The 112,502-nt window shown below is 54.9% G+C and carries 112 protein-coding genes, 2 tRNA genes, 1 other RNA gene and 1 pseudogene (2 of these 116 cut by a window edge); 64 read left to right on the top strand and 52 right to left on the bottom strand.

Annotated features, from left to right (window positions below; genetic code table 11):
* A protein-coding gene (gene folM, locus FZF21_RS09650; RefSeq protein ID WP_003857550.1) for a dihydromonapterin reductase crosses the window boundary here: on the top strand, nt 1–670 show its 3' portion. The gene continues 53 nt to the left of window position 1, outside the view; 670 of the gene's 723 nt are visible here — the last part of the coding sequence; the start codon falls outside the window, past its left edge; it ends in the stop codon at nt 668–670.
* Here folM and FZF21_RS09645 read toward each other — a convergent pair.
* Nucleotides 667–1,002, bottom strand: coding sequence for a GlpM family protein (locus FZF21_RS09645; RefSeq protein WP_015570648.1), 336 nt, complete (start codon nt 1,000–1,002; stop codon nt 667–669). The two genes, folM and FZF21_RS09645, sit on opposite strands and share 4 nt — an antisense overlap.
* A 127-nt stretch (nt 1,003–1,129) precedes the next feature.
* Between FZF21_RS09645 and rstA the strand changes: the two genes are divergently transcribed.
* The 3 genes from rstA to FZF21_RS09630 all read left to right on the top strand — a co-directional run bounded on the left by rstA (nt 1,130) and on the right by FZF21_RS09630 (nt 3,262).
* A complete protein-coding gene (gene rstA / locus FZF21_RS09640) occupies nt 1,130–1,846 on the top strand; it encodes a two-component system response regulator RstA (RefSeq protein ID WP_015570649.1) in 717 nt (238 codons plus the stop codon).
* A 390-nt stretch (nt 1,847–2,236) separates the two neighbouring features.
* Nucleotides 2,237–2,656 carry an anti-adapter protein IraM gene (gene iraM / locus FZF21_RS09635; RefSeq protein ID WP_015570651.1) on the top strand — a complete coding sequence of 140 codons (420 nt, stop codon included), beginning with the start codon at nt 2,237–2,239 and terminating at the stop codon, nt 2,654–2,656.
* Nucleotides 2,657–3,043: 387 nt separating this feature from the next.
* On the top strand, nt 3,044–3,262 hold the full coding sequence (locus FZF21_RS09630) for a cold shock domain-containing protein (protein WP_017384577.1): 219 nt from the start codon (nt 3,044–3,046) through the stop codon (nt 3,260–3,262).
* Between the two features lie 161 nt (nt 3,263–3,423).
* Here the strand turns inward: FZF21_RS09630 and FZF21_RS22195 are convergent, their stop codons facing one another.
* Nucleotides 3,424–3,588: a YnfU family zinc-binding protein gene (locus FZF21_RS22195; RefSeq protein WP_213083756.1), complete on the bottom strand. Its 165-nt coding sequence runs from the start codon at nt 3,586–3,588 to the stop codon at nt 3,424–3,426.
* 151 nt (nt 3,589–3,739) lie between these two features.
* On the opposite strand from FZF21_RS22195, the gene FZF21_RS09625 reads away from it, so the two are divergent.
* From FZF21_RS09625 to tus, 3 genes are all read left to right on the top strand, one after another.
* The gene (locus tag FZF21_RS09625; RefSeq protein WP_017384578.1) at nt 3,740–3,967 is read left to right on the top strand and encodes a hypothetical protein; all 228 of its coding nucleotides are present in this window, start codon (nt 3,740–3,742) and stop codon (nt 3,965–3,967) included.
* A gap of 281 nt (nt 3,968–4,248) precedes the next feature.
* Nucleotides 4,249–5,547: a two-component system sensor histidine kinase RstB gene (rstB, locus tag FZF21_RS09620; RefSeq protein WP_023296465.1), complete on the top strand. Its 1,299-nt coding sequence runs from the start codon at nt 4,249–4,251 to the stop codon at nt 5,545–5,547.
* 74 nt (nt 5,548–5,621) lie between these two features.
* Nucleotides 5,622–6,551, top strand: coding sequence for a DNA replication terminus site-binding protein (tus, locus tag FZF21_RS09615; RefSeq protein WP_023296464.1), 930 nt, complete (start codon nt 5,622–5,624; stop codon nt 6,549–6,551).
* On the opposite strand, the gene fumC is transcribed toward tus, so the two are convergent.
* Both fumC and fumA read right to left on the bottom strand, forming a co-directional pair.
* A complete protein-coding gene (gene fumC / locus FZF21_RS09610) occupies nt 6,552–7,946 on the bottom strand; it encodes a class II fumarate hydratase (protein ID WP_017693543.1) in 1,395 nt (464 codons plus the stop codon).
* A gap of 182 nt (nt 7,947–8,128) precedes the next feature.
* Complete coding sequence (gene fumA, locus FZF21_RS09605; RefSeq protein ID WP_015570656.1) at nt 8,129–9,775, bottom strand: class I fumarate hydratase FumA; 1,647 nt, start codon at nt 9,773–9,775, stop codon at nt 8,129–8,131.
* A gap of 199 nt (nt 9,776–9,974) precedes the next feature.
* Here fumA and manA point away from each other — a divergent pair, with 199 nt between their 5' ends.
* Complete coding sequence (manA, locus tag FZF21_RS09600) at nt 9,975–11,150, top strand: mannose-6-phosphate isomerase (protein WP_045340338.1); 1,176 nt, start codon at nt 9,975–9,977, stop codon at nt 11,148–11,150.
* 99 nt (nt 11,151–11,249) lie between these two features.
* Entirely contained in the window at nt 11,250–12,776 is a 1,527-nt protein-coding gene (locus tag FZF21_RS09595; RefSeq protein ID WP_047731142.1) for a YdgA family protein, read from the top strand.
* 101 nt (nt 12,777–12,877) lie between these two features.
* Here FZF21_RS09595 and FZF21_RS09590 read toward each other — a convergent pair whose 3' ends face one another.
* The gene (locus FZF21_RS09590; RefSeq protein ID WP_063945761.1) at nt 12,878–13,906 is read right to left on the bottom strand and encodes a Mal regulon transcriptional regulator MalI; all 1,029 of its coding nucleotides are present in this window, start codon (nt 13,904–13,906) and stop codon (nt 12,878–12,880) included.
* A 179-nt stretch (nt 13,907–14,085) separates the two neighbouring features.
* Between FZF21_RS09590 and malX the strand changes: the two genes are divergently transcribed.
* The 3 genes from malX (at nt 14,086) to add (ending at nt 17,995) form a co-directional block, all read left to right on the top strand.
* Nucleotides 14,086–15,678 (top strand): maltose/glucose-specific PTS transporter subunit IIBC, encoded by a 1,593-nt coding sequence (gene malX, locus FZF21_RS09585; RefSeq protein WP_023324552.1) that lies wholly within the window; start codon nt 14,086–14,088, stop codon nt 15,676–15,678.
* A 49-nt stretch (nt 15,679–15,727) separates the two neighbouring features.
* Nucleotides 15,728–16,900 (top strand): MalY/PatB family protein, encoded by a 1,173-nt coding sequence (locus FZF21_RS09580; protein WP_063945763.1) that lies wholly within the window; start codon nt 15,728–15,730, stop codon nt 16,898–16,900.
* Nucleotides 16,901–16,996: 96 nt separating this feature from the next.
* On the top strand, nt 16,997–17,995 hold the full coding sequence (gene add / locus FZF21_RS09575; RefSeq protein WP_015570661.1) for an adenosine deaminase: 999 nt from the start codon (nt 16,997–16,999) through the stop codon (nt 17,993–17,995).
* 56 nt (nt 17,996–18,051) lie between these two features.
* Here add and FZF21_RS09570 read toward each other — a convergent pair whose 3' ends face one another.
* Complete coding sequence (locus FZF21_RS09570; protein ID WP_017693546.1) at nt 18,052–19,092, bottom strand: oxidoreductase; 1,041 nt, start codon at nt 19,090–19,092, stop codon at nt 18,052–18,054.
* Between the two features lie 239 nt (nt 19,093–19,331).
* Between FZF21_RS09570 and blr the strand changes: the two genes are divergently transcribed.
* From blr to gstA, 12 genes are all read left to right on the top strand, one after another.
* The gene (blr, locus tag FZF21_RS09565) at nt 19,332–19,457 is read left to right on the top strand and encodes a division septum protein Blr (RefSeq protein ID WP_151884424.1); all 126 of its coding nucleotides are present in this window, start codon (nt 19,332–19,334) and stop codon (nt 19,455–19,457) included.
* Nucleotides 19,458–19,686: 229 nt separating this feature from the next.
* On the top strand, nt 19,687–19,902 hold the full coding sequence (ydgT, locus tag FZF21_RS09560; protein ID WP_000217941.1) for a transcription modulator YdgT: 216 nt from the start codon (nt 19,687–19,689) through the stop codon (nt 19,900–19,902).
* Nucleotides 19,903–19,987: 85 nt separating this feature from the next.
* Nucleotides 19,988–20,428 (top strand): DUF2569 domain-containing protein, encoded by a 441-nt coding sequence (locus FZF21_RS09555; RefSeq protein ID WP_017693547.1) that lies wholly within the window; start codon nt 19,988–19,990, stop codon nt 20,426–20,428.
* A 76-nt stretch (nt 20,429–20,504) separates the two neighbouring features.
* Nucleotides 20,505–21,086: an electron transport complex subunit RsxA gene (gene rsxA, locus FZF21_RS09550; RefSeq protein ID WP_003857582.1), complete on the top strand. Its 582-nt coding sequence runs from the start codon at nt 20,505–20,507 to the stop codon at nt 21,084–21,086.
* On the top strand, nt 21,086–21,664 hold the full coding sequence (gene rsxB, locus FZF21_RS09545; protein WP_015570664.1) for an electron transport complex subunit RsxB: 579 nt from the start codon (nt 21,086–21,088) through the stop codon (nt 21,662–21,664). The genes rsxA and rsxB overlap by 1 nt, the downstream gene beginning before the upstream one ends.
* On the top strand, nt 21,657–23,678 hold the full coding sequence (gene rsxC, locus FZF21_RS09540) for an electron transport complex subunit RsxC (RefSeq protein ID WP_015570665.1): 2,022 nt from the start codon (nt 21,657–21,659) through the stop codon (nt 23,676–23,678). The genes rsxB and rsxC overlap by 8 nt, the downstream gene beginning before the upstream one ends.
* A complete protein-coding gene (gene rsxD, locus FZF21_RS09535; protein WP_047737573.1) occupies nt 23,679–24,731 on the top strand; it encodes an electron transport complex subunit RsxD in 1,053 nt (350 codons plus the stop codon).
* Between the two features lie 10 nt (nt 24,732–24,741).
* Nucleotides 24,742–25,362 (top strand): electron transport complex subunit RsxG, encoded by a 621-nt coding sequence (rsxG, locus tag FZF21_RS09530; protein ID WP_047737576.1) that lies wholly within the window; start codon nt 24,742–24,744, stop codon nt 25,360–25,362.
* A 2-nt stretch (nt 25,363–25,364) separates the two neighbouring features.
* Complete coding sequence (locus tag FZF21_RS09525) at nt 25,365–26,051, top strand: electron transport complex subunit E (RefSeq protein WP_003857592.1); 687 nt, start codon at nt 25,365–25,367, stop codon at nt 26,049–26,051.
* A complete protein-coding gene (gene nth, locus FZF21_RS09520) occupies nt 26,048–26,683 on the top strand; it encodes an endonuclease III (protein ID WP_015570668.1) in 636 nt (211 codons plus the stop codon). Before FZF21_RS09525 ends, nth begins: the two co-directional genes overlap by 4 nt.
* Nucleotides 26,684–27,296: 613 nt before the next feature.
* Entirely contained in the window at nt 27,297–28,805 is a 1,509-nt protein-coding gene (gene dtpA / locus FZF21_RS09515) for a dipeptide/tripeptide permease DtpA (protein WP_003857596.1), read from the top strand.
* A 105-nt stretch (nt 28,806–28,910) separates the two neighbouring features.
* A complete protein-coding gene (gene gstA, locus FZF21_RS09510; RefSeq protein ID WP_003857598.1) occupies nt 28,911–29,516 on the top strand; it encodes a glutathione transferase GstA in 606 nt (201 codons plus the stop codon).
* Between the two features lie 90 nt (nt 29,517–29,606).
* On the opposite strand, the gene pdxY is transcribed toward gstA, so the two are convergent.
* The 5 genes from pdxY to anmK all read right to left on the bottom strand — a co-directional run bounded on the left by pdxY (nt 29,607) and on the right by anmK (nt 34,189).
* Entirely contained in the window at nt 29,607–30,467 is an 861-nt protein-coding gene (pdxY, locus tag FZF21_RS09505) for a pyridoxal kinase PdxY (protein ID WP_015570669.1), read from the bottom strand.
* A 66-nt stretch (nt 30,468–30,533) separates the two neighbouring features.
* Entirely contained in the window at nt 30,534–31,808 is a 1,275-nt protein-coding gene (gene tyrS / locus FZF21_RS09500; protein WP_017384594.1) for a tyrosine--tRNA ligase, read from the bottom strand.
* Between the two features lie 125 nt (nt 31,809–31,933).
* Nucleotides 31,934–32,590, bottom strand: coding sequence for a pyridoxamine 5'-phosphate oxidase (pdxH, locus tag FZF21_RS09495; RefSeq protein ID WP_003857601.1), 657 nt, complete (start codon nt 32,588–32,590; stop codon nt 31,934–31,936).
* A gap of 57 nt (nt 32,591–32,647) precedes the next feature.
* Nucleotides 32,648–32,977, bottom strand: a complete 330-nt coding sequence (mliC, locus tag FZF21_RS09490) for a C-type lysozyme inhibitor (RefSeq protein ID WP_149120967.1) — start codon at nt 32,975–32,977, stop codon at nt 32,648–32,650.
* 87 nt (nt 32,978–33,064) lie between these two features.
* Nucleotides 33,065–34,189: an anhydro-N-acetylmuramic acid kinase gene (anmK, locus tag FZF21_RS09485; protein ID WP_015570673.1), complete on the bottom strand. Its 1,125-nt coding sequence runs from the start codon at nt 34,187–34,189 to the stop codon at nt 33,065–33,067.
* Nucleotides 34,190–34,444: 255 nt separating this feature from the next.
* Between anmK and slyB the strand changes: the two genes are divergently transcribed.
* Entirely contained in the window at nt 34,445–34,912 is a 468-nt protein-coding gene (gene slyB / locus FZF21_RS09480) for an outer membrane lipoprotein SlyB (protein ID WP_003857604.1), read from the top strand.
* Nucleotides 34,913–35,104: 192 nt separating this feature from the next.
* Nucleotides 35,105–36,469 (top strand): GGDEF domain-containing protein, encoded by a 1,365-nt coding sequence (locus FZF21_RS09475; protein WP_063945773.1) that lies wholly within the window; start codon nt 35,105–35,107, stop codon nt 36,467–36,469.
* Between the two features lie 35 nt (nt 36,470–36,504).
* Here the strand turns inward: FZF21_RS09475 and slyA are convergent, their stop codons facing one another.
* On the bottom strand, nt 36,505–36,945 hold the full coding sequence (gene slyA / locus FZF21_RS09470) for a transcriptional regulator SlyA (protein ID WP_017384596.1): 441 nt from the start codon (nt 36,943–36,945) through the stop codon (nt 36,505–36,507).
* A gap of 187 nt (nt 36,946–37,132) precedes the next feature.
* Between slyA and FZF21_RS09465 the strand changes: the two genes are divergently transcribed.
* The 3 genes from FZF21_RS09465 to FZF21_RS09455 are packed head-to-tail and all read left to right on the top strand — an operon-like array spanning nt 37,133 to nt 40,265.
* Nucleotides 37,133–37,369 (top strand): DUF1656 domain-containing protein, encoded by a 237-nt coding sequence (locus FZF21_RS09465; RefSeq protein WP_047737591.1) that lies wholly within the window; start codon nt 37,133–37,135, stop codon nt 37,367–37,369.
* A gap of 2 nt (nt 37,370–37,371) precedes the next feature.
* Nucleotides 37,372–38,232 carry an HlyD family secretion protein gene (locus FZF21_RS09460; protein WP_047737727.1) on the top strand — a complete coding sequence of 287 codons (861 nt, stop codon included), beginning with the start codon at nt 37,372–37,374 and terminating at the stop codon, nt 38,230–38,232.
* Nucleotides 38,232–40,265 (top strand): FUSC family protein, encoded by a 2,034-nt coding sequence (locus tag FZF21_RS09455; protein ID WP_047737594.1) that lies wholly within the window; start codon nt 38,232–38,234, stop codon nt 40,263–40,265. Before FZF21_RS09460 ends, FZF21_RS09455 begins: the two co-directional genes overlap by 1 nt.
* On the opposite strand, the gene sodC is transcribed toward FZF21_RS09455, so the two are convergent.
* The 3 genes from sodC to FZF21_RS09440 all read right to left on the bottom strand — a co-directional run bounded on the left by sodC (nt 40,244) and on the right by FZF21_RS09440 (nt 42,028).
* Nucleotides 40,244–40,762: a superoxide dismutase [Cu-Zn] SodC gene (gene sodC, locus FZF21_RS09450; RefSeq protein ID WP_015570677.1), complete on the bottom strand. Its 519-nt coding sequence runs from the start codon at nt 40,760–40,762 to the stop codon at nt 40,244–40,246. The two genes, FZF21_RS09455 and sodC, sit on opposite strands and share 22 nt — an antisense overlap.
* Nucleotides 40,763–40,843: 81 nt before the next feature.
* Nucleotides 40,844–41,740 (bottom strand): aldo/keto reductase family oxidoreductase, encoded by an 897-nt coding sequence (locus FZF21_RS09445; protein WP_047737597.1) that lies wholly within the window; start codon nt 41,738–41,740, stop codon nt 40,844–40,846.
* 48 nt (nt 41,741–41,788) lie between these two features.
* On the bottom strand, nt 41,789–42,028 hold the full coding sequence (locus tag FZF21_RS09440) for a DUF1289 domain-containing protein (RefSeq protein WP_017384600.1): 240 nt from the start codon (nt 42,026–42,028) through the stop codon (nt 41,789–41,791).
* 147 nt (nt 42,029–42,175) lie between these two features.
* Here FZF21_RS09440 and eptA point away from each other — a divergent pair, with 147 nt between their 5' ends.
* The 5 genes from eptA (at nt 42,176) to rnt (ending at nt 46,856) form a co-directional block, all read left to right on the top strand.
* Nucleotides 42,176–43,801, top strand: coding sequence for a phosphoethanolamine transferase EptA (gene eptA / locus FZF21_RS09435; protein WP_047737598.1), 1,626 nt, complete (start codon nt 42,176–42,178; stop codon nt 43,799–43,801).
* A gap of 41 nt (nt 43,802–43,842) precedes the next feature.
* Nucleotides 43,843–44,442 carry a TetR/AcrR family transcriptional regulator gene (locus tag FZF21_RS09430; protein WP_047737601.1) on the top strand — a complete coding sequence of 200 codons (600 nt, stop codon included), beginning with the start codon at nt 43,843–43,845 and terminating at the stop codon, nt 44,440–44,442.
* A 53-nt stretch (nt 44,443–44,495) separates the two neighbouring features.
* Nucleotides 44,496–45,593 carry an alkene reductase gene (locus FZF21_RS09425; protein WP_023299948.1) on the top strand — a complete coding sequence of 366 codons (1,098 nt, stop codon included), beginning with the start codon at nt 44,496–44,498 and terminating at the stop codon, nt 45,591–45,593.
* Between the two features lie 99 nt (nt 45,594–45,692).
* Nucleotides 45,693–46,100, top strand: a complete 408-nt coding sequence (gene gloA / locus FZF21_RS09420; RefSeq protein ID WP_003857623.1) for a lactoylglutathione lyase — start codon at nt 45,693–45,695, stop codon at nt 46,098–46,100.
* Between the two features lie 96 nt (nt 46,101–46,196).
* Entirely contained in the window at nt 46,197–46,856 is a 660-nt protein-coding gene (rnt, locus tag FZF21_RS09415) for a ribonuclease T (RefSeq protein ID WP_003857625.1), read from the top strand.
* Nucleotides 46,857–46,933: 77 nt separating this feature from the next.
* Here rnt and grxD read toward each other — a convergent pair whose 3' ends face one another.
* A complete protein-coding gene (gene grxD / locus FZF21_RS09410; RefSeq protein ID WP_003832760.1) occupies nt 46,934–47,281 on the bottom strand; it encodes a monothiol glutaredoxin 4 in 348 nt (115 codons plus the stop codon).
* A gap of 338 nt (nt 47,282–47,619) precedes the next feature.
* On the opposite strand from grxD, the gene FZF21_RS09405 reads away from it, so the two are divergent.
* Nucleotides 47,620–48,378: a C40 family peptidase gene (locus FZF21_RS09405; protein WP_017384605.1), complete on the top strand. Its 759-nt coding sequence runs from the start codon at nt 47,620–47,622 to the stop codon at nt 48,376–48,378.
* A 122-nt stretch (nt 48,379–48,500) separates the two neighbouring features.
* Nucleotides 48,501–49,082 carry a superoxide dismutase [Fe] gene (sodB, locus tag FZF21_RS09400; protein ID WP_017384606.1) on the top strand — a complete coding sequence of 194 codons (582 nt, stop codon included), beginning with the start codon at nt 48,501–48,503 and terminating at the stop codon, nt 49,080–49,082.
* Between the two features lie 37 nt (nt 49,083–49,119).
* Here sodB and FZF21_RS09395 read toward each other — a convergent pair whose 3' ends face one another.
* Nucleotides 49,120–50,286: an MFS transporter gene (locus FZF21_RS09395; RefSeq protein WP_149120968.1), complete on the bottom strand. Its 1,167-nt coding sequence runs from the start codon at nt 50,284–50,286 to the stop codon at nt 49,120–49,122.
* Between the two features lie 161 nt (nt 50,287–50,447).
* Nucleotides 50,448–50,537, bottom strand: coding sequence for a YnhF family membrane protein (locus tag FZF21_RS09390; protein WP_003857632.1), 90 nt, complete (start codon nt 50,535–50,537; stop codon nt 50,448–50,450).
* Between the two features lie 297 nt (nt 50,538–50,834).
* On the opposite strand from FZF21_RS09390, the gene purR reads away from it, so the two are divergent.
* Nucleotides 50,835–51,860, top strand: a complete 1,026-nt coding sequence (purR, locus tag FZF21_RS09385) for an HTH-type transcriptional repressor PurR (RefSeq protein ID WP_003857634.1) — start codon at nt 50,835–50,837, stop codon at nt 51,858–51,860.
* Between the two features lie 17 nt (nt 51,861–51,877).
* Here the strand turns inward: purR and punR are convergent, their stop codons facing one another.
* Complete coding sequence (gene punR, locus FZF21_RS09380) at nt 51,878–52,789, bottom strand: DNA-binding transcriptional activator PunR (RefSeq protein WP_003857638.1); 912 nt, start codon at nt 52,787–52,789, stop codon at nt 51,878–51,880.
* A 111-nt stretch (nt 52,790–52,900) separates the two neighbouring features.
* Between punR and punC the strand changes: the two genes are divergently transcribed.
* Nucleotides 52,901–54,100, top strand: a complete 1,200-nt coding sequence (punC, locus tag FZF21_RS09375; RefSeq protein WP_047737607.1) for a purine nucleoside transporter PunC — start codon at nt 52,901–52,903, stop codon at nt 54,098–54,100.
* 298 nt (nt 54,101–54,398) lie between these two features.
* Nucleotides 54,399–55,547, top strand: a complete 1,149-nt coding sequence (cfa, locus tag FZF21_RS09370) for a cyclopropane fatty acyl phospholipid synthase (RefSeq protein ID WP_017384609.1) — start codon at nt 54,399–54,401, stop codon at nt 55,545–55,547.
* Between the two features lie 31 nt (nt 55,548–55,578).
* On the opposite strand, the gene FZF21_RS09365 is transcribed toward cfa, so the two are convergent.
* Nucleotides 55,579–56,220: a riboflavin synthase gene (locus tag FZF21_RS09365; protein ID WP_015570688.1), complete on the bottom strand. Its 642-nt coding sequence runs from the start codon at nt 56,218–56,220 to the stop codon at nt 55,579–55,581.
* A gap of 225 nt (nt 56,221–56,445) precedes the next feature.
* Between FZF21_RS09365 and mdtK the strand changes: the two genes are divergently transcribed.
* From mdtK to FZF21_RS09350, 3 genes are all read left to right on the top strand, one after another.
* A complete protein-coding gene (gene mdtK / locus FZF21_RS09360) occupies nt 56,446–57,819 on the top strand; it encodes an MdtK family multidrug efflux MATE transporter (RefSeq protein WP_017384611.1) in 1,374 nt (457 codons plus the stop codon).
* 153 nt (nt 57,820–57,972) lie between these two features.
* Nucleotides 57,973–58,049 (top strand) — tRNA-Val (locus FZF21_RS09355).
* 4 nt (nt 58,050–58,053) lie between these two features.
* Nucleotides 58,054–58,130: transfer RNA gene (locus tag FZF21_RS09350), tRNA-Val, on the top strand.
* A 179-nt stretch (nt 58,131–58,309) separates the two neighbouring features.
* Here the strand turns inward: FZF21_RS09350 and FZF21_RS09345 are convergent.
* The 3 genes from FZF21_RS09345 to FZF21_RS22280 form a co-directional block, all read right to left on the bottom strand.
* Nucleotides 58,310–58,780, bottom strand: a complete 471-nt coding sequence (locus FZF21_RS09345) for an Hsp20 family protein (RefSeq protein ID WP_149120969.1) — start codon at nt 58,778–58,780, stop codon at nt 58,310–58,312.
* Nucleotides 58,781–58,951: 171 nt separating this feature from the next.
* The gene (gene glgS / locus FZF21_RS09340; protein ID WP_032650012.1) at nt 58,952–59,152 is read right to left on the bottom strand and encodes a cell surface composition regulator GlgS; all 201 of its coding nucleotides are present in this window, start codon (nt 59,150–59,152) and stop codon (nt 58,952–58,954) included.
* A 179-nt stretch (nt 59,153–59,331) separates the two neighbouring features.
* Nucleotides 59,332–59,454, bottom strand: coding sequence for a hypothetical protein (locus FZF21_RS22280; RefSeq protein WP_254909560.1), 123 nt, complete (start codon nt 59,452–59,454; stop codon nt 59,332–59,334).
* 749 nt (nt 59,455–60,203) lie between these two features.
* Between FZF21_RS22280 and FZF21_RS09335 the strand changes: the two genes are divergently transcribed.
* Nucleotides 60,204–61,799, top strand: coding sequence for an FAD-NAD(P)-binding protein (locus FZF21_RS09335; RefSeq protein ID WP_149120970.1), 1,596 nt, complete (start codon nt 60,204–60,206; stop codon nt 61,797–61,799).
* A 27-nt stretch (nt 61,800–61,826) separates the two neighbouring features.
* Here FZF21_RS09335 and FZF21_RS09330 read toward each other — a convergent pair whose 3' ends face one another.
* On the bottom strand, nt 61,827–62,462 hold the full coding sequence (locus FZF21_RS09330; protein ID WP_015570694.1) for a carbonic anhydrase: 636 nt from the start codon (nt 62,460–62,462) through the stop codon (nt 61,827–61,829).
* A gap of 72 nt (nt 62,463–62,534) precedes the next feature.
* Nucleotides 62,535–63,317, bottom strand: coding sequence for an MBL fold metallo-hydrolase (locus FZF21_RS09325; RefSeq protein WP_047737611.1), 783 nt, complete (start codon nt 63,315–63,317; stop codon nt 62,535–62,537).
* A 125-nt stretch (nt 63,318–63,442) separates the two neighbouring features.
* On the opposite strand from FZF21_RS09325, the gene FZF21_RS09320 reads away from it, so the two are divergent.
* Nucleotides 63,443–63,583, top strand: a complete 141-nt coding sequence (locus tag FZF21_RS09320) for a hypothetical protein (RefSeq protein ID WP_003857665.1) — start codon at nt 63,443–63,445, stop codon at nt 63,581–63,583.
* Nucleotides 63,584–63,640: 57 nt separating this feature from the next.
* Here the strand turns inward: FZF21_RS09320 and FZF21_RS09315 are convergent, their stop codons facing one another.
* Both FZF21_RS09315 and FZF21_RS09310 read right to left on the bottom strand, forming a co-directional pair.
* Nucleotides 63,641–65,047, bottom strand: a complete 1,407-nt coding sequence (locus FZF21_RS09315; protein WP_149120971.1) for a DUF1996 domain-containing protein — start codon at nt 65,045–65,047, stop codon at nt 63,641–63,643.
* A 144-nt stretch (nt 65,048–65,191) separates the two neighbouring features.
* Complete coding sequence (locus tag FZF21_RS09310) at nt 65,192–65,359, bottom strand: hypothetical protein (RefSeq protein WP_032653328.1); 168 nt, start codon at nt 65,357–65,359, stop codon at nt 65,192–65,194.
* Nucleotides 65,360–65,604: 245 nt separating this feature from the next.
* Between FZF21_RS09310 and FZF21_RS09305 the strand changes: the two genes are divergently transcribed.
* The 4 genes and pseudogenes from FZF21_RS09305 (at nt 65,605) to FZF21_RS09290 (ending at nt 68,667) form a co-directional block, all read left to right on the top strand.
* Nucleotides 65,605–66,435: an ABC transporter substrate-binding protein gene (locus FZF21_RS09305; RefSeq protein ID WP_044488997.1), complete on the top strand. Its 831-nt coding sequence runs from the start codon at nt 65,605–65,607 to the stop codon at nt 66,433–66,435.
* A 1-nt stretch (nt 66,436) separates the two neighbouring features.
* Nucleotides 66,437–67,252: an amino acid ABC transporter ATP-binding protein gene (locus tag FZF21_RS09300; protein ID WP_015570698.1), complete on the top strand. Its 816-nt coding sequence runs from the start codon at nt 66,437–66,439 to the stop codon at nt 67,250–67,252.
* Nucleotides 67,252–67,998, top strand: coding sequence for an amino acid ABC transporter permease (locus FZF21_RS09295; protein ID WP_063623896.1), 747 nt, complete (start codon nt 67,252–67,254; stop codon nt 67,996–67,998). The genes FZF21_RS09300 and FZF21_RS09295 overlap by 1 nt, the downstream gene beginning before the upstream one ends.
* Nucleotides 67,982–68,667, top strand: a pseudogene (locus FZF21_RS09290) (ABC transporter permease subunit). Before FZF21_RS09295 ends, FZF21_RS09290 begins: the two are co-directional and overlap by 17 nt.
* On the opposite strand, the gene fumD reads toward FZF21_RS09290, so the two are convergent.
* From fumD to FZF21_RS09270, 4 genes are all read right to left on the bottom strand, one after another.
* Entirely contained in the window at nt 68,648–68,857 is a 210-nt protein-coding gene (gene fumD / locus FZF21_RS09285) for a fumarate hydratase FumD (protein WP_003857676.1), read from the bottom strand. The pseudogene FZF21_RS09290 and the gene fumD sit on opposite strands and share 20 nt — an antisense overlap.
* Before the next feature lie 108 nt (nt 68,858–68,965).
* Nucleotides 68,966–69,778 carry a MetQ/NlpA family ABC transporter substrate-binding protein gene (locus FZF21_RS09280; protein WP_003857677.1) on the bottom strand — a complete coding sequence of 271 codons (813 nt, stop codon included), beginning with the start codon at nt 69,776–69,778 and terminating at the stop codon, nt 68,966–68,968.
* 23 nt (nt 69,779–69,801) lie between these two features.
* Nucleotides 69,802–70,470 (bottom strand): methionine ABC transporter permease, encoded by a 669-nt coding sequence (locus FZF21_RS09275; protein ID WP_017384621.1) that lies wholly within the window; start codon nt 70,468–70,470, stop codon nt 69,802–69,804.
* The gene (locus tag FZF21_RS09270) at nt 70,463–71,485 is read right to left on the bottom strand and encodes an ATP-binding cassette domain-containing protein (RefSeq protein WP_017384622.1); all 1,023 of its coding nucleotides are present in this window, start codon (nt 71,483–71,485) and stop codon (nt 70,463–70,465) included. Before FZF21_RS09270 ends, FZF21_RS09275 begins: the two co-directional genes overlap by 8 nt.
* A gap of 399 nt (nt 71,486–71,884) precedes the next feature.
* Here FZF21_RS09270 and FZF21_RS09265 point away from each other — a divergent pair, with 399 nt between their 5' ends.
* The 4 genes from FZF21_RS09265 to lpp all read left to right on the top strand — a co-directional run bounded on the left by FZF21_RS09265 (nt 71,885) and on the right by lpp (nt 76,760).
* Nucleotides 71,885–73,255, top strand: coding sequence for a cystathionine beta-synthase (locus tag FZF21_RS09265; protein ID WP_047737619.1), 1,371 nt, complete (start codon nt 71,885–71,887; stop codon nt 73,253–73,255).
* 12 nt (nt 73,256–73,267) lie between these two features.
* Nucleotides 73,268–74,413: a PLP-dependent aspartate aminotransferase family protein gene (locus tag FZF21_RS09260; RefSeq protein ID WP_149120972.1), complete on the top strand. Its 1,146-nt coding sequence runs from the start codon at nt 73,268–73,270 to the stop codon at nt 74,411–74,413.
* 376 nt (nt 74,414–74,789) lie between these two features.
* On the top strand, nt 74,790–76,211 hold the full coding sequence (gene pykF / locus FZF21_RS09255) for a pyruvate kinase PykF (RefSeq protein WP_015570703.1): 1,422 nt from the start codon (nt 74,790–74,792) through the stop codon (nt 76,209–76,211).
* 312 nt (nt 76,212–76,523) lie between these two features.
* A complete protein-coding gene (gene lpp, locus FZF21_RS09250; protein ID WP_001082307.1) occupies nt 76,524–76,760 on the top strand; it encodes a murein lipoprotein Lpp in 237 nt (78 codons plus the stop codon).
* 60 nt (nt 76,761–76,820) lie between these two features.
* Here lpp and FZF21_RS09245 read toward each other — a convergent pair whose 3' ends face one another.
* From FZF21_RS09245 to FZF21_RS09205, 9 genes are all read right to left on the bottom strand, one after another.
* Complete coding sequence (locus tag FZF21_RS09245; protein ID WP_045347433.1) at nt 76,821–77,834, bottom strand: L,D-transpeptidase family protein; 1,014 nt, start codon at nt 77,832–77,834, stop codon at nt 76,821–76,823.
* Between the two features lie 97 nt (nt 77,835–77,931).
* Nucleotides 77,932–78,348, bottom strand: a complete 417-nt coding sequence (gene sufE / locus FZF21_RS09240; RefSeq protein WP_015570705.1) for a cysteine desulfuration protein SufE — start codon at nt 78,346–78,348, stop codon at nt 77,932–77,934.
* Between the two features lie 14 nt (nt 78,349–78,362).
* The gene (gene sufS / locus FZF21_RS09235) at nt 78,363–79,583 is read right to left on the bottom strand and encodes a cysteine desulfurase SufS (protein WP_017693567.1); all 1,221 of its coding nucleotides are present in this window, start codon (nt 79,581–79,583) and stop codon (nt 78,363–78,365) included.
* Complete coding sequence (gene sufD / locus FZF21_RS09230; RefSeq protein WP_015570707.1) at nt 79,580–80,851, bottom strand: Fe-S cluster assembly protein SufD; 1,272 nt, start codon at nt 80,849–80,851, stop codon at nt 79,580–79,582. The genes sufS and sufD overlap by 4 nt, the downstream gene beginning before the upstream one ends.
* Nucleotides 80,826–81,572 (bottom strand): Fe-S cluster assembly ATPase SufC, encoded by a 747-nt coding sequence (sufC, locus tag FZF21_RS09225; protein WP_003857736.1) that lies wholly within the window; start codon nt 81,570–81,572, stop codon nt 80,826–80,828. The genes sufD and sufC overlap by 26 nt, the downstream gene beginning before the upstream one ends.
* Nucleotides 81,573–81,581: 9 nt before the next feature.
* On the bottom strand, nt 81,582–83,072 hold the full coding sequence (sufB, locus tag FZF21_RS09220; protein ID WP_047737624.1) for a Fe-S cluster assembly protein SufB: 1,491 nt from the start codon (nt 83,070–83,072) through the stop codon (nt 81,582–81,584).
* An 8-nt stretch (nt 83,073–83,080) separates the two neighbouring features.
* The gene (sufA, locus tag FZF21_RS09215; protein ID WP_017384628.1) at nt 83,081–83,449 is read right to left on the bottom strand and encodes a Fe-S cluster assembly scaffold SufA; all 369 of its coding nucleotides are present in this window, start codon (nt 83,447–83,449) and stop codon (nt 83,081–83,083) included.
* Nucleotides 83,450–83,770: 321 nt separating this feature from the next.
* Nucleotides 83,771–84,499, bottom strand: a complete 729-nt coding sequence (locus tag FZF21_RS09210) for a MerR family transcriptional regulator (RefSeq protein WP_017384631.1) — start codon at nt 84,497–84,499, stop codon at nt 83,771–83,773.
* 188 nt (nt 84,500–84,687) lie between these two features.
* Nucleotides 84,688–85,908 carry a diguanylate phosphodiesterase gene (locus FZF21_RS09205; protein ID WP_015570710.1) on the bottom strand — a complete coding sequence of 407 codons (1,221 nt, stop codon included), beginning with the start codon at nt 85,906–85,908 and terminating at the stop codon, nt 84,688–84,690.
* Nucleotides 85,909–86,247: 339 nt separating this feature from the next.
* Here FZF21_RS09205 and ycgZ point away from each other — a divergent pair, with 339 nt between their 5' ends.
* From ycgZ to fdhF, 4 genes are all read left to right on the top strand, one after another.
* Nucleotides 86,248–86,487: a regulatory protein YcgZ gene (ycgZ, locus tag FZF21_RS09200; protein ID WP_017384632.1), complete on the top strand. Its 240-nt coding sequence runs from the start codon at nt 86,248–86,250 to the stop codon at nt 86,485–86,487.
* A gap of 4 nt (nt 86,488–86,491) precedes the next feature.
* The gene (locus FZF21_RS09195; RefSeq protein WP_045892962.1) at nt 86,492–86,812 is read left to right on the top strand and encodes a hypothetical protein; all 321 of its coding nucleotides are present in this window, start codon (nt 86,492–86,494) and stop codon (nt 86,810–86,812) included.
* 29 nt (nt 86,813–86,841) lie between these two features.
* Nucleotides 86,842–87,120 carry a biofilm/acid-resistance regulator YmgB/AriR gene (locus FZF21_RS09190; RefSeq protein ID WP_032653318.1) on the top strand — a complete coding sequence of 93 codons (279 nt, stop codon included), beginning with the start codon at nt 86,842–86,844 and terminating at the stop codon, nt 87,118–87,120.
* A gap of 188 nt (nt 87,121–87,308) precedes the next feature.
* The gene (gene fdhF, locus FZF21_RS09185; RefSeq protein ID WP_149120974.1) at nt 87,309–89,459 is read left to right on the top strand and encodes a formate dehydrogenase subunit alpha; all 2,151 of its coding nucleotides are present in this window, start codon (nt 87,309–87,311) and stop codon (nt 89,457–89,459) included.
* A gap of 49 nt (nt 89,460–89,508) precedes the next feature.
* Here fdhF and FZF21_RS09180 read toward each other — a convergent pair whose 3' ends face one another.
* The 6 genes from FZF21_RS09180 to FZF21_RS09155 are packed head-to-tail and all read right to left on the bottom strand — an operon-like array spanning nt 89,509 to nt 95,512.
* A complete protein-coding gene (locus tag FZF21_RS09180) occupies nt 89,509–90,162 on the bottom strand; it encodes a LuxR C-terminal-related transcriptional regulator (RefSeq protein WP_045907493.1) in 654 nt (217 codons plus the stop codon).
* A 41-nt stretch (nt 90,163–90,203) separates the two neighbouring features.
* Nucleotides 90,204–90,716 (bottom strand): fimbrial protein, encoded by a 513-nt coding sequence (locus FZF21_RS09175; RefSeq protein WP_045141507.1) that lies wholly within the window; start codon nt 90,714–90,716, stop codon nt 90,204–90,206.
* 11 nt (nt 90,717–90,727) lie between these two features.
* Nucleotides 90,728–91,675, bottom strand: coding sequence for a fimbrial protein (locus tag FZF21_RS09170; RefSeq protein ID WP_047057685.1), 948 nt, complete (start codon nt 91,673–91,675; stop codon nt 90,728–90,730).
* Between the two features lies 1 nt (nt 91,676).
* Entirely contained in the window at nt 91,677–94,220 is a 2,544-nt protein-coding gene (locus tag FZF21_RS09165; protein ID WP_149120975.1) for a fimbria/pilus outer membrane usher protein, read from the bottom strand.
* A 27-nt stretch (nt 94,221–94,247) separates the two neighbouring features.
* Nucleotides 94,248–94,925 carry a molecular chaperone gene (locus FZF21_RS09160; RefSeq protein WP_108393727.1) on the bottom strand — a complete coding sequence of 226 codons (678 nt, stop codon included), beginning with the start codon at nt 94,923–94,925 and terminating at the stop codon, nt 94,248–94,250.
* 56 nt (nt 94,926–94,981) lie between these two features.
* Entirely contained in the window at nt 94,982–95,512 is a 531-nt protein-coding gene (locus FZF21_RS09155; RefSeq protein WP_149120976.1) for a fimbrial protein, read from the bottom strand.
* A gap of 353 nt (nt 95,513–95,865) precedes the next feature.
* Here FZF21_RS09155 and FZF21_RS09150 point away from each other — a divergent pair, with 353 nt between their 5' ends.
* Together FZF21_RS09150 and FZF21_RS09145 are read left to right on the top strand one after the other, a co-directional pair.
* Nucleotides 95,866–96,525 carry a winged helix-turn-helix transcriptional regulator gene (locus tag FZF21_RS09150; RefSeq protein ID WP_062937677.1) on the top strand — a complete coding sequence of 220 codons (660 nt, stop codon included), beginning with the start codon at nt 95,866–95,868 and terminating at the stop codon, nt 96,523–96,525.
* A 77-nt stretch (nt 96,526–96,602) separates the two neighbouring features.
* On the top strand, nt 96,603–97,232 hold the full coding sequence (locus FZF21_RS09145; protein ID WP_023296357.1) for a helix-turn-helix domain-containing protein: 630 nt from the start codon (nt 96,603–96,605) through the stop codon (nt 97,230–97,232).
* Nucleotides 97,233–97,278: 46 nt separating this feature from the next.
* On the opposite strand, the gene FZF21_RS09140 is transcribed toward FZF21_RS09145, so the two are convergent.
* The 3 genes from FZF21_RS09140 to FZF21_RS09130 form a co-directional block, all read right to left on the bottom strand.
* A complete protein-coding gene (locus FZF21_RS09140; protein WP_003857766.1) occupies nt 97,279–97,473 on the bottom strand; it encodes a YdiH family protein in 195 nt (64 codons plus the stop codon).
* An 85-nt stretch (nt 97,474–97,558) separates the two neighbouring features.
* Nucleotides 97,559–97,969, bottom strand: coding sequence for a 1,4-dihydroxy-2-naphthoyl-CoA hydrolase (gene menI, locus FZF21_RS09135; protein ID WP_047726921.1), 411 nt, complete (start codon nt 97,967–97,969; stop codon nt 97,559–97,561).
* Nucleotides 97,966–101,022 (bottom strand): FAD-binding and (Fe-S)-binding domain-containing protein, encoded by a 3,057-nt coding sequence (locus FZF21_RS09130; protein ID WP_032670067.1) that lies wholly within the window; start codon nt 101,020–101,022, stop codon nt 97,966–97,968. The genes menI and FZF21_RS09130 overlap by 4 nt, the downstream gene beginning before the upstream one ends.
* Before the next feature lie 199 nt (nt 101,023–101,221).
* Here FZF21_RS09130 and ydiK point away from each other — a divergent pair, with 199 nt between their 5' ends.
* Together ydiK and rprA are read left to right on the top strand one after the other, a co-directional pair.
* The gene (gene ydiK / locus FZF21_RS09125) at nt 101,222–102,337 is read left to right on the top strand and encodes an AI-2E family transporter YdiK (RefSeq protein WP_149120977.1); all 1,116 of its coding nucleotides are present in this window, start codon (nt 101,222–101,224) and stop codon (nt 102,335–102,337) included.
* 208 nt (nt 102,338–102,545) lie between these two features.
* Nucleotides 102,546–102,653: antisense sRNA RprA (gene rprA / locus FZF21_RS09120), an RNA gene on the top strand.
* Between the two features lie 5 nt (nt 102,654–102,658).
* Here the strand turns inward: rprA and FZF21_RS09115 are convergent.
* From FZF21_RS09115 to ppsA, 3 genes are all read right to left on the bottom strand, one after another.
* Nucleotides 102,659–105,034 (bottom strand): glycoside hydrolase family 3 N-terminal domain-containing protein, encoded by a 2,376-nt coding sequence (locus FZF21_RS09115; protein WP_063847955.1) that lies wholly within the window; start codon nt 105,032–105,034, stop codon nt 102,659–102,661.
* A 3-nt stretch (nt 105,035–105,037) separates the two neighbouring features.
* On the bottom strand, nt 105,038–106,438 hold the full coding sequence (locus tag FZF21_RS09110) for an MFS transporter (RefSeq protein WP_045344226.1): 1,401 nt from the start codon (nt 106,436–106,438) through the stop codon (nt 105,038–105,040).
* A 234-nt stretch (nt 106,439–106,672) separates the two neighbouring features.
* Nucleotides 106,673–109,051, bottom strand: a complete 2,379-nt coding sequence (gene ppsA, locus FZF21_RS09105; RefSeq protein ID WP_017384643.1) for a phosphoenolpyruvate synthase — start codon at nt 109,049–109,051, stop codon at nt 106,673–106,675.
* 335 nt (nt 109,052–109,386) lie between these two features.
* Between ppsA and FZF21_RS09100 the strand changes: the two genes are divergently transcribed.
* From FZF21_RS09100 to FZF21_RS09085, 4 genes are all read left to right on the top strand, one after another.
* Entirely contained in the window at nt 109,387–110,220 is an 834-nt protein-coding gene (locus FZF21_RS09100) for a pyruvate, water dikinase regulatory protein (RefSeq protein WP_047735044.1), read from the top strand.
* A gap of 150 nt (nt 110,221–110,370) precedes the next feature.
* Nucleotides 110,371–111,417, top strand: coding sequence for a 3-deoxy-7-phosphoheptulonate synthase AroH (gene aroH / locus FZF21_RS09095; protein ID WP_015570722.1), 1,047 nt, complete (start codon nt 110,371–110,373; stop codon nt 111,415–111,417).
* 209 nt (nt 111,418–111,626) lie between these two features.
* Nucleotides 111,627–111,815, top strand: a complete 189-nt coding sequence (gene hemP, locus FZF21_RS09090) for a hemin uptake protein HemP (RefSeq protein ID WP_015570723.1) — start codon at nt 111,627–111,629, stop codon at nt 111,813–111,815.
* Nucleotides 111,816–111,890: 75 nt separating this feature from the next.
* Nucleotides 111,891–112,502: the 5' end (the start) of a TonB-dependent hemoglobin/transferrin/lactoferrin family receptor gene (locus tag FZF21_RS09085; protein ID WP_149120978.1), read on the top strand. The gene runs 1,371 nt beyond the window's last position; the window shows 612 of its 1,983 coding nt (coding positions 1–612); its start codon is at nt 111,891–111,893; its stop codon lies beyond the right edge, outside the window.

Genomic DNA, 112,502 nt, shown 5'->3' with positions numbered 1-112,502 from the left:
TGGCCTCGCCCTCGCCCATCACTTTCTCAATCTTCGCCATCCGGTTATCGTCAGTTACCGCACGGAATATCCCTCCATTGAAGGGCTACGAAATGCCGGAGCAGTCTGCATTCAGGCGGATTTCTCCACAGATGAAGGTATTCTCGCCTTCGCGGACAAAGTGAAGTCGACCACCCACGGACTGCGGGCGGTTATTCACAACGCCAGTACCTGGCTTCCCGAAAAAGCAGGACATTCACTCAGCGAAACGCTCGCCTGCATGATGCAGATCCACGTTAATGCGCCTTATCTGCTCAACCATGCCCTACAGGATTTGCTGCGCGGACACGGCCATGCCGCAGGCGACATTATCCATTTCACCGATTACGTGGTGGAGCGAGGAAGCGACAAACACATCGCCTATGCGGCCAGCAAAGCCGCGCTGGATAATATGACCCGCTCTTTCGCACGCAAGCTGGCGCCCGAGGTAAAGGTCAACGCGATTGCTCCGGCGATGATTTTATTTAACGAAGGCGATGATGCCGAGTATCGTCAGCAGGCGCTCAACAAGTCGTTAATGAAAATTGCGCCCGGCGAGAAAGAGGTGATCGACCTGATCGATTATCTGCTGACCAGCTGTTACGTCACGGGCCGAACGTTTGCCGTGGACGGTGGCCGCCCCCTGCGCTAGTGAAAGCGGCTCCAGAAGAAGATGAGCACCCAGGCGCTGAGGCTCCAGCAGACCACCGCCCCGCCCAGCGCCATGGGCAGACGCAGAAAACCGGTGAAGTACCACAGCGACAGCAGGTAGATAAAATACGGGATGATCGACCACATCCCGAACACAATGGTGGCGCGCAGCGCCTCAATACCCCGCTCAGAGGCCACAATATAGTGCGCGATTAACGCAAAGGTGGGAAACAGCGGGATCAGCCCGGCAATATAGTAGTTCTTCGTTTTAGCCAGCACCCCAATCAGCAGCACGACCAGCGCACCTAGCGCGGCTTTTATCACCAGCCCCATTCTTTTCCCTTAACAATCAAATAACATTCCCGTGCAGGATAACGGAACTCCGGCTAATTTTGAAAGATTAATGGAAGGTTAAGGTTGAGCGGTGTATGTTGACGTTTTTCGCGATGACAGACGTTGTATGAATAAGATTGTTTATGTTGAAGATGAACCCGAGGTGGGGCAATTAATCGCCGCTTATCTGGGTAAACATGATATGGAAGTGGTTGTCGAGCCTCGTGGCGATCGCGCTGAAGACGTCGTCAACCGCGAAAATCCGGATCTGGTGTTGCTGGACATCATGCTGCCCGGGAAAGATGGTATGACGCTCTGCCGGGATCTGCGCGCGAAATGGGACGGCCCGATCGTGCTGCTGACCTCTCTCGACAGCGATATGAATCATATTCTGTCGCTTGAGATGGGCGCAAACGACTACATCCTGAAAACCACGCCGCCGGCGGTTCTGCTAGCCCGTTTACGCCTCCATCTGCGTCAGCGTGCCAGCGCTGAGCGTGAAGCGCCTGCGCCCTCCTTAACACCGCATAAAGCGATGCGTTTCGGCACACTTTCTATCGACCCGGTCAACCGACAGGTTATGCTTTCCGGGGAGCTGATTGCGCTCTCAACCGCAGATTTTGACCTGCTGTGGGAGCTGGCAACCCATGCCGGACAAATTATGGACCGGGATGCATTGCTGAAAAATCTGCGCGGCGTAAGTTACGACGGAATGGATCGTAGCGTTGATGTGGCGATTTCACGACTGCGTAAAAAACTGTTGGATAACGCCACGGAACCTTACCGCATCAAAACCGTACGCAACAAGGGCTATCTGTTTGCACCGCACGCCTGGGAAACCTGAAAAAGGAGCAAACAGGAATATTCGAAAAATAACTGACGATGCATCGGAATTGTTATCGATGTTCGTCGAAAGTTATCGATTATATGCATCGTCAGTTATGACATATCCCTTGGTCTGATTCCTCTCTCCAGTTCTATTTCGATGTGCATTTTTCGCGTAAACAAAAGTAGCGCTAATGTATTTGATTGCTATAGTACAATATATATTCAGCAGAGCAGGCACCATCATCGATCAAAAATCCGTCACTTAAATGCACATTAGGCTAAAAATGATCTTTACAATTGACTTAATCATTATCTTATCCTTATGAAAACAAAGGGGATAATGGCGAACATATAAATAATATCGATCTTTTTCAATAGCTTACGTGTTTGCAGAAATCTAATTCTCATGCTAAACCTTATACTCTCTCAATTATTTAATGAAAGAGGTATAGCAATGTCATGGAGAGTCATTAGCTCGGTAATTTGTCCTAACACGGGAATCGTTTATTCAAGCATCTTGGGACTCAAGTTCTTGAAACTCATCATTTGGTATGAAAGCGATGTCTATTTGTACCCCGGTGACAGGATATATCCGACAAAAAATGGCGTCTTCATAAATGGTGTTTTCAAGCCTATATCGATATACAACATATCACCTTACAACGAAATGTTGTGGAGTGAAATTAAAAACAAGATGGCCTGCCCATACAATCGAAACCAGCACGAGGAGATATGCACTTACGCGGTGCATTGCAACGCGCGGAAATGCCCGCATGGGTTTGCCACCAACCCACTGATTGTCAGCACAGGTAAATCCAGACATTAGCGAAAATCGGAAATATTTAGATCAAGATAATTAATATTTCTGCTGCACCGCCTTTGTCCGGATAAATCTCCGTGACTACAGCCCAAATGCTCCTGTGGGGACATTTGGGCTGTAGTCACGCCTGGCAACTCTGGCTTCTTGTACCAAATTAATTTTTATTGTGCAATTTTAAGCAAGCCATCCGGAAGGCTAAAATAAAAATTGCTAATTAACCCTGCCCGTGCATTAATGGTCTCGTTAGTCCGATCCAATAATAGTTGGACAAGTTGCATGACAATTCTCATAACCAGGCGCTATCGCTGATATCCCCTCCTTTTGAGTCCACACCTTAGCATTATATGTTTATTAGCTTTTATATCACTTCGGAAATGTTCAAATGGAGTCTTTATGTCATCAAAAATTTTAGGTCTGGTTAAGTGGTTTAAGGAAGATAAAGGCTTTGGTTTTATCTCCCCTGTGGATGGCAGCAAAGATGTTTTCGTGCATTTCTCTGCCCTTCAGGGAGAGAACTTCAAAACACTTTTTGAAGGTCAGAAAGTCGAATTTATCATCGTAAGCGGCGATAAAGGCCCTGCTGCTGCGAATGTAACGCTTTGCGATAAATAATATCAGCACACAGCCGCGTTGACGATGATGTTGCTTCTGGCTCGTGGACTGCACAAGCAGTCTACAATCCGATGCTAACTGCTTGTAAATCAGTAAAGTGTTATTGAGGTCAGGCGGCCGCGAAAAACATCGTCTCTTCCACTTCTTGTATGAGTATTTCTTCAGAGACGCTGAGAGGATTTAAACAAAGCGCTACAGTAGGGACAGACAAGCTGGGCCCCCTTTTGTATGCGAGTGAAACTGTGCTCTGACTCTTTAGCGCAGTTTGGACATGAACATTTGACTAAATAATTGCGACGAAGTTGCGAGTTTTTACGTCCCGACATAGGCTGCTCCTGAATGAAAAGGATTGCCACCATACACGTTAAGGCAGGATATTGCTTGCTTTTATTTCCCAAAGAGAGCAAAAAATGGAAAGGAGCCACGCTTCTGGAACATACTTACCTTACACAATCACAAAGAGATATAGAGTGATATATGAAAAAGGTGATCATTTTTTTTAATGCCAACCCCAGCAAAGTCATTATCGTGCTTAAGGGCATAACGTCTGTACGCCAGACATATCCGGATGGTGAAGAAATTAATCTTCAGATCATGACTGCAAGCTTTCCGTCGTTGACGGGAGATCATAATTCTATCTATGTTGCTTCAGACAGGGAACTTACCTCTCAGGAAATATCTGATGCTGCCAAACAATATTTATAATATTTTCTGTCACTAGTCCGGTTAACAACACAGCATTTATTTCACTCAGAATGAGAAAAATTACAATCCATCATTATTAATGCCTGCAAAATGCAGGCTTTTTTACGACATTGCCCTTTAAATTTAACTATTCCGCATAATCGTGCTGCTCACTTTGCTCCCTCTGTTTCAGAAGAAAGTGTATCATCAACCTTCTTCGTTCCTGTGGTGATATGGATGTCCACGCAGGGCTGACGAAGTAAAGCCGGGTTCTTAATTGATTGATTTAGCGGTGCTATCCAATGAAAAAGCTGTTTGTGCAGTTTTATCTCCTGCTGTTTGTCTGCTTTCTGGTGATGACCATGCTGGTCGGGCTGGTCTACAAATTCACCGCAGAGCGCGCGGGCAGGCAATCCCTGGACGATCTGATGAAAAGCTCGCTCTATCTGATGCGTAGCGAGCTGCGAGAAATTCCTCCTCATGACTGGGCGCGCACGTTAAAAGAGCTGGATCTGAATCTGTCGTTTGATTTGCGTATCGAACCCATGAAGGATTTTGACTTAGCGCCGCCTGCGATGCAGCGTCTGCGCGACGGAGACATCGTCGCACTGGACGAGAAATATACCTTCATTCAGCGTATTCCGCGCAGCCATTATGTTCTGGCCGTCGGGCCAGTGCCCTATCTCTATTACCTGCACCAGATGCGCCTGCTGGATCTCGCTCTGCTGGGCTTTATTGCCATTTCGCTCGCTTTACCTGTGTTCATCTGGATGCGACCGCACTGGCAGGACATGCTGAAACTGGAATCCGCCGCACAGCGTTTTGGAGAGGGTCATTTAACTGAACGCATACATTTCGACAGCGGTTCCAGTTTTGACCGGCTCGGTATTGCCTTCAACCAGATGGCCGATAACATCAACGCCCTGATTGCCAGCAAGAAGCAGCTGATCGACGGCATTGCGCATGAACTGCGCACTCCGCTGGTACGCCTGCGTTATCGCCTGGAGATGAGCGAGAACCTCACCGGGGCGGAATCGCAGGCGCTCAATCGGGATATTGGCCAGCTTGAAGCGCTGATTGAAGAGCTGCTGACCTATGCCCGCCTCGATCGGCCTCAGACGGAGTTGCACCTCAGTTCACCGGATCTCCCCGTCTGGCTACAGACGCATATTAACGATGTGCAGAGCGTTAACCCTCAGCGAAAACTGCTGACAGCCATTACCCCCGGCGCGTACGGCGCACTGGACATGCGCCTGATGGAACGCGTGCTGGATAATCTGATGAACAACGCCATGCGCTACAGCGAAACGACGCTGCGCATAGGTTTAGATTTGCAGGGAAGCCAGGCGATTCTGTGTGTGGAAGACGATGGCCCCGGCATTGAGCCGGCGGAGCGTGAAAAAGTTTTTGAGCCGTTTGTGCGCCTCGATCCCAGCCGCGACCGGGCTACCGGCGGCTGTGGTCTGGGGCTGGCTATTGTCCGTTCTATTGCCCAGGCGATGGGCGGTTCGGTTCGCTGCGAAGCGAGCGAGCTGGGTGGAGCCCGGTTCGTCTTTAGCTGGCCGATCTATCACAATCTTCCCCTTCCCGTACCTGCCTGACCTAAACCGCACGCTGGCCTGACCCGGCGTGTTATGCTATATCAGTAGTATGTTGTAACTAATTAAGGGCTGCCATGGCAACTTACGATCTCATCGAAAGGCTTAACACCACATTTCGGGAAATAGAGCAGGCGTTACTGACCCTCACGGGGCAACTTCAGGACTGCCGCCTGCTGGCCGCCCGCGTCTTTTCCCTGCCCGAGGTGGCGAAAGGCGCGGAGCACGACCCGCTGAACACCATTGAGGTGACGCAGCATATTGGCAAGGCGGCGCTGGAAATGACGTTGCAGCACTTTCGTCGCCTTTTCATCCAGCAGCAGTCCGAAAATCGCAGCAGTAAGGCCGCCGTTCGCCTGCCCGGCGTCATCTGCCTGCAAACGGATGCCGCAACGCGTGAAGGAATTGAGGCGCAGATTACGCATATCAATACGCTGAAAGCCGCGTTTGAGAAGATTGTAACCGTTGAGTCCGGGCTGGCGCCGGCTGCCCGTTTTGAATGGGTGCATCGCCAGCTTCCGGGGCTGATCACCCTGAATGCTTACCGCACGCTGACGGTACTGCGCCACCCCGCCACGCTGCGCTTCGGCTGGGCCAACAAGCACATCATTAAAAATTTCACGCGCGATGAGATCCTGGCTCAGCTGGAGAAAAGCCTGAAATCGCCGCGAACGGTCGCCCCGTGGTCGCGGGAACAGTGGATTGAACGGCTGGAGCAGGAGTACCACAGCATTGCCTCCCTGCCAGCTGATACCCGTCTTAAAATAAAGCGTCCGGTGAAGGTACAGCCTATCGCCCGCGTCTGGTACGCCGGACAACAAAAGCAGGTGCAATACGCCTGCCCGACGCCGCTGATTGCGCTCTACGATGCCGATCAGGGTGCGGTGGTGCCGGATATCGGGGAACTGCTGAATTACGATGCTGAAAACGTTCAGCATCGCTATAAACCCCAGGCGCAGCCGCTACAGCTGATTATTCCGCGGCTGCACCTGTATGTGGCGCAGTGATTATCTGAGGCTGCCCACCATCGCTTCCGGGCGGACCCAGGCATCAAACTCGGCGTCCGTCAGGTAGCCCAGCGCCAGCGCAGAGGCTTTCAGGGTAAGCCCCTCTTTGTGCGCTTTTTTAGCGATTTCGGCCGCTTTGTCATAACCAATATGGGTGTTCAGCGCCGTTACCAGCATCAGAGACTCATTCAGCAGCTGGCTGATTCGCTCGCGATTAGGCTCAATGCCCACCGCGCAGTGCTCGTTAAAGCTCTCCATGCCATCGGCCAGCAGACGAATCGATTGCAGTACGTTGTGGATCACCATCGGACGATAGACGTTAAGCTCGAAGTTACCCGACGCGCCGCCCATGTTAACCGCCACGTCATTACCCATCACCTGACAGCACAGCATGGTCATGGCTTCGCACTGGGTCGGGTTCACTTTACCCGGCATAATGGAGCTGCCCGGCTCGTTTTCCGGAATGCTGATTTCGCCGATGCCGCAGCGCGGGCCGGAGGCCAGCCAGCGCACGTCGTTGGCAATTTTCATCAGCGAGGCCGCCAGCCCTTTCAGCGCGCCATGGGTATGCACCAGCGCATCACAGGTCGCCAGCGCTTCGAATTTATTCGGAGCGGTAACAAACGGCTGCCCGGTGATCTTCGCCAGCTCTTCGGCCACGCGCACCGCGTACTCGGGATGGGTGTTTAAGCCAGTGCCCACCGCCGTCCCGCCGAGCGCCAGCTCCGCCAGATGCGGCAGGCTGTTGTCGATATGCTTAAGATTGTGCTCCAGCATTGCCACCCAGCCGGAGATCTCCTGACCAAGCGTCAGCGGCGTGGCGTCCTGAAGGTGCGTACGACCAATTTTAACGATGTCGCGGAAGGCCTGCGCTTTCTCGTTAAGCGTAGATTTAAGCACGTTGAGCTGCGGGATAAGCTGCTCGCGGATTGCGATGACGGCCGCCACGTGCATGGCCGTCGGGAACACGTCGTTGGAACTCTGGCTTTTGTTCACGTCATCGTTCGGGTGGACCTTGCGCTCCATGCCGCGCACGCCGCCAAGCAGCTCGCTTGCGCGGTTCGCCAGCACCTCGTTCATGTTCATGTTGCTCTGGGTGCCTGAGCCGGTCTGCCAGATGGCAAGGGGGAATTCGTCGGGATGTTTGCCCGCCAGCACTTCGTCGGCGGCATTGATGATGGCGGTGGCTTTATCGGCATCCAGCAGGCCCAGATCCTGATTGACTTTGGCGGCAGCGCGTTTGGTCAACGCCAGCGCCTGGATTAGCGAGACGGGCATTTTCTCTGTCGAAATGCGGAAATGCTCCAGCGAACGCTGGGTTTGTGCGCCCCATAGCTTGTCGGCCGGGACGTCGATGGCGCCCATGGAGTCTTTCTCGCGGCGATGCATTGTCATTACTTACTCCTTGATAACAAAGATGGGATTGCTCACATGCTTAAGAGATAAGTATTGATGACTTCTGAGAAACGTTATGGCGCTTTGTGCGCTCTTTTTGATGTCGGGTGGCGGCTGCGCCTTACCCGACCTACGAGAATGCAGGCCGGGTAAGCGTCAGCGCCACCCGGCAATTTACAGAATTACTTCACACACGCCGAACACTGGGAAGACTGGATCTGTTTGAAGAAGTCGTTACCTTTGTCATCCACGAGGATGAACGCCGGGAAGTCTTCCACTTCAATTTTCCAGATCGCTTCCATACCCAGTTCCGGGTACTCCACGCACTCCAGGCTCTTGATACTGCCCTGCGCCAGCACCGCTGCCGGGCCGCCTATGCTGCCGAGGTAGAAGCCGCCGTGCTTGTGGCACGCGTCCGTCACCTGCTGGCTGCGGTTGCCTTTCGCCAGCATGATCATGCTGCCGCCGTTGGCCTGCAACTGGTCGACGTAGGAGTCCATACGGCCCGCCGTGGTTGGGCCTAACGAGCCGGAAGCATATCCATCAGGCGTTTTTGCCGGGCCTGCGTAGTAGATCGGGTGATCTTTAATGTACTGCGGCAGCCCTTCGCCGTTGTCCAGGCGCTCTTTCAGCTTCGCATGGGCGATGTCGCGGCCCACGATAATCGTCCCGTTCAGGGAAAGGCGCGTTGAAACCGGATACTGCGAAAGCTGCGCGAGGATCTCTTTCATCGGACGATTCAGGTCCACGCGAACCGCTTCCCCCTCGCCCGCTTTACGCAGTTCTTCAGGAATATATTTGCCCGGGTTGTTCTCCAGCTTCTCGATCCAGATGCCGTCGCGGTTGATCTTCGCCTTGATGTTGCGATCCGCCGAGCATGAGACGCCCATGCCCACCGGACAGGAAGCACCGTGGCGTGGCAGGCGGATCACGCGAATGTCATGCGCGAAGTATTTGCCGCCAAACTGCGCGCCCAGGCCCAGATTCTGCGCTTCGGCCAGCAGTTCCTGCTCAAGCTGCACGTCCCGGAACGCCTGACCATGTTCGTTACCTTCCGTTGGCAGGCCATCGTAGTATTTGGTTGAGGCCAGCTTAACGGTTTTCAGGGTGCTTTCGGCAGACGTACCGCCAATCACAAACGCGATATGGTACGGCGGGCAGGCCGCGGTGCCGAGGGTGCGCATCTTCTCGACCAGATAATTCTTCAGCTTGCCCGGGGTAAGCAGCGCTTTGGTTTCCTGGTAAAGATAGGTTTTGTTGGCTGAACCGCCACCTTTGGCGATGCAGAGGAATTTGTACTCGTCACCGTCGACGCTGTAGAGGTCAATCTGCGCAGGCAGGTTGGTGCCGGTGTTCACCTCTTTGTACATATCCAGCGCCGCGTTTTGCGAATAGCGCAGGTTGTCTTCGGTGTAGGTATTGTAAACGCCGCGCGCCAGCGCCGCTTCGTCACCGCCGCCGGTCCAGACGCGCTGGCCTTTTTTACCGGTGATAATCGCCGTGCCGGTGTCCTGGCAGGTCGGCAGAATGCCTTTCGCCGCGATATCAGAGTTACGCAGGAATTGCAGGGCAACGTACTTATCGTTCTCACTGGCTTCCGGGTCGCTCAGGATATCAGCAACCTGCTGCTGATGCGCCGGACGGAGCATAAAGGAAGCATCATGGAAGGCTTGCTGCGCCAGCAACGTCAGCGCCTGCGGGTCAACTTTGAGGATTTCCTGCCCTTCAAACTCAGAGACAGAAACGTAATCGCGGGTTAACAGGTAATACTCGGTCTGATCCTGACTGAGGGGGAAAGGATCCTGATAATGGAAGGGTTTATTCGACATTGTTCTCTCACTTACTGCTTCGGTCTGTTTATTCAGGGCAGATGTTCCGCTGCCCGGCTTAAAAGCGAGTCAGCTTATCCTACACAATTTTTTAACAAAAACTGAGACTAGTACGACTTTTTACATCCGCAGGTTACTTCCATTCGGTTTATTGCTTTAATACGCGGAGTTAATTCCACATATGAATCAGGGCTTGATAATGCAAAAACTCATCAACTCAGTGCAAAACTACGCCTGGGGAAGTAAAACTGCGTTAACGGATCTCTACGGTATCGCCAACCCGGACAACCTGCCGATGGCAGAGCTGTGGATGGGCGCGCATCCGAAGAGCAGCTCAAAAATTGAAGATGCCAGCGGCCAGGTTCGCAGCCTGCGTGACGTCATCGACGCCGACAAAGCCGCACTGCTCGGCGATAAAGTGGCGAATCGTTTTGGTGAGCTGCCGTTTCTGTTCAAGGTATTGTGCGCCGACCAGCCGCTCTCCATTCAGGTTCACCCGAACAAAAAAGCCTCTGAGCTGGGCTTTGCCAAAGAAAATGCCGCCGGTATTCCGTTAGACGCCGCAGAGCGTAACTACAAAGATCCTAACCACAAGCCGGAACTGGTTTTCGCCCTTACCCCTTTCCTGGCGATGAATGCCTTCCGCGAGTTTTCCGAGATCATCTCCCTGCTGCAACCGGTCGCCGGGGCTCACAACGCGATCGCCCATTTCCTGGAAAACCCGAACGCAGAAGCCTTGAGCGAGCTGTTTGCCAGCCTGCTGAATATGCAGGGCGAGGAAAAATCCCACGCGCTGGCGGTGCTGAAAGCCGCGCTGAACAGCCAGCAGGGTGAGCCATGGGACACCATTCGCGTAATTTCCGCGTTTTATCCGGACGACAGCGGCCTCTTCTCTCCGCTGCTGCTGAACGTGGTGAAGCTCAACCCGGGCGAAGCGATGTTCCTGTTCGCTGAAACCCCGCACGCCTACCTGAATGGCGTGGCGCTGGAGGTGATGGCTAACTCCGATAACGTACTGCGCGCGGGCCTGACGCCAAAATATATCGACATCCCTGAGCTGGTTGCCAACGTGAAGTTCGTGGCGAAACCTGCTGCGGAGCTGCTTACGCAGCCGGTGAAAAACGGCGCAGAGCTGGACTTCCCGATTCCGGTTGACGATTTTGCCTTCTCGCTGCATGACCTCAGCGCAGACGAAACCGCCATTGCACAGGAGAGCGCCGCGATCCTGTTCTGTGTGGAAGGCGAAGCGACGTTGCATAAAGATAGCGAGCGTCTGGTGCTCAAACCGGGTGAATCCGCCTTTGTCGCGGCCAACGAGTCGCCTGTCCGGGTGAGCGGCAACGGTCGCCTGGCGCGTGTTTTTAATAAGCTTTAGGGACTTACTGAATTTTTTAACAACTCTTGCTAAGCTAGTAACAGGCGTTGTAACACCAGGCGGTTTTAACCGCCTGGTTTCATTTTAGGGATAATCGCAATGAAAAAATCGGTCGTAGCGGTAGGAGTGATTGTTGCTTTAGGCGTGATCTGGACGGGTGCTTCCTGGTATACCGGGAAACAGCTGGAAAGCCGTCTGGCAGAGATGATGGCGCAGGCAAACAGCGAGATTAAGCGCAGCGCGCCTGAAGCAGGTCTGGAGCTAAGCTACCAGAACTACCAGCGTGGCGTGTTTACCAGCCATATGCAGGTGGTGGTGAAGCCGGTTGCGGGTAATCAGAACGCCTGGCTGAAACCGGGCCAGAGCGTGGTGCTGGATGAGGTGGTCAGCCACGGTCCGTTCCCGCTGGCGCAGTTGAAGAAATTTAACCTGATCCCCTCCATGGCTTCCGCCAGAACCGTACTGGTCAATAATGAGGTGACGAAGCCGCTGTTCGATATGGCGAAAAACACGTCGCCGTTTGAGATCAATACCCGCATCAGCTATGCCGGTGATACGCATTCGGACATCGACCTGAAAGCGCTGAGTTACGAACAAGGCACTGACAAAGTCGCCTTCAGCGGCGGCAATTTCCAGCTTGATGCCGATCGTGACGGCAAGACTGTCTCCCTGACCGGTGATGCCGCAAGCGGCCTGGTGAATTCAGTCAATGAATATAACCAGAAAGTCCAGCTTACCTTCAACAACCTCAAAGCCAGCGGCAACAGCCGTATGACCGATTTTGATGAGCGTATCGGCGACCAGAAGCTGAGCCTCGATAAGATCGCCATTGCGATTGAAGGCAAAGAGATGGCGGTGCTGGAAGGCATGGATCTGGACGGCAAGTCCGACGTGTCCAAAGACGGTAAAAGCATCAACACCCAGCTGGATTACAGCCTGAAAAGCCTGAAGGTACAAAATCAGGATCTCGGTACCGGTAAGCTGTCTCTGAAAATCGGCAACATTGACGGCCAGGCGTGGCACGAATTTAGTCAGAAATACAGCAAAGAGAGCCAGGCTCTGCTGACCGATGCCGCCCTGCAACAGAACCCGCAGGCGTACCAGCAGCAGGCGATGACGGTGCTGTTTAATAACCTGCCGATCCTGCTGAAGGGCGAGCCGGTGATTACCGTTGCGCCACTGAGCTGGAAAAACGGCAAAGGCGAAACCAACTTCAACCTGTCGCTGTTCCTGAAGGATCCGGCCGCTGCGACCGGCGAACCGCAGACCCTGGCGCAGGAAGTTGACCGCAGCGTGAAATCGCTCGACAGCAAGCTGACCATCCCGATGGATATGGCGACCGAGTTCATGACGCAGATTGCGAAACTTGAAGGGTATGGTGAAGAAGATGCAGGGAAACTGGCAAACCAACAGGTGAAAGGCCTGGCGGCGATGGGCCAGATGTTCCGCATCACGAAGGTGGAAGACAACACCATTTCCACCAGCCTGCAATATGCTAATGGCCAGGTGACGCTCAACGGCGACAAAATGCCGCTGGAAGAGTTTGTCGGTATGTTTGGTATGCCGACGCTGGGCATTCCGGCACCGGCTGAACCGGCAGCGCCGCCGGCAGTACCGCAGCAGTAAACGAAAACCCCCTCGCATGAGGGGTTTTTTATTGCCGGGTGGCGCTGACGCTTACCCGGCCTCCGATCCTGAGTCGTTGTAGGCCCGTGCAAGCAAAGCGTTTACTTCACCGTCACTAACCGCGCAGCCACAATCTGATGCCCGGCCTGCACGTCCGTATTTTCAATGCGCTGCATGATCCTGTCTGCCAGGGTGTACCCCATCTCACGAGCCGGCGTCGTCGCCCAGACGATGGGGAGATCGTCTAACGCATTTTCACCGACATCCGCAAACGCCCCCAGCGCCACCTGATGGCCGAAGAACGTTTCTACCCCGCCCTCACCGCTCTGGCGTCCGGCGCGGATCAAACCGAACCACGCCCCCATCGCAATGACGTCGTTATAGCAAATCACAGCGCTGATCGTCGGGCTGTTGCGGAGCAACGTGCCGATGGCTTCCGCGGCTTTTTTCTGGCTGGATTCACACTCCACCACCCATTCGCTGTGAAACGGCAGGCCATATTTGATGAGCGTGGAGCAGTAACCGCCCACCCGCTCGGCACGCGTCAGGGACGAGCTTTTACCGCCGAGCCAGGCGACGCGCTGATGGCCGCGATGAATAAGATGCTCGGTCAGCATTTGCGCGGCCTGCATGTTATCCGGCCGAAGGGTATCGGCTTCGTCGAGATAGCTGGCGCGCGACGCAAACACCAACGGTACGCCTTTCTGCGCCGCGCGCTCACACAATTCACTGCCCACGCCGGACGCGCCGGCCACGATCACCCCATCCACCCCTTGCGTCAGCAGCATATCCAGCCTGGAGAGCAGCTGCTCCGGTTCGCGCCCACCGTGGAGCAGGAAAACCATTCGCCCCTGCGCTTCAAGCGCCTCGGTAAGCCCGGCGGTCAGTTCTGCATAAAACGGCGACGTGAGGTCGCGAACGATCAGCCCTATCACCCCGCTTTGCCCACCGCGCAGCGCCGACGCCTGGCGATTACGCACAAAGCCTAACTGCTCAACGGCCTCGTTGACGCGCTGACCCGTTGCAGGAGAGATGCGCCCCTTCCCGCTCAATACCAGCGAAACGGTGCTGACGGAAACCCCCGCCGCCAGCGCGACATCGTTGATGGTGATCTTTTTCGCTACAGCCATGTGGTGGCGTGACTCCTTGATAATGAGATCGCTAAAACGTTTTATCAATACGTTATCTTTATACTACCAGTAAAAGCCTGAGAATGTGATTTAGCGCGCACTAAAGTTTGATAAAACGTTTTATCTTCTCGCCCCATCGAGGTCGTTAAATCTCTTTCTACCATTTAAGGAGTCGTTTTATGACGACGAAAGCAGCACAAAAAATATCGCTGTGGGAGTTTTTCCAGCAACTGGGTAAAACCTTTATGCTGCCCGTGGCGCTTCTCTCTTTTTGCGGGATCATGCTGGGGATCGGCAGCTCGTTAAGCAGCCATGACGTCATTACCCTGATCCCTTTCCTGGGAAATCCGGTACTTCAGGCGATCTTCATCTGGATGAGCAAGGTCGGCTCTTTTGCCTTTAGCTTCCTGCCGGTAATGTTCTGTATCGCCATTCCTCTGGGTCTGGCGCGCGAAAACAAAGGCGTGGCGGCGTTTGCGGGCTTCGTTGGCTATGCGGTCATGAACCTTGCGGTTAACTTCTGGCTGACCGCCAAAGGGATCCTGCCGACGACCGACGCGGCGGTACTGAAAGCCAATAACATTCAGAGCGTGATCGGTATTCAGTCCATCGATACCGGGATCCTTGGAGCCGTGATCGCGGGGGTGATTATCTGGATGCTGCACGAACGCTTCCACAACATCCGCCTGCCCGATGCGCTGGCCTTCTTCGGCGGCACCCGCTTTGTGCCAATCATTACGCTGGTTGTGATGGGTCTGTTTGGTCTGATCATCCCTCTGATTTGGCCGATTTTTGCCATGGGGATCACCGGTATCGGCCGCATTATCAATGGCGCGGGTGATTTCGGCCCGATGATTTTCGGTACGGGTGAACGTCTGCTGCTGCCATTTGGTTTACAGCATATCCTGGTTGCCCTGATCCGCTTTACCGAAGCCGGCGGTACCATGGACGTTTGCGGTCATTCCGTTAGCGGCGCGCTGACCATCTTCCAGGCCCAGCTGAGCTGCCCGACCACTCACGGCTTCTCTGAAAGTGCGACGCGTTTCCTCTCTCAGGGTAAAATGCCTGCCTTCCTCGGCGGCCTGCCAGGCGCTGCGCTGGCGATGTACCACTGTGCCCGTCCGGAAAATCGTCATAAAATTAAAGGCCTGCTGATCTCCGGCGTTATTGCCTGCGTGGTGGGCGGTACGACAGAACCAATCGAGTTCCTGTTCCTGTTCGTAGCGCCGGTACTGTACCTCATCCACGCCGTACTGACGGGCCTGGGCTTTACCGTGATGGCTGTGCTCGGTGTGACCATCGGTAACACCGACGGTAACGTGATTGACTTCGTGGTCTTCGGTATCCTGCACGGTCTGTCCACCAAGTGGTATCTGGTGCCGGTTGTGGCCGCCATCTGGTTCGCGGTTTACTACGGGATCTTCCGCTTCGCCATCACCCGCTTTAACCTGAAAACGCCTGGCCGCGATACCGATACGGCCACCAGCGTTGAACAGGCGGTAGCTGGTACCGTTGGGAAATCCGGATATAACACGCCGGCTATTCTGGCGGCGCTGGGCGGTGCGGATAACATTACCTCTCTGGATAACTGCATCACCCGCCTGCGTTTGTCGGTGGCGGACATGTCCAAAGTGGATACCAACGCACTTAAAGCTAACCGGGCTATTGGCGTAGTACAGTTAAATCAACACAATTTGCAGGTCGTCATTGGCCCGCAGGTACAGTCAGTGAAGGATGAGCTGGCAACCCTGATGCGAACCGTCGAAGCCTGATGCCTCGCCCCCCTCGTCATGAGGGGGTTTTACTTTACGGAGCACCGTCATGTTTGATTTTTCAACCGTCGTGGATCGACACGGCACCTGGTGTACCCAGTGGGATTATGTCGCTGACCGTTTTGGCGCTGCCGACCTGCTGCCCTTCACCATCTCTGATATGGATTTCGCCACCGCCCCCTGCATTACCGATGCGCTGCACCAGCGAATAAACCACGGGGTGTTTGGCTACAGTCGCTGGAAAAATGACGAATTTCTGGCCGCCGTGGCGCACTGGTTCCGGCAACGCTTTAACAGTCAGATTGATACCGAAACCGTGGTGTATGGGCCGTCGGTCATTTATATGGTCTCGGAGCTGATCCGCCTCTGGTCCTCGCCTGACGACGGCGTGGTGGTCCATACCCCGGCTTACGATGCCTTTTATAAAGCCATCGAAGGCAACCAGCGTACCGTTGTTTCCGTGCCGATGCAGAAAACAGCGTGTGGCTGGGAGGGCGATATGGCCGCGCTGGAAGCGGCGCTGTCAAAACCGGAAAACAAGGTGCTGCTGCTGTGTAGCCCGCAAAACCCGACCGGCAAAGTCTGGACGCGGGAAGAGCTGACCACAATGGCGGCCCTGTGTGAACGTTATGACGTAGCGGTGATCAGCGACGAAATTCATATGGACATGGTATGGGGCACGCATCGTCATACCCCGTGGAACGAGGTTGCGCGCGGTAAATGGGCGCTGCTGACCTCGGGTTCCAAAAGCTTCAACATTCCGGCGCTGACGGGTGCCTGGGGGCTTATCGCCGATGACGCCAGCCGTAACGCCTATCTGAATGCATTAAAAGGTCGGGACGGACTCTCTTCCCCTTCCGTGCTGGCGCTGACCGCGCACATTGCTGCCTACCGACAGGGAGAACCCTGGCTGGACGCGCTGCGGACCTATCTCGAAGAAAACCTGCGCTACATTGCTGACGAACTGAATACTGCATTTCCGACACTCATCTGGCAACCGCCTGAGGCCACCTATCTGGCATGGATCGATCTCAGCCCGCTTGGCATTGATGACAATACGCTGCAAAACGTGCTGATTGATCAGCAAAAAGTGGCCATCATGCCGGGATATACCTATGGGGATGAAGGTAAAGGCTATGTGCGTCTGAACGCTGGCTGTCCGCGTAGTAAGCTTGAACAGGGCGTTCAACGCCTTATCGCTGGCATCAACACTCTGCTGTAAATCATTTGCGCAACGGAATATTCCCTTGCGCAAATAGCTTTTTACCCCGTTTTGTTTTTATAATATGGCGCACTTTAACCAGCAAAGAGTGCGACCATGATTGATACACGCCTGCCTTTAACTGATATTCACCGCCACCTCGACGGAAACATTCGTGCCCAAACCATTCTCGATCTTGGTCGCCAGTTCAATTTAACCCTCCCTGCCGAAACGCTTGAAACCCTGATCCCGCATGTTCAGGTCACGTCGAACGAACCGGATCTGGTGAGTTTTCTGAGCAAGCTCGACTGGGGCGTGAAGATGCTGGCCTCGGTCGATGCCTGTCGCCGTGTCGCCTTTGAAAACATCGAAGATGCCGCGCGTAACGGCCTGCACTATGTCGAACTGCGTTTCTCCCCGGGCTATATGGCGATGACCCACAACCTCCCCGTAGCGGGCGTGGTTGAAGCGGTCATTGAAGGCGTGCGTGAAGGCTGCAAAACCTTTGACGTTCAGGCGCGTTTGATCGGCATTATGAGCCGTACCTTCGGTGAAGCGGCCTGTCTTCAGGAGCTGGAAGCATTACTGGCGCATCGCGACCAGATCACCGCCATCGACCTGGCCGGTGACGAGCTGGGCTTCCCGGGCAGTCTGTTCCTGTCTCATTTCAACCGCGCACGTGATGCAGGATGGCATATTACCGTTCATGCGGGGGAAGCCGCGGGGCCGGAAAGCATCTGGCAGGCCATTCGTGAGCTGGGTGCGGAACGTATAGGTCATGGCGTGAAAGCCATTGAAGATCGCGCGCTGATGGATTTCCTCGCCGAACAACGTATTGGAATCGAATCCTGCCTGACCTCCAATATTCAGACCAGTACAGTGGCGTCGCTGGCGCAACACCCGCTGAAAACCTTCCTCGAACACGGGGTGCTGGCTTCGCTGAACACGGACGATCCGGCGGTTCAGGGCGTGGATATTATTCACGAATACAACATCGCCGCACCACAGGCCGGGCTGAGCCGCGAGCAGATCCGTCAGGCGCAAATCAACGGGCTGGAGATCGCCTTCCTGACGCCTGAAGAGAAACAGGCGCTGCGCGATAAAGTTGCTCAGTAGTCCTCTTTACTGCCGGGTGGCGCTGCGCTTACCCGGCCTACGAAAGCGTTTGGCACTTATGCCAGACAGAGCGTTGCGCGATGTTTGGCAGATTCGATCCCGAGCTCGATGAGCTCCATAATCTGGATTGCCTGGCTTGCGGGAACCGGATTTTCACCTGAACCGTTCAGCGCGTCACGAATGGCGGCGTAATACGCTGGATAGTTCCCCGGCAGGGTCAATACCGTCTCTTCAACCAGTACCTCACCCTCCGCACGCGTCACCACCCCGTCGCGCATGTCGTAGCCCCAGTCCTCCTGCGGTAAGCGTTCGCCATTTTTGAGGCGCTCTTCCTGCGGATCCAGGCCGAACTTCACATAGCTGCCGCGCGCCCCGTGAATGATATAGCGGGCCGATTCCGCCGCCGCAAGCATTGTCCCGTGCAGCACAATGCGCCGCTGCGGATAACTCAAAATGGCATGGAAATAGTCGGTGGTCTGCGCCCCCGGCCTGAGCTGCGCTAAATCGACCGTCATGCTCACGGGCAAACCAAACAGATGTACGGCCTGATCGAGAAGATGCGGCGCTAAGTCATACCAGATGCCGCTACCCGGTCCCGCCTGCTCGCGCCAGCGATCTCGCACCTGCGGACGATAACGATCGAAATGCGACTCAAAAAAGGCAATTTCGCCGAGCGTGCCTTCGTTTATCAGCGCCTTAACCGTCAGAAAATCGCTGTCCCAGCGCCGATTGTGAAAGACCGATAATAACCGACCCAGACTTCGCGCCAGCGCATCCAGCTCGCGCGCCTGTGACAACGTCACGGTGAAGGGCTTATCGACAACAACATGTTTCCCTGCCTCCAGCGCCGCTTTCGCCAGGGGGAAATGAGTGTCGTTAGGAGTAGGAATGACAATAAGGTCAATATTAGGATCGTTAAACAGATGCTTAGGCTCCGTTACCACCGGCACGGCTGGCCAGTCGGCGCGGACCTTAGTCTCATCGCTGCTTGTGATAGCCGCCAGTTCCATTCCCGGCGTGCCGGCAACCAGCGGTGCATGAAAGGTTTTGCTTGCGTACCCGTAGCCAATAAGACCGACGCGGATGTTTTCACTCATCGTTTGCCCCCTCGCTGTGCGCTTATTTATCACTGGCCTTGTGCTTAACGCACAGATTAATAATGTGCCCTGTGAGTTAAAATAGCATCTCGCGACAGCGTTTTTTGTTACCTCGCCTTAAAGTGTGTATATGGGTTCGGGGAATCGTTCCCAAAGCGCTTGCTCTGGCGAAAAGGGCGCTGTAACATTTGTAATCTGTATTTATGGATAAATTACAAACACAAATTATGTCGTCAATAATTAATCGAATCATTGAATTAGCGGGATGGATTGTCCTTGGGGTTTCAGTCGTGTTGCTCGGCATTGCCAGCCATATCGATAACTACCAGCCGCCGGAGCCTGTTACTGTCGCACAACAAAAGTAAGCCGTGTCGTCATAAAGCGTGACACATTACGTCATGGAACGTATTGCCAGCCGTAATGAACGGGGTTACCCTTCTCTTCCAGGCATCTGCTGATGCCTGAATCTTCGCAAAGAAAACTCCTAATTTCGTCGCGTTACCCGAGTGGACAGTTTACGTCTTTATTAATCCGTTTATTATTCGAACGCATTACCTTTATGGGTATTACCCTTTTATATGGAAACTTATTAACATGACAGTTCAGGACTATTTATTAAAATTTCGCAAGATCAATTCCCTTGAAAGCCTGGAAAAACTGTTTGACCATCTGAACTACACGCTGTCGGATAATCAGGACATCATCAATATGTACCGCGCTGCTGACCATCGTCGCGCCGAACTGGTCTCTGGCGGTCGTCTGTTCAATGTGGGGGAAGTGCCTAAATCCGTGTGGCGTTACGTTGTATAAGAAAGTAGCCTTCGGCGTGAAATGTTATATACTCTCCGCCCTGCAAATTTCTGTATAACATTTCGCGCAGACTATGGGAGAGCGTATGACCGCATTGCCTGGAGAGAGAATTGGGGGCTGGTTAATCGCCCCGCTGGCATGGCTGCTGGTGGCATTATTAAGCGCTTCGCTGGCGCTGTTGCTATACACCACCGCACTGGTTACGCCTCATGCTATCCAGACACTGATGTCCCAGAGTGCGCTCAATATTGCAACGTGGTTTGTGTCGTTCGTTTTCGCGATCGCGATGTGGTACTACACGCTGTGGCTGACTATCGCCTTCTTCAAACGCCGCAAAAACGTGCCAAAACATTACATTATCTGGCTGCTGGTCTCCGTGCTGCTGGCTGTCAAAGCATTCGCTTTCTCGCCAGTGTCTGACGCGCTGGCGGTTCGCCAGTTACTGTTTCCGCTACTGGCGACGGCGCTTCTGGTCCCTTATTTCAAGCGTTCGACGCGCGTTAAGAAGACCTTTGTCAACCCGTAATAACCTTACAGTTAACCTGTTGTGGCCTGTTGTCGTTTATCCGATAATAGGCGGCTATTTTATTTCAGGCTAAATAATGACCGATTACTTACTGCTCTTTGTCGGAACTGTGCTGGTTAATAACTTCGTACTGGTGAAGTTCCTTGGCCTGTGCCCGTTTATGGGCGTCTCCAAAAAGCTGGAGACGGCAATGGGCATGGGGCTGGCGACCACCTTCGTGATGACGATGGCCTCCATTTGCGCATGGCTGATTGATACCTGGATCCTGATCCCGCTCGACATGCTCTACCTGCGCACCCTGGCCTTTATTCTGGTCATTGCGGTTGTGGTGCAATTTACCGAGATGGTGGTGCGGAAAACCAGCCCTGCCCTGTATCGCCTGCTGGGCATTTTCCTGCCTCTCATCACCACCAACTGCGCGGTGCTGGGCGTGGCGCTGCTCAATATCAACCTTGGGCATAATTTCCTGCAATCGGCGCTGTACGGTTTTTCCGCGGCGGTCGGTTTCTCTTTTGTTATGGTCCTGTTCGCCTCGATTCGCGAGCGTCTGGCCGCGGCGGATATTCCCGCGCCGTTTCGCGGTAACGCCATCGCTCTGGTGACCGCAGGTTTAATGTCTCTGGCCTTTATGGGCTTTAGTGGTCTGGTGAAGTTGTAATGAGTGCTATCTGGATTGCCATCGCGTCCATCAGCGTACTGGGACTCGTCTTTGGCATCATTCTGGGTTATGCCTCCCGCCGGTTTGCGGTGGAGGACGATCCGGTGGTTGAAAAAATTGATGAACTTTTACCGCAGAGCCAGTGCGGGCAGTGCGGCTACCCTGGCTGCCGCCCTTACGCTGAGGCGGTGGGCGTGCAGGGCGAAAAGATCAACCGCTGCGCACCGGGTGGCGAAGCGGTCATGCTTAAAATAGCTGCCCTGCTGAACGTCGATCCCCAGCCTGTCGACGGCGATGAACAGGCCCAGGAGCCCGTTCGTGCCCTTGCTGTCATCGACGAAGCCAACTGCATTGGCTGCACCAAATGTATTCAGGCGTGTCCTGTTGACGCCATTGTGGGCGCAACGCGCGCGATGCACACCGTTGTGGCGGATCTGTGCACCGGCTGTAATCTCTGCGTGGCGCCCTGCCCGACGCAGTGTATAGAACTACGCCCGGTTGAAACGACTACTGAAAGCTGGAAGTGGGACCTTCAGACCATTCCGGTTCGCAATATTCCTGTGGAACAACATGCTTAAGTTATTTTCTGCCTTCAGAAAAGAGAAGATCTGGGATTTCGACGGCGGCATTCATCCGCCTGAGATGAAATCGCAGTCTAACGGCACGCCGCTGCGCCAGATCCCGCTGGCGACCCGTTACGTTATGCCCCTTAAACAGCATATCGGCGCGGAAGGTGAACTGTGCGTGAAAGAAGGCGATAGCGTTCTTCGCGGCCAGCCGCTGACCTTTGGTCGCGGACGGATGTTGCCGATACATGCCCCGACTTCCGGTAAGGTGGTGGCTGTTGCCCCCCATACCGTTGCCCATCCGTCGGCGTTGTCTGAGCTGAGCGTGATCATTGAAGCCGATGGTGAAGACCGCTGGATCGATCGTGACGGCTGGAGCGACTACCGTTCCCACAGCCGTGAAGCGCTGATTGAACGCATTCATCAGTTCGGCGTGGCGGGTCTGGGAGGCGCAGGCTTCCCGACCGGCGCTAAGCTTCACGGCGGCGGCGATAAAATCGAAACGCTGATCATCAACGCCGCCGAGTGCGAACCGTACATCACCGCCGATGACCGTCTGATGCAGGACTGTGCCGCGCAGGTGGTGGAAGGGATTCGCATTCTTGCGCATATTCTGCAACCCCGCGAAGTGCTGATCGGTATTGAGGACAATAAACCGCAGGCCATTTCGATGCTGCGTGCGGTACTGGCGGACAGCCACGATATCGCCCTGCGAGTGATCCCGACCAAATACCCGTCCGGCGGGGCAAAACAGCTGACGCAGATCCTGACCGGCAAACAGGTCCCCCACGGGGGCCGTTCGTCCGACATCGGCGTGCTGATGCAAAACGTGGGAACCGCCTACGCGGTGAAACGTGCGGTGATTGACGGCGAGCCATTGACCGAGCGCGTCGTCACGCTGACCGGTGAGTCCGTCTCCCGTCCCGGCAACGTCTGGGCGCGTCTGGGTACGCCGGTGCGTCATCTGCTGGAACAGGCTGGCTTCTGCCCGGGTAGCGATCAACTGGTCATTATGGGTGGCCCGCTGATGGGCTTTACCCTGCCGTGGCTGGATGTGCCGGTGGTGAAGATTACCAACTGCCTGCTCGCCCCTTCCCCAACGGAGATGGGCGAAACGCAGGAAGAGAAAGGCTGCATACGCTGTAGCGCCTGTGCGGACGCATGCCCGGCAGATTTACTGCCGCAGCAGTTGTACTGGTACAGCAAAGGCCAGCTGCACGATAAAGCCCAGGCGCATAACCTGGCTGACTGTATTGAATGCGGTGCCTGCGCCTGGGTCTGCCCAAGCAATATTCCGCTGGTGCAATACTTCCGTCAGGAGAAAGCCGAAATCTACGCCATCTCCATGGAAGAAAAACGTGCCGCTGAAGCGAAGGCCCGCTTTGAAGCGCGTCAGGCGCGACTGGAGCGCGAGAAACAAGCCCGTCAGGAACGCCATAAGCAGGCTGCCGTCCAGCCTGCGGCGAAAGATCAGGATGCCATTAACGCAGCCCTGGCCCGCGTGCGCGAGAAGAAAGCCACCGCCGCCCAGACGGTTGTGATCGCTCCGGGAGAAAGACCGGACAACAGCGAAGCGATTGCGGCCCGCGAAGCGCGTAAAGCCGAAGCTCGCGCGCGTCAGGCGGAGAAAGCGCAACACGCCAAACCGGAAGCCGATATCGACCCGCGTAAAGCGGCAGTGGAAGCGGCTATCGCCAGGGCAAAAGCCCGTAAGGCCGGTCAGCAGACAGTGGTGGTTGAACAGGAAGCGACGGATCCGCGCAAGGCGGCCGTTGAAGCCGCTATCGCCCGTGCCAAAGCACGAAAAGCGGCACAGGTTCAGCCTGCCGAAGAGAGTGAAGCGCCTGTCGACCCGCGTAAAGCCGCCGTTGAAGCGGCCATCGCCCGTGCCAAAGCACGAAAAGCGGCACAGCAGGACGAACGGCCTGCGGCCGCCAACGACGATCCACGCAAAGCCGCAGTCGCCGCCGCGATTGCGCGCGTTCAGGCAAAGAAAGCCGCGCAGCAAGCCGTTAACGAGGATTAAATGGTTTTCAGAATTACAAGTTCCCCTTATACCCATAACCAGCGCCAGACATCGCGTATTATGATGCTGGTGTGCCTGGCCGCGCTGCCAGGTATTGCCGTACAGTGTTGGTTTTTCGGCTGGGGTACGCTTTTTCAGTTAGTTCTGGGTTGCGCCAGTGCCGTCGCAGCGGAAGCAGCGATCCTGAAGCTGCGCAAAATGGAAGTGACTCGCATCCTGAGCGATAACTCCGCCCTGTTGACCGGCCTGTTGCTGGCCATCAGCATTCCCCCGTTCGCCCCGTGGTGGATGGTGGTATTGGGAACGGTGTTTGCGGTGATCATCGCCAAGCAGCTGTACGGCGGGCTGGGCCATAACCCGTTTAACCCGGCGATGATTGGCTACGTGGTACTGCTGATCTCCTTCCCGGTACAGATGACCAGCTGGCTGCCGCCGCATGAGATCGCCGCCACCGTCCCCGGCTTTATGGATGCCCTGCACGTTATCTTTACCGGCCACACCGCGCTGGGCGCAGATATGAACGCGCTTCGCATGGGCGTGGACGGCATCAGCCAGGCCACCCCGCTCGATACCTTCAAAACCTCCCTGCGTGCCGGACACAGCGTGGAGCAGGTGATGAAATCGTCTATTTACAGCGGCGTACTGGCGGGTGCTGGCTGGCAGTGGGTCAATCTGGCCTATTTGTTGGGCGGCGCGTTCCTGCTGCAACAGAAGGCGATCCGCTGGCATATTCCGGTGAGCTTCCTGGTGACGCTGGCCGTCTGCTCGACGCTCGGCTGGGTCATCTCACCTGAGTCACTGGCCAGCCCGCAGCTCCATCTGCTCTCCGGCGCGACCATGCTCGGGGCATTCTTTATTCTGACCGATCCGGTCACCGCCTCTACCACCAACCGTGGTCGTCTGATTTTCGGCGCGCTGGCGGGCTTGCTGGTCTGGCTTATTCGCAGCTTTGGCGGTTATCCGGACGGCGTGGCATTTGCCGTGCTGCTGGCTAACATCACCGTTCCGCTCATCGACTACTACACACGGCCACGCGTGTACGGTCATCGCTAAGGGTCACGCCATGCTAAAAACAATGCAAAAACACGGCGTTACGCTGGCGATCTTCGCTGCCGCCCTCACCGGGCTGACCACGCTGGTAAATGAACTGACGAAAACTACCATTGCAGAGCAGGCAATGAAGCAGCAAAAGACGCTGTTCGATCAGGTGATCCCATCCGACCTCTACGATAATGACCTGCAAAAAAGCTGCTTTGTCGTGCAGGCTCCGCAGCTCGGGAAAGGACCCCATCGCGTTTATATTGCCCGCAAGGGCGATAATCCCGTGGGTGCCGTCATGGAAGCCACCGCGCCGGACGGTTACTCCGGTGCGATTCAGCTGCTGGTGGGCAGCGATTTTTCCGGCACCGTGCTGGGCACGCGCGTGACGGAGCATCACGAAACGCCGGGCCTTGGCGACAAAATTGAAACACGCTTAAGCGACTGGATCTTACACTTCGCCGGAAAGATGATTCATGGCGAAGACGATCCTGCTTTCGCGGTGAAAAAAGATGGCGGCGAGTTTGACCAGTTCACGGGTGCCACGATTACCCCACGCGCGGTGGTCAACGCCGTCAAGCGCGCCGGGCTGTATGCCGAAACGCTGCCCGCGCAGATCAATCATCTTTCCACCTGTGAGGAGTGACCATGAGCCAGGTTAAAGAGGTTATCGTCCAGGGTCTCTGGAAGAACAACTCCGCGCTGGTACAGCTGCTGGGGCTGTGTCCGCTGCTGGCGGTGACGTCTACCGCCACCAACGCGCTCGGGCTGGGGCTGGCGACCACGCTGGTGCTCACCCTGACTAACTTTTCTATTTCTGTTTTGCGCCGCTGGACGCCGTCGGAAATCCGTATTCCGATCTATGTCATGATCATTGCGTCGGTGGTCAGCGTGGTGCAAATGCTGATTAACGCCTACGCATTTGGCCTGTACCAGTCGCTCGGGATTTTCATTCCGCTTATCGTGACTAACTGTATTGTCGTAGGCCGCGCTGAAGCCTTTGCGGTGAAAAACAATCCGGCCATATCCGCGCTGGATGGTTTTTCCATCGGCATGGGCGCGACTGCCGCCATGTTCGTTCTCGGCTCTCTGCGTGAAATTTTGGGCAACGGTACGCTCTTCGACGGTGCGGACGCGCTGCTTGGCGGCTGGGCGAAGTCGCTGCGTATTGAGGTGTTCCATACGGACACTCCGTTCCTGCTGGCCATGCTGCCGCCTGGAGCCTTCATTGGCCTTGGGATGATGCTGGCGTTAAAATACCTGATTGATGAAAAACGTAAACGCCGCGCCGCTGAGCGCAGCGTACAGGAAGGGATCCCCGAGAAAGCAGTATGAATAAAGAGAAACGCATTGCGATCCTGACGCGCCTGCGCGATGAGAATCCTCATCCAACGACAGAGCTGAATTTTAACTCGCCGTTTGAACTGTTGATCGCGGTGCTGCTCTCTGCACAGGCGACGGACGTGAGCGTCAACAAAGCCACGGCCCTGCTCTACCCTGTCGCCAATACGCCGCAGGCCATGCTGGAGCTGGGCGTTGAAGGTGTGAAATCCTATATCAAGACCATTGGCCTGTTTAACAGCAAGGCCGAAAACGTCATTAAGACCTGCCGGATCCTGCTGGAGCAGCACGGCGGCGAAGTCCCGGAAGACCGCGCTGCGCTGGAAGCGTTGCCGGGCGTCGGGCGTAAAACGGCAAATGTGGTGCTGAACACGGCGTTTGGCTGGCCGACCATCGCCGTGGATACCCATATCTTTCGCGTCTCTAACCGCACCCGGTTCGCGCCGGGTAAAAACGTGGAAGAGGTGGAAGAGAAGCTGTTAAAAGTGGTCCCTGCGGAATTTAAGGTGGACTGCCACCACTGGCTGATCCTGCACGGACGGTATACCTGTATTGCCCGTAAGCCACGCTGCGGTTCCTGCATTATCGAAGATCTCTGCGAATACAAAGAAAAAGTCTATCCCTGAGCGTAAACCACCTTACTTCTTACCTGTTCAAGCCCTTAAAATTAACAAGGGCTCTGATATCTTCCCGATTGACCATAAATTGCCCTCTCTTTCTCCTTTACGCATTGTCGATTCTTCGGTCATTTAACACTCAAACAGGTTAATAGTTTTTTCATCACCAAAAATTTCTATACATCTGTGATCGCGATCACTCTGATAACCTGATGTTGGATTTTTGTTGTTAAAACCCGCCCACCCCCTTTGTCAGACAAGATTTCATCGATTCCACACCGCACATAAGACCAGTCATTTTTCAGAATATGGGCTATATCACTGCCAATCACCCAAAATAGCAGAACATATCGCCATACAGCCGTTGAACAGGGTCGTTTACAGTGAAAAAAACCATCAATTTTGAACGGATGAGATTTAACGCTGTATAACATTTGCATGAACCGATGATTATACCGCCAGAGTTATATGTAACAGATTATTACAAACGTATTGCCAGATGGGGCTGGATAGTGAACATTACCCGCCGTTTCCCCTCCCAATATAACTATAAAGCGGATGGACTACGGTCATCACGCTATGAACACCCCCGTTAATATGGGATGTAAAAAAAGAGGTATATGTGTCTACTGCAAACAATAAACCAACAGATGAGAGCGTAAGTCTTAACGCTTTCAAACAGCCTAAAGCGTTCTATCTCATTTTCTCGATCGAATTATGGGAACGTTTTGGCTACTACGGCCTGCAAGGGATCATGGCGGTTTACCTGGTTAAACAGCTGGGTATGTCTGAAGCTGATTCCATCACGCTGTTCTCTTCCTTCAGCGCCCTGGTGTATGGCCTGGTCGCTATCGGCGGCTGGTTAGGCGATAAAGTCCTCGGTACTAAACGAGTCATTATGCTGGGCGCCGTTGTTCTGGCGATTGGCTATGGGCTGGTTGCCTGGTCCGGGCACGATGCAGGTGTGGTTTACATGGGCATGGCTACCATCGCGGTAGGTAACGGCCTCTTCAAGGCGAACCCGTCTTCCCTGCTCTCTACCTGCTACAGCAAAGATGACCCACGTCTGGACGGTGCATTTACCATGTACTACATGTCCATCAACATTGGTTCCTTCTTCTCTATGCTGGCAACCCCATGGCTGGCCGCAAAATTCGGCTGGAGCGTAGCGTTTGCGCTGAGCTTCGTGGGTATGCTGATCACCGTTGTGAACTTCCTGTTCTGCCGTAGCTGGGTTAAAGACTATGGTTCAAAACCAGACTTCGAACCCGTGCACATGGGCAAACTGCTGGCAACCATCGTCGGCATCGTGATCCTGGCCGCTGTCGCCACCTGGCTGCTGCACAACCAGGGCGTTGCACGTGCCGTACTGGGCGTGGTTGCGCTGGGTATCGTGATTATCTTCGCGAAAGAAGCCTTTGCGATGCAGGGTGCGGCACGTCGTAAGATGATTGTGGCGTTCATCCTGATGCTGGAAGCGATCATCTTCTTCGTTCTGTACAGCCAGATGCCAACGTCTCTGAACTTCTTCGCTATCCGCAACGTTGAGCACTCCATCCTTGGTATCGCGTTCGAGCCGGAGCAGTATCAGGCCCTGAACCCGTTCTGGATCATGATTGGTAGCCCGATTCTGGCCGCTATCTATAACAAGATGGGCGACCGTCTGCCTATGCCGCACAAGTTCGCTATCGGTATGGTGCTGTGCTCTGGCGCATTCCTGGTGCTGCCGCTGGGGACGAAATTCGCGACCGACGCGGGTATCGTGTCTGTTAACTGGCTGATCCTGAGCTATGCGCTGCAATCCATCGGTGAACTGATGATCTCCGGTCTGGGCCTGGCGATGGTTGCGCAGCTGGTCCCTCAGCGTCTGATGGGCTTCATCATGGGCAGCTGGTTCCTGACGACCGCTGGCGCGGCCATCATCGCAGGTAAGATTGCGAACCTGATGGCGGTACCAGACAACGTTACCGACCCGCTGGTTTCCCTGAATGTCTACGGCACCGTGTTCATGCAAATTGGTATCGCGACCGCCGTGATTGCCGTGCTGATGCTGCTGACCGCACCTAAACTGAATCGTATGACCCAGGACGACGACAAATCCGCTAAAGCGATCAAAACCGCGAACGCGTAATGTCATCGGGAAACGACTGAACAGAAGCCGCTAATTGATTAGCGGCTTTTTTTTTATCCGAACGCGCACTAACATAGCTGGAACCTCAGCAAAAAGGAGTTACCGATGAAACTGTTCTATAAACCGGGCGCCTGCTCTCTTGCTTCCCATATTACGCTTCGCGAGAGCGGTAAAGATTTCACGCTGGACGGCGTTGACCTGATGAAAAAGCGTCTGGAAAACGGGGATGACTTTTTTGCGATTAACCCAAAAGGCCAGGTTCCGGCCCTGCTGCTGGATGATGGCACCCTGCTGACCGAAGGGGTGGCGATTATGCAATTCCTGGCGGACAACGTACCGGATCGTCAGCTCCTTGCCCCCACCGGCAGCATTGCGCGTTATAAAACGCTGGAGTGGCTGAACTATATTGCCACCGAACTGCACAAAGGCTTTACGCCCCTGTTCCGCCCGGACACGCCGGAAGAGTACAAACCTACCGTGCGCGCGCTGCTGGAGAAAAAGTTGCAGTACGTTAACGACGCGCTGAAAGACGACCAGTGGATCTGTGGCTCGCGTTTCACCATCGCCGATGCCTATCTGTTTACCGTTCTGCGCTGGGCGCGCGCGGTTAAGCTGAACATGGAAGGATTAGACCATGTCGCATCGTATATGACGCGCGTGGCGGAGCGTCCTGCGGTGGCAGCGGCGCTGAAAGCGGAAGGATTGAATTAACCGAGCGGCCTGGATTGCCGGGTGGCGCTGACGCTTACCCGGCCTATAAATTCCGTAGGCCCGTGCAAGCGCAGCGGCGCCGGGCGTTTTCTAAAGCTGCGTTGCGCTAAAATAGTGCTCCGGCTTCGCGATGCGATCCTGCGCCGCGACGACCTGGAGCTCATATTCCTGCATCGTCTTCGTCGCAATCATGATTTCATAAACGGCTGCGGTGACGTGCTCCAGCGCATCGCGCAGGCTCGCGCCCTGCAATAGCTTCACCAGCAGCAAACCGCTGGTCACATCCCCGACCCCGACAGGCTGACGTGCACCGAAATCCACCAGCGGTCGACTGATATGCCAGGCTTCATCCTTCGTCACCAGCAGCATTTCAAAACGGTCCTGGCTCAACCCTGCGCGTGCCAGGTGCTTAACCAGCACAATCTCTGGCCCCTGGGCGATCAGCTCGCGAGAGGCGCTTACCGCCTCTTCTACGCTGTTGACCGGATGCTCGCACAGGATCTCAAGTTCAATCAGGTTGGGGGCAATAATATCGCTGGCGGGCAATGCATGACGGACATGAAACTCCGCAACGCCCGGCGCTACGATGCAGCCTTTTTCCGGATGTCCCATCACCGGATCGCAGAAATATTTCGCCGCGGGGTTTGCCGCTTTCACCTGGCGCACAATGCCGAGGATATGTTCCCCCTGCTCCGCCGAACCCAGATAGCCGCTCAGTACGGCATCGCAGCGTTTAAGCTGGTCGATATCCGCAATCCCCTGAACGATTTCCGTCAGATGCGACGGCGGCATTACGCAGCCGGTCCATTTACCGTACTGGGTGTGATTCGAGAACTGGACGGTATTGAGGGGCCAGACGTTAACGCCGAGGCGGCGCATCGGGAATTCCGCAGCGCTGTTGCCAGCATGTCCAAACACAACGTGGGACTGAATGGCGAGGATGTTCTTCATGTTGTACTTACCAAACCCTGTCAAAACAAAAGGGGCGTGGTTTCCCACGCCCCTGCATACTTTTAATTACTTCCAGCAGACCAGGCAGTAATTTTTCTTACCGCGACGCAGCAGCGTGTAGCGACCATAGAGACGGTCGTTCTCGGTAAAGGTGTATTCCGGATCGGCCTGTTTTTCGCCATTAATGGTGATCGCGTTAGAGGCGATGGTTTTACGCGCCTGACCGCGAGACGGCTGGAGCTCGGAGTCCACCAGCGCCTGCATCAGATCGGCGCCTTTTTCCATCTCAACCATCGGCACGCCATCCTGCGCCAGCTGTTCGAAATCCGCTTCGCTTAAATCGCTCAGGGTTCCGTTGAACAGGCTCGCCGTAATGCGCTTCGCCGCCGCCAGACCTTCTTCGCCGTGAACCAGTTTAGTCACTTCGTCCGCCAGCACGTACTGGGCGCGTGGTGCTTTACCGCTGTTCTTGTCTTCTTCTTCCAGCGCATTGATTTCTTCGATATCCATAAAGGTGAAGAACTTCAGGAAGCGATAAACGTCGGCATCCGCCGTGTTGATCCAGAACTGGTAGAACTTGTACGGGCTGGTTTTCTTCGGATCCAGCCATACCGCGCCGCCTTCGGTCTTACCGAACTTGGTACCGTCGGCTTTGGTGATCAACGGCACGGTCAGACCAAACACCTGATTCTGGTGGAGGCGACGGGTCAGATCGATACCGGAGGTGATGTTACCCCACTGGTCGGAACCGCCAATTTGCAGAGAGACGCCGTGCAGCTTGTTCAGGCAGGCGAAGTCATACCCCTGCAACAGGTTGTAGGAGAACTCCGTGAAAGAGATACCCTGATCGTCACGGTTAAGACGCTGCTTTACTGCTTCTTTGTTAATCATCTGGTTAACAGAGAAGTGTTTGCCGATGTCACGCAGGAACGTCAGCACGTTCATGCCACCAAACCAGTCGTAGTTGTTCGCCGCAATCGCAGAGTTGTCACCGCAGTCGAAATCCAGGAACGGTGCAACCTGTTTACGGATCTTATCCACCCACTCCTGCACGGTGTCTTCGGTATTCAGCTTACGCTCAGCGGCTTTGAAACTTGGGTCGCCAATCAGACCGGTCGCGCCGCCAACCAGTGCGACAGGCTTATGGCCGGCCATCTGGAAGCGTTTCAGGCATAACAATGGAACAAGATGCCCCAAATGCAAGCTGTCAGCGGTGGGATCGAAGCCGCAATAGAGCGCGATCGGGCCTTGCGCCAGTCGCTCTGCTAACGCTTCCTCGTCCGTCACCTGGGCCACGAGGCCCCGCTCTTGCAATTGTTTAATCAAGTTACTGCTTGCCATCAAATTCTCCATGTATAAACGACTGCACCTTTGCCGGTACACGACTTTTCGCCTGATGCGAAAGGACCATAGAATAAAGCGCCAGCGCGGTGTGCGCTAGCGCTTAAATCAACAAATTTTGGGGATTACGGGGCCAGTCTGTCGATTTTCCAGCCACCGTTGTCGCGCTGGTATAAAAAGCGGTCGTGCAGGCGGTGTTCACCGCCCTGCCAGAATTCCATCTGCTCAATGGGGATGCGGAACCCGCCCCAGAAACTCGGCAGCGGTACTTCACCCTGCTGAAACTTCTGTTTGAGTTCGAGGAATTTACTCTCCAGCACGCCGCGGGCTGAGATTCGGCTGGACTGTTTAGAGACCCAGGCACCGATCTGACTGTCGCGTGGGCGGCTGTGGAAATATTTCACCACTTCGAGCGTAGAGAGGCGCTCCGCCTTGCCGGTGACCATCACCTGGCGCTCCAGCATATGCCACGGGAAGAGCAGGCTAATACGCGGATTATTTTCAAGGTGATGCGCTTTACGACTGCCAAGGTTGGTGTAGAACACCAGCCCTTTCTCGTCATAATGCTTGAGAAGAACGATGCGTTGATACGGCTGACCATTTTCATCAACCGTGGCAACGACCATTGCCGTCGGGTCAGCCAGTTTCGCTTCGCAGGCCTGCTTCAGCCAGCGTTCAAAAAGCACCAGCGGTTCGGCGGGAAGATCCTGGCGGCGCAGACCGCCTTTGGTGTATTCACGGCGCAGATGCGCAATTTGCTGTAGTTCGTCGTTATCTGACATGGCGTTAGCTGAAAGTGAGATTGGGTGGCGCTATTGTGCGCGCCCCCTTCAAAAATCTCAACGCTTCGGATTTTCAAGCTGACAATTGTTCAGCACAATGCGGTCACGCTTGTAGACGGTGGCGCTGTCGCCTTTTGACCAGAAGACGTAGATCCCGTCCGAGTAGCGCGCACCGGAGGCCGACATTCCCTGCTTCAGCGTTAACAACTTATTGTCATAAACAAAGCTGGCTTCCTGACGCGGGTTGTTCAGCTTCACCGTCAGCGGTTTTTCATCACAACGATATTCCATCGTATCGGTTTGCATACGCTCAACGAACTGGTTATAGACGCTGCATCCGGTCATAAGAAAAGGTACAGCAATGAGAAGAAGTTTTTTCATGGGCAGATTCCGAAGACTATCCTGGTCCTGGAGGGCCTAACCGCCCTCCTGTTTTTCCCTATTTTACGGGTTACGCCTCCCGCTGAATTTCAGTTAACTCTGATTATGGCGCGGGTTTGCGGGGAAAATGGCCCCGAGGACGCTCGCCTCCCGCGCACCGGTTACGGAGGGTAAATTCCCCGGCAGACCGGCAACCGTACGCCAGGCAAGCCAGGCGAAGGCCAGCGCTTCCATATCGTCTCCGCTGATCCCGGCTTCATCAGTGGTCGTGACTTCGGTGCCTGGCAGCAAGGCGGCGAGGCGTGCCATCACCAGCGGGTTGCGGCTTCCGCCTCCGCATACCAGCAAGCGCTCACATCCGCCGCTCAGCAACACCTGTTCAGAGATCGACACCGCGGTGAGCTCCGTCAGCGTAGCCTGCACATCCTGAGGCGCAAGGCCGGGGAAGCGCGCCAGCTGACGTTCAAGCCAGCCGTAGTTGAAATATTCCCGCCCCGTGCTTTTCGGCGCGGGCAGAGCAAAGAAAGGATCGCTTAACAGGGTTTGCAGCAAGGGAAGGATCACTTTCCCCTGGCTGGCCCACTGCGCGTCTTTGTCGTAGGCTTTACCGCTCTGACGCCAGATCCAGGCATCCATCAGCATATTACCGGGTCCGGTATCGTACCCCCGCACGGGCTGCCCGGGAATAAGCATCGACAGGTTGGCGATCCCGCCGATGTTCAGGACCATCCTGCGCTCTACCGGGTGCGCCAGCAGCGCCTGATGAAATGCCGGAACCAGCGGCGCCCCCTGCCCGCCGAGGGCCATATCGCGACGACGAAAATCCCCCACCACCGTCACGCCGGTTTTTGCCACAATCTGGTTGTTATCGCCAATTTGCATCGTGTGCGGCGCCTCGCCGACAGGTTCATGCCAGACGGTCTGCCCATGGCAACCTATTGCCACGATATCCTGCGGGTGGAGTCTTTCCTGCTGCATCAGGGCCAGTACCGCCTCAGCAAACAGCGCCCCCAGACGCACATCCAGTTGGCCCAGTTGGGAAAGCGTCAGCTGTTGTCCCTGGCAGATGTTCAGGATCTCTTCTTTTAACGAGACAGGAATAGGCCAGGTCAGGCTTGCCTGCTGCGCCACCATGTTTTCATCAATGGCGGCCAGAACGACATCCACACCGTCAAGACTGGTACCAGACATCACACCGATATAGCGACCCGATTTCATGCGCTTTCCTTACGTTACATGGGCTAAGTGCAAACACTCCATCATAAATAACGCGGCTTTGCTATGCGGTGATAATATTTTTTAACAATCTCAGACCTGTAGCACAGACGGTTTTTGTTTATGTCCCGTTAAGCCCTGCTGAAGTAAAATTTATCTATTCGGCATGCAAAGATATGAACTGTGGTCAGGAATGCCATATAATTTAGCCATAACGGATGCCCCAACCGGGCGTTTTTTGGTGAACAGGAGAGTCAAATGATTTTACGTGTACTGGGCGTTTCGCTGATTGGTTTAACACTGGCGGGTTGTGTGAATGACAGTTCACTCTCCGGCGACGTATATAGTGCTTCTGAAGCTAAACAGGTACAGAACGTGACATACGGTACTATCGTTAATGCCCGTCCTGTTCAGATTCAGGGTGGCGATGACACGAACGTGGTGGGCGCAATCGGTGGTGCTGTGCTGGGTGGTTTCCTGGGTAATACCATTGGCGGCGGCACCGGACGTTCTCTGGCTACCGCAGCGGGCGCAGTTGCAGGCGGCGTAGCGGGTCAGGGCGTTCAGGGCGCGATGAACAAAACTCAGGGCGTTGAGCTGGAAATCCGTAAAGACGATGGCAGCACCATTATGGTTGTGCAGAAACAGGGTAACACCCGCTTCTCTGCTGGCCAGCGTGTTGTACTGGCAAGCAACGGCAGCCAGGTTACCGTCTCCCCGCGCTAATATCCTGATGGATGTGGTCTGTTCAGACCGCATCCATTTAACAAAATCATCGTTTCCAACAATATATTTGCACAATACATTCACACGGTGAATTATTCATTTCATCTATTTTTGTCCGTGCGCAAAGTATTTTTTATTTCCCTCACTTAGACTCTTCGCAATCTCTTTTCTTTTTTAATTTTTAAATTCTCTATGCTTGCGATCTGTCGATTTGTAAAGAACCGCTTTGTGGCCTTCGCGCTTGGATGCATTGTTATCATTGCCGTATTACAAGCTTTTTTTATAAAACTTGTTGAATGGGTTCCTTCGTTTTCACCTTTGTTTTTCCCTACGCTGACGATATTTCTTCTGGTGTTTCATCTGTTTATTGCCTGTTTTATGGCAATGAAATACTGGTGCGACAGAAGGCGATTATATCTTGTTCCCATTGCCCTGGCCTTTGCCGGCTCAGCGTTATTGATGGTGGGGACACTGTCCAGCTTCCCGGCCTGGCTTGATCTCTATCAGTTCAACGTGGCGAACTATAATGACGCCATGATTTTCTATATGTTCCGCCACTTTTTAATGGCGGTGCTGATAATCATCTCGGCATTGCTATATACCCTGCGTACGTCCGCTCTCTCACGCGGCGCCCATGTCGCAGTACTGGCCGGGACGGCGCTCTTTACCGGCTGTATGCTTGGGCTGGCATTGTTCTATTCCAGCCATTCAACGCTGCTCACACTGGACCTGGTGGATAATGAAACCCGACAGTTTATGGTTCTCTGGAGCCAGGCGATCAATATCATTTTGATTGTTCTGTGGGTAGTAACATTAATCACGTTGATGGCCATTACCCGCGTAAGGAATTTGTTTTGGGTCGGCGGCAATTTTTTATGCGTCTGTTATATCGTCACTCTGCTAATGCTTTTATTAGGCGGACATGCAGAAGATGTTTCATGGTACCGCGCACGGTTATTCGAAACTGTCGCTACGCTGATGATTATTTTCATCTTACTTTCCGACGTATTTAATTTGTATCGTGACTCGCATGTTAAATATCAGCAGTCTTATCAAAACTCGATCCGCGATCCCCTCACCCGTCTGTATAATCGCAGCTATTTCTATGATTCATTAAATCAGGCGCTGAGTACAGCATCGATGGCGCACCCGGTATCGGTAATCGTGAGCGATCTTGACCGTTTCAAACGCATTAACGACTGCTACGGCCATTTGCAGGGGGATAAGGTTTTACAGTTTGTCTCAAACCTGTTGACCGATTCAGTGCGACCGCAGGATATCGCGGCGCGGATCGGCGGCGAAGAATTTGTGCTCATGCTGACAAATACCCCTTCCGATCTTGCGCAACAGGTTGCCGAACGCATACGTCTCAAATTGAGCGGTTTCGACAACGTCAGCAGCGGCGGTTATCTCCCGGAACCGATTACTATCAGTATGGGGGTATTCACCGCCACCTCGCCGGAGACCAGCGCTGAAACCTGTGTGGAAAGCGCGGATAAAGCCATGTACGAGGCAAAAGAGACGGGCCGCAACCGGGTGGTGGTGTTCAGAACATGACAAAGGCCTTGCACCAGCAAGGCCTGTGAATAACGTCAGTCGCGCGACTGTAAATCGTGGATGTTTTGTTCAAGACGGGCGATGAGTCCGATCAGCATCTCCAGCTCAGTGGGGGAAATACCGGCCAGGATCTCCCCTCGCGTTTTACTGATGACGGTCTCCATCTCAGTAATAATCGGGGCCGCTTTTTCCGTCAATTTAATCCGCTTGGCGCGACGATCGCTGGCGCAGGTTTGTCGGGAGATGAGTCCCTTCTCTTCCAGCTGGTCAAGGGTACGCACCAGAGAAGGCTGCTCAATACCAATCGCTTTTGCCAGTTGGATCTGTGACTGATCGGGCGGGAGCTGATGAATGTTATGCAGCGTAACCCAGTGCGTCTGCGTAAGTTCCAGAGGTTTCAGGCGATGGTCAATCAGAGCACGCCAGATGCGTACCAACCTTGCCAGATCAGAACCTAATGGCGATTCCAATTTCATCTCCTTATAATTAGCTTGCTAAGTGATTATAGTGATTTTAGAATAGTTTGCAGTATTTGTATTGCCAAAACAAATGCAATCACGGTATTCATCATTCCTTAAAGGATGATTTACACTGAACGGTAATGCGCCATCGCATTGAAATATGCCATTGTGGCCCTCATTCCACCGCAAAGGATCGCTGCTTGTGACGTTTTTTTCCTTCTCCGCAGGGTTGCCCCTCCAGGATCTGATTGTTGGCGCATCGGTCTACTTTCCGCCACTGTTTAAAGCCGTGATGGTCGGTTTTGTAATCTGGCTCATTGCGCATCGTCTGCTGCGCGACTGGATGTATTCCGGTGAAATCTGGCACCCGATGTTAATGGATCTCTCCCTGTTTACCCTCTCCGTCTGTATTGGCCTTGCCGTGTTAACCGTGTGGTGAGAATAGCATTGAAAACGTTAAAATATTTTTCCACTCTTTTCGTTTTAGCGCTGGCGGTGATGGCCGGCTGGTGGCTCTGGAATTATTACATGCAGTCGCCCTGGACGCGTGACGGCAAGATCCGCGCGGAACAGGTCAGCATCACGCCACAGGTGTCCGGCAGTATCAGCGCGCTTCTGGTGAAGGACAACCAGTACGTTCATGCGGGCGATGTGCTATTCCATATCGATGAGACCCCTTTCCACATTGCGGTGCTTAATGCCCAGGCTCAGCTTGCAAAAGCTCAATCAGATCTGGCAAAAGCCAATAACGAAGCCGAACGCCGCCGCCATCTGTCGAGAAATTACATCTCTGCGGAAGATCTCGATACCGCCAATATCAATGTAAAAGCCATGCAGGCCAGCCTGAAGGTTGCAGAGGCAACGCTGAAACAGGCCGAGTGGCAACTGACCCAGACCGTGGTCAAAGCCCCGGTGGATGGATGGATCACGAGCCTGTCCACCCGTGTGGGTGATTACGCCACCACAGGCCAGCCGGTCTTCGCCCTGGTCGATAGCCACTCTTTCTATGTTGTAGGTTATTTTGAAGAGACCAAGCTGCGCCATATCCGCGAGGGTGCGCCTGCCCGGATCACGCTTTACAGCGGTGCAGAAACGTTACAGGGTCACGTTAGCAGCATAGGTCGGGCAATATACGATCAGAGCGTGGAAACCGATTCTGGCCTGGTGCCTGACATCAAACCCAACGTCCCGTGGGTGCGCCTGGCTCAGCGGGTGCCTGTTCGCGTCGAGTTTGATCAACTGCCGAAAGACATTACCCTGGTCTCTGGCACAACCTGCACCGTCGCCATCGGATCGCGATGATGAACCTGGGGGCTTTCTCCTGGCGCAATATGCCGTGGGTAAAAGCGACACGGCCGCAGTGGCGTTACGCGCTGCGTAACGGCATCGCCATGTGCCTTGCGCTTACGGTTGCCTACTATCTGAATCTGGATGAGCCTTACTGGGCGATGACCTCTGCGGCGGTCGTCAGCTTCCCTACCGTCGGGGGCGTTATCAGTAAAAGCCTCGGGCGCGTGGCGGGTAGCCTGCTGGGGGCAACCGCCGCACTGCTTCTTGCCGGCCATACCCTGAACGATCCCTGGCTCTTTCTGTTAAGCATGTCGGCATGGCTGGGGCTGTGTACCTGGGCCTGCGCCCATTTTACCAATAACGTTGCCTATGCGTTTCAACTGGCGGGTTACACCGCGGCCATTATCGCCTTTCCGGTCGTCAACGTGCTGGACACCACCGAGCTATGGGATATCGCCCAGGCACGCGTGTGTGAAGTGATGGTCGGCATTCTGTGCGGGGGCGTCATGATGATGATCCTGCCCAGTACCTCAGATGGCACTACGCTTATCACCGCCCTTAAAACGATGCACGCACGTTTGCTGGAACATGCCAGCCTGCTCTGGCAGCCTGACAGCAGCGATGACATCCGCCTCGCGCACGAAAAGGTCATCGGCCAGATCCTGACCATGAACCTGTTGCGCATCCAGGCTTTCTGGAGCCACTACCGTTTTCGTCGCCAGAACACGCTTCTGAACTATTTACTGCACCAGCAATTGCGGATGACGAGCGCGATCTCGAGCCTTCGCCGGATGTTGCTGAACTGGCCTGCACCGCCAGCCCATACCCGGGAGATTATCGAGGCGCTGCTCGCCGCCCTTGCGCGTCCGGATGCCGATATCTATACCGTTGCGCGCATTATCGCGCCGCTCGCCCCGACGGATGAATATGACTACCGGCACCGTGCCTTCTGGCAGCGTCTGAACTATTTCTGCCGCCTGTATCTGCGCAGCAGTCGCTGGTTAAAAGCCGTCGAGAATGCCACGCCCGTCACCGAATTTTCCGTTCCCGGTAGTCCTGCTCTGGCGCGGCATACCGACGCAATGGAGGCGCTGTGGAGCGGTTTTCGTACGTTTTGCGCGTTGACGGCCGTGGGCGCATGGGCCATCACCACGCAATGGGATGCGGGCAGTGCGGCCCTGACGCTTGCGGCAATCAGCTGCGTGCTCTATTCCGTCGCCGCTTCCCCCTTTAATTCCCTGACGCTTCTGCTGCGTACGCTGGTACTGCTGTCGCTGTTCAGCTTCGTGGTGAAATTTGGTTTGATGGTGCAGATAACCGACCTCTGGCAATTTCTGCTGTTTCTCTTCCCGCTATTAACCACCATGCAGTTGCTCAAACTGCAAATGCCTAAACTGGCCGGTCTGTGGGGTCAGTTGATTGTTTTTATGGGCTCATTTATCTCTGTAACGAATCCACCGGTTTACGATTATGCTGATTTTCTCAACGACAATCTGGCGAAGATCCTCGGCGTGGGGCTGGCGTGGCTGGCTTTCGCCGTGCTACGCCCGGGCTCGGACGCGCGTAAAAGCCGCAGGCATATTCGGGAGTTGCGCAGGGGTTTTGTCGATCAGCTGAGCCGCAGGCCGCATCTGCGCGAAAGTGAGTATGAGTCGCTGGTTTACCATCATGTCAGCCAGCTGAACAACAGCCAGGATTCACTCTCCCGTCGCTGGCTACTGCGCTGGGGCGTGGTGCTGTTAAACTGTTCGCACGTGGTGTGGCAGCTGCGCGCCTGGGAGACGCGTTCCGATCCGCTGTCGCAGGTCCGTGATAACTGTATTTCCATGCTCCGAGATGTGATGAGCGAGCGCGGGGTGCAGCAGCGCCCCCTGAGCGTCACGCTCGCCGAGCTTCAGCGTATTTGCGACGCGCTGGCGCACCATCATCAGCCTGCGGCCCGCGATCTGGCGTCCATTATCTGGCGGCTGCACTGCTCCCTGTCACAGCTTGAACAGGCGCCGCCACCCGGAACGATTGGCGATCAGATCACCCCGCAGGCATAGCGCGCCCCGCCGCCGCCAAGCGGTTTAGGCTGATCGGACATGTTATCGCCGCCCACGTGGACCATCAGCGCCTTGCCTTTGACCTCGTCAAGCTTTTTGAGTCGTGGCGCCACAACCGGATCGGTGGCTTTACCATCGTTATTTACCACCAGCACCGGCAGATCGCCGAGGTGCCCCATCCCTTCCGGGCCTTCATGCTTACCGGAGTTGTGCGGGTCGAGATGCCCCCCTGCGGCTTCCGCAGCTGTTGGTTTCCCCTCTTTCATTGCGGGTTGACAGCTGCCTTTGGCATGAACGTGAAAACCATGTTCGCCGGGTGGAAGAGCCTTGAGATCGGGAGCAAATTCCAGCCCTTTATCGGTTTCGGTGATTTTCACCGTCCCGATGGACTGGCCTACCCCCTGAGAAGTGACGAGATTCATTTCAACGTCCTCGCTGGCTGCATGCGCACCTGCGCAAACAACCAGCGTGACCATTGCCAGAGCAAAACGCTTCATAAGACCTCCACGGGTTATTTTTTGCACCTTAAGTCTATACCAGCGGCGCAGATTTCACCGGAAAGTCAGGTTCAGGCGTGCTCAGGGTACGTCGTAGCCCAGCGCCGCCTTGCGGATGCGGAACCATTGCTGACGCGTCATATCCAGCTCCTCAGCCACAAGCGCAGCGCGGACGCGCTCAATTTTGCCGGAGCCAATAATTGGCAGCGGTTTAGACGGCAGGCACAGGATCCAGGCGTAAACCACCTGCTCGATACTCTCCGCATTCAGTTCGCGCGCCACCGTTTCAAGCTCGTTACGCAGCGGCTGGAATGCCTCATCGTTAAACAGGCGGCCGCCTCCCAGACAGGACCATGCCATTGGACGGATGCGCAGCTGTTGCAGTTGGTCGAGCGAGCCATCCAGCAGCAGCGGCTGATGAACAGGCGAGATCTCCACCTGATTCGTCGCCAGCGTAAACGGCAGGCGAGACTGCAATAGCGCAAACTGTGCCGGGGTGAAGTTAGACACGCCAAAATGGCGCACTTTGCCGCTCTGGTGCAGCGTCAGGAAGGCTTCCGCGACCTCATCCGCATCCATCAACGGATCGGGTCGGTGGATCAGCAGCAGGTCGATACGATCGGTGGCCAGGTTAATCAGTGACTGCTCGGCGCTTTTAACGATATGCGCGCTGTCAGTGATGTAATGCCCAAGCGCATGCTCCGGTTTTGCTGTGGTGGCAATACCGCATTTGGTCACAATCTCCATACGTTCACGCAGCGCCGGCGCACGCTTCAGCGCTTCGCCAAAGGCAGCCTCGCACTGATAGCCGCCATAAATATCAGCGTGATCGACGGTGGTGATCCCGAGATCGAGATGCTCTTCTATAAAGTCCGCCAGCTGGACCGGAGACATATTCCAGTCCATAAGGCGCCAGTAGCCCATAACAAATCGGGAGAACTCCGGGCCCTGCGGGGCAAGGGTAATACGCTGAACCATAACATTTTCCTCAAGGAAGTCATGTCACCAGTATACGCAATTACCCTGCTAAAACAGTGAAGGTTGCTGAGGTTCTTCGCTTTCAACCGCTTTGTTTGCACGAATTTTACGCAGCAGACGCTGTCGACAGAGCCGTAAGACCTCCTGCTTTTGCGCGTCGCTGAAATTTTGCCAGTTAAAACGTTCATCGCGCGTGCGCATGCAGCCACGACAGTATCCTCGTTCATCTACCTGGCAAATACCCCGGCACGGGCTCTGGACAGGGAAAAACTCCAGTTGCTCTGCCACACCTACCTCCAGAACGTCATTATTCCCTACAGTGAAGACCCTAAATGGCTTGCATGCAAGGATGTCCGCCACAAACAGAGCATTAAGGTTTCGCTAATCTTCCCTTCTTATACTCGCCGCATTGATATAACGAATGGTCTGGTCATCATGTGGTTCACTAAAAAGTTACACTGTAACGATATAAAATTTACTCTGGGCTGTGCACTTTTCTTCACCGTACTGAATGCACTGTTTATCCAGCGCAGCTGGTCAATCATTGCGCCTGCGCATCTGCACGATCTCCTGTTTGCTGCCAGCGTGCCGCTGGTGCTGTTCTGCGGCTGGGTGATTGTCTTCAGCCTGCTGAATATTCCCTTTATTCGCAAGCCGCTCATGATTGTCCTGACCCTGGGATGCGCCGCCGCAACCTGGTTTATGTATACCTATGGCACGGTTATCGATCAGAACATGATTGTGAACGTGTTCGAAACTAATTCCCAGGAAGCGACTGCCCTGGTGACGCCGCAGATGATCCTGTGGCTGGTCGTTGCGGGTCTGGTTCCATCGATTATTTTTGCCCTGACGCGCATTCGCACCGGAAAATGGTGGTATGCCCTCCTGACGCGTGTCGCCGCTATGCTGGGTGCGCTGCTGGTGATCATCCTGGTCGCGGCGGTGTTTTATAAAGATTATGCTTCGCTGTTCCGCAATAACAAAAGCATCGTCAAAATGGTCACCCCGGCGAATTACGTGAGCGCCTTGGTGAAATACAGCAAAATGCGCTGGTTTGCCGGCGACCAGACGCTGATCCGCATTGGCGAGGATGCTCATAAAGGCGCACTGATTTCCAGCCAACGCAAGAAAACCGTGCTGATTGTGGTGGTGGGCGAAGCCTCCCGCGCCGCAAACTACTCGTTAAATGGTTACCCGCGTGAAACCAACCCCGAGCTGAAAAAGAAGGATGTCATCAACTTCCCCCAGGCCTCCTCCTGTGGCACGGAAACCGCCGTTTCCGTCCCCTGCATGTTCTCCGGCATGACGCGGAAAAAATATGACGCGGACCTCGCCCATCACCAGGAAGGTCTGCTCGATGTACTTAACCATGCCGGTTTCAACCTGCTGTGGCGCGACAACGACGGCGGGTGTAAAGGCGCCTGCGACCGCGTGCCGCACACGGACATGACCCAGTGGAAACTGGATCAGTTCTGTAAGGACAAATCCTGTATCGACGACGTCAACCTCTACCGTCTGGACAACGTACTGGATGGAATAAAGCAGGATACGGTTCTGGTTATTCATCTGATGGGCAGCCACGGTCCGGCCTACTACAACCGTTATCCGGACAGCTTTCGCAAGTTCACCCCAACCTGCGATACCAATGAAATTCAGGATTGCGATCATCAGTCGCTGATCAATACCTATGACAACTCGATTTTGTATACCGACAGCGTGGTCAGCCGAACCATCGACGCGCTAAAAGCCCGGCAGGCCAACATGAACACGGCGCTCATTTACCTCTCCGATCACGGTGAATCGCTGGGTGAAAGCGGAATTTACCTGCACGGTACGCCGTATATGCTGGCCCCGGAGCAGCAAACGCATATTCCGTTTATGTTCTGGCTCTCCCCGGATTATGCGAAAAACTTCGGCGTAAACACGGATTGCCTGCGTGACCATGCCGCAAAAGAGGCGGTTTCACAGGACAATTTATTCGCCACCGTTCTGGGCATGATGGACGTGAAATCAGCGGTTTATCAACCGCAGCTGGATATTCTGTCGCAATGTCGTCGCTAAGCGGGCTTGCATTAGACCGAACGGTCTATTAGAGTAAGGGCATGAGCAGACACACTGAACACGATACACGAGAACATTTGCTGGCTACCGGCGAGCGCCTTTGCATGCATCGCGGGTTTACCGGTATGGGGCTGAGCGAATTGTTAAAAACCGCTGAAGTACCTAAGGGATCGTTTTATCACTATTTTCGATCCAAAGAGGCGTTTGGCGTTGCCATGCTGGAGCGGCACTACGCCAGCTACCATCAGCGCCTGGCAACCCACTTCGCCAGCAGTAAAGGTGACTACCGGGATCGTGTTCTGAACTACTATCAGGAAACGCTGACGCAGTTCTGTCAGCAGGGCATCATCAGCGGCTGCCTGACGGTAAAACTGTCTGCCGAAGTGTGCGATCTCTCCGAAGATATGCGCACCGCCATGGATAAAGGAGCCAGCGGCGTGATTGCCCTGTTGGCTCAGGCGCTGGAGAGCGGGCGCAATGAAAAAACGCTCTCCTTCTCCGGCGATCCGCTCACGCAGGCACAGGTGCTCTATTCCCTCTGGTTAGGCGCCAACCTGCAAGCAAAAATGTCTCGCAGCGCCGTGCCGCTCGAAAGCGCGCTGGCGCATGTGAAAAACTGTATTACCGCGCCTGGCGTGTAGCCGGCGTTTTTATTTACCCTTTTACTAGTCGACTGGTCTACTCAGGAGCCGTTATGTCCGCTGAAAAGCTGTTTACCCCACTGAAAGTGGGTGCCGTTACTGCCCCAAACCGCGTGTTTATGGCCCCACTTACCCGTCTGCGCAGCATCGAGCCGGGCGATATCCCAACGCCATTGATGGGTGAGTATTACCGTCAGCGCGCCAGCTCGGGCCTGATTATCTCCGAAGCCACGCAGATTTCTGCCCAGGCAAAAGGCTACGCCGGTGCACCGGGTCTGCACAGCCCGGAACAGATCGCCGCGTGGAAAAAAATCACCGCAGGCGTGCATGCTGAAGATGGCCGTATTGCGGTTCAGCTGTGGCACACCGGTCGTATCTCACACAGCAGCATCCAGCCTGGCGGTCAGGCGCCGGTTTCTGCCTCTGCCCTGAACGCCAATACCCGCACTTCCCTGCGCGATGAAAACGGTAATGCGATCCGCGTCGACACCACCACGCCACGCGCGCTGGAGCTGGACGAGATCCCGGGTATCGTGAATGATTTCCGTCAGGCCGTCGCCAACGCCCGGGAAGCGGGCTTCGACCTGGTTGAGCTTCACTCTGCGCACGGTTACCTGCTGCATCAGTTCCTGTCCCCGTCTTCCAACCAGCGTACCGACCAGTACGGCGGCAGCGTTGAAAACCGCGCGCGTCTGGTGCTTGAAGTGGTGGATGCTGTCTGTAATGAGTGGAGCGCAGACCGCATTGGTATTCGTGTCTCCCCGATCGGTACTTTCCAGAACGTCGACAACGGTCCGAACGAAGAAGCAGACGCGCTGTATCTGATTGAAGAGCTGGCGAAACGCGGTATCGCCTATCTGCACATGTCCGAGCCGGACTGGGCAGGCGGCAAGCCTTACAGTGAAGCCTTCCGTCAGAAAGTGCGCGAGCGCTTCCACGGCGTGATTATCGGGGCGGGTGCGTATACGGCAGAGAAAGCCGAGGATTTGATCGGTAAAGGCCTGATCGACGCCGTGGCCTTTGGCCGTGACTACATTGCTAACCCGGATCTGGTTGCCCGTTTGCAGAAAAAAGCCGAACTGAACCCGCAGCGTCCTGAAAGCTTCTATGGCGGCGGCGCGGAAGGTTATACCGACTACCCTTCACTGTAATCCCGCTTTGTACATTGATAGCGGCGACCTTTCGCCGCTATACTAAAACATCGTTTCTGTTCAAAAAGATAATCCATTCCACTGGTTAATGAGGAAATTATGCGCCTACTTCACACCATGCTGCGCGTTGGCGACCTGCAACGTTCCATCGATTTCTACACTAACGTTCTGGGCATGAAGCTGCTGCGCACCAGCGAAAATCCGGAATATAAATACTCTCTGGCGTTTGTCGGTTACGGCCCGGAATCTGATGAAGCGGTCATCGAGCTGACCTACAACTGGGGCGTGGACAGCTACGAGCTGGGTACAGCTTACGGCCACATCGCGCTGGAAGTGGATAACGCCGCCGAAGCCTGCGAACGTATCCGCAGCAATGGCGGTAACGTCACCCGTGAAGCCGGTCCGGTTAAAGGCGGTACCACCGTAATTGCGTTTGTGGAAGATCCGGACGGTTATAAAATCGAACTGATCGAAGCCAAAGACGCTGGTCGCGGCCTGGGCAATTGATCCCGCAGGGCGCACTATGCGCCCGTTGTTTTGCTGCATCCCCTCTCAAAATTTGCCATAATGCGCACTGCTTTTTCCCCCTTGTAAGAGACCCTGATGTCCGATAACGCTCAATTTACCGGTCTGTGCGACCGTTTTCGTGGTTTTTATCCCGTTGTCATTGATGTTGAAACAGCCGGATTTAACGCTAAAACCGATGCGCTGCTTGAGATTGCCGCCATCACGCTGAAGATGGATGAACAGGGCTGGCTTGTACCGGACACCACGCTGCATTTCCACGTTGAACCCTTTGAAGGGGCAAACTTACAGCCAGAGGCGCTGGCCTTTAACGGTATCGATCCGACAAACCCGCTGCGCGGGGCGGTAAGCGAATACGAGGCGCTGCACGCCATTTTCAAAATGGTGCGCAAAGGCATGAAAGAGAATGACTGTAGCCGCGCCATCATGGTGGCCCACAATGCCACCTTTGATCACAGCTTCACTATGGCTGCCGCCGAGCGTGCCTCGCTCAAGCGTAATCCATTCCATCCGTTTGTGACCTTCGACACCGCCGCGCTGAGCGGCCTGGCGCTGGGGCAAACCGTGCTCTCTAAAGCCTGCATCACGGCGGGTATTGCGTTTGACGGCACCCAGGCGCATTCCGCGTTATACGACACCGAGCGTACGGCGGAGCTGTTCTGTGAGATCGTCAACCGCTGGAAACGTCTCGGCGGCTGGCCGCTGCCGATGGGCGACGAGGCCGATCTTCAATCGTAGGTTGGGTAATCAACAGTCCCACAGGCAAAAAAAAGCGACCAACATAATGTGGTCGCTTTTTTATATCCGCAGAAAACTTACTCTGCGTCCGGCTCTTCGGTTTTATACTTCGCCGCAGTCTCTTTGATCAGCTGTTGCAGTTCGCCGCGCTGATACATTTCAATCAGGATGTCGCATCCGCCGACCAGTTCACCATCAACCCACAGCTGTGGGAAGGTCGGCCAGTTGGCATATTTTGGCAGTTCAGCGCGAATGTCCGGGTTTTGCAGGATATCAACGTAAGCAAAACGCTCACCACAGGCGGACAGCGCCTGAACCGCTTGCGCGGAGAAGCCGCAGCTTGGCAGCTTCGGAGAACCTTTCATGTACAGGAGAATCGGGTTTTCAGCGATCTGGCGCTGAATTTTTTCAATAGTGGTGCTCATGTCTTGCTTCCTTTAACTTCTGTTACGGCATCAGTCTGACATTGTAGCGGGTCAGGCCGACATCGGAAAATAACATTTTTGTCACGTCTAATTATATTATCGCTTATCGCATAAAGTTGCATTGCTAATGTCGTTTATCCCCAGACGAGGTGCGGTTTTGCTTAAGGAGCGAACAGGAGTGCGTCAGAATGATGAATTTTTTTGCACTTGCTAACGAAACATAATTTTTGAATGAAAAATGCTATTAACTTCTTCTGAATTTATGGATTAGAATCGACAGGTTTTGTAAATCTCACGCGGGTATGCATTGTGGCCTGCATTTATCAGGGGACTGCCCAGTGGCGCGGATAACTAAAATCTCGATGACGCTCTGTGCTTTACTGTTTACCACACTCTCATTTACGCCAGCGGCGAACGCCTCTGAACAGGCGCGGCATTCTGCTGTACAAAAATCGCATCTGGCAAAAACCACAGAACGTAAGAAAAAAACCACCAGTAAAACAGTAAAGAAGAAAACCACCGCTCAGACCAAAAAGACCGCCTCCAGTAAACCCAAAACTCTCCGTTCCGGCACGCACAAAACCACCCGCACGACCGCCAGCCTGGTGAATGAAAAATGCACCGTGCGCAAAGGCCATAAAACGAAATGCGCAAAAGTGACGAAGCTGGCTGACGTGCATAAAGCGCGTATGCAGAAAGCGCAAAAAACGGCGATGAACAAACTGATGGGGCAAATAGGTAAACCGTATCGCTGGGGTGGCACCTCTCCGCGCACCGGTTTTGACTGTAGTGGGCTGGTTTATTATGCCTATAAAGATCTGGTGAAGTTTCGCATTCCACGCACCGCCAATGAGATGTACCATCTGCGCGACGCCGCGCCTGTAAACCGTGGCGAATTGCAAAATGGCGACCTGGTGTTCTTCCGCACCCAGGGACGCGGTACGGCCGATCACGTTGGGGTGTATGTGGGTAACGGTAAATTTATCCAGTCACCGCGCAGCGGTCAGGACATTCAGATCACCTCCCTCAGCGAAGATTACTGGGTGCGCCACTATGTGGGTGCACGCCGCGTGATGACGCCAAAAACCATTCGCTAAACCCTGCCCTGCCGCCTCTGTGGCAGGGTAAGTTCCTCTTTTGCATACCCTTTCAATTTGCTATTCTGTCCTTGTTGTCTGTAGGGTTATTGGCAACGTATAAAACTATAAGGAGAGAAGCAATGTCGTTCGAATTACCTGCACTACCGTATGCAAAAGACGCCCTGGCTCCGCACATTTCCGCGGAAACCCTGGAGTACCATTACGGCAAGCATCACCAGACCTATGTCACCAACCTGAATAACCTGATCAAGGGCACCGATTTTGAAGGCAAAACGCTGGAAGAGATCGTGCGCAGTTCAGACGGTGGCGTATTTAACAACGCCGCTCAGGTGTGGAACCACACCTTCTACTGGCACTGCCTGGCCCCCAACGCAGGCGGAGAACCTGCCGGTGAGCTGGCGGCAGCGATTAACGCCGCGTTCGGCAGTTTCGCGGATTTTAAAGCGAAGTTTACTGACGCAGCCGTTAAAAACTTTGGCTCCGGCTGGACCTGGCTGGTAAAAGAGGCTGATGGCAAACTGGCTATCGTTTCCACCTCTAATGCGGGTACCCCTCTGACCACCAGCGCCACGCCGCTGATGACCGTGGACGTATGGGAACACGCCTATTACATTGATTACCGTAATGCGCGCCCGAACTACCTGGAACACTTCTGGGCACTGGTTAACTGGGAATTTGTTGCGAAGAACTTCGCCGCGTAAGAGACACGCAGAAGGGGCAGCCCTTCTGCGTTTTTGTTTATTCCGCCGTACACACCACTTCAGGCTGTTTACGACCAGACATCATCACCAGCAGCAGGCCGAGTGCGGCAATGATCGCCCCCATCACCGGCACAAAGCTGTAACCCAAACCACCGGAGATCACCGCCCCGCCCGCTGCGGCCCCCAGCGCATTGCCCAGGTTAAACGCACCGATATTCACCGACGAAGAGAGCCCCGGCGCTTCGTGCGCAACGCGCATTACGCGCATCTGCAACGGTGGCACCACGGCAAAGGTTGCGGCGCCCCACACCACCATGGCAATCGCGGCACCCACTTCGTTACGCGCCAGCCACGGGATCGCCACCATGATGACAATCAGCAGCGTTAAAAAACCTTTCAGCGTCCCGCTGACGGAGCGGTCGGCAAATTTCCCGCCGAGATAGTTGCCAATCGAGAACCCGACACCAATCAGCACCAGCATCGCGGTAACAAAGAGTGGCGTTGCGTGGGTAATGTCGTGCAACACCGGGGAGATATAGGTGTAGAGCGTAAACATCGCCCCCGCCCCCAGCACCGTGGTGAGCAGCGCGGACAACACCTGAGGACGCATCAGCACCGCCAGCTCTTTACGTACTTCCGGACGTTCTCCCGCACTTCCTTTCGGCAGTGAGAAGAACAGCGCAACCATCGCGACCACGCCCAGTCCGGCGGTTGCGAGGAAAGACATACGCCAGCCGATGGCTTCTCCCAGCCAGGTGGCAGCGGGAACGCCGCCGATATTAGCGATGGTGAGGCCCATGAACATAGTGGCTACCGCGCTGGCCTGCTTATGTTTTGGCACCACGCTGGCGGCAACAACCGAGCCCAGTCCGAAGAAGGCGCCATGGTTGAGGCTGGTCAGAATGCGCGAAAGCATCAGAGTGGTGTAATCGGGCGAAATCGCGGAAAGCACATTTCCGAGAGTGAAAATCGCCATCAGGAAAATCAGCGCATTGCGGCGAGCGCGGTGGGAAAGCAGCAGCGTCATCAGCGGCGCGCCCACCATCACGCCAATCGCGTAGGCGCTAATTAACATACCGGCCGCAGGAATTGAGACGTCCACACCCCGGGCGATAACAGGCAATAACCCCATAGGGGAGAATTCAGTGGTGCCAATCCCAAAGGCGCCAATCGCCAGGGCCAGCAGGGGAAAATTGATTTTCATGAAGAGACTCCGGATACCGTGCCATAACCCGGCACAGAACTAAGAAGTCAAAAGCATGACATCAATCACAAAAAATGAGAAGTTAACATTTTGGCAAAAGATTTTTGCCGGAGAGGTAACAATAGCGGCAAGAGAGGGAGAAGGTTCTCCCCCCTCCTGAATCAGTGCAGCGCAGCGGTTAAACCACCCGCAACAATCAGGGCAAGAACAACAATGGTGGTAAACAGCGAAAACTTCAGATCGGTACTCATCAATTTTTCTCCTTTTATTCACCCTACGAAAAGTGAGCTTGCTCATTTTTACACAGTTCAGGTCAAAAATCTTCCAGGATTTAAGCGGATATCCACTTTACCTCTTCCCCTTTTCATCAAGATAGGACAAAATTCCACGCTAAATTTATTAGCGTACCGGCCACTGACCCCCTCCTGACGTCCTGTGTCGTTTTCCCGGCGTGTCGCAACTCATGTTTGCGTGATAAGGGTGAGAGAAGGCAAACGTTTACCTTCAATTTTTTCAGGAGCTTAGGATATGGTCTGGAGTGACATTTAATGGCAACAATTAAAGACGTAGCAAAACGCGCAAACGTTTCCACTACAACCGTATCACATGTTATTAACAAAACGCGTTTCGTCGCTGAAGAGACGCGTAATGCCGTCTGGGCGGCAATCAAAGAACTGCACTACTCGCCAAGTGCCGTCGCCCGCAGCCTGAAGGTTAATCACACCAAATCGATTGGCCTGCTGGCCACCAGCAGTGAAGCGGCCTACTTTGCTGAAATCATCGAAGCCGTTGAAAAAAACTGCTTCCAGAAAGGCTATACCCTGATTCTGGGCAACGCGTGGAACAACATTGAAAAACAGCGCGCTTACCTGTCAATGATGGCGCAAAAGCGCGTCGACGGCCTGCTGGTTATGTGTTCTGAATACCCTGAGTCGGTCCTTTCCATGCTGGAAGAGTATCGCCACATTCCGATGGTGGTCATGGACTGGGGCGAAGCGCGCGCAGACTTCACCGACTCTGTTATTGATAACGCCTTTGAAGGCGGCTACATGGCGGGGCGTTATCTGGTAGAACGCGGTCATCGTGAAATTGGCGTGATCCCGGGACCGCTGGAGCGTAACACCGGGGCTGGCCGTCTGGCCGGTTTCATGAAAGCGATGGAAGAGGCGCTGATCACCGTGCCGGAAAACTGGATTGTTCAGGGCGACTTCGAGCCGGAGTCGGGCTATCGCGCCATGCAGCAGATCGTTTCCCAGCCGCATCGCCCTACCGCGGTGTTCTGCGGCGGCGACATCATGGCGATGGGCGCGCTCTGCGCGGCGGATGAACTCGGCCTGCGCGTCCCGCAGGATATCTCGGTGATCGGCTATGACAACGTGCGCAACGCCCGCTTCTTTACCCCGGCGCTGACCACCATTCACCAGCCGAAAGATTCGCTGGGTGAAACGGCCTTCAACATGCTGCTGGACAGGATCGTCAACAAGCGTGAACAGTCCCAGTCCATTGAAGTTCACCCGCGCCTGATTGAACGCCGTTCCGTTGCGGACGGTCCGTTCCGCGACTACCGTCGTTAATCTCATTACGGGGCCAGCTATGCTGGTTCCCGCAACCACTCCCGGTTCAGCGTTTCGCTGTCGCCCAGATAATCCAGCAGCCAGGCCATGGCGGGCGAGACGTCGTTTTGCTGCCACGTCAGACAGCACGCGGCATCCGGGAAGGGGTTTTCCAGCGTCAAGGCCACCCACTCTCCCGCATCGATGCGCGGGCGCGCAAAATGCACCGGCACCATGCCAACGCACAGCCCCGCGCTCAGACAGGTGGCCGACGACTCCCAGTCCGGCGCGACCACGCGGCGCTGATTATCCAGCAGCCAGGTAATGCGCTTGGGCAGCGAGCGGGAGGTATCTTCCAGCACCAGCGAGGGCCAGTTGCGTAAGGTGTCATCGCTCAGCGGACCTTCCAGCGCCGCCAGCGGGTGATCGCGTGCGACCACGCAGGTCCAGCTCAGCATGCCCATGTCGCGAAACGCGTAGCGCCCCCCAACCGGGATCGCCTGGGTTGCACCAATCGCCATCTCCGCCCTGCCGTCCGCCAGCGCATCCCAGACGCCGTTGAACACTTCCTGCGAAACACGCAGTTCGACGTCGGAAAAATGACGATAGAAATCGACGATCATCTGCCGGGTCCGCTCCGGCTTAACGATGTTATCCACCGCGATAGCGAGATGCCCGCGCCAGCCGTTGGCGATCTGCTGGCACTGCTCACGGGTGATCTGCATTTTTTTGATAACAGACCGCCCTTCCTTCAAAAACCACGCTCCGGCAGGCGTGAGCTCCACGTCGCGATGGCGCCGCTCGAACAGCGGGACCGCCAGCCACGCTTCCAGCTGGCGCACCGTATAGCTGATAGCCGAGGGAACGCGATGCAGCTCCTGGGCGGCACCGGTAAAGCTGCCGTTACGCGCCACGGCATCAACCACTTCAAGGGAATAATCTGACCACATCTTTAGCCTGCAAATTTTTTGAACGCACCCGCCAAATATTAGCGTTTCACAAGCCGCTTTGCACTCCCTACACTCTGCGCCAACGTACACCTGCCTCCTCAGGAGAAAAAAGTGCAACCCAGGAAAGGATTTTTAGTCTGGCTCGGCGGCTTAAGCGTGCTGGGCTTTTTGGCGACCGATATGTATCTGCCCGCGTTCGCCGCGATGCAGGAAGATTTGCAAACCCCTGCCGCCGCCATCAGCGCCAGTTTAAGTTTGTTCCTCGCTGGCTTTGCTTTTGCGCAATTGCTGTGGGGGCCGCTCTCGGATCGTTTTGGCCGTAAGCCCGTCCTGTTGTTGGGGCTGGCAATTTTTGCCGTAGGCTGTCTGGGCATGCTGTGGGTCCGCGATGCCGCCTGGCTGCTGGCGCTGCGCTTTATTCAGGCGGTCGGTGTCTGCGCCGCAGCGGTGACCTGGCAGGCGCTGGTGACCGATTACTACCCCGCCTCGCGCACTAACCGCATATTCGCCACTATTATGCCGCTGGTCGGCCTGTCGCCGGCGCTTGCCCCGTTACTGGGCAGCTGGATCCTGGCGCATTTCGACTGGCAGGCCATTTTCGCCGCGCTCTTTGCTATTACGCTGGTCCTGATGCTGCCTGCTTTCGGGCTTAAACCTGCGCATAAAAAAGAGACGCATCCGGACGCAAAGCCCATCACCTTTACCTCTTTACTGCGGTCGAAAGCCTATCGCGGTAACGTGCTGATTTATGCTGCCTGCTCTGCCAGCTTCTTTGCCTGGCTAACCGGTTCGCCGTTCATTCTGCATGACATGGGCTACAGCCCGGCGGCTATCGGCCTGAGCTATGTACCACAGACCATCGCCTTCCTGGTGGGTGGCTATGGCTGTCGCGCCGCGCTGCAAAAATGGGAAGGCCAACAGATGCTGCCCTGGCTGCTGGTTTTGTATGCGCTAAGCGTGATTGCGACCTGGGCTGTCGGCTTTATTCCCGGCGCCGGGCTTGCAGAAATTTTGATTCCGTTCTGCGTCATGGCGATCGCTAACGGGGCCATCTACCCTATTGTTGTAGCCCAGGCGTTGCGTCCATTTCCGCAGGCGACAGGCCGCGCTGCCGCGCTGCAAAATACCCTGCAACTTGGCCTGTGCTTCCTGGCAAGTCTCGTGGTCTCTGCGTTGATTGCAACCCCGCTGCTCACCACTACCAGCGTGATGCTGGTCACCGTTGCGCTGGCGGGTTTGGGCTATCGCATGCAGTCCTCAGCCCATCGCGAGCAGAGTGAAAACGTGCAGACAGAAACGTCGCACGCCTGATTGCGCGGGAAACTATGTTAAATACCAGTGATTAGGTTGCTAACAATTTTCTGTTGAATCACCAAATTTTGCGGCCTATACTAAATTTGGTTCGATTAAATACGATAAATATTAAGTGTTAACGGGAGCCGGAGCGCTCCCGTTTTACCATGGAAGGCATTTCGGCAAGGGTTATCTCCCTTCCTCTGTTCTACGTCGGATATTAGCCTCGCGGGCATTTACCGTGAGATTTCTCACAAACCAAAAAAGCGTCTACGCTGTTTTAAGGTTCTGATCACAGCAAGGTGATGGAGAAGCTATGAGTTCATCGTGTATAGAAGAAGTCAGCGTTCCGGACGATAACTGGTCCCGGATCGTCAGTGAACTGTTGGGACGTGCGGGCATTACGATTAATGGCTCATCCCCCTCCGATCCCCAGATAAAGCATCCCGATTTTTTCAAACGCGTGTTACAGGAGGGGTCGTTAGGGCTGGGTGAAAGCTATATGGACGGCTGGTGGGAGTGTGAGCGGCTGGATATGTTCTTCTCCAGCGTATTACGCGCCGGTCTTGAAAAACAGCTCCCTCGTCATTTCAAAGATACCTTACGCATTGCCTCCGCCCGCCTGTTCAATCTGCAAAGTAAAAAACGGGCGTGGATCGTCGGTAAAGAGCATTACGACCTGGGCAACGATCTGTTCAGCCGTATGCTCGATCCTTTAATGCAGTACTCCTGCGGATACTGGAAAAAAGCGACGACCCTGGAAGAGGCGCAGCAGGACAAGCTGCAACTGATCTGCGATAAATTGCAGTTACAGCCCGGTATGCGTGTGCTGGACATCGGCTGTGGCTGGGGTGGTCTTGCCTGGTTTATGGCGAAAAATTACGGCGTCAGCGTAGTCGGCGTCACGATTTCCGCTGAACAGCAGAAGATGGCGCAGGAACGCTGTCTGGGTCTGGATGTTGATATTCGGCTTCAGGACTACCGCGACCTGAACGAGCAGTTCGATCGCATTGTTTCCGTAGGTATGTTCGAGCACGTGGGGCCGAAGAACTACAAGACTTACTTCGAGGTCGCCGATCGTAACCTGAAGCCTGAGGGAATTTTCCTGCTACACACCATCGGCTCTAAACGCACCGATAACAATGTGGATCCCTGGATCAACAAATATATCTTCCCGAATGGCTGTTTACCCTCTGTTCGCCAGATTGCGAACGCCAGCGAACCGCATTTTATTGTGGAAGACTGGCATAACTTCGGCGCAGATTACGACACCACCCTGATGGCCTGGCATGAACGTTTCCAGGCTGCATGGCCTGAAATCGCCGACAACTATTCGGAACGATTCAAACGGATGTTTAGCTATTATCTGAATGCCTGTGCGGGCGCGTTCCGTGCGCGGGATATACAGCTGTGGCAGGTGGTGTTTAGTCGTGGGATTGAGCACGGTCTGCGAGTGGCTCGCTGAAAAAATAACCCCGGTTAACCGGGGTTATTTTTTATTCTTCTTCCATGGTTTTAATTATCGCCGCTTCTTTCGCCGCCAGTACGCGCTCAACGGTATCCACGACCGCCTGGGTCTGGGGATCAATTTCGATATTTACGCGCTGCCCCAGTTTTTTTGCGCCAAGCGTAGTACGTTGCAGCGTTTCAGGAATTAAATGCACGCAAAAACGCGTTGGCGTCACTTCACCGACGGTCAGACTAATCCCATCGATGCCAATAAATCCTTTATAAAGGATGTATTTCATTAATGACGGATCCTGCACCTTAAACCAGATTTGACGGTTATTTTCCGAGGTCACGATTTTCGCCACTTCTGCGGTGGTCATAATATGGCCCGACATCAGATGCCCGCCAATCTCATCGCTGAATTTCGCCGCGCGTTCCACGTTGACGATATCTCCCACCACCAGCTCACCCAGGTTAGTGATACGCAGCGTCTCTTTCATTAAATCAAAGCTAATCTGGTTACCGTTAATTTCGGTCACCGTCAGGCAGCAGCCGTTATGCGCTATCGACGCCCCGGTTTCAATGCCGTCGAGCATATATTCAGGCAGCTCAACTACGTGAGTGCGGAAATTCGGTTTTTCATCAATGGACACCACTTTGGCAGTGCCCTGCACAATACCAGTAAACATGCTTACAGCTCCTGTTCATTCCGAACGGCGATGACACCGTATAATCCCACCACAATAACAGTTGAAAAAACAGGTTGCCAGTGATGCGCAATTTCTGGCGATTTTTTCACTAGATAATTAGTTAAACCCCGCTACAATAGCTGGCATCCCTCTGTTTTTTCTTCTTGCTGCCAGTAACGGCGGCCTTTTTAGTCTCTCAAATAACTACAATACAAAGGTGTTCACGTGCAGAAGTATATGATCGAAGCGCGTCAGTTATTGGCACTGGCCATACCGGTGATCGTCGCGCAGGTAGCCCAAACCGCAATGGGATTTGTGGATACGGTAATGGCCGGCGGTTACAGCGCCACCGATATGGCCGCCGTGGCGATCGGAACCTCAATCTGGCTTCCGGCCATTCTTTTTGGTCACGGCCTGCTGCTGGCGCTGACGCCGGTTATCGCGCAGCTTAACGGCTCCGGTCGACGCGACCGCGTGGCCCATCAGGTGCGCCAGGGCTTCTGGCTGGCCGGGGGTGTCTCCGTCCTGATTATGATCGTCCTGTGGAACGCCGGGTATATTATTCGCGCCATGCATAATATCGACCCGGCGCTGGCGGATAAGGCGGTCGGTTATCTGCGTGCCCTGCTCTGGGGCGCGCCCGGCTATCTGTTCTTCCAGGTGGCACGTAACCAGTGTGAAGGGCTGGCAAAAACCAAGCCGGGCATGGTGATGGGCTTTATCGGCTTGCTGGTGAACATTCCCGTGAACTATATCTTCATTTACGGTCATTTTGGCATGCCGGAACTCGGCGGCGTGGGCTGCGGCGTGGCAACGGCTGCGGTGTACTGGGTGATGTTCGGTTGTATGCTCACCTACATTAAACATGCGCGATCCATGCGTGACATTCGTAACGACACCTCGTTCAGCGCACCTGACTGGACGCTCATGACCCGTCTCATTCAGCTGGGGTTACCCATTGCGCTGGCGCTGTTCTTCGAAGTGACGCTGTTTGCCGTCGTCGCCCTGCTGGTCTCGCCGTTAGGGATTATTGATGTCGCAGGACACCAGATCGCCCTGAACTTCAGCTCTTTGATGTTCGTCCTGCCGATGTCCCTGGCTGCCGCGGTGACGATTCGCGTGGGCTTCCGTCTGGGGCAAGGCTCGACGCTGGACGCGCAAACGGCAGCCCGCACCGGCCTCGGCGTCGGCGTCTGCATGGCAGTCTGTACCGCGCTCTTTACCGTGCTGTTGCGTGAGCAAATTGCCTTGCTCTATAACGACAACCCGGAGGTAGTGACCCTGGCCTCGCATCTGATGCTGCTGGCGGCCATTTATCAGATCTCTGACTCCATCCAGGTGATTGGCAGCGGCGTGCTGCGTGGGTATAAAGATACGCGTTCCATCTTCTTTATCACCTTTATCGCTTACTGGGTGCTGGGTCTGCCGTGCGGGTACATTCTGGCGCTCACGGATCTGGTGGTGGATCGCATGGGGCCAGCCGGATTCTGGATGGGCTTTATCATCGGCTTAACGTCTGCGGCCATTATGATGATGCTGCGTATGCGCTTCCTGCAACGTCAGCCGTCTGCGGTAATTTTGCAGCGCGCTGCACGTTAATGACACAGTAGCCGCCGGCTGGCGGCTACTTTCTCTTCACTTTGCGCGGTAATGAAGCAATCGCGTGAAATCAGAGAGAAAAATGCATTTTCCCTCTTGCCACCTTGGGGCTGTGCCGCTAATATTCGTCCCCGTTGTCACCGACAACACAATGCGTTCATAGCTCAGTTGGTTAGAGCACCACCTTGACATGGTGGGGGTCGTTGGTTCGAGTCCAATTGAACGCACCATTCTGCGTCTGTAGCTCAGTTGGTTAGAGCACCACCTTGACATGGTGGGGGTCGATGGTTCGAGTCCATTCAGACGCACCAATCTGTTTTCTCGCACATTTCATTCCCGTTCAGCCTCATGCAGAGGCAGCAAACCTTTTAAGCACATCGAAAGTGACCTCCAGCCCGCGCGTGCCGCGAAAGAGCGGAATGGCATAAGCCCCATCAGGTTAGCAAAACGCCCGGCGTTTGCCGGGCGTGAAAACAACGTCAATCAATGATTACGGCTTATGTTCAATCGCCGGGTTGTTGTTGATGGCGATGCGCTGCGGTTTCTCTTCTTCCGGGATATCCTGGTGTAATTCAATCGCCAGCAAGCCGTTTTCCAGCGAAGCGCCGGTTACTTTCACATGCTCCGGCAGACTATAGCTGGCCCGGAAGTCGCTGCGGCTGATACCCCGATGGATCCACCCTTCTTCGCCGTTTTCGGTTTTCTCTTCTTCACGTTTACCGCTGATATTCAGCTGACCGCCAACGGTTTCAATTTCCAGTTCGCTCTCTTTCCAGCCCGGCACGCTCAGCGTCAGTTCATAGCGGTTATCACACACCCGCCGGATATTGTAAGAAGGCGTGGAGGGCAACGGCGTACTGCCGGTTAGCTGGCTAAAAAGGCGATCGATACGGTTAAAACGGTCCGCAAACAGAGAGTCGGAGAGATCGTTCAACATGGGAAAAGCTCTCAGAGTCATCATGTACCTCCTGAACAGTAAAAAAGAATATTCAAAAAGTTCATGTCTTACGGGCAGGTATTCCTTACCCGCTTTCTATATGAGGTTACCGCACAATATTTCAACCTCAGGAGCTGCAAAATGTAGCTGGAACTTAAAAAACGCAACGGGCCGTTAAGCCCGTTATTCGTTACATCATCGCAGTTCTATCACTCTCGCCCGCTCAGCCTGCTTTCGGTAGTGGTCATATCGCTCCCGGAACCATGCCTGCTGTTCATAATTCATATTGCCGGTCACGGCATCGATATCAACTGGCTGGCCCAGGGCGTACATACGGGCAAAACTGCGTGCCAGAAAATCAAAATTCTTTAATGCGTTTATATCTTGTCGCTTCATTAGCATATCCCTCCAGTCATTGTGATTACTGTTCAAGGTCATATGCTTTTCTGATCTCAGTATCCGCCCGAAAAAGATCGTTTTTTGAGCGATGCGTGCGCATCCATCTGCCAGTGTTCACATTTCAGGAACGACAAAACTCTTCTGCCCTGGTCATAATTTTCCCTCCCTTTTATCAATCATGCAGAAAACATAAACGCCAGCCATGCAGTAAGTTCGCCATGTAGCCGGAAGGTGCGAACGGCATGCTTTAATGCCAGACGCTGTAACAGGTCGCCCAGCGCGTTCAGGTGGGTTTCCACCTGCAAGCGTCTTATCAGTTCGAATAACAGACAAAGAACGTTTACACTGGCGGATTAATACTGATTTCCTGAACAAACGGGTAAATGGGTGAATCCGGGCTTGTTGGCCATATAGAGAAGGGCGCATGTAGGTTGCCGCGGTTGTGTATCGAACTGCGCATTGTTTTCTACAACACGCTGCTCCTGGCCTTTCACGGCTGTTTTCTTTTTCGTCTGCGCTTGCCTGGCGGAGGGGGAGGGTTTTACCTGCCGGGGCAGTTCGGAGGCACCATAACCTGAACAGAATCGCTTCGACTGGCTCAGACTTCCGTCATTGCAGACAAAACGACCATCCGATGTACAGTGTGCTATGCCATCTTTTGAGCCCGAGCAGGGCTGTCTTCCACGGGCGGCATCAGCCTGCATGTTAAAAAGTACACTGACCGTAAGATGGAGAATTCTCCTGATAAAATCAGCTGGTTCTCCTCACTGACGCTGTGCAGGTCAAGCCCGCCGGCGAAGTTACCGTACTTTTTAACCCCCATCACATACAGATAATCGTTAAACCTGGGACCAAACAGTCTTTCCTTTCAGAAATCAGGCAGAATCATATCTAATCAGCCAGGGTCAATTGAATTGACCTTCCCATAAGTTCAGGAAGGGGCGCAACATCCCCTCTTCAAAACGTCTTAATTTTTTCCTTCATTGAATGATTTAACCTTTCTCCTGCTACGCTTATTTTATGGTTCAGAAATGCAGGAACGCTTTCGATGAAAAAAATCGCCATTATCGGCTCAGGTCCAACAGGGATTTATACCTTTTACTCACTTCTTAACAACGCAGCACCGCTTTCGATCACCGTGTTCGAAAAGGCAGACCAACCCGGTGTCGGGATGCCCTACAGCGACGAGGATAATTCCCGGCTGATGCTGGCGAACATCGCCAGTATCGAAATTCCGCCCATTTTTATTACCTACCTCGACTGGCTCAAACAGCAGAGTGCGGCCCATCTTGCCCGCTATAACGTCGATAGTGAGAAACTGCACGACCGGCAATTCCTGCCGCGTATTCTGTTGGGTGAATATTTTCACGATCGGTTTCTTGCCGTCGTTGCTGAGGCGAAAAAGTCGGGCTTTCATGTCGAGGTGCACCCCAACGCAGAAGTCACGGATATTAAGGCTGATGCAGACGGCGTGGCCCTTTCAGTGAACGATGCCCCTTTCTCAAGGCGGTTTGATCTTGCGGTTGTTGCCACCGGCCACGTCTGGCCTGATGAAGATGAAACCACCCGCGCATATTTCCCAAGCCCATGGTCAGGGCTGATGGACGCGGAGGTCCGAGCCTGTGAGGTGGGGATCATGGGTACCTCCCTCAGCGGGCTGGACGCTGCAATGGCGGTTGTGATGCAGCATGGCCGGTTTAGCGGGGAGCAGTTCGTTGTCAATAAAGGCAGCGAAGGGTTAAATATCACGCTGATGTCCCGCACGGGCGTTCTGCCGGAGGCCGACTTCTACTGCCCTATCCCTTATGAACCGCTGTCCGTGTTAACGGAGTCTGTGGCGGAAAGTGAAATCGCCAAAGGCCCGGACGGGCTGCTTGACCGCATCTTTGCGCTGATGGTGAAAGAGCTCGAGCTGGCCGACCCGCGCTGGTGCCAGGCGATATCGCTCGGTACGCTGAATGCCGACACGCTTCGTGATGTCTGGTTTGAGGATCGTAAAAAGCATGGCCCTTTCACCTGGGCCGAAGCGAATCTGAAAGAAGTGGAGCGCAACAAGCGCGAAAAACGCACCGTTGCCTGGCGCTATACCGTGCTTCGTCTGCATGAAGTGGTTCAGGCCATCGTCCCTTCACTCAATGAGCGTGACAGAGAGCGGTTTAAATCCGGGCTGGAGCGTGTGTTTATCGATAATTATGCCGCCATTCCACCGCAGTCTATCCGCCGTTTACTGGCGCTGCGCGAGGCAGGGATCATTAGCGTGGTCGCACTCGGTGATGATTACGACCTGGATATCGGCAGCGATCAGACCGTCATCACCTCGGCAGAAAAGCGTTACCGCTTCGACGTGTTTATTGATGCGCGCGGGCAAAAGCCGCTCAGAAACAAGGACATTCCCTTCCCCACCCTGCGTAAACAGCTTGCGGAAACCGGCGATGATGTCCCGGACGTGGGGGAAGACTATACGTTGCTGGCGCCTGCATCACTGCGGGGGCGCATCGCTTTTGGGGCGATCCCCTGGCTGATGCACGATCATCCCTTTGTTCAGGGTTTGTCTGAGTGCGCTGAAATTGGTAAAGCGATGGCGAAAGCGGCTGGAAAACCTGCGTCGGGCGTGCGAAGGAAGTTACCATTCATGGAATTTTAACAGAGCTTCCCTGCCCTGCGGGGCGGGTTACTCGAAGAAGACGTCCGGGTTTTCCGACAGCGACACGAACGATTTAGTGTTCTTGTCCAGGGCAAGGATTTTGCCGCTTTCAATGTCATATACCCAGCCGTGCAGGCGAATAGCGTTGTTGCGCAGGCCTACCGCCACCGACGGATGGGTCTTGATGTTGCTCAGCTGCGCAAAGACGTTCTCCTGCACCATCGCATTCACTTTATCGATTGGCTTATCCCAGGTTTTCTTCTCAACCACCGCTTTTGCCGCATCAGAATAGCGCAGCCAGTGGGAAACGGCCGGCATCGGCTCCAGATCGGCGTTGTCAGCAATCGCCTTCATCGCGCCGCAGTTGGAGTGGCCGCAAATAACGATATCGGTCACGCCCAGGGCAACAACAGCATATTCGATGGTCGCAGAGACACCGCCAGGCTCCGGCCCGAACGGTGGCACAATGTTGCCCGCGTTTCGAATGACAAAGAGCTGTCCTGGCTCCTGTTGCGTAACCAGTTCCGGAACCAGACGGCTGTCGGAGCAGGAGATGAACAGCGCTTTGGGATTCTGACTGGACGCTAAACTACGAAAAAGCTCTTTACGTTGCGGGAAAATCTCTTTTTGAAAGCTGAGAAAACCTTCAATGATATGTTGCATAGCCATTTCTCTTTTATCTGTTTTAGTTTAGGTATGATCGCGATCACACTCGTAAAATTTAACCACCGCGCCTTAGCCGAGACAAGCAATATATTTCTGGCCCGACCGCTGCACGATCTCATCCGCGTTCGCCGGGATGTTCTGCCCTTCAAAGGCCCCGTACAGGCGCTGGTACGTTTTCCCTGTCAGTCGACCGATCATCGACTCAACGGTGCGGGCAGGCAGCGGCAGCATATTCGGATAACTCCACATAAACGACACGGCGTCCTGACCGGGCGTAACCTGCAAAATATCACCGGCCAGCAGCACGCCGTCGCATGACTGCCAGTGCAGCACCGTGCCGCCTGCAAAATGCCCGCCCAGCCGCAGCAGAGTCACCAAGGGCATAATCTCCAGGGCGTCCTCCTCCCAGAAGCGTATCGCCGGGCTGTCACGCATCACCCACTGCCGATCGCTGGCGTGCAGGTAGATCGGTGCGTTAAACGCCGCGGCCCACTCCTGCATGGTGGTGTAGTAATGTGGGTGCGAAATCGCGATCGCGCTGATCCCCCCGAGCGCGTCAACTAACGCTCTGGTCGCCGGGTCAAGGTTGGCGATGCAGTCCCACAGAACATTGCCCTGTGGCGTACGCAGCAGAAGCGCCCGCTGGTTGATGGCAAAAGAGGGAACGGTTTTGATGCTGAACAGCTGCGGCTCCAGCTGTTGCCATTTGTTGGTGTGCGTGGTCGTAAGGCTGTCGAAGTCCGTCCATGCCTGGCCCGTCACCGGGACATACTGGCGTTCATCGTCGCAAATCGGGCAGTTTTTGGGCTGTTCATCGTAAGCGGTACCGCAGGTTTTACAGAGTGTAATCATCGGCTTTCCTCAGCAATAAAGCACTGAGTATGGCAGGGATTATCCATATGTGCTGAGGGGTGCCTGGCCCGCTTTTTTTGACTTATACTGTGCGAGTATCAAAAACTGAATAACGCAGGTGGCACATGGAAATTGATCTCGATAACTTAGTCTTTAACGGGCTGGATGAAGCAGAAGAGCGCAACGCGGAACGTCTCGACGATGCGGATAAAAAAGCCCAGGCGATTGTCGCCGATGACGACTGCGGCGATGCCTGCAAGATCTGAAGAAAAAGCACCGGGCTCCCCGGTGCTTTTTTTATGAATGCCTTTTGCTACCCGCTATCAGATCTCCGGCGTTTTGCTAAACCCGGTCAGCATCAGGATCAGGCTTTGGGGAGATGACCCCGTCTCAAACTGATAGTGATTTCCCTGACGATCGCCGCCGATATACCACGAAATGTCGGTTTTCCCTTCTGCCAGCGCCTTGCGCACCGCTTTATCCACGTCCACCATCCGGTATTCGCGGGAGTGGTTCAGATACAGCACCGCATCCGAGCGATAGTTGCAGGACGGTCGTGAATGCCAGCTCACGGTGGCCGGTTCCCAGTCGTTACTCGCCGGATAGAAGAAGATTTGATCCGCGCCGTCAGTTTCCACTTTCCCGCCATAAATTCTCACGCGGTATTTAAACTTGGCAGGATCCTGTCCGACAGGCAGCGGAGGGATGTTGAACTTCACCAGCGACAATGTTTCGCTGTTTTTCGTGCGTCCACCGTTCTTCCAGTTATCCTGCACCAGTAAGACCTGGGGATCGGGCTGTGAAAGTGCCGGTTCCATGCTGCTGAGCCAGACGTTAGCCTCCGCTTTTGAATAACCATACGGCACGGTGGTGCCGCAATCCATTCCCCGGTTCATGCACAGGTCGGTCATAAATCGCGCGGCATCTTCCGTCCAGCCGTTCATGAAGTCAGCATGCGCCGTATACAGGCTCCCCCACCGCTCTTCACGCTCACTGCCATGCATGATGGGGTCGAGGGAAAGCTGGACTTTACTGGTATCCAGAGAGCTAATTGTCGGGAGCACGTACGCAATATTCATGTTCACCGTCGGGATCTTCACCGGGAAGGCGGACGGACACTGTCCTTTCGTATCGTAGGTGGCGTTAGCCAGGCCGTGGGCGGGCTTCAGGTTGACCCCGTCCCAGCAGTTCGGGAACTGAATGCCGATATTAAACTGCACGGCATCCTTCGCCTTGCGTAAGCCGCAGACTTCACCCGTTCTGGTGGTATAGCCCTTACCATTGGCGCATAAAAAGGTGATATGCGTATTTGGCGCGGTGCCATGATGATCGCCCGCCAGCAGCGACAGCCCCGGCGGAAACGGATGAAGCGGCCAGGCGTCAACGTTCGATGCCTGATAATAGGTTTTTTGATAGGCGGGTTTGACTACCGTTCCGTCCGGCAATTTTAGCGACGGAGCCCAGTAGGCCGAGCTGTCTGCTTTGTTATCGCAGGTGGTCTTTTCCTGGGTACGCAGAGATTCATGGCTGGAGTAAGCATCCGCGTGCACGTTACCAAAAAAATCGTGCAGCATAGCCTCATTGGGCATGCCGAACATCATAATGGCATCATCGCCGAGGGTGTGGGAATAACTGCATACAACATGCGCCTGTGGACCAGCGTGTACCGCCTGCATGGTAAGCAGAAGTGCGGAGGCAGAAAGCGCGGGGGTTAATACTGTCCGTTTCATTATTATCTCCATCTGTGAAAGGAGATAGTGGTAACAAAACGGCCATCATTTACCGAGGATTAGCCTGGGTATTTTTCCCTTCATCCTCGCTTTACAGACACCACGCACAGTTCATTCCAGTACATTTCGCGCGTCCGGCGCAGTTCAGCGTGACGTTTTATCATGGAACCACTCCGGGTCGATGTTGGCTACGTCCACGCCATACAGGCTGGCGACAGGCAGTATTGACTCAAGAACACGTTGCGCGCTGTTCTCCGCATTCACTGGTCGGGGCGCAAAAAACCGCCGTAACGTGCTTATCCATTTTTTCATCGTCATTACCCTTCTCGCTTAACCTGTCCTCAGTTAAACACCCAAATTGCGCCCGGGGGAAATATCAAAATCCACTGTCGATGTGCAGGATCTGCAAATAGCGCCCCGCCGTCTGCTCTCTTCTTTAACACCTTGTTCACTCATGCTTTTTTTCTCATAGCAAAGAACGATTTCTTATTTGGCGATAGCTTTCCCTTATGGGAGCGTAACGGGGTAAAACAAAAACAACGGGATGGCGTATGACTATGGCTGCAAAAATGAAAGGGTTTAAAAAACGGGCGCAGGTTCTGGGATTAGTGGCAGCCTGGGGCCTGGTTTCAGCGCAGGCGCAGGCCGATCGGCTGGCGGATATCAAGGCAGCAGGCGTGGTGAAAGTGGCCACGTTTGATGCCAATCCACCCTTTGGCTCGATTGATGCCAAAACGCATGAGATAGTGGGTTACGACGTGGACTTCGCCAAAGCGCTGGCGAAATCGCTCGGCGTAAAGCTTGAACTGGTCGCCACCAATCCGGCTAACCGTATTCCGCTGCTACAGTCCGGAAAAGCGGATCTCATCGTGGCGGATATCACGATCACTCCGGAACGCGCACAGGTCATTGATTTCTCAACGCCTTACTTTGTCACCGGCCAGCAGTTCCTGGTTCCGGCAAAATCACCGGACAAGCTTGATGACTATAGCCGGGCACGCATTGGCGCCGTAAAAGGTACGACGGGTGAACAGGCGCTGCACCAGCGTTTTCCGCAGTCCCGCGTCCTCTCTTATGATGATATTCCGCTGGCGCTGACGGCACTGCGCAATGGCAACGTGCAGGCCATTACCCAGGACAGCACCATTCTGGCCGGTCTGCTGGCGCAGGCGCCGGATAAAGCCGACTTCAAAATCCTGCCCGACCTGCTCAGTAAAGAAGAGATTGGCGTGGGGGTGAAAAAGGGTGAAACGGCGCTGCTGAAAGCCGTTAACGATGAGCTGGTAACCCTGGAGAAAAACGGCCAGGCGGCAAAAATCTATGACGTCTGGTTCGGTCCAGGCACCCCAGCTCCACAGCCTCGTAACTTTAAAATAGAAGCCCGGTAATATGCTCTCAGGTTTATTTTCACGCTCCGCGGCCAATGCCGCGGATTTTTCACGTCTGGAACAGGCCAGCGTTGAGTTTCGCCATGTGGACAAACGCTACGGCGATCATCCGGTTTTAACCGACATTAACCTCACCATCATGCCGGGTGAAGTGGTTGCCATTCTCGGCCCTTCGGGTTCCGGAAAATCGACCCTGATTCGGCTTATCAACCAGCTTGAGAGCCTGAGCGGCGGGGAGATTCTGATCGACCACAAGCCGACCGGACAGCTTTCCGGCAGCAGGCTACGTCAGTTACGCAGCCGCGTCGGGTTTGTGTTCCAGCAGTTCAATCTCTATGCCCACCTTACCGCCAGTCAGAACATCACCCTGGCACTGGAGCACGTTCACGGCTGGAAACCCCTGCCCGCCCAGGAGCGCGCGCTGGCGCTGCTGGAGAAGGTCGGCATGCTGGAGAAGGCGCACCGCTTCCCCGCTGAACTTTCCGGCGGACAGCAGCAGCGCGTGGCGATTGCCCGTGCTCTGGCCTCGTCGCCGCAAATCATTCTCTTTGACGAGCCGACGTCGGCACTCGACCCGGAAATGATTGGCGAAGTGCTGTTTGTGATGAAAACCCTCGCCCACAGCGGGATCACCATGATTGTCGTTACCCATGAGATGCAGTTCGCCCGGGAAATTGCCGATCGAATCGTCTTTATCGACGGCGGAAAAATTCTGGAAACCGCGCCCCCGGCGCAATTTTTCAATCAACCGTCGCATCCCCGTGCGAGGCGTTTCCTGCAAAAAGTGCTGGATCCGCTGCATCAGGAGCAACTGTAATGCCCGCTCTGGACTGGCAGGGGGTGCTGGCCGGACAGCCCCTGCACTGGATCCTCTCCGGATTTCTCACCACTCTGTGGGTGACGCTGGCGGGGATTATGCTGGCCAGCCTGCTCGCCTTGTTCTTTATGCTTTTGCGGCTTTCCGGGGGACGTTTCGGGACATTGATCGTCAGCTGCTGGGTATCGCTGTTTCGCAATACGCCGCTGCTGGTACAGCTGCTGTTCTGGTATTTCGCCGCCTGGAACGGGTTGCCGCAGGGGCTGCGTGACGCGGTGAACGCAGACCACAGCTGGTCCATTTTGCCCGGTAACGTCTGGTGGTTTACGCCCGAGTTTTTATGCTCCGCCTGGGGGTTAGGCGTCTTTACCTCGGCGTTTTTAATTGAAGAAGTGGAATCGGGGCTGCGTTCCGTGCCTGCCGGACAGCGGGAGGCGGCGCTCGCCCAGGGATTTTCCTCATGGCGTCTGTTTCGCTACATTCTTCTGCCACAGGGGCTCGCTAACGCGTGGCAGCCCGTCGTCGGCCAGTACCTTAACCTGATGAAGCTCTCCTCGCTCGCGAGCGGGATTGGCTTCGCCGAACTGACCTACCAGGTCCGCCAGATAGAAAGTTACAACGCCCATGCACTGGAAGCCTTCACCGTCGGTACGGTGCTCTACTTGCTTACCGGGATGGTGACGGGAAGCGTGCTGGTGCGCCTCGGCCCCCATTCAGGGAGGAAATATCATGATCCCCGGATTTAACGTTATTGTCGAAAACCTGGATTATCTGCTTTGGGACGTGCGGCTGCGGGAGAACCCGGCGGCGTACTGCTCTCACTGCTGATGGCCGCAGGCGCCGCCGCGCTTGCCCTGCCCGGCGGGATTGTGCTGGCTTGCGTCGCCTGGCGCTATCCCGGCGTGGTGCGCAGTGCGCTGTTTGCGTGGGCAGAGTTGATTCGCGGGATCCCCCTGATCTTCGTGATATTCTGGATGTGGTATCTGCTGCCACTGATAACCGGCAGGGATCTCCCGGGCGCGACGACCGTCACGCTGGCGCTGGCCTGGTTTACCGCGGCTGCGGTGATGCATTCGGTGTTAGCCGGACTGAGAGCCCTGCCGTCGGGCCAGAATGAGGCCGCGCTTTCTCAAGGGTTCAGTACGCAGCAAACGCTGTGGCGCGTGCTGCTGCCGCAGGCGCTGAGAAATATTCTGCCGTCGCTGGTGGGGATTTTTATCAGCCTGCTGAAGGATACGTCGCTGGCGTTTATCGTGAACGTTCCTGAACTGACCACGGTGGCGGGACAGATCAACAACCGGGTGCAAATTTACCCGGCGGCCATTTTTATCTTCACGGGTGTGATCTATTACCTGCTCTGCTGCTCGCTTGAGCTGCTCGCGAAGCGCTGGCGAGTTAGCCGGCCAGCGCTTTAACCACCGTTTCCATCGCTTTGGTGGTCAACTCACTGCGCTTAACGCGCTGGTTCGCCAGCGCGGTACGCAGAACGCCCGCAATGACAATATGTTTCGGCTCCTGCCCTAAATCACGCATTTCGAGAACGACCTTGCCTACCACCCGACACATCTCCTGGTACAGCGCTTCGTCTTTGGTCACATTGCCCATTGCCATCACTCCGTTGCCCTAAACCGTCAGCTTAAATCATTCGTCGGCTGGATACAAAAAAGAAGCCCGGCGTGTAGTTCGCCGGGCTTCGTCTGGAAAATCAGGAGATTAGTTGTTTACCGGGATGACTGCGCCTTTGTATTTGGTGCGGATCCAGTCCTGAATCTCTTTGGAGTGCAGCACGTTCACCAGCGCGACGATATCCTTCTTCTTCTCGTCACCGCGATGAACGGTAATGATGTTGGCGTACGGGTTATTCTCACCGCTTTCAACCGCAATTGGATCGTGCACCGGATCCAGACCGGCATCAATTGCGTAGTTGGCGTTGATCACCACCGCAGCACCTTCGTCGTTGTTGTACATCTGCGGCAGCAGAGATGCCTCAACGTTAGGGGTGAATTGCAGCTTTTTCGGGTTCTCCACGATATCGCTGATGCGCGCGGTCACTTTATCGATGCCAGGCTTCAGCTTGATCACGCCCTCTTTTTCGAAGATGGAGAGAATACGCCCTTCCTCGGAAACCGCATCACGCATGATGATTTTGCCGCCTTCGGGCAGATCCTTCAGCGATTTGTATTTTTTCGAATAGATACCGATCGGCTCAATGTGGATTGCGCCCGCACTGACAAAATCATAATCCTTATCGCCCGCGTGATCTTTCAGGACGCTGTTCAGGTAAGGGATGTGCTGGAAATAGTTGGCGTCAATGTCATGCCCCGCCAGCGCCGTGTTTGGCAGAATGTAGTCCTGGAATGGTTTAATCTCCAGATCGATCCCCTGCTTCGCCAGAATCGGCTTAGCCTGCTCCAGAATTTCCGCGTGCGGGGTGTTGGACGCCCCCACGGTGAGCGTGTCCGCCCAGGAGGCAAAGCTCAGGGCACTCAGGGTTGCGGCGGCGATCAGTGTCAGTGTCTTTTTCATGATGTGGTTCCTGTGTGTATTTATTAGCGTTTATCTAACAGTGAAGTAATGGCATCGCCGCAGAACTGGATAATGAACACGATGATCAGAATGGTCACCGTTGCCACCAGCGTGACGTCACCATGGTTGCGCTGGAATCCTTCCAGATAAGCCAGATTTCCCAAACCGCCGGCACCTATCACCCCTGCCATTGCGCTGTAGCTCACCAGCGCAATCAGCGTCACCGTCATACCTGAAACCAGTGCGGGTGAAGATTCCGGCAATAAAACCCGAAACACTAACGTGCTCAGCCGCGCGCCCATCGAACGCGTGGCCTCAATGACTCCTTTGTCTACTTCTCGCAAGGCAATCTCGACCAGACGGGCGTAGAACGGCGCCGCGCCCACAATCAGGGCGGGCAGCGCAGCGTTAGCGCCGAGAATGGTCCCCACAACGGTCTTGGTGAACGGGATCAGCAGAACGATGAGAATGATGAACGGAATCGAGCGGAACACGTTCACCACAATCGACATCACGCTGTAGACCGTGCGGTTGTGGAATAACCCGCCGCGGGCGGTTAAAAACAGCGCCAGACCGAGCGCGATCCCCAGGACAAACGTCGCCACGCCGGAAAGCGCGGTCATGTAAAGCGTCTCCTGGGTTGCAGCCCAAAGCTGATCCCACTTCAGGTGCGGAAAGAGTTCTTCAGCCATGCTTGATTACCTCGCCTTCAATATCGCTTTGCTTCAGGTCGGCGAGGATATTGTTCAGTTGTTCGTCCGATGCCACCACGTGCACCCAGAGCTGCCCGAAAACACCGTGGGCGGTTTGCGTCATTTTGCCGTGCAGGATGTTAAACGGCAGGCCGTAGCGCAGGGTCAGTTCACCGACGATCGGCCTGTGCGTGCTGTGCCCGGTGAAGGTCAGCCTGATCACCGTGCCTTCCAGATCGTTTGCCAGTTCGGTATTGAAGGTCTCTTCCTCCGCGTACTGGCTCACCTGGCGGACAAACTGCCGGGTGATCGGCTGCTGCGGATGCGTAAACACGCTCAGCACGTCCCCCTCTTCCACCACCTTGCCGTTTTCCATCACCGCCACGCGGTCGCAGATTTTGCGCACCACGTGCATCTCATGCGTAATGAGTACGATGGTCAGGTTAAAGCGACGGTTAATGTCCAGGAGCAGATCGAGGATCTGATCGGTGGTCTGCGGATCCAGCGCCGAGGTGGCTTCGTCACACAGCAGTACGTCCGGATGATTGGCCAGCGCGCGGGCAATGCCCACACGTTGTTTTTGCCCGCCGCTCAGCTGGGATGGGTAGGCATTCTCGCGCCCCTTCAGGCCGACCAGCTCCACCAGCTCGGCAACGCGAGCCTGAATTTGCGCTTTTGGCACACCGGCAATTTGCATTGAAAAGGCGATATTTTCCTTCACCGTGCGCGACCAGAGCAGGTTAAAGTGCTGGAACACCATGCTGATTTTCAGGCGTGCCTGACGCAGCGCTTCTCCCTTCGCGGCGGAGATATCCTGACCGTTAATGGTGACGCTGCCGGCGCTGGGCTTTTCCAGACCGTTCAGCAGACGGATCAGCGTACTTTTCCCGGCCCCGCTGTAACCGATGATCCCGTAAATCTGTCCCTGCTCTATCGTCAGGTTGACGTTATCTACGGCTGTCAGCGCCTGTTTCCCGTTGTCAAAAACCTTCGAAATATTGCTGAGTACAATCATTCTTATTCGTTATCCGTTTCGCATATAGCGGTTTAGCAGTATGGATGTCCAAAAGATAGTAAACAGCCGTTATCAGCTTTTAAATGACCAAAAAAGAATTTCTTATAATGCTCAGGAATAAGCAGCGAACTGGCGGGTGAAAAGCATTTAGATGAATATCAGCAATAATTATCTGCCATTTGCATATCAGGTCTTACTCACCCGACGAAATCGGCTAATTTTGCAGCACTTTATGCGGATATAGCCATCCTCACATCCGGACAACTTTACGTCTTGCTGTCTTTCCATCTGAAAACACAAGGATTATTCCTTTCCGTTCTAAAACTCAGTGAAAGGTTCTTTATTGAGAAAATTTCATGGTTCTATCATCCGGTCATCACCTCTTCACAGGACATGACCATGACGCTTTACCACTCCGTCACCGAACTGATTGGCCGTACGCCGCTCATCCAGCTGCACAAGCTGGACACCGGCCCCTGCTCGCTGTTTCTGAAGCTGGAAAACCAGAATCCCGGCGGCTCGATTAAAGACCGCGTCGCGCTGTCGATGATTAATGAAGCCGAGCGTACGGGCCAGCTACGGCCCGGCGGCACCATTATTGAAGCCACGGCGGGGAACACCGGCCTGGGGCTGGCGTTGATTGCGGCGCAGAAGGGCTACTCGCTGATCCTGGTGGTGCCGGACAAAATGAGCCGCGAGAAGATTTTCCACCTGCGCGCGTTAGGGGCGCAGGTCGTGCTGACCCGTTCAGATGTGAATAAAGGGCATCCGGCCTACTACCAGGATTATGCCCGGCGGCTGGCGAACGAACTGCCAGGCGCGTTTTATATTGATCAGTTCAATAACGCGGCCAATCCGCTGGCGCACCGCACCACTACCGCACCGGAACTGTTTGAACAGCTTGACGGCCAGATCGATGCCATCGTCGTCGGCGTGGGGTCCGGCGGTACGCTGGGCGGCTTACAGGCGTGGTTTGCAGAACATTCGCCGCAGACGGAATTTGTGCTTGCCGATCCGGCCGGGTCGGTGCTGGCGGACCAGGTTGAAAACGGACGCCATCACGATGCCGGATCGTGGCTGGTTGAAGGGATTGGCGAAGACTTTATCCCTCCGCTGGCGCACATCGAAGGGGTTAACCGCGCCTGGCGCATTACCGATCGCGAGGCGTTCACCACCGCCCGCGATCTGCTAAAAACGGAAGGGATCCTGGCAGGCTCCTCCACCGGCACGCTGCTGGCGGCGGCGCTGAAATATTGCCAGGCGCAGACTACGCCAAAACGTGTGGTCACCTTCGCCTGCGACAGCGGCAATAAATACCTCTCGAAGATGTTCAACGACGACTGGATGCGCCAGCAGGGGCTGATTTCGCGTCCGCAGGCAGGCGATCTCTCGGACTATATTGCCCTGCGCCACGATGAAGGCGCGACGGTGACTGCCGCCCCGGACGACACGCTTTCCACCGTGCTGGCCCGCATGCGCCTGTACGACATCTCCCAGCTGCCGGTGCTCGATAACGACAAGGTCGTCGGCATCATCGACGAGTGGGACCTGCTGCGACACATCGGGGGAGATGCCGATCGCTTCTCACTCCCCGTGACGGCAGCCATGACGCGTCAGGTCGAATATCTGGATAAGCAGGCCCCGGAGAGCGCCCTGTACGCCATCTTTGACCGTGGCCTGGTGGCGATTATTTATGACGCAGATCGCTTTCTGGGTCTGATCACACGCAGTGACGTACTCACCGCCTGGCGTAACCGCCTGACGAAATAAAAGGAGCAAAAGATGAAAAACCTGGCCACCCTCAGCGTTCACAGCGGTGAGTATCACGACCCGCACGGCGCCGTGATGCCGCCAATTTACGCCACGTCGACGTTTGCGCAACCGGCACCGGGTGAACATACCGGCTACGAATACTCCCGGAGCGGCAATCCAACCCGCCACGCGCTGGAGACCGCCATCGCCGAACTGGAAGGCGGCACGCGCGGGTACGCTTTCGCGTCAGGGCTGGCAGCCATTTCCACCGTGCTCGAACTGCTGGATAAAGACAGCCATATCGTCGCCATTGACGACGTGTATGGCGGTACGTATCGCCTGATCGAAAACGTGCGCAAGCGCAGCAGCGGGTTACAGGTGAGCTGGGTTAAGCCGGACGATGTAGCCGGGCTTGAGGCCGCCATTCGCCCGGACACCCGCATGATCTGGGTGGAAACGCCAACGAACCCGCTGCTGAAACTGGCCGACCTGGAGGCCATCGCGGACATTGCCCGGCGCCATAATGCGATCAGCGTGGCGGATAATACCTTCGCCTCCCCGGTCATTCACCGGCCGCTGGAGGCGGGGTTCGATATAGTGGTCCACTCCGCCACTAAATATCTCAACGGTCATTCAGACGTGGTTGCCGGGCTGGCTGTTGTCGGGGCAAATAAGGATCTCGCGGAGCGTCTGGGCTATCTGCAAAACGCGGTTGGCGGCGTTCTGGATCCGTTCAGCAGTTTCCTGACGCTGCGGGGGATTCGCACCCTCTCACTGCGCGTTGAGAAACACAGCGCCAACGCGCTGGCGATTGCGCAATGGCTGGAGCAGCATCCGCAGGTAGACAGCGTGTTCTATCCCGGGCTGGCGTCACATCCCCAGTATGCGCTGGCCCGCAGACAAATGGCGCTGCCGGGCGGCATGATCTCCGTTGTGATTAAAGGCGATGCGCAACGCGCGACAGAGGTGATCCGTCATCTTACGCTCTTTACCATGGCGGAAAGTCTGGGCGGTGTGGAGAGTCTGGTGAGCCAGCCCTACAGCATGACCCACGCCTCCATACCACTGGCGCAGCGTCTTGCAAACGGCATTGTGCCGCAGCTTATCCGCCTGTCGGTGGGGATTGAGGATGCGAAGGATCTGATTGCCGACCTTCAGCAGGCGCTGGAAAAGTGAGCAAAAAACGGCGGGCGTTGCGCCTGCCGTCATAAGATGACATTAGGCCTTAACGCCTTGATAACAAACTTATGTGAATCTGCACAGATTGTTTTGAAACGCTGTTTCCATTTTCCTTTTTACTGTAAATCAGCGTATAATGCGCGCCAAATCCCTGGTGAATGGTTTCAGCGCTTGGAATACAAAAAACAACGTACAACTTCTCCTCTCCTTCGTTGGGCTGGCACTCAGGCACACTTTCTTCTGCACGCTCATTTGATGTCACCTATTCTTAGTGCGTGTCATATACTCTTTCGCAACACAGGTTTGACTCCGCGGCGGTGCGCCCCCGGAGCGAGATTTCCATATCCTTCCCAACTTAAAGACTAAGACTGTCATGAAAAAGACGAAAATTGTTTGTACTATCGGCCCGAAAACCGAATCCGAAGAGATGCTGAGCAAAATGCTGGATGCCGGCATGAACGTGATGCGTCTGAACTTCTCCCACGGCGACTATGCTGAACACGGTCAGCGTATTCAGAACTTGCGCAACGTGATGAGCAAGACCGGGAAAAAAGCGGCAATCCTGCTCGACACCAAAGGTCCTGAAATCCGCACCATCAAACTGGAAGGCGGTAACGACGTTTCCCTGAAGGCGGGCCAGACCTTCACCTTCACCACCGACAAATCCGTTGTAGGTAATAACGAAATCGTTGCCGTGACCTACGAAGGCTTCACCAGCGATCTGTCCGTTGGCAACACCGTGCTGGTGGATGACGGCCTGATCGGCATGGAAGTGACCGCGATCGAAGGTAACAAGGTTATCTGTAAAGTGCTGAACAACGGCGATCTGGGCGAAAACAAAGGCGTTAACCTGCCGGGTGTGTCCATTGCGCTGCCAGCGCTGGCTGAAAAAGACAAACAAGACCTGATCTTCGGCTGCGAACAAGGCGTGGACTTCGTTGCTGCCTCCTTTATCCGTAAACGTTCTGACGTGGTTGAGATCCGTGAGCACCTGAAAGCGCACGGCGGCGAGAACATTCAGATCATCTCCAAGATCGAAAACCAGGAAGGCCTGAACAACTTCGACGAAATCCTCGAAGCGTCTGACGGTATCATGGTAGCGCGTGGCGACCTGGGCGTTGAAATCCCGGTTGAAGAAGTGATCTTCGCGCAGAAGATGATGATCGAGAAATGTGTTCGCGCGCGTAAAGTGGTTATCACCGCAACGCAGATGCTGGACTCCATGATCAAAAACCCACGCCCTACCCGCGCTGAAGCAGGCGACGTAGCAAACGCCATCCTCGACGGTACCGATGCCGTTATGCTGTCTGGCGAATCTGCAAAAGGGAAATACCCTCTGGAAGCGGTCGGCATCATGGCGACCATCTGTGAGCGTACCGACCGCGTGATGAAAAGCCGTCTGGATTACAACAACGACAGCCGTAAACTGCGCATCACCGAAGCCGTGTGCCGTGGTGCGGTAGAAACCGCCGAAAAACTGGAAGCCCCACTGATTGTCGTGGCGACCCAGGGCGGTAAATCTGCGCGTGCCGTGCGTAAATACTTCCCGGATGCGACCATTCTGGCGCTGACCACCAACGAAACCACCGCGCGTCAGCTGGTGCTGAGCAAAGGCGTGATCCCACACCTGGTGAAAGAGATTGCCTCTACCGATGATTTCTATCGTCTGGGTAAAGAAGTGGCGCTGGAACTGGTTGATTGTGGCCTGGCCCAGAAAGGCGACGTGGTGGTTATGGTTTCTGGCGCGCTGGTTCCAAGCGGCACCACCAACACGGCATCTGTCCACGTGCTGTAATATTTCACGAACAAATTATTGTTTTGTTAAAAAGCGTCCTTCGGGGCGCTTTTTTTATTCCCGCCTTTAACCAGAACTATTCAAAAAGCAAATCGGGTTTTTCTATTTAATCGCGATTTATCTAAGATGAATCCGATGAAAAATGCCTTTTTTAACATAGCTTTTTCGTCAAAATTGCCGATTTCGTTGCTTCTTTGAGCGAACGATCAAAAATAGGTGTAATCCCATCAAAAAAATATTCTCAACCCAAAAAACTTTGTGTAATACTTGTAACGCTACATGGAGATTAACTCAATCTAGAGGGTATTAATAATGAATCGTACTAAACTGGTACTGGGCGCGGTAATCCTGGGTTCTACTCTGCTGGCAGGTTGCTCCAGCAACGCTAAAATCGATCAGCTGTCTTCTGACGTTCAGACTCTGAACGCTAAAGTTGACCAGCTGAGCAACGACGTGAACGCAATGCGTTCCGACGTTCAGGCTGCTAAAGACGACGCAGCTCGCGCTAACCAGCGTCTGGACAACCAGGCTACTAAATACCGTAAGTAATAGTACCTGTTAATAAAATGGCGCACATTGTGCGCCATTTTTTTTGCCTTCGTCAAACCTCTACTGAAGCGCTTTCTCTCCCTCGCCTTCCGCCACCGCCGCTGAGACACGACTGTTCTGTACCGACAGGACAGAATTGCTGGCTGAAGAACCACTGCCTGCTGACACGGCAACCGGGATCCCCGCTCTGCGCGCCAGGGCCTTGTCGATTTGCGTTTTATCGCTACCTGACTCCGCTGCAAAGGCGGTAAACGCCGCCGAGTGCGTGAACGGCACCGTCTGTGGGTTTTCGCCCTCAGCCTGCGCCAGCGGCCTGTGCACTTCGATATAACGTTTGCCGTCCGGCTCGACGGAGAACTTCACCGGCTCATTGATGATCTGCACCCGCGTGCCGACGCGCACTTGCTCAAACAACGCTTTGATATCCGGCGCGTTCATTCGCATACAGCCCGAGCTGACCCGCAGCCCTACGCTGTCCGGCGCGCTGGTGCCGTGAATAAGATATTCCCCATTCCCGATGCCCAGACGCAGCGCAAAGCGCCCCAGCGGGTTATTTGGCCCTGCGGGTACCACAGGCGGCAGTTTAATGCCCTGGGCCAGTGAGCGCGCTCTGATGCCCGCTGTGGGGGTCCAGGTAGGGTTAGGGATTTTCTGACTCACACGGGTGGTGCTGACCGGTGTTTCCAGCCCAAGCTGACCAATACCCAGCGGATAGACCTGCACGATATTTTCGCCTGGCGGATAGAAGTAAAGACGCAGCTCCGCCAGATTCACCACAATGCCCTCGCGCTCGGTGTCTGGCAGTAGCATCTGGGAAGGGATCGTAATGACCGTTCCTGGCGCAGGGTTCACCGGTGCAATGGTATTATTGGTTTCAAGGATGAGCTGTGCGGCGGTATTAAAGCGACGAGCGATAGACTGAAGTTTATTGTCACCTTCCTGAATGGTGTATGTCTGGTTTTGCCCAATCAGGCGGCTGCCTGCGGGCGGTAAAGGATAATCAACCGCCCTGGCTGAATTAACAGCACTGAGCGAACCAAGGAGTAATAGAGTTATTAGAGACGCGCGCTTCATGCTGAGATTCCTTATTCACTGACCAAACGTCAGAAAGCTGAAAAACCAGCGAGGTGGAAACCACCCCGCGAAACAGAATGAATGCTGTTCTGTCAGTTTAGCTAAGGATTGCGGCTTTGGCGCGTATGGCGCGGATCATCGCTTCCAGCCCCTGGGATCGGGACGGGGTGAGGTGTTGGGTTAAGGCCATTTTTTCAAACCACGGGCGAACGTCAAAGGCGACAATATCCTGCGCCGACATCTGATGATAAAGAATAAATACGACGGCAATAAGCCCCTTCACAATGGCGGCATCGCTGTCACCCTGTAATTGAATTACGCCTTCGTCCGTCTGCTGCATCAGGATCCAGACCTGGCTCTGGCAGCCCTGAATGATGTTGTCCGGGTTATGCGCCTCTTCGCTGAGCGGCGGCAGGCGCTGACCCAGCTCGATGATATAAAGGTATTTCTCTTCCCAGTTTGCGCAACGCCCAAAGTTGCGCAGCAATTTATCTCTGTCCGGCAAATCTGCCATCTCTCGCCTCTCCGTTAGCCAAGCAGCTGGTGAATACGTTTTAGTCCCGCCACCAGTCTGTCGACCTCTTCCGTTGTGTTGTACATCACCAGCGATGCGCGGCACATGGCCGGTACCTGATAATACGCCATCAGCGGCATCGCGCAGTGATGCCCGGTACGCACGGCGACGCCGTAATTATCAAGGAAACTGCCCACATCATAGGCGTGATGCTTGCCGAGGTTGAAGGCTATCACACCCAGACGGTCAGCAGGGCCATATAAGGTCAGTTCCGGGACGCTGGCCAGCTCCTGCAAGGCATAATGCATCAGCTGCTGTTCGTACTCCTGAATCGCCGCCAGCCCCGTTTCAGAGACGTAGCTAATGGCCGCGCCCAGCCCGATGATCCCGCCCGTGTTGGGCGTACCCGCCTCGAAGCGCCAGGGCGCACGGGCGTAGGTTGTGCCGTCCGTCAGGCTGACGGTGGCGATCATTGACCCGCCCCCTTCCCACGGCGGCATGGCCTGGAGAATGTCCTCTTTCACATACAACACGCCGATGCCCGTCGGGCCATACAGCTTGTGCCCGGAGAAGACGTAGAAATCGCAGTCCAGAGCCTGAACGTCAACCGCATGGTGCATCACCGCCTGGGCGCCATCAATCAACACTTTCGCACCAACCTGATGGGCTTTGTCGACGATCAGCGCCACCGGATTTTCCGTCCCCAGCACGTTTGAAACGTGGGTCACCGCCACCAGCCGCGTTCTGTCGTCCAGCAGGGCGTCCAGCTTTTCCAGCTGGAGCGTGCCGTCTTCATTCAGGGGGATCACCCGCAGTTGCGCCCCCACACGCTCACAGAGCATCTGCCAGGGCACGATGTTGGCATGGTGCTCCATCTGGGTGATGATGATGTTATCCCCCGCGTGCACCTGCGCATTGCCCCAGCTGTTAGCCACCAGGTTGATCCCTTCGGTGGTGCCGCGCACGAATACCAGCTCTTCCGGCGAACGCGCGTTGAGGAAGGCCGCAACCTGAGTGCGCACGTTTTCCATGCGCTGGGTCGCCTCGGCGCTCAGGGTGTGGATCCCGCGATGTACCGCCGCATAACCGTGGCGGTAAAACTCGGCTTCCGCATCCACCACCTGATTTGGTTTTTGCGCGCTGGCCGCACTGTCGAGATAGGCCAGCGGCAGACCGTTCACTTCACGGGTCAGTACCGGAAAATCTGCCCGGACTTTCTCTACGGGAAATGTCATGCTTCGCCTCCAGGCAGACGCTGACCGATACGGGCCAGCACCTGCTGTTTAAGTCCGCCATCGGGCAGCGCTTCCGTCAGCTCAGCCGCAAAGGCGTAAATAATCATCTTTTGCGCGGCCTGCTGGTCTATCCCGCGCGAGCGCAGGTAGAACATCTGCTCATCGTCAATACGCCCGACCGTCGCGCCGTGGCTGCATTTCACGTCGTCCGCATAGATTTCCAGCTGTGGTTTGGTGTCCACCTCTGCCAGACGTCCCAGCAAGAGGTTGTTGTTGGTCATCTGCCCGTCAGTTTTGATGGCGTGCTGCGCCACGTTGATCAGGCCGTTAAACACCGCACGTCCTTTGTCGCTGACGATGGTTTTGTGCAGCTGACGGCTGTTGCAGTAGCCTTTGTTATGCTCAAGCCAGGTGCGCGTGTCGCACACTTCTGACTTCACCGGCATCGCCAGGCTGTTAATACGCAGCGTAGTGTTTTCACCGTTCAGCTGGGTGCTGGTATTGTGGCGCAGCACCGCGCCGCCAAGCAGGAAGCTGTGGCTGTACGCCGCGGCATCCTGGCCCAGCAGAATATCGTTGTGGGCGAAGTGGTGACTGAGCGGATTCTCAAACGCCAGCTTGATGTGGTGCAGCTGGGCATTGGCCGCCACGTTCATCGTCAGACGCGAACCGGTAAAATGACGGGTGTCGTTAAGGCTGACGTAATGCTCGATCACCGTCGCCTCCGCCCCTTCTGCCAGCTCAAGATGGTGGCGATAGTGGGCGGTGTTAATCTCATCACCCTCAACGCCCTGGGTGATATGCATCAGCAGCAGCGGTTTCGCCGGGCGCTGGTTACGCTTAACGCGAATATGGGTGACAGATTGCGACAGGCTCTCTGTCAGGTGCAGGAAGACTTCAGGCTGAACGGGCGCGTTCAGCGACTGACGTTCATCGTTAATGACGATATCGAACCCGCTCTCCTGCACGCTGTCGCTCAGCTCCGCACGGAACAGACCGTCGACAAACACCAGACGCACGGCATCCACGCTCAGCGCCAGCATGTCGCGCTGATCGGGGCTGACCTGCGCCAGACGGGTGACAAACTCGCCGTTCAGCAGGCCATCCAGCGGGGTATATTTCCAGTTCTCATGTTTACGCGTCGGTAAACCGAGACGCAGCATCTGCTGGAGATGGTGCTGAGCCTGTTCAGAGCGCGCTCCACCCTGCGCTTCAAACAGCCGGTGCCACTGCTGAAGTGCATTACTGCTGTTCGGTAAGCCAGCCATAACCCTGCTCCTCCAGTTGTTTAACCAGCGTAAAGTCACCGGATTTCACAATGCGTCCCTGGTAAAGCACGTGGACATAGTCCGGTTTGATGTAATCCAGAATTCGCTGATAGTGAGTCACGATGATAAATGAGCGGTTGCCGTCACGCAGGGAGTTCACCCCGTCGGCAACGATCTTCAGGGCATCGATATCCAGCCCTGAATCGGTCTCATCGAGAATGCACAGCGCCGGTTCCAGAACCGCCATTTGCAGAATATCGTTACGTTTCTTCTCACCGCCGGAGAAACCCACGTTTACCGAGCGGGTCAACAGATCTTCCGGCATTTTCAGCAGCTTAATCTTTTCTTCCATCAGATCCTGGAAGTCAAAGCGATCCAGCGCCTCAAGGCCGCGATACTTGCGCACCGCGTTCAGCGCGGTTTGCAGGAAGAACTGGTTGCTGACGCCCGGAATTTCCACCGGATACTGGAAGGCCATAAAGATGCCCTCGCCGGCACGCTCTTCCGGCGACATCTCCAGCAGATCTTTGCCGTTAAACTCAACGGAGCCGCTGGTAACTTCATAATCTTCGCGTCCTGCCAGCGTCGCTGAAAGCGTACTTTTCCCGGAGCCGTTTGGCCCCATGATGGCGTGAACTTCACCCGGTTTGACGTCAAAATTGAGGCCACGCAGGATCTCTTTCTCTTCCACGCTAACCTGTAAATCTTTAATGCTTAACATGTGCTTTCCTTAACCGACGCTGTGTTCAAGACTAATGGCGAGGAGTTTCTGGGCTTCAACGGCAAATTCCAGCGGCAGTTCAGAGAACACGTCCTTACAGAAGCCGTTAACGATCATTGAAATCGCATCTTCTTCACTGATCCCGCGTTGCAGGCAGTAGAAAAGCTGATCTTCACCAATACGTGACGTAGTTGCCTCATGCTCAAGCTGGGCGCTGTTATTGCGGCATTCGACATACGGGAAGGTATGCGCCCCGCAGTCCTCGCCAATCAGCATGGAGTCACACTGGGTGAAGTTACGCGCGTTGGTTGCCGTCGGCATGATTTTCACCAGCCCGCGATAGCTGTTCTGGCTGTGACCGGCAGAGATCCCTTTGGAGATGATGGTCGATTTGGTGTTTTTACCGATGTGGATCATCTTGGTGCCGGTATCGGCCTGCTGATGACCGCTGGTCAGCGCCACGGAGTAAAACTCACCGATGGAGTTGTCGCCGCGCAGAATACAGCTCGGGTATTTCCAGGTAATGGCGGAGCCGGTTTCTGACTGCGTCCAGGACATTTTGCTGTTTTCGCCTTCGCACAGCGCGCGTTTGGTGACGAAGTTCAGAATACCACCGGTGTTGCCGTCGCCCGGGAACCAGTTCTGTACCGTAGAGTACTTCACTTCCGCATCTTTATGGATGATCACCTCCACCACCGCCGCGTGCAGCTGGTAGCTGTCACGCACAGGAGCGGAGCACCCTTCGATGTAGCTAACGTAGCTGCCTTCATCGGCCACCAGGATGGTGCGTTCAAACTGGCCGGTTTTTTCCGCGTTGATGCGGAAATAGGTCGAGAGCTCCATCGGGCAGCGCACGCCTTTCGGCACGTAGATAAAAGTACCGTCTGACGCCACCGCCGCATTCAGTGCCGCGAAGAAGTTATCGTTACTCGGCACCACGGTACCAATATACTTTTTCACCAGCTCGGGGTGATCGTGAATGGCTTCACCAAAGGAACAGAAAATGATCCCCTGCTCCGCCAGTTTTTCACGGTAGGTGGTTGCCACCGAGACGGAGTCAAAAATGGCATCTACCGCCACCTCTTTGCCTTCGCGCACGGGCACGCCGAGCTGATTAAACGCTTCTTCAACTTCTTTGCTCAGGAAACTGTTCTCCGCGCCGGTTTGCTGAACCGCGCCGGGTTGCGAGGCGCAGGTGTCATCACAGCTGCCGCAGGAGGGCGCAGAGTAGTAGCTATAATCCTGATAGTTCAGCTTATCGTAATGCGCTTTCAGCCAGTGGGGTTCTTCCATCTCCAGCCACGCGCGGAATGCGCTCAGGCGAAACTCCAGCATCCACTCCGGCTCGTTACGTTTCGCCGAAATGGCGCGCACGACCTCTTCGTTGATGCCTTTCGCCAGCTCATCGGTTTGCAGCTGCGTGAAGAAACCCTCTTTATAGTTGAGGTGTCCGCCGCTCCAGGTGTTTACATCACTCGTTGCTTCAGTATTACGAGACATAGTACCGCCTATACCCCAAAGCTTTCGCCGCAGCCGCATTCGTTCTGGGCTTTCGGGTTATGAAATTTGAATAACTGGTTTAAACCTTCCCGAACGTAGTCGACTTCGGTTCCATCGATAAACGGCATCGCCTGTAGCGCGACGTATAACTTTGCACCGTCGGTTTCAAAGACCAGATCGTCCTTTTGAGGTTCGGTTACGGTGTCCAGCACGTAGCCAAATCCCGCGCAGCCAGTCTGCTTAACGCCTAAGCGTACGCCGAGGATGTCGGGATTTTTTGCCACCAGCTCATGAATATGCGCCGCCGCCGCGGGCGTCAGCGTTAAGCCACGCCAGGCAAAATCGGCCGGATTGAAGGTTTCTGAATGCAGTTCCATAGGTCCACCTCATCTGATAAGCCACCAGGGCATAACACCATGTTAGTGATAACGATTATCACTTCAACCCCCTACGAGCAGGGGCTTTGGGCTAAACCGCCCTTTTTGGCTTCTTTCATTAAGCATAGACCCTGTGACGGGATGCGGATGGGATGGTTAGATTTGTTCAATGCATTGATAAATAATGCATTTCATAAGAAAGTCGGTAAGATGACGGGCAATGATAAAAATTGTATTGGAAATACCTATTTTTGAGATAGCTATCTTCCAATAAAAAAGCTGACTCGAAAAGACAAAAAGGCCCTGACGGACCCCTTAACATCAGTGATGGAACGAAACGGCGAAACCCTGTTCACGCCAGTGGTCGAGCTGCTCCTGTTGACGAGGCGTAGGCGCTTTACCGGTCCAGACGAAGATTTTTTGCCCGGGGAAGAGTTCAGGACGTGGAGAATCAATCGGCTCAGCCAGCACGTCGATATGCCAGCCTTTGTAGGCAAGACGGGCCGCTTCCAGCCACAAATGCGTACGGTCGTCGCACTCCCACCCAATCAGCAGCGCATCCTTACCTGCTTTTTTTCGCGACTCACCCAGGCTTGCAACGGCAAACTCAATCAGGACACCGTCCAGCAGGCTCGCCATGTGGCGCACCGTATTCTGGTCCTGGTTCATTCGCTGCCGCACAGGGGTGATGATGTTATCTATCAGAACATCCATCGCATGGTCACGGCGGAACTCGCCGATTTTGGCGCGCAGTTTTGCCGGATTGGCATAGCGCAGAACGGTTAACATCTCTTCCTGAAAAGATGCCCAGTTCCCCTGAGTCATTACTTCTGTATTTTCAAGAAGCGCTTTTACTTTACCGACCGAAACACCCGTTTTCATCAGGCGTTTGATCTCTTCGATACGCAGGATATCTTCATCGTCAAACTGACGATGACCCCCTTCGCTTCGCTGCGGCTTCAACAATCCATAACGGCGCTGCCAGGCACGCAGCGTAACGGGGTTGATACCGCATCGTTCGGCCACTTCGCCGATACTGTAATAGGCCATTAACTCCCTCACGCACAATACTTCCATACCTAACCAAACCAACCTTATCAGATTGTACAAATCATTTGTATAACTAACTCCTCGTTCTGAGACAAGTGAATGGCTCAACGAACCACTCACTCGTTAATGTATTGTTGTATAAATTTAGCCGTACGTACAGGTCACTTTTAAGAGTTACGTACAGGTTTTTATAAATCGTACTTTTTCTCGGGCCAGGCAATCGCCGGTATGCCCCCCAGGCGCGGGCTGGCGAAAAGGTGCCCCTGGAACTGAGAAATCCCGGCTGATTCCAGCCACATCCACTCTTCAGCCAACTCTACGCCTACCGCACAGAACAGAATTTCCAGGGACGCGCAGCATTTAATAATTGACTGAATGATCGCCTGACGCGGGCCGCTCTTGTGCACGTTGGCAATCAAATCACGGTTGATCTTGATTCTGTCCGGCTGGAACTGGGCCAGCAGTTGCAGACCGGCGAATCCCGCGCCAAAGTGATCGATGGCCACGCTGATCCCGGCGCTTTTAAGCTGTCTGACCGCGCTGGTGAACTCTTCAAAGCGCGAGATCGCCTCGCTCTCGGTGAACTCGACCACAATTTGCTCCGGCACAAAACCGTTCGCCTCAATTGCCGTCAGTAAAAAATCGACGGCGCCAGGAACATTGACCAGCGTCATCGGCAGCAGATTGATGGACAACGTTTGAGTCTGTAGGCCCAGCGCGCTGGCCATCGACAAAGCCACCTGCTTACTCTTCAGATCCGATTCGTACAGCGCCTCACGCGACAGGTTGGCAAAATAGCTTTCCGGAGACTCACCGGACGGCGTGCGGATCAGGGCTTCCCAGGAAACCACCTGCTGCATAAACGGATCGACGATAGGTTGAAATGCGAAACTACAGTCCGCGCCCTTTGCCACTACTGTCGGCTGGGAGGATAACGGCGTGTTTTCGGTGACAAACTCCCAGGCGTCAGCCGGAGGCAGCTCAAAGTAGTTGGCTTTTTCAGTGGCCTCAACGAAGGTGCGGAAAAATTGCAGGGCGCGATCGTTATAGGTCAGCTGATAGCGGGTTGTGCCTTTATCAAGAACCTGTTGCAGCACTTCGTCGGTATCGTACTGACGAAGGTCAAAGAGCTCCATACCCACGTTGCCAAAACGTCTTGAAGGCCCGTGATCGCTTAACAATTCGACCACGTTGTGATGCCGTGGGTCACGGCAGATGAGCTCATAGATCTCCTTAACGTTATCAGCGGGCCCTTCAAGTAACTGAAAAAAGTGTGTGCCGTTAAACAGCAAAATCCCCGTAACATCGAACTGGCGATTTCTACAATTTGCAGCAGCGACCATGTCTTCCAGCGCTTTAACTGGAACGTCCTCGCAGATATGACTGCGGTAAATGATGGTTGTGAGCATGCTAATCCTGAAGATTGAGGGGGTGACCACGAAAACACGTGGGGAGAACTCTGTTATAGCACATTAATTGCCCAACAAATAATTTACATCTCAACGATTTACACGGCTTTTTTGCGTCATTTACGGGCTTGTACAACTCTGCAACGCCGCTTCGGATTGTACAATATATCTTGTGAATCCCGCAGTAAATCGTATAAGAATAAGCACTTGATAAATAATGATTTTATAAAATATATTATAAAATCTTTAAAAAATTGTACATTTTAAATGTACAGATTTGAAAATTATGTATACCTTAAATGTAACGTTACTGATTACGAAAATTTACAGGAGCGAAACATGCAGCAGAACGGACACCTCGCAGACTCGGCAACAGCGATTGCGCAGTATTTCGAAAAAGCCGCGCTTCCAACCCAACAGGAAACATTGGGTCAGGTTGTTGTTGAAATTCTCAGCGACGGGCGAAATCTGAATCGCAAATCGCTCTGCACAAAACTGTTGAGTCGCCTTGAAAAGGCCAATGGCCCGGAAGAGGAACATCATTATCACATGCTTCTTGGCCTGCTCTTCGAACGTTAATGTCATGAACAGCAGTGATGCAGACAGACTGATCGACCAGCTTATTGGAGAAGCCGCTCTTTCACTTTTGAAGGAGCGCGGTCCCGTGACGACCGAGGGATTGGTTCAGCGTCTGCGTAACATGCAAGCATATGAAACGGATCCCCAGCGGCGGGAGACATTAGCGCGAGTGATAGCTGAAATCAGCTCTGGTACGCTCGCTTTTAAAGGTCGCAGAACCGCACAAGGACGAATACAGAGAGAGGGATCTCTCAAAAATAACCGAGACAATGTAGTGCCGTTATTTGGAAATGGAAAACCGTCCGATCCTAAAAAGATACATTGACTACAACTTTACAGCTACGGTGAAAACAAATGAGACAAAATATTCAGCTTCAACCCGAATACCACTCGGCCTTTTTAGATAGCGCGTTGTCGGAGTATTTCCGTCACGCAGGCGATCGCTTTGCTGAAGAGTCTGCCATTTTTTCGACTGCGGTTCGTTGTGTTCTCGCTTCCGAAGGTCATTTGACCAACAAAGCGATCATTCTCTGGCTAATCCAGGCGCTGGAATCCACCGACGATGTCGTTAAGGCGGATGTGATCCGCAAGACGCTGGAAATTGTCGTCGGTTACACCATGGACGATCTTTAACGCCTCCCCCATCCCTACGGATAGCGTGTCATCGTCAATTGTGACGAACATACTGACGATGACACACCCTCTCTCCACAAACGCCCTGTTAATCAAGAACGCTGAATGTGGCATGGATCCTGCTTAGTCCGCTAAGGGACTGGGCTTTCCAGTAAACATTGCTTCATTTCTTAACAGGTCTGTTATTGATGAAAAAAATCGCCAGCGTCTGCCCCTACTGCGGTGCAGGCTGCAAACTAAACCTCGTCGTAAAAAATAACCGCATTATCCGTGCCGAAGCCGCTGATGGCGTAACCAATCAGGGCACGCTTTGCCTGAAAGGTTTCTACGGCTGGGACTTTCTTAACGACACACGGCTGCTTACCCCCCGTCTGAAGCAGCCCATGATCCGCTACAGCAAAGGCGAGGCCTTTACCCCTGTTACCTGGGAAGAGGCCATTCGCTATACCGCTCACAGGCTTAAAAGCATCAAAGAACAGTATGGCCCTCGGTCCATTATGACCACGGGTTCCTCACGGGGAACGGGCAATGAGACCAACTATGTGATGCAAAAATTTGCCCGAGCGGTGCTGAATACTAACAACGTCGACTGCTGCGCCCGCGTCTGTCACGGTCCGTCCGTTGCCGGTTTACAGGAGACCCTCGGCAACGGCGCCATGAGCAATTCCATTAACGATATTGAAAACTCAAAATGCCTGCTGGTATTCGGCTATAACTGCGCCGACTCTCACCCCATCGTCGCCCGACGCGTGCTTAAAGCACGTGAAAATGGCGCTAAAATCATCGTCTGCGATCCGCGTCATATTGAAACGGCACGCATTGCCGATCTTCATCTTCAGCTAAAAAATGGCAGTAACATGGCGCTGGTCAATGCCTTTGGCTATGTCCTGCTGGAAGAGGAACTGTACGACAAAAACTACGTTGCCCGCTTTACCGAAGGGCTTGAGGTGTACCGGCTGACGGTAAAAGATTACGCACCCGAGCAGGTTGAACATCTGACGGGGATCCGCGCGCGGGATGTTCGTCAGGCAATGCGCATGTTCGCAGCGGCGCCTTCAGCAACGGTGATGTGGGGGATGGGCGTCACGCAGTTTGGTCAGGCGGTCGATGTGGTGAAAGGTCTCTCCAGCCTGGCGCTGCTGACCGGCAACCTGGGCCGCCCTGCCGTCGGCGTGGGTCCGGTTCGCGGGCAAAATAACGTTCAGGGTGCCTGCGATATGGGCGTTCTGCCCAATATGTTCCCCGGCTACCAGGACGTCACTGACCCGGCGGTCAGACTGAAATTTGCCGATGCGTGGAAAATCAATGTCAACCGGATGGACGATCGCGTCGGGACGCGTATCACCGAAGTGCCGCATCTCGCGCTGGAAGGAAAGATCAAAGCGTATTACATCATGGGGGAAGATCCGCTTCAGACAGAAGCCGATCTGGGTCTAGTCCGCCGCGGCTTTGAGGCGCTCGATTTTGTGGTGGTTCAGGACATCTTTATGACCAAAACGGCAGAGGTGGCTGACGTGCTGCTCCCTGCCACCTCATGGGGAGAACACGCCGGCGTGTTCACCTGTGCCGATCGCGGCTTCCAGCGTTTCGGCAAAGCCATTGAGGCCAGCGGCAACGTGAAGCGCGACTGGGAGATCATCAGCCTGCTGGCCACGGAGATGGGCTATCCCATGCATTACGAGGATAACCAGCAGATCTGGGACGAAATGCGCGAGCTGTGCCCCCTCTTCTACGGCGTGACCTACGAAAAAATGGGCGAGATGGGCCATGTGCAGTGGCCTTGCCCATCCCTCGATCATCCCGGCACCCCCTACCTGTACAAGGATAATCAGTTCGACACCCCTACTGGCAAAGGACAGCTATTTGCCGCCCCCTGGCGCGCCCCGGCGGAGACACCGGATGCGGATTACCCGCTGGTACTGTGCACGGTGCGCGAAGTGGGTCACTACTCCTGTCGCTCAATGACCGGGAACTGCGCGGCGCTGCAAAGCCTGGCCGACGAGCCGGGCCGGGTGCAAATGAACCCGGCCGATGCGGATGAACGGGGGATTGCCGAGGGCCAGCTGGTCTGGGTACGTTCACGCCGGGGTAAAGTGATCACGCGCGCCAGCATCAGCGAGCGCATCAATGCGGGAGCAATCTATATGACCTACCAGTGGTGGATTGGCGCCTGTAATGAGCTGACGCAGGATAATCTCGACCCGATCTCCAGAACGCCGGAAACGAAATATTGCGCCGTGCAGCTGGAGGCGATCGAGGACCAGCGCTGGGCGGAGGATTTTGCGGCTTCCGCATACCAGACCATGAAGACGCGGTTGATCGCTGCGGTTAATGTTTAAATGCATTGCCGGGTAGCTATCGCTGCCCGGCCCGCTATCCGCTGCCGTTTCAGGCTATTTGTTGTGCATAATTATTTTCCAGGTAATCGCGAAGCAGGTTCGGACGGCTCTTTTTCTCCATCAGCCTTCTCAACAGTACGATCAGCTCGTAATCGCTTCGCAGATTAAATTTCTGCATCATCATATATTTATGGGTAAAGACCGTTTTTTCGCTCATCTTCAACGCGTTCGCGGTCTGCACCACCGACAGCCCCCGGTAAAAATTGACCATAATACGAATCTGTTGCCGGGATAAACCTTTATGCTGGCAGTCGAAACAGGTCTTTTTATTCAACGTGTAACCTGGTAATTGCGTCCTGAACCACGCGATAAACAGAACGCCGCTAATACGGTCAAGCGACGCCCGGCGCGGAAGAAAAATAATGTCCTGAAAGCAGGAAGGCAGCGCCGAAAAGCGCAGCTCATCGTCGACGAGACCTATCACAATTCCTTTTTGCCGGGCCAGTAACTCCGGAAAACAGGTCAGCGTTTCCCCCTGACATAATGAAAGAACAATAATATCGGCCTGGCTGACGTTTTCATTTGTCAGCGCCAGGTGAAATGTGATGGAGCGATGAAAGTTATGCTTAAAAAAATCTTCGAAAAAGCTCTGTAGCCCAGCCTGAAAAAACAGATCCGTTTCCTGAATCAGAATATTTAACATAGTTCACACCAACGTCTTTAAAAAAGGCTTATCACCGGCATTTAGTTGTACTGCATCGTCATCACCACAACCGCAATGATGCTCCCCGGCGTGGCGCCTCCCGGCATAGATTTTACCGAGGCCAGCATAGCCATTGTCGCGGTTCTGTCCGCGGCAATGGTCTGGGTCATACTGGTGCCTGTTCCTTTAAGCGCGCCGGTTTGGGCATCGCGCATGGCTATCGCCACATGCGTGGCCGAACCGCTGTTCATAAAATAGTCCGCACCCGCCTCGGGATCGGGGCTGCCGGTGAAAGCGACGGTCACACTCTGCGTTCCGGTTGGGCACTGGGTAAACAGCAGACTGAAAGGCACCGGATCCGATGTTGAGCCCGGCGTCGCCATATTGGTTGCCTGAATATTGCCCAGGTTGACATCAAGGCTGTTGCTGCCGCCATTAAATATGCACGGCGACGCAACGATATTTCCCGTCACACCGATGTTGACGCTATCAGCGGAGCATACCTTCCCGCTGAGTAAGGCAAGTAACAGCAGTGTCCTGCATCTTATTTTCATCTTCTTACCTGCTACTGGTAGGTCACATTAAGGGTGGCGGAGGCATTCGCTGAACCTGACTCCACGCGGGTTAACGTCTGGTAATATCGGGCCGTTAATGGCAACGTCTCTTGCCCCCCGGCAGACTGCCGCAAGAATAGTCGGCTGTTCATCACCAGCGGTGCACCGTTATAGATAAGCTGCACCCCCACCCCTTTCGCAGTGCCGGCATTTCCCTGCCCGGTTAAGGCCATCACGCTGGTATTGGCGCTGTCCGGGTTCTGTATTCCACTGAGCGAGACCGTAATATTGGTTCCGGCGGCGCAGGTCAGGCCCAGGTTTTGCGTGTTTTGTGCTCCCGCTGGCGTGGTGCCCACCACGGTGCCGAACGCCGAGGCGGGAATATCCCCTATCGGAAACGTCAGCTGGGCCGTATTCACCGTGCACGCCAGTGCATTGATGGTGCCGGAGGTGAGCTGCGTGGTCAGACCGTCACGGTAGAGGCCATCGCTTCCCTGAAGCGTCACGACACCGATCGTCCCGGGGGTTAATGCCCCCGATGAGACCGGCCCCGTCACCACCAGCTCAATCCTCCCGCCGTACCAGTCCACATAGGAGGTCTGCGCATTGTACGAGAACGTATTGCTCGGGTTTTCAAAATAGCCGTTGGAAGAAAAGCGTATCCCTATCCCGCTGACGTTCGTGTTGTAAACATGGTTGCCGTAGCTGCTCAACGTGGCGCCGTTGTAGCGCAGGCTGAATCCCAGCATCAGCGGATTCGTACACCCGGTAAGATAGGAGCCTGTGGCTGACGCCGCGCCAGAAAATACCACCGTGCCGACAGGCGCATCGCGCTGCACGTTGATCGTCCCCACGGACAGGGTGGAAAGCTGCGGGGTGATGGTGGTGCAGGTACCGGCCCGAGCGATACTTCCCGCCGCGAGCAAACAGAGCAGCAGCATCGCGTTAAGACATTTCATGTTAGCGTTCCTGACGGCAGGTGGCGTGCATATCAGCGATCCCACCGTACGTTGAGTGATTCGGCAGCGTGAAATCAGCGCGGCATTGCTGACTGGATTGACTTCCCCATGTAGCGACTAACGTTCCCTGCTCGCGCATCCCGGTTAAATAGACCTGACCGCGATCGCCGACAATAAAACTGCCGCTGTCATCACCCACAAGGGTGACCACCGCCCCAAACGGAACGGCGCGGTCGTTGTCGGTCAAGGTCATCAGCACCCGGCGACCTGACTTCGGCAGATAATCGGCTCTCACCACCGCTCCCCGCGTCGGCGTCACCGTGCGGGTGTTGATCTCCAGCTCGACATCGTCCGGCATCGTTTCCGGGTCGAGGGTGAGATCGTTTTTCCGGTAGACAGAAAGGTTGCTCACGACCGTATATCCGCGAAAATCTGTCCGTACACCGGGCTGATTGCGGATATCCACGTCGTGGGCGCCGGGGGCTTTGATTAAGACGCTGGTCTCCCCCAGCGGCTGGGAAAGCGTGATGCCATCAGCATGGGCGAGAATGCCGCCTTGCAGCCCGTAATTCAGGCGTTCACTGTTTTTGTCATAACCATAACCTGCTGTGACTTCGCCATAGGCGCCTTTGTAGTCCGCGTTAACATTGCCGGTATAGCCCACGCCCTCTGTTCCGTATCCCTGCTGTACGTTCCAGTTCAGGGCACGGTTCTCGAGCGCTACCCCGTTCAGGCCGACGTTATGCGTCGTCCCGTTATTCCCGCTGGCGTTCATGCCATAGTTAGCCCATGTCTGCGGCAAAAATTTATCCAGCGGAATGCTGACGTTGAACGCCAGAAGCTGGTCATGGTCAGCGTTTTTTTGGCTGTCGCGGGTTTCTGACGCTGAGCGGACATTTTTGCTGTAAGTCCATGTCAGGCCATAGCTGATGTTATGCCAGTAGTTGCTATAGCCGACGCTCCACGAAGCCATCGACTTACCGTCATTCCAGTAATCTTCCCGCGCCGCACTGAGGGTAAGCGCGCCCAGGTTGTCCCCCAGCGTCTGGCTCATCGTCAGCTCGGCACGGTTACGTCGCCTGTCATGAAGCGCGCTGCTGTCGCCGTAAGAATCGAGGACGTCCTGCATCCCGTAATAGCCGCGGGTCGAGTAGCGATACCCGGCAATCGAAAAGTTGGTCCCGGTATTGATAAAATTCTTGCTGTATCGGGCCCGCCACGACTGACCGTTTGTTTTCGCGGCATGCTCCGGCGTTGACCAGCCCTGAGTGACGTCTGCGGATACAGCCCCGAGATCGCCCATATTCTTGCCCACCCCCAGAGCCGCCGACTGGTACTTATCTGCCCCCTGGACGCCGCCATAGAGCGTAATACCGTGAGGGAGGCCGTAAATTCCGGTCAATTGCCCGAAGGGGGTTTTCTCCACGCTACGGTTATACGAGCGATACTGCCCGGCGGTAAGGGCATATTTCAGGCGCCCCTCCCGTTGCAGGACCGGCAGCGAAGCGTACGGCAGGGTGAAATGTTGCTCACTACCATCAGCTTCGACGATCGTGACATCAAGGTCTCCCGCGCCGCCGGTGGGATACATATCCGCGATCTCAAACGCGCCCGGTGCCACATAGCTTTGGTAGATTTGATAGCCATTCTGACGCACCACGACCTGCGCGTTAGTTCGCGCAATACCGCGCACCACCGGCGCATAGCCTTTCAGGGAATCCGGCAGCATATCGTCGTCGGACGCCAGCTGGACGCCGCGAAACGGCATGCTGTCAAAGACATCGGCAGGCGCGGAACTGTCTCCGAGCGTAAGCTGGGCTTGCAGGGGAATAATCGCGCGCTGCATCAAGGTATAGACGTTGTCCCACTTATCCTGGCCGGACGCATCGCGGGACCAGGTGGTGTAGTTGCGTAACCGCCAGGGACCGACGTTGATCCCCGGCCGCAGGTTTGCATACTGGCTGTCGCTGCGGGTGCCTGCCCCGCTTCTTGCCCGGCTGTTTGCCCCACTCAGGCTGTAGTTGAGCATGGCCGCGGTAATGCCTTCATCCCACATATCCGGCGGAACGTAACCTCTCGCTGGCAGGTCTATAGCCGCCTGTGGAATGCTAATCGCCAGACGCTGGGCGCCAAACTGGAAATCCGCGCTGGCCTGTGGGATCGCCCTAAGATCGGCGCATTCACCTTCCCCGGCGGCAAGCTGTGGGAAAAGCGCCGTTTTCACGCCCCACGCTTTTAACTGCCCGATACTCAGGCAAGGCTGCAACGTTTCACTGCCGTTAGCATCCTTCACTGCCATAAAACGAATATCCCGCGTTTCCAGCAGCCGATCGTCAAGAATAATATCAACGTGGTATGTCCCGGGCGCCTGCGAGCCGGATTCAAAGGCAGATAAATCCGCTTTTCCCATTCCGGGATTATCCAGCTCTACCAGTTCCGTATTAAACGTCTCACTGGCATACAGTGTGGGAGAGACACCAGCAAGCGCGAGGGCAATAAATATTGCCAGGCGCGCAGGCTGCATTGCATTCAATGCCGTTGTCATGACGAACACCTGATTAACGCGTAAGGATCACAAACTGGCCCGGTGTAATTCGCCAGGGCTGCCATAATCGTTAATGACTTTAAACGTCAGCGTATTGCCACTGGTTCCGTTCGGTAACGGAAAACGGGCTGTGCCTGAAGGCATCACGTACGTGACATCGTCAAGCTTCTTATTACCCAACGTAATTTCATTGAAATTGATAACGTACGGCGTAGGGTTATTAACCTGAAGGGTATTTCCCGAACGACGCCAGGTTAATTTATTGGCTTGCTCCTCGGGGGTAGACGCACGAAGAGTCTCTGGTCGATAAATTAATTTGATGCGCGTTTTGACGGCAATTTGCAGCGAGTTCATCTGCTTTGAGGCTGAAGGAATAGCTTTAATGTTCAGCCAGAATAAACTCTCCCGCCCCTGAGGCAGTGAGCCGGTCATGACAATACGCTCAAGGTTCTTTTGCCCGCCGTCCAGCCGATACAGTGGTGGCGTAATAATAAAAGGCGCTTTACCCGATTGTTCATCCTGAACATCTATCCACGACTGGATTAAATAAGGAACATTATCAGGATTAGTAATACCTATTGACGCCTCTTTTTTAGTCCCATCAAAAATAATACGGGTGCCGCCAATAATTACTCCTGCACTGACGGATGTTAACGTCAGCGGTAACAGCGCCATAGCCAGGCCCGTTGTCGTGATAAAACGCATTTTAATACCTCATAAAACAAGGGGCCGGGCGGCCCCCTGCTGATTACTGCAATGACTTAGTTGTATACCACTGAGAAGTTTGCGACCGAGTTAGCCGGGCCCGCGGTCACGGATGCCGCGGTGGAGATATACTGCGCGTAGAAGTTCAGCGTATTATCAGCCGTACTGCTGAGTGCATAGGTATAGCTGTTGCTGCCGTGCAGCGGCAGATCGGCTTTATCTGCCGTCATCAGGTTAATCGCCACCCCGGTGGCCGCCCCCGCCACGGACGTATCAATCGCCAGCAGGCTGGCGTTGGTTAGATCCGGCGTACCGTCAAAACGGACTTTTGCATTGGTGACCGTTACCGGACAGTTTTTCAAAATAATATTAAATTGCGTCGCAGCCGTTCTCGCCCCGGTTGTCGGGAATTCCGTTTTGTAATAATCGCCTAATACCACCACCTGATTCTGGGATGCCACATCAACGTCGCAGGCAGAATCCAGAATATTTCCGTTAAAATTAACGGTACCGGCCGCTGCGAATGCATTGGTCATGGTGAGTACAGAACCTGCCGCTAACATTGCCATCATCAATTTTTTATTCATAATTTTATATCCCGTATTACTCTAGTTATTACCGATATTCAGTTAAAGAAATAAAACCCCTCCGACGAGTCAAAATTTATACAACTCTTTTTGCGCATACAATCAATTTTGAGGTCTAGCTGTGGATCCTCTTTTAACAATTACAAAACATATACACGTGGAAATACCTTAAGAATAATAGCCGCAGTCTACTTTTAGACCTGAATAAAAAAGGTTTCATTTTCAATTAATTAACACTTAAAAACAGGTGAGTCTATAATTAGACTTGCCGCAAATATTCCCTGACCTGCTGGTTTTTAAGATAATTCCTTATGTCGATCAAAAAATGATCGCATCAGACAGTGAGGTCTCACATGAATACCCGGTTCGCGCCTGAGTCAGAAATTGATAAGTCAACAGTGCTCGGCGCTAAGCCTTTTAAGCACATTGAAAAAATAATCGATAATGTTTTGCCGCATGCGGAGAGAGGCATTATTGCCAGAGGAGAAATTATCCATTATTGCTCCGGCGATACCCGTCAATGCTTTTTACTGTTGCATGGCAGCGTGGCGTTACACCGTCGCGGGGACGGTATCGTCTTAAATTCTGAATCCGCGCCATTTATACTCGGCGTGAGCAGCCAGTTATCGTCTGAACACCTGTACGTCAGAGCGCTGGAAACTTCAGAGGTGGCAAGCGTTTCGCTGGCGTGTTTCAATCATGTTGTCGCACAACAGAATTTATGGGAGCACTTCTCAAACCTGCTGATCTACACCGCATCGCGCGTCTACGAACATTGCGCCCAGATATCGCAAATGTCGGCTTATGACATTATCCGCTTTCAACTGGTTGAGTTAATGCAGGAGCCGGAAGCCATAAGACAAAACATTACCGCCGCAGCCTATATCAAAAGCCGCACCTATCTTTCACGCAGCGGCATTATGCGGATCCTCGCGGAGTTGCGGACGGGGAAATACATCACCATGGAGCGTGGCGTACTAGTTGAGATCCATCACTTACCCCGTAAGTATTGAGGCTGTATTTATCTCTGGAGAAGGTGGAAAAGAAGAGCGACACTATAGAGAGTACAGTCTCTTTCCAGGTTAACTCTATGTCTTCTGACAAACCATCGCATCGCGGCTCTCCCTATGCTCAGGAACTGATTTCTCATTTACAGCCGCACTGCGCCACGCATAAAACCGATCCCGGCGAGCAACTTGATCTCCAGGTTGACGGGCAGAGCATGTGTTATTTAATTCTTGATGGCACGGTCGCCATATACAGAAGAAGCGACGACATGATGCTTTCAACGGCGCGCAGTCCCGCCCTGTTTGGCCTCGCTAACCTGACGGACATTTATTTTAATGACTACCTCCGAACGGTAACGCCTTGCCTGATTGGTGTACTCACGACCGATCGGGTGGCTCAAATTATCAAAGAGAAGGCGCTGTGGGGGCTGCTTTCTAATCATCTGATGTTTGTCTATAACCGCCTCTATCACAACGTCATGCCGAAAGGCGCGCCAACCGCGTACGAGATGATTCGCCAGCAGCTCGTGCTGCTGATGCAGGAAGATGACAGCTACCGACGCAGCGTGACGGCGGAAAGGTATATCAGGGATAAAACCCATCTTTCCCGCAGTGGCGTAATGCGGATCCTGGCTGATCTGAAAACGGGTGGGTTCATCGAAATGGAAGAAGGCCGGCTGATTAAAATTAACAAACTGCCTGCCAGATACTGAATGTCAGACACAAAAAAGGCCGCGCTTGCGGCCTTTTCTTCACTGCTTAATGGACGTGAACGCCCAACCGCCAGGCAAAGTAGATCTCTTCTTTCAGTTCGTTTGAAGAGAGCGCCAGCAAATCCGTAAATTCCAGCTCAAGCTGTTTCAGCTTTTTCAGGTACTGCGCGGGAGACAGATTGCTTTTATCGCGACGTAAATATTCAATTGCCAGCTGTGTTGGGGTTATTTCAGTATCCATGATGTCCTCGCTTATGTTCAAAACGTGACCAGTATATCACAATCAGGCGGCTAATTTTTGACCAAAAACAAGACATCCGGAAACTTTACACAACGGCCGTCGTCAGCCTGGATGAACAACACAGGCGATCCTGCTCGTCCAGAATATCAATCTGCCACACCTGATGACGGCTTCCGGCATGCAGCGCCCGGCAGACGCCGCGCACGCGCCCGCTGCGAACGGAGCGGATGTGGTTGGCATTGACCTCCAGACCCACCACCTTCTGCTCTCCTTCCGTACACAGGTAGCCCGCCACCGACCCCAGCGTTTCGGCCAGCACGACGGACGCGCCGCCGTGTAACAGGCCAAACGGTTGATGAGTGCGGCTGTCTACCGGCATCGTCGCTTCCAGTTCGTTGTCGCCAATGCGCGTGAACTGGATGTCCAGCAAACCGACCATGTTCTCCGCGCCCATGGCATTTAAGGCCTCAAGGGTGAACGCACGTTTCCAGATCATCCGATAATCTCCAGTAAAGCCTGCAATGGATGGCGGACGCCGTTACCTTCCACCCGTTTCACCTGGCTGCGGCAGGAGTAGCCCGTCGCCAGACAGCGGTTGCGTGGCAGGCGCTGCATCGCCTGATGCCACGACAGCTCGTAAATGCCGAGCGAATTAGCGTGGTTTTTGACTTCATGGCCGTAGGTTCCGGCCATACCGCAGCAGCCCACGTTAACGCTTTCCAGCTTCGCGCCAAACCGGGCAAAGATAGAAGCCCACTGGGCAGGCGCCGTCGGCAGCGCCGTCACTTCGGTGCAGTGCCCAAACAGATACCAGGCTTCTCCACTCACCTCCTGAGTGGGCGTTTGCGTCAGCACCGCAGGCAGCCACTCGTGCACCAGTAAGACCTGAAAATCACCGCGCTTATCGCCGAGCGTCTGCTTATATTCATCCCGGTAACAGAGCACCAGCGCCGGATCGACGCCCACCATCGGCATACCGAGCTGCGCCACGCGATTCAGAAAATCTGAAGTTTTCTGCGCGGTTTTCGCAAAGCGGGTGAGGAAACCTTTTATGTGCTGCGCCTTGCCGTTCGGCGAGAACGGCAGCACCACCGGCTGGTAGCCGATTTTCTCGGCCAGTCGGACAAAATCGGCCACCACCTGGGCATCGTAATAGCTGGTAAACGGATCCTGCACCACCAGCACCACCTTCGCTTTCTGCTCAGGGCTTAATGCTTCCAGTTGTTCCAGGGTCATGTTCGCCGAGCGGTGCCCCACCAGCCGACGCTGGAGTGATGGCACCGACAGCAGCGGCAGGTCCACCATGCCGATATGTTTTTCTGACAGTTTGCGCACCAGCGGCTGGTTGATAAAGAAGTTAAAGGTTTTTGGCGCACGGGCCATCAGCGGCGCGTAACTCTCCACCGTCGCCACCAGATGATCGCGCATCGGGCGCAGATAACGCGTGTGGTACAGCTGGAGGAAGCGGGAACGGAATTCCGGTACGTCAATTTTAATCGGGCACTGGGTTGAACACGCCTTGCACGCCAGGCAGCCGGACATCGCCTCTTTCACCTCATGCGAGAAATCGTATTCGCCTTTGTTCGCATGCCAGCTGTTGCGGGTGCGTTCGATAAGCCCGCGCAGGCTGGCGCGTTTTTCCGGCAGCTCCTGTTCCAGCTTGAGCGGGTCAACGCCGCGGTCGGCCAGCAGGCGCAGCCATTCGCGCACCAGCGTGGCACGCCCTTTCGGGGAATGAATGCGGTTGCTGGTGATTTTCATCGACGGACACATCGGGCTTTTCACATCGAAGTTGAAGCATAGCCCGTTGCCGTTGCACTCCATCGCGCCGCGCCAGGAAGCGCGTACCGCAATCGGAATTTGTCGGTCATAGGTGCCGCGCTTGACGGCGTCCACCTGCAACATCGGCGCATCAACGCCCTCCGGCGGGCAGATTTTTCCCGGGTTAAGGCGGTTATCGGGATCAAAAGCGGCTTTCACCTTACGCAGCTCGGCGTAAAGTTGTTCGCCAAAAAACGCCGGGCTGTACTCGGCGCGGAATCCTTTGCCGTGCTCGCCCCATAACAAGCCGCCGTATTTGGCCGTGAGGGCCACGACCTCGTCGGAGATCTCCTTCATCAGGATCTCCTGCTGCGGGTCGCACATGTCCAGCGCCGGGCGCACGTGCAGCACACCCGCGTCCACGTGCCCGAACATGCCATAGCTCAGACCATGGCTGTCGAGCAGCGCGCGAAACTCCACAATATAATCAGCAAGGTGCTCCGGCGGCACGCAGGTATCTTCCGCAAACGGAATCGGCTTCGCCGCCCCTTTCGCGTTGCCGAGCAGCCCCACCGCTTTTTTACGCATCGCGTAGATTCGCTCGATGCCGGAGAGATCGTTACACAGCTGCCAGCCAATGACGCCGCCTTCCCCCTGGGCAATCAGCTCGTCCAGACGCTGGCAGAGCGTGCTCACCTGGCTCTCAATCAGCTCTGCGTCATCCCCGGCGAACTCGACGATGTTCAGGCCGAGCATCTCTTTATCCGGCACGTCAGTAATCAGTTCGCTCACCGAATGCCAGACGATATCTTCCCGGGCCAGGTTCAGAACTTTTGAATCGACGGTTTCCACCGACAGCGCCCGCGCCTCCACCATAAACGGTGCATTACGCAGCGCGGAGTCAAAGGAGTTGTATTTGACGTTCACCAGACGGCGCACCTTTGGCAACCGGGTGATATCCAGACGCGCCTCGGTGATGAAGGCCAGCGTCCCTTCTGACCCGGTCAGTACGCGGGTAAGATCGAACTGGCTCAGATCGTCATTAAAGACATGGCGCAGATCGTAGCCCGTCAGGAAGCGGTTGAGCTTCGGGAATTTGTTGAGGATCAGTTCGCGATTTTCGCGGCAGCGCTCCAGCACGGTACGATAAATCCGTCCGCTGGTGGTGCTCTCTTTTGCCAGAGTTTCGGCCAGCTCGATCGGCATCGGTTGGGTATCGAGGATATCGCCCCCCAGCAGCACCGCCCGCACACCCATAACGTGATCGGAGGTTTTGCCGTAGACCAGCGAGCCCTGCCCCGAGGCATCGGTGTTGATCATCCCGCCAATGGTCGCGCGGTTACTGGTGGAAAGCTCTGGCGCAAAAAAATAGCCGTAAGGTTTCAAAAACTGATTCAGCTGATCTTTGATCACCCCCGCTTCCACTCGCACCCACCCCTCTTCCGGGTTGATCTCAATGATGCGGTTCATATAGCGGGACATATCAATGATGATGCCCTGGTTCAGCGCCTGCCCGTTGGTACCCGTCCCGCCGCCGCGTGGGGTAAAGACCAGGGTGCTGAAACGCTCCTGCGACGCCAGACGGGCGATGAGCGCCACATCGGCGGTAGAGCGCGGGAAAACGACGGCATCGGGAAGAAGCTGGTAAATACTGTTATCGGTCGCCATCGTCAGCCTGTCGGCATAATCGGTGGCGGTGTCACCTGTAAAACCCTGTTGCTCCAGTGCCTGCAAAAAATTAAGCACCAGCTGAACGACGCCCGGTGCCTGAGAAATCTGTGGGATCATTGCTGTCGACCCTAATGAGAATAGTGTGAAATCGTTTGCGTTGTGTCTGGAAAGTTTTATCACATTTTTTTCTTATGTGCTTCGTAGAATTACGGGCAAAATCCGCCTGTCAAAAATCGCTGAAATCACTAATGATTAGAGAGATGCGGTTTATATTCCCATCAGCCTTGCTGGTGTTCATTTAAGGAAAGTTTCGTTTATGGTCAATCTTCGTCAGCCCAGGGATGTCGCGCAGATACTGCTGTCGGTGCTGTTCTTAGCCATTATGATTATTGCGTGTCTGTGGATTGTTCGTCCTTTCGTGCTCGGATTTGCCTGGGCCGCGACCGTCGTCGTCGCAACCTGGCCTTTACTCTTACGTTTGCAGAAACTGCTGTTTGGTCGCCGCGGCCTGGCCGTGCTGGTGATGACGCTGCTGTTGTTCCTGCTGTTTATTATTCCCATTGCACTGCTGGTTAACAGCCTGGTTGACAGTAGCGGCCCGGTTATTCGCGCGGTCACCAGCGGTGATATGACGCTGCCGGATCTCGCGTGGCTGAACAGCATTCCTGTTGTGGGCGCAAAACTGTACAGCGGCTGGCACAGCCTGCTGGAGATGGGCGGTAGCGCGCTGATGGCCAAAGTACGTCCGTACATCGGCACAACCACCACCTGGTTTGTGGGGCAGGCTGCGCACATTGGTCGCTTCATGATGCACTGTACGTTGATGCTGGTCTTCAGCGCCCTGCTGTACTGGCGCGGCGAGCAGGTTGCGCTGGGGGTACGTCATTTCGCCACCCGACTGGCAGATAAACGCGGCGATGCGGCCGTGCTGCTGGCAGCCCAGGCCGTCCGCGCGGTAGCGCTCGGCGTGGTGGTCACAGCGCTGGTGCAGGCTGTACTTGGCGGAATCGGGCTGGCAATTTCCGGCGTACCTTATGCCACCATTTTCACCGTCGTCATGCTGATGACCTGTCTGGCTCAGCTCGGTCCGCTGCTGGTGCTGGTTCCCTGCATTATCTGGCTTTACTGGACGGGGGACACGACCTGGGGCACGGTGCTGCTGGTCTGGAGTTGCGTGGTGGGCACCATGGATAACGTGATCCGTCCCCTCCTCATCCGCATGGGCGCTGACCTGCCGCTGATTCTGATCCTGTCCGGGGTGATCGGGGGGTTAATTGCCTTCGGCATGATTGGCCTGTTCATCGGTCCGGTGCTGCTTGCGGTAACCTGGCGTCTCTTCTCCGCCTGGGTGCATGAAGTGCCGCCGCCGGGAACCGACCCTGACGTCATCTTAAGCGAACTTGAAGAACTGGAAGATAAGAACGCGCAGTAAGAACGTAGGCCGGGTGGCGCTAACGCTTACCCGGCTACACTCTCCACAGCAATACTTAAACGTTGCTAAACTATTTATTCTCTGCACACTGGTCAGACCCGCCTTTTTCTGCCTAAAACCGTCATTCTCTTCAAGAAATCTTTACCTGCCTTTAACTATTGAGACGAATCCGATCGACTCAAAATCCTGGCATGCCTACTATTAAGACACGGTTATAAATCAACACCTTGATTTATAAGCATGGAAATCCCCTGAGTGAAACAACGAATTGCTGTGTGTAGTCTTTGCCCATCTCCCACGATGGGCTTTTTTTTATCCTTTTTACGCCCGTGTAATGTCACAGCGGCTGAGCATGCGCCATTCCCCCGCCAGCTCCCGCGTCTCCCCGGTTACCAGCACGTTCACCACCTCGCGTATATCCGCCGAGGACGCGCCAACCTGTAGCTCAAATTCCCCTGGCTCGACAATCCGCTTTCCGTCCCGGCGGGTGAAATTAAACATCTCCACCGGCAGAGTAAAGGTCAGCGTGGCGGTTTCTCCCGGTGAAAGCGTAACGCGCTGGAACGCTTTCAGCTCCTGAAGCGGACGCACCTGCGTGGCGACCTTATCGCGTACGTACACCTGTACCACTTCGCTGCCGCTGCGCTCGCCGGTGTTGGTGATATCGACGCTTAACGCCACCTCTCCGTCGATCGGGACGCGGCTTTCCGTCAGGCGGGCCGCGCCCCAGCGAAACTGCGTCCAGCCGAGACCGTAACCGAACGGGTAAAGTGCGCCGAAATGGAACGCAAACGGCGTGCCGCCGCTTTTCAGCTTGTGGTTATAGTAGTACGGCATCGCCCCGGCGTTTTTCGGCACGCTCACTACCAGCCTGCCCTGCGGCTCCTCGCGGCCGGTTAAGACATCGGCAATCGCCCAGCCCCCTTCCTGCCCCGGCGCCCAGGCCATCATCAGCGCGGCCACCTTCTCTTCCAGCCCCTGAAGGTTATAAGGACGCCCACCCGTCATGACGACAATCACTGGCTTACCGGTTGCCACCAGCGCCTCCAGCAGTTGTTGCTGCACGCCCGGCAGATCCAGCGAATCGGTATCCGAACCTTCCCCCACGGTGCCGCTCTGGAATAGCCCGGCGAGGTCGCCCACGCAGGCCACCACCACGTCACTCTCTTTTGCCGCGCTCACGGCGTCGGGGATCAAATCCGTGCGTTGTGAAACCGGCGATTGCTGCATCGGCTTACCGCCGCTGTCGCCCGGGAACACCGGTGCGCCCGCCATCCGTTTTTCGATAATGTGACACCCTTTGGCGTAACGTATCTGTGATGCGCCAAGGTACTGTTCCAGCGCCGCGCGCGGGGTGGTCACCTGCGAAGTCTCTTCAACCATATCGCTGATAATCAGGTGAACCGGGAAGCTGTAGCCGCTCAGTAACGCCAGTGGATCGTCCGCCGTCGGCCCCACTACCGCTACACGGGGTTTTCCGCCGAGGGGCAAAATGCCGTTATTTTCCAGCAGCGTGATCGATTTTGTTGCCACCTCGCGCGCCACCTGCCGGGTCGCCTCATTCTGCAAATCGATACCGTCTTCGTCGGCGTACGGTTTTTCAAACAGCCCGAGACGGAATTTTTCACTTAGCACGCGCGCCACAATCTCATCCACTTTCGCCATTGAGATGAGCCCACGCTCTACTGCTTCAGCCAGATGACGCGCGCAGTCATCCTTCGGCAGTTCCACGTCCAGCCCGGCGTTAAACGCCAGCGCCGCCGATTGTGCTGGATCGTGAGAAATCCCGTGGTGCTGGTGCAGCAGGCTGACGCCGCCGTAATCCGCCACGATAATGCCGTCGAAGCCCCACTGTTCACGCAGCACGGTGGTGAGCAGAAAATGGTCGCTGTGCCCTGGCTGATTATCAATGTCGTGATAGGCTGGCATCACCGAACCGGCGTTGGCCAGCTTTACCGCCATCTCAAACGGCAGCAGGAAGGTATCGTTAAGCTCGCTGAAACCGAGATGGACCGGCGCATGATTGCGCGCCCCTTCGCTGAAGGAGTGGCCGACGTAATGTTTCAGGGTCGCCAGCAGATCGCGCTTATCGCCCTGCAACCCCTTCACGTACGCCGTCGCCATCACCCCTACCAGCCACGGATCTTCCCCAAAGGTCTCTTCCGTCCGTCCCCAGCGCACATCGCGCGAGACATCCAGCACCGGGGCCAGCCCCTGCTGGCACCCGACGGATCGGGCCTCTTTGCCAATCTGCTCCGCCGCCCGCTGCACCAGCGCCGGGTCCCAGGTAGAACCGTAGTTCAGCGACGACGGGAACAGCGTTGCATCTTTGCACAGCAGCCCTACCAGACATTCTTCATGAAACAGCGCCGGAATGCCGAGCCGGGTCTCCTCCATCATCATGCGTTGCAGGCGGTTGGCGGCACGCACGCCGGTTTTTGCATCAACAATGTGCGTGCCGAGCGGGCGGGTGATCTGCCCGACGCCCAGCTTCAGCCTTTCGCTGAGGGACGCCTGTTCACTCACGCCGGCGAATTCATCGCTCAGATCGCTGCGCTCGCGGTGGTTGCCGTGTTCATCAAGGATCAGCCAGTACGCGTGCATCTGGGCAAATTTCTCTTCCGGCGTCATACGCGCCAGTAAATCAGCGACACGCTCGTGTACGGAACGTCCCGCGTCCTTGTAGATCGCAGTCATGGTTTACTCCTGTAGTGCGGATTGGGTTGCCGGGCTGAGCTGCCCCGCATCGTTTCGACTATCGCGTTTGCTGGCCAGCTCGCGGGCGATGCTGTCCACCAGCCGGCTGTTAAGTTTGTAGATGGCAAGGAGCGCCACCATGCAGAGGAACAGCACGCAGGGGATCAGGGTGAACAGGGCATTGATGGTTGCGAGAACGTGAGGCGCCTGGTTTGCCTGACCCGGCGCGTAATCCACCATGCCAAGCACCCAACCGACCACCGCCCCACCCAGCGCCAGCCCAAACTTGATGGCAAACAGGGCGGTAGAAAAGACCAGCCCGTCCAGGCGGCGGCCGCTACGGTGTTCTTCGTAGTCCACCACATCGGAGAACATGGTCCATTGCAGCGGCGTGGTCAGGTTCTGAATAAAACTAAACACAATATTCAGACCGAATATCAGCCACACCTGCGAAGGCGGAATGAAGAAAATCAGCGCGCCAAAAATAACGAAAGAAATAATGGTCCACTGATAGGCACGCACCCGGTCAAATTTCCCCAGCAGACGTTCAGATAATAATGCGCCGCTTAAGGAGGCCACCATGCCGGAAACAATAAAGGCAAAAACCAGTTCCGGACGTAACAGAACATAGTTAACGTAATACATGGTCGCAGAGCCACGCGTCACGACGGCGGTTAACAGTAAAATATTAAACAGAAAAACAATTCGCCACTGGCTATTGGCGGCCAGCAGTTTTAAATCCGTCAGCATCGAGCCGGAGGTGTCATTGCGCGGCGAGTAACGCTCCCGGGTCATAAAGAAGCAGCAGAAGAATAAAACAATACCCAGCAGCCCCATCAGGCTCATGGCATAGAAATAGCCTTTTTGCACATTCCCCTGGCCTAATAATGAGACCAGCGGCAGCGCGATGACCGTTACAATCAACCCGCCAATAAACGACAGGCCAAAGCGCCAGGATTGCAGCGAGTGGCGTTCGCGCGGGTCGAGCGTCAGCGCGCCGGGCATGGCGCAGTAAGGGACGTTAATCGCGGAATAGATCAGGCTCAGGATGGCATAGGTTACGCAGGCATAGACAATTTTTGCCGTCGCCCCGGCATCCGGGACGTAGAAGGTAATCAGGCAGCTCACGCCAAACGGAATGGCAAACCAGAGCAGCCAGGGACGAAAACGACCGTGGCGGGTCTGAGTGCGGTCCACCAGCGCGCCAATGCACGGGTCGACAAACGCATCGACCACGCGCACCACTAAAAACATGGTGCCCATAATGGCCGCAGGCAAACCGAATACGTCCGTATAGAAATAAGCGAGAAATAACGTTGCCGTTTGCCAGACCAGCGCGCTGGCCATATCGCCGAGGCCATAACCTATTTTATCTTTGGTACGTAATACAGAGGAGATTGTCATTGTTATTTGCCTTTTTATCAGGTTAAAACGTATTTCAACCAGTCGCGCATCATCCCGACGGATGTACGCGGTAAGGCTCAAGTATTAGCAACGCCCTGCCCGCTAACAATTGTCTAAATTAACAGATAAATTATGATATTTGGTTTTTTGCTTTATTTGTGATGGTGAGCATATTCGCAGGAAAATAAAAAAGGCGAGGACAGATATCCTCGCCTTTTTCAGGTTGTGCAGGTTTTACTTGTTCAGCTCTGCCAGGCTCAGCCAGGTCTGCACCACGGTGTCCGGGTTCAGGGAGAGGCTATCAATCCCCTCATCCATCAGCCAGGCCGCAAAGTCTTCATGGTCAGAAGGACCCTGGCCGCAAATCCCGACATATTTACCCTGTTTCTTCGCCGCGCGGATGGCCATGGAGAGCAGCGCTTTCACCGCCTCGTTACGCTCATCGAACAGCTCAGAGACGACGCCGGAGTCGCGGTCCAGGCCGAGCGCCAGCTGCGTCATGTCATTCGAGCCAATGGAGAAGCCGTCGAAGTGCTCCAGGAACTGCTCGGCCAGCAGGGCGTTGGACGGGATTTCGCACATCATGATGATCTTCAGCCCGTTCTCGCCGCGCTTCAGCCCCTGACGCGCCAGCTCGTCCACCACCGCTTTCGCCTGATCCACGGTACGGACGAACGGGATCATGATTTCCACGTTGGTCAGCCCCATGTCATTGCGCACGCGTTTTACCGCCTCGCACTCCAGCGCGAAGCAGTCGCGGAAGCTTTCCGACACGTAGCGTCCGGCGCCGCGGAAGCCCAGCATCGGGTTCTCTTCTTCTGGCTCGTAGCGTTCACCGCCCACCAGGTTGGCGTATTCGTTGGACTTAAAGTCCGACAGACGCACGATCACGCGTTTCGGGTAGAAGGCCGCGCCGAGCGTGGCGATCCCTTCCGTCAGACGACCCACATAGAACTCTCTCGGCGAGTCGTAACCCTTCATCATCTCGCGGATTTCGTTTTGCAGTTTTGCGTCCTGGTCGTCGAACTCCAGCAGCGCACGCGGGTGCACCCCGATCATACGGTTAATAATAAATTCCAGACGCGCCAGGCCCACGCCTTCGTTCGGCAGACAGGCGAAGTCAAACGCGCGGTCCGGGTTGCCGACGTTCATCATGATCTTCAGCGGCAGGTCCGGCATGGTATCCACGCTGGAGCTTTTCACGCTGAAGTCGAGGATATCGGCATACACGTAACCGGTATCGCCTTCAGCGCAGGAGACCGTCACCTTCTGGTCGTCCTTCATGCGTTCGGTCGCGTCACCGCAGCCGACTACCGCCGGGATCCCCAGCTCACGGGCGATAATAGCCGCGTGACAGGTACGGCCGCCGCGGTTGGTGACGATGGCAGCCGCTTTTTTCATGATCGGTTCCCAGTCCGGGTCGGTCATGTCGGTTACCAGCACGTCGCCCGGCTGGATGCGGTTCATCTCGCTGATGTCGTGGATCACTTTCACCGGACCGGCACCGATGCGGTGACCAATTGCGCGGCCTTCCGCGACAATTTTGCCCTGCGCGTGCAGGGTGTAGCGCTCCATGACCTGACCACGTGAACGGACGGTTTCCGGACGCGCCTGCACGATAAACAGCTTGCCGGTGTGTCCGTCTTTCGCCCACTCGATGTCCATTGGACGGCCATAGTGTTTTTCAATCTGCACCGCCTGCTTCGCCAGCTCTTCCACTTCGGCGTCGGTCAGTGAGAAGCGATCCCGCTGCTCCTGTGGCACATCTTCAATGGTGACCTGCTTGCCATGCTCTTGCGTCGGAGCATAGATCATGCGGATTTTTTTCGAGCCCATGGTGCGACGTACCACTGCCGGACGGTTAGCCGCCAGCGTAGGCTTGTGAACGTAGAATTCGTCAGGGTTTACCGCCCCCTGCACCACCATCTCGCCCAGACCCCACGCGGAGGTGATAAACACCACCTGGTCGAAGCCGGATTCAGTGTCGATAGAGAACATCACGCCGGAAGAGCCTACGTCCGAGCGCACCATGCGCTGCACGCCGGCGGAAAGCGCGACGCCGCGATGGTCGTAGCCCTGGTGCACGCGATAGGAGATGGCGCGGTCATTAAACAGGGAAGCAAACACGTGCTTCACCGCCACCAGCACCGCATCGTAACCCTGAACGTTCAGGAAGGTTTCCTGCTGTCCGGCGAACGAGGCATCGGGCATATCTTCTGCGGTTGCAGAAGAACGCACGGCAAAGGAGGCCTGCGCATCGTCAGCGGAGAGCTGGTTGTAGGCGTCGTGAATGGCTTTTTCCAGTTCCGGCTGGAAAGGTGTGTCGATAATCCACTGGCGGATTTGCGCGCCGGCTTTGGCAAGCTCGGTGACATCATCAATATCCGTTTTATCCAGCAGGTCGTAAATGCGCTGGTTTACACCGCTCTGGTCTAAAAACAGGTTAAACGCATCGGCGGTTGTGGCAAACCCGTTAGGTACGGAGACACCCATACCGGACAGATTTGTAATCATTTCACCCAGGGAGGCATTTTTGCCCCCAACTCTGTCTACATCATTCATGCCGAGTTGGTTATACCAAAGCACCAGCGGTGACGAGCCATTGTTGGACATCGAAACAATCCTTTTGTGATATTTGATCGGAGTAAGAAACACCTGACTACGTATTTATACTGGCATATTTATTTCCGCTAAAAAAACGGTGAATCGTGTAAGCAATTTAAATTTTCAACTTTTCGGACAGTTTCCCGGCACTCGCTAACCCGATGATTCCTATAGATTCCGGCAAAAACCATAGAAATAAAGCCGCTATTCGAAAAATGAAATCCACTTTTCAGGAAAATCAAAAACACCATTTCATTTTAAATTCAGATAAGTTCTTTGCTGTGAAATTAACTTTTTTAATTTATGCTTTCAGGCAATTACGTACGCTATTCAGGGTGGATAAAATGGATAATGCTGTCGATCGCCACGTTTTTTATATTTCTGATGGGACGGCGATTACCGCCGAGGTGCTGGGACACGCGGTGATGTCGCAGTTTCCGGTATCGATAAATAGCATCACGTTGCCGTTCGTGGAAAATGAGAGCCGGGCCAAAGCGGTCAAGGACCAGATCGACGCCATTTACCAGCAGACCAGCGTTCGTCCGCTGGTGTTCTATTCCATTGTGATCCCTGAGATCCGCAACATCATTTTGCAAAGCGAGGGCTTCTGTCAGGACATCGTGCAGGCGCTGGTTGCTCCCTTGCAAAGCGAGCTGAAGCTCGACCCGACGCCGATCGCCCACCGTACCCACGGGCTGAACCCCGGTAACCTGACCAAATACGATGCGCGTATTGCCGCCATTGATTACACCCTGGCGCACGACGACGGGATCTCCCTGCGCAATCTCGACCAGGCGCAGGTGATTTTGCTCGGCGTGTCGCGCTGCGGTAAAACCCCCACCAGCCTTTACCTGGCCATGCAGTTTGGCATTCGTGCCGCCAACTACCCCTTTATTGCCGATGATATGGATAACCTGGTGCTGCCCGCCGCGCTCAAGCCGCTCCAGCATAAGCTGTTTGGGCTGACCATCAACCCGGAACGCCTGGCGGCGATCCGCGAAGAACGTCGCGAGAACAGTCGCTACGCCTCGATGCGCCAGTGCCGAATGGAAGTCTCCGAAGTCGAAGCGCTATACCGGAAAAATCAAATTCCCTGGCTGAACAGTACCAACTATTCAGTAGAAGAAATTGCCACCAAGATCCTCGATATCATGGGGCTGAATCGCCGCATGTACTAATATGCTAGTACATTAATCCAGTTTCAGTTATTATCATGCCATCCTCGGGGCGACGTGCCCCGAACTTGAAATCAGCAGGGATTGGTTTAAGGTGATGGCCATCACTTCCCGGTAGTCTGCCGATGAAGCAAAAAATTTCTGAGACATTCCATGAACAAAACCGACGAACTGCGCACCGCGCGCATTGATAGCCTGGTCACACCGGCTGAACTGGCCCGGCTGCATCCCGTATCCGCCGAGGTGGCGGACCATGTGACGGCCTCCCGTCGCCGCATCGAAAAAATTCTCAATGGTGAAGACAAACGTCTTCTGGTGGTGATTGGCCCCTGCTCCATCCACGACCTCGACGCGGCAATGGATTATGCACAACGCCTTCAGACGCTGCGCGGCACGTATCAGGATCGCCTGGAGATCGTGATGCGTACCTACTTTGAAAAGCCGCGTACCGTCGTGGGCTGGAAAGGATTGATTTCCGATCCCGATCTGAACGGTAGCTACCGGGTGAATCACGGTATTACACTGGCGCGCAAGCTGCTGTTACAGGTTAACGAGCTGGGCGTGCCAACTGCCACCGAATTTCTGGATATGGTGACCGGACAGTTTATTGCCGACCTCATTAGCTGGGGCGCGATTGGCGCACGTACCACCGAAAGCCAGATCCACCGTGAAATGGCGTCGGCGCTCTCCTGCCCGGTGGGCTTCAAAAACGGAACGGACGGCAATACCCGAATTGCCGTAGATGCCATCCGCGCGTCACGCGCCAGCCATATGTTCCTCTCCCCGGATAAAAACGGCCAGATGACCATCTACCAGACCAGCGGCAACCCGTTCGGACATATCATTATGCGTGGCGGTAAAAAACCGAATTACCATGCAGAAGATATTGCCGCCGCCTGCGAAACGCTGGCGGAATTTGACCTGCCGGAGCATCTGGTGGTGGATTTCAGCCACGGCAACTGTCAGAAACAGCACCGCCGCCAGCTGGACGTCTGCGAGGAAGTTTGCCAGCAGATCCGCAGCGGCTCGACCGCCATTGCAGGAATTATGGCGGAGAGTTTTATCAAAGAAGGCACGCAGAAGATCGTCGCCGGACAGCAAATGGTCTACGGCCAGTCGATCACCGACCCGTGCCTGAGCTGGGAAGACAGCGAGCTGCTGCTGGAGAAGCTGGCTTCAGCCGTGGACACGCGCTTTTAAAATCCTGCCGGGTGACGCTGCGCTTACCCGGCCTACGGTACGTGCCCTTCACCCTCTCCCCGTGGGAGAGGGTCGGGGTGAGGGCATCAGACCGCACCTCTCCCCCAAATTTGATCCCGTCACACAATTTTCACAAAAACGCTTGCCGTGAATTTGCAGTTTATTGATAATGATTATCATTGTTACATTGATTGTTATTTATAAACATTATGTCACCGACCGATAACAGCGCGGCAACGCCAACAAAAACACACACAGCGCCGTCCCCTGCTCCCACCGATCGCCGAATCGACAGCAAAAGCCTGTTGGGTGAGGAGGGACGGGTCATTATCGAGCATGACGGCCAGCACTACCTGCTGCGCCAGACCAATGCCGGAAAACTGATCCTGACTAAATAAACCAGACACACATTCGCCAGCCACCCAGGTGATCCCCAGGCAGCCAGCGCTTTTCAATTCTTATGGAGAGTTGCTATGACACACCTGCAATCCGCGTCTTTACGCCCGTCTCTTCTGGCGCTGGCGATTGTCAGCACCCTGCCGGGCGTTACGTTTGCCGCCGCAGATGAGATCACCGTCACCGCCACCGGCAATGCCCGCAGCGCCTTTGAAGCCCCCATGATGGTGAGCGTGATTGACGCCACCGCGCCGGAAAACCAGACCGCCAGCTCCGCCGCCGACCTGCTGCGCAAGGTGCCCGGTCTGATGCTGGACGGCACCGGGCGCACCAACGGTCAGGACGTTAACCTCCGGGGCTATGACCGCCGTGGCGTGCTGATACTGGTGGATGGCGTGCGCCAGGGCACTGATACCGGACACCTGAACAGCACGTTCCTCGATCCGGCGCTGATCAAACGTATTGAAGTAGTACGTGGTCCTTCCGCCTTGCTGTACGGCAGCGGCGCGCTGGGCGGCGTAATTTCGTATGACACCGTCGACGCCAGCGATCTGCTGGATGCAGGTAAAAACAGCGGCTATCGCGTATTTGCTACCGGTGCAACGGGCGATCACAGCATCGGGATGGGCGCCAGCGCCTATGGCCGCACCGATACCCTGGACGGTCTGGTCTCCTGGTCCAGCCGCGAT

Source organism: Enterobacter sp. LU1 (assembly GCF_008271405.2).
GTDB classification, from domain to species: Bacteria; Pseudomonadota; Gammaproteobacteria; order Enterobacterales; family Enterobacteriaceae; genus Enterobacter; species Enterobacter hormaechei_C.
The sequence above is the reverse complement of the archived record's forward strand: the minus strand, read 5'-3'. Positions and strand labels throughout refer to the sequence as shown.

What these genes read in the sequence shown, in the direction of transcription:
- FZF21_RS09645 (WP_015570648.1), bottom strand. Translation starts at nt 1,002, where the DNA reads ATGGGGCTGGTGATAAAAGCCGCGCTAGGTGCGCTGGTCGTGCTGCTG.
- rstA (WP_015570649.1), top strand. Translation starts at nt 1,130, where the DNA reads ATGAATAAGATTGTTTATGTTGAAGATGAACCCGAGGTGGGGCAATTA.
- iraM (WP_015570651.1), top strand. Translation starts at nt 2,237, where the DNA reads ATGCTAAACCTTATACTCTCTCAATTATTTAATGAAAGAGGTATAGCA.
- FZF21_RS09630 (WP_017384577.1), top strand. Translation starts at nt 3,044, where the DNA reads ATGTCATCAAAAATTTTAGGTCTGGTTAAGTGGTTTAAGGAAGATAAA.
- FZF21_RS22195 (WP_213083756.1), bottom strand. Translation starts at nt 3,588, where the DNA reads ATGTCGGGACGTAAAAACTCGCAACTTCGTCGCAATTATTTAGTCAAA.
- FZF21_RS09625 (WP_017384578.1), top strand. Translation starts at nt 3,740, where the DNA reads ATGAAAAAGGTGATCATTTTTTTTAATGCCAACCCCAGCAAAGTCATT.
- rstB (WP_023296465.1), top strand. Translation starts at nt 4,249, where the DNA reads ATGAAAAAGCTGTTTGTGCAGTTTTATCTCCTGCTGTTTGTCTGCTTT.
- tus (WP_023296464.1), top strand. Translation starts at nt 5,622, where the DNA reads ATGGCAACTTACGATCTCATCGAAAGGCTTAACACCACATTTCGGGAA.
- fumC (WP_017693543.1), bottom strand. Translation starts at nt 7,946, where the DNA reads ATGACAATGCATCGCCGCGAGAAAGACTCCATGGGCGCCATCGACGTC.
- fumA (WP_015570656.1), bottom strand. Translation starts at nt 9,775, where the DNA reads ATGTCGAATAAACCCTTCCATTATCAGGATCCTTTCCCCCTCAGTCAG.
- manA (WP_045340338.1), top strand. Translation starts at nt 9,975, where the DNA reads ATGCAAAAACTCATCAACTCAGTGCAAAACTACGCCTGGGGAAGTAAA.
- FZF21_RS09595 (WP_047731142.1), top strand. Translation starts at nt 11,250, where the DNA reads ATGAAAAAATCGGTCGTAGCGGTAGGAGTGATTGTTGCTTTAGGCGTG.
- FZF21_RS09590 (WP_063945761.1), bottom strand. Translation starts at nt 13,906, where the DNA reads ATGGCTGTAGCGAAAAAGATCACCATCAACGATGTCGCGCTGGCGGCG.
- malX (WP_023324552.1), top strand. Translation starts at nt 14,086, where the DNA reads ATGACGACGAAAGCAGCACAAAAAATATCGCTGTGGGAGTTTTTCCAG.
- FZF21_RS09580 (WP_063945763.1), top strand. Translation starts at nt 15,728, where the DNA reads ATGTTTGATTTTTCAACCGTCGTGGATCGACACGGCACCTGGTGTACC.
- add (WP_015570661.1), top strand. Translation starts at nt 16,997, where the DNA reads ATGATTGATACACGCCTGCCTTTAACTGATATTCACCGCCACCTCGAC.
- FZF21_RS09570 (WP_017693546.1), bottom strand. Translation starts at nt 19,092, where the DNA reads ATGAGTGAAAACATCCGCGTCGGTCTTATTGGCTACGGGTACGCAAGC.
- ydgT (WP_000217941.1), top strand. Translation starts at nt 19,687, where the DNA reads ATGACAGTTCAGGACTATTTATTAAAATTTCGCAAGATCAATTCCCTT.
- FZF21_RS09555 (WP_017693547.1), top strand. Translation starts at nt 19,988, where the DNA reads ATGACCGCATTGCCTGGAGAGAGAATTGGGGGCTGGTTAATCGCCCCG.
- rsxA (WP_003857582.1), top strand. Translation starts at nt 20,505, where the DNA reads ATGACCGATTACTTACTGCTCTTTGTCGGAACTGTGCTGGTTAATAAC.
- rsxB (WP_015570664.1), top strand. Translation starts at nt 21,086, where the DNA reads ATGAGTGCTATCTGGATTGCCATCGCGTCCATCAGCGTACTGGGACTC.
- rsxC (WP_015570665.1), top strand. Translation starts at nt 21,657, where the DNA reads ATGCTTAAGTTATTTTCTGCCTTCAGAAAAGAGAAGATCTGGGATTTC.
- rsxD (WP_047737573.1), top strand. Translation starts at nt 23,679, where the DNA reads ATGGTTTTCAGAATTACAAGTTCCCCTTATACCCATAACCAGCGCCAG.
- rsxG (WP_047737576.1), top strand. Translation starts at nt 24,742, where the DNA reads ATGCTAAAAACAATGCAAAAACACGGCGTTACGCTGGCGATCTTCGCT.
- FZF21_RS09525 (WP_003857592.1), top strand. Translation starts at nt 25,365, where the DNA reads ATGAGCCAGGTTAAAGAGGTTATCGTCCAGGGTCTCTGGAAGAACAAC.
- nth (WP_015570668.1), top strand. Translation starts at nt 26,048, where the DNA reads ATGAATAAAGAGAAACGCATTGCGATCCTGACGCGCCTGCGCGATGAG.
- gstA (WP_003857598.1), top strand. Translation starts at nt 28,911, where the DNA reads ATGAAACTGTTCTATAAACCGGGCGCCTGCTCTCTTGCTTCCCATATT.
- pdxY (WP_015570669.1), bottom strand. Translation starts at nt 30,467, where the DNA reads ATGAAGAACATCCTCGCCATTCAGTCCCACGTTGTGTTTGGACATGCT.
- tyrS (WP_017384594.1), bottom strand. Translation starts at nt 31,808, where the DNA reads ATGGCAAGCAGTAACTTGATTAAACAATTGCAAGAGCGGGGCCTCGTG.
- pdxH (WP_003857601.1), bottom strand. Translation starts at nt 32,590, where the DNA reads ATGTCAGATAACGACGAACTACAGCAAATTGCGCATCTGCGCCGTGAA.
- anmK (WP_015570673.1), bottom strand. Translation starts at nt 34,189, where the DNA reads ATGAAATCGGGTCGCTATATCGGTGTGATGTCTGGTACCAGTCTTGAC.
- slyB (WP_003857604.1), top strand. Translation starts at nt 34,445, where the DNA reads ATGATTTTACGTGTACTGGGCGTTTCGCTGATTGGTTTAACACTGGCG.
- FZF21_RS09475 (WP_063945773.1), top strand. Translation starts at nt 35,105, where the DNA reads ATGCTTGCGATCTGTCGATTTGTAAAGAACCGCTTTGTGGCCTTCGCG.
- slyA (WP_017384596.1), bottom strand. Translation starts at nt 36,945, where the DNA reads ATGAAATTGGAATCGCCATTAGGTTCTGATCTGGCAAGGTTGGTACGC.
- FZF21_RS09455 (WP_047737594.1), top strand. Translation starts at nt 38,232, where the DNA reads ATGAACCTGGGGGCTTTCTCCTGGCGCAATATGCCGTGGGTAAAAGCG.
- sodC (WP_015570677.1), bottom strand. Translation starts at nt 40,762, where the DNA reads ATGAAGCGTTTTGCTCTGGCAATGGTCACGCTGGTTGTTTGCGCAGGT.
- FZF21_RS09445 (WP_047737597.1), bottom strand. Translation starts at nt 41,740, where the DNA reads ATGGTTCAGCGTATTACCCTTGCCCCGCAGGGCCCGGAGTTCTCCCGA.
- eptA (WP_047737598.1), top strand. Translation starts at nt 42,176, where the DNA reads ATGTGGTTCACTAAAAAGTTACACTGTAACGATATAAAATTTACTCTG.
- FZF21_RS09430 (WP_047737601.1), top strand. Translation starts at nt 43,843, where the DNA reads ATGAGCAGACACACTGAACACGATACACGAGAACATTTGCTGGCTACC.
- FZF21_RS09425 (WP_023299948.1), top strand. Translation starts at nt 44,496, where the DNA reads ATGTCCGCTGAAAAGCTGTTTACCCCACTGAAAGTGGGTGCCGTTACT.
- gloA (WP_003857623.1), top strand. Translation starts at nt 45,693, where the DNA reads ATGCGCCTACTTCACACCATGCTGCGCGTTGGCGACCTGCAACGTTCC.
- rnt (WP_003857625.1), top strand. Translation starts at nt 46,197, where the DNA reads ATGTCCGATAACGCTCAATTTACCGGTCTGTGCGACCGTTTTCGTGGT.
- grxD (WP_003832760.1), bottom strand. Translation starts at nt 47,281, where the DNA reads ATGAGCACCACTATTGAAAAAATTCAGCGCCAGATCGCTGAAAACCCG.
- sodB (WP_017384606.1), top strand. Translation starts at nt 48,501, where the DNA reads ATGTCGTTCGAATTACCTGCACTACCGTATGCAAAAGACGCCCTGGCT.
- FZF21_RS09395 (WP_149120968.1), bottom strand. Translation starts at nt 50,286, where the DNA reads ATGAAAATCAATTTTCCCCTGCTGGCCCTGGCGATTGGCGCCTTTGGG.
- FZF21_RS09390 (WP_003857632.1), bottom strand. Translation starts at nt 50,537, where the DNA reads ATGAGTACCGATCTGAAGTTTTCGCTGTTTACCACCATTGTTGTTCTT.
- purR (WP_003857634.1), top strand. Translation starts at nt 50,835, where the DNA reads ATGGCAACAATTAAAGACGTAGCAAAACGCGCAAACGTTTCCACTACA.
- punR (WP_003857638.1), bottom strand. Translation starts at nt 52,789, where the DNA reads ATGTGGTCAGATTATTCCCTTGAAGTGGTTGATGCCGTGGCGCGTAAC.
- cfa (WP_017384609.1), top strand. Translation starts at nt 54,399, where the DNA reads ATGAGTTCATCGTGTATAGAAGAAGTCAGCGTTCCGGACGATAACTGG.
- FZF21_RS09365 (WP_015570688.1), bottom strand. Translation starts at nt 56,220, where the DNA reads ATGTTTACTGGTATTGTGCAGGGCACTGCCAAAGTGGTGTCCATTGAT.
- FZF21_RS09345 (WP_149120969.1), bottom strand. Translation starts at nt 58,780, where the DNA reads ATGATGACTCTGAGAGCTTTTCCCATGTTGAACGATCTCTCCGACTCT.
- glgS (WP_032650012.1), bottom strand. Translation starts at nt 59,152, where the DNA reads ATGAAGCGACAAGATATAAACGCATTAAAGAATTTTGATTTTCTGGCA.
- FZF21_RS09335 (WP_149120970.1), top strand. Translation starts at nt 60,204, where the DNA reads ATGAAAAAAATCGCCATTATCGGCTCAGGTCCAACAGGGATTTATACC.
- FZF21_RS09330 (WP_015570694.1), bottom strand. Translation starts at nt 62,462, where the DNA reads ATGCAACATATCATTGAAGGTTTTCTCAGCTTTCAAAAAGAGATTTTC.
- FZF21_RS09325 (WP_047737611.1), bottom strand. Translation starts at nt 63,317, where the DNA reads ATGATTACACTCTGTAAAACCTGCGGTACCGCTTACGATGAACAGCCC.
- FZF21_RS09320 (WP_003857665.1), top strand. Translation starts at nt 63,443, where the DNA reads ATGGAAATTGATCTCGATAACTTAGTCTTTAACGGGCTGGATGAAGCA.
- FZF21_RS09315 (WP_149120971.1), bottom strand. Translation starts at nt 65,047, where the DNA reads ATGAAACGGACAGTATTAACCCCCGCGCTTTCTGCCTCCGCACTTCTG.
- FZF21_RS09310 (WP_032653328.1), bottom strand. Translation starts at nt 65,359, where the DNA reads ATGAAAAAATGGATAAGCACGTTACGGCGGTTTTTTGCGCCCCGACCA.
- FZF21_RS09305 (WP_044488997.1), top strand. Translation starts at nt 65,605, where the DNA reads ATGGCTGCAAAAATGAAAGGGTTTAAAAAACGGGCGCAGGTTCTGGGA.
- FZF21_RS09300 (WP_015570698.1), top strand. Translation starts at nt 66,437, where the DNA reads ATGCTCTCAGGTTTATTTTCACGCTCCGCGGCCAATGCCGCGGATTTT.
- FZF21_RS09295 (WP_063623896.1), top strand. Translation starts at nt 67,252, where the DNA reads ATGCCCGCTCTGGACTGGCAGGGGGTGCTGGCCGGACAGCCCCTGCAC.
- fumD (WP_003857676.1), bottom strand. Translation starts at nt 68,857, where the DNA reads ATGGGCAATGTGACCAAAGACGAAGCGCTGTACCAGGAGATGTGTCGG.
- FZF21_RS09280 (WP_003857677.1), bottom strand. Translation starts at nt 69,778, where the DNA reads ATGAAAAAGACACTGACACTGATCGCCGCCGCAACCCTGAGTGCCCTG.
- FZF21_RS09275 (WP_017384621.1), bottom strand. Translation starts at nt 70,470, where the DNA reads ATGGCTGAAGAACTCTTTCCGCACCTGAAGTGGGATCAGCTTTGGGCT.
- FZF21_RS09270 (WP_017384622.1), bottom strand. Translation starts at nt 71,485, where the DNA reads ATGATTGTACTCAGCAATATTTCGAAGGTTTTTGACAACGGGAAACAG.
- FZF21_RS09265 (WP_047737619.1), top strand. Translation starts at nt 71,885, where the DNA reads ATGACGCTTTACCACTCCGTCACCGAACTGATTGGCCGTACGCCGCTC.
- FZF21_RS09260 (WP_149120972.1), top strand. Translation starts at nt 73,268, where the DNA reads ATGAAAAACCTGGCCACCCTCAGCGTTCACAGCGGTGAGTATCACGAC.
- pykF (WP_015570703.1), top strand. Translation starts at nt 74,790, where the DNA reads ATGAAAAAGACGAAAATTGTTTGTACTATCGGCCCGAAAACCGAATCC.
- lpp (WP_001082307.1), top strand. Translation starts at nt 76,524, where the DNA reads ATGAATCGTACTAAACTGGTACTGGGCGCGGTAATCCTGGGTTCTACT.
- FZF21_RS09245 (WP_045347433.1), bottom strand. Translation starts at nt 77,834, where the DNA reads ATGAAGCGCGCGTCTCTAATAACTCTATTACTCCTTGGTTCGCTCAGT.
- sufE (WP_015570705.1), bottom strand. Translation starts at nt 78,348, where the DNA reads ATGGCAGATTTGCCGGACAGAGATAAATTGCTGCGCAACTTTGGGCGT.
- sufS (WP_017693567.1), bottom strand. Translation starts at nt 79,583, where the DNA reads ATGACATTTCCCGTAGAGAAAGTCCGGGCAGATTTTCCGGTACTGACC.
- sufD (WP_015570707.1), bottom strand. Translation starts at nt 80,851, where the DNA reads ATGGCTGGCTTACCGAACAGCAGTAATGCACTTCAGCAGTGGCACCGG.
- sufC (WP_003857736.1), bottom strand. Translation starts at nt 81,572, where the DNA reads ATGTTAAGCATTAAAGATTTACAGGTTAGCGTGGAAGAGAAAGAGATC.
- sufB (WP_047737624.1), bottom strand. Translation starts at nt 83,072, where the DNA reads ATGTCTCGTAATACTGAAGCAACGAGTGATGTAAACACCTGGAGCGGC.
- sufA (WP_017384628.1), bottom strand. Translation starts at nt 83,449, where the DNA reads ATGGAACTGCATTCAGAAACCTTCAATCCGGCCGATTTTGCCTGGCGT.
- FZF21_RS09210 (WP_017384631.1), bottom strand. Translation starts at nt 84,499, where the DNA reads ATGGCCTATTACAGTATCGGCGAAGTGGCCGAACGATGCGGTATCAAC.
- FZF21_RS09205 (WP_015570710.1), bottom strand. Translation starts at nt 85,908, where the DNA reads ATGCTCACAACCATCATTTACCGCAGTCATATCTGCGAGGACGTTCCA.
- ycgZ (WP_017384632.1), top strand. Translation starts at nt 86,248, where the DNA reads ATGCAGCAGAACGGACACCTCGCAGACTCGGCAACAGCGATTGCGCAG.
- FZF21_RS09195 (WP_045892962.1), top strand. Translation starts at nt 86,492, where the DNA reads ATGAACAGCAGTGATGCAGACAGACTGATCGACCAGCTTATTGGAGAA.
- FZF21_RS09190 (WP_032653318.1), top strand. Translation starts at nt 86,842, where the DNA reads ATGAGACAAAATATTCAGCTTCAACCCGAATACCACTCGGCCTTTTTA.
- fdhF (WP_149120974.1), top strand. Translation starts at nt 87,309, where the DNA reads ATGAAAAAAATCGCCAGCGTCTGCCCCTACTGCGGTGCAGGCTGCAAA.
- FZF21_RS09180 (WP_045907493.1), bottom strand. Translation starts at nt 90,162, where the DNA reads ATGTTAAATATTCTGATTCAGGAAACGGATCTGTTTTTTCAGGCTGGG.
- FZF21_RS09175 (WP_045141507.1), bottom strand. Translation starts at nt 90,716, where the DNA reads ATGAAAATAAGATGCAGGACACTGCTGTTACTTGCCTTACTCAGCGGG.
- FZF21_RS09170 (WP_047057685.1), bottom strand. Translation starts at nt 91,675, where the DNA reads ATGAAATGTCTTAACGCGATGCTGCTGCTCTGTTTGCTCGCGGCGGGA.
- FZF21_RS09165 (WP_149120975.1), bottom strand. Translation starts at nt 94,220, where the DNA reads ATGACAACGGCATTGAATGCAATGCAGCCTGCGCGCCTGGCAATATTT.
- FZF21_RS09160 (WP_108393727.1), bottom strand. Translation starts at nt 94,925, where the DNA reads ATGCGTTTTATCACGACAACGGGCCTGGCTATGGCGCTGTTACCGCTG.
- FZF21_RS09155 (WP_149120976.1), bottom strand. Translation starts at nt 95,512, where the DNA reads ATGAATAAAAAATTGATGATGGCAATGTTAGCGGCAGGTTCTGTACTC.
- FZF21_RS09150 (WP_062937677.1), top strand. Translation starts at nt 95,866, where the DNA reads ATGAATACCCGGTTCGCGCCTGAGTCAGAAATTGATAAGTCAACAGTG.
- FZF21_RS09145 (WP_023296357.1), top strand. Translation starts at nt 96,603, where the DNA reads ATGTCTTCTGACAAACCATCGCATCGCGGCTCTCCCTATGCTCAGGAA.
- FZF21_RS09140 (WP_003857766.1), bottom strand. Translation starts at nt 97,473, where the DNA reads ATGGATACTGAAATAACCCCAACACAGCTGGCAATTGAATATTTACGT.
- menI (WP_047726921.1), bottom strand. Translation starts at nt 97,969, where the DNA reads ATGATCTGGAAACGTGCGTTCACCCTTGAGGCCTTAAATGCCATGGGC.
- FZF21_RS09130 (WP_032670067.1), bottom strand. Translation starts at nt 101,022, where the DNA reads ATGATCCCACAGATTTCTCAGGCACCGGGCGTCGTTCAGCTGGTGCTT.
- ydiK (WP_149120977.1), top strand. Translation starts at nt 101,222, where the DNA reads ATGGTCAATCTTCGTCAGCCCAGGGATGTCGCGCAGATACTGCTGTCG.
- FZF21_RS09115 (WP_063847955.1), bottom strand. Translation starts at nt 105,034, where the DNA reads ATGACTGCGATCTACAAGGACGCGGGACGTTCCGTACACGAGCGTGTC.
- FZF21_RS09110 (WP_045344226.1), bottom strand. Translation starts at nt 106,438, where the DNA reads ATGACAATCTCCTCTGTATTACGTACCAAAGATAAAATAGGTTATGGC.
- ppsA (WP_017384643.1), bottom strand. Translation starts at nt 109,051, where the DNA reads ATGTCCAACAATGGCTCGTCACCGCTGGTGCTTTGGTATAACCAACTC.
- FZF21_RS09100 (WP_047735044.1), top strand. Translation starts at nt 109,387, where the DNA reads ATGGATAATGCTGTCGATCGCCACGTTTTTTATATTTCTGATGGGACG.
- aroH (WP_015570722.1), top strand. Translation starts at nt 110,371, where the DNA reads ATGAACAAAACCGACGAACTGCGCACCGCGCGCATTGATAGCCTGGTC.
- hemP (WP_015570723.1), top strand. Translation starts at nt 111,627, where the DNA reads ATGTCACCGACCGATAACAGCGCGGCAACGCCAACAAAAACACACACA.